This is a genomic window from Flavobacterium sp. PL02 (genome assembly GCF_035013205.1).
GTDB lineage: Bacteria > Bacteroidota > Bacteroidia > Flavobacteriales > Flavobacteriaceae > Flavobacterium.
Map to the genome: position 1 here is coordinate 1,326,440 of NZ_JAYGJP010000001.1, position 115,343 is coordinate 1,441,782.

Genomic DNA, 115,343 nt, shown 5'->3' on the forward strand with positions numbered 1-115,343 from the left:
TTTTGTAAATCTTCTTCGTTATTAAACGTAATAAAGTCTACATCGGGAATTAAGGGTCTAAAGGCTTGTTTGCGCTCTTCGAATCCCATAACACTCATTGATCCCATTGTGTTACCATGGTAAGCGTTATGACATGATATTAATTGGCTACGTCCTGTTGTTCTCCTAGCTAGTTTTAATGCGCCTTCAATTGCTTCGGTTCCTGAGTTTACTAAATAGGTTTTATTTAGTGATTCGGGAAGGAGGGAAGCCATGAGTTTGCAATACTCTACGGCTGGACTTTGCGAATATTCTCCGTAAACCATTACGTGCGAATATTTGTCTAGTTGGTCTTTTATAGCTTGATTTACTCTTGGATGCTGGTGGCCAAGTGTACAGGCTGAAACGCCTGCTACGAAGTCTAAATATTTTTTATTATTGGTGTCGTATATGTAGGATCCTATGGCGTGCGAAACTTCCATTCCTAATGGATATGGTGATGTTTGTGCTTGGTATTTTATAAAATCGGGATTCATTTTTTTTCTTTTAAGGTTCAAAGAGGCAAAGGTTCTAAGGTGCTAAGGTTTTTTCTAGTTTAAAGTTGTCAACTGTTGTGGTTGCTGTTACTAAAAACTGTGATTGAAAACTGTCACTGCGACTGTATACTAAAAATTGAGAGTATATACTACTTCTTTGCTTTAGTTGTTTTAGCTGACTTTGTTGCTGGTTTCTTTTTGTCGTAATCGAGTGTTTCTTTCCTAACTTTCATAGGAACATTTTCTTTGGCATTTTCGTCTTTTCCTTCTTGGACTAATTTGTCGTTTTCTTCATTATCTTCTTTTGTGAAAATATCGTCTTTGGACTTTATCTTTTCGTCTCCTCGCCAAACCATGCCTCGTAGTTTTCGAGCATTTTCGGGTAATTCGGCTTCGGGGAATATATCTCCATCGACTTGATTAAAGAATGTAATGGTTTCGATAGCATTGTTTTCTAAAATAAGATTGATTTTGCTACTTACGTTTTTATTGATTCCTATGAGTTCATTGGCATCATTACGCATATAGTAAACGACTTCGGTATTTTTTATAACATCGACATCGTGTAACTTCCCGTCTCTAAATTTCCCGAATAAGTTTAGTCCCTTGACTTGATTATAGCCGGTTCCTATGGTATCCTTGGAGATTATAAACGTGTTATTGAGGACTTTGAGCGAGTCTAGTTTCTTGGTGTTATTATCGCCAATAAGGTGCATGACATCACCTGTTATCTGACTTTCTCCGTTCCAGAGTATTGGGTTTCCTATTAGTTTTGTTAAAGCTGTTCTGCTATTAGAATGTATGGAATCGCATTTTCCGCTCATGTCTGTTTTAAAAAAGCGAACATTATTGAAAGCTCGTATAATACGATCTCCTTCTTTTCCTGTAATCATCAGTTTTTTTCCGTGGATGTAAACAGAATCATTTTCGACAAAGTTTATCGCAACGGCTCTTTTGGTTACAAACATGGAATCTTTTTGTTTGTATATTTCGGCATAATGTCCTTTTACGATTCCGCGATTTATAGAGTCGGTAATTTTTACATTTCTGGTTGCCGATGCAAAATCTTTATTTCGGTCGTAATACAAACTATCACCTTCTATCAAGCGGGTATCATAACGGATGTATGATTTCCGGAGAAAATGTGCCAGATTCCTTTTGGTGTCATAAAACCCTTTTTCGGTATAGATATAATCGGTTTTACTGGTAATTGTAGATGGACCAAATAGATAGGAATGTCCAGAATTACTATAATAATCTAGATGGTTTGATTTTATAACGCATTTAGGATTGGTTACCGTAACTGCGGTTAGGAACACAAACTTTTTTTGTGCTACGTAATATCTTCCCGATTTACTTTCGAGTGTGTTTTCTTTATTGATGATTGTTCCTTTGGAATTATAGAATACTTCCTGAACATTTCGGTCAAAATTAATAGTGTCGGTTTGTAATGTTGCATCTGGTGAACTCATAACGGCATTTCCAGTTGCAAATGCTTTTTTAGAATTTCCGCTATATTCTGCGTATTTACTATTTAAGAATAAGGTGTCACCTTGTACTATTTGTACATTTCCAAAGGCTTTTAGGTAATTTTCTCCTTGAAATAAATAAGCTTTATTACAGGTTAAAACCACACCATCGTGATTTACTTTTACGTTTCCGGTAAGTAAAATGGCGCCTGGCATTTCGATTTCATTTCTGTCGACAAAGTCAGAATGCTCGATGTTAATAATTTTTGGAGCTTGTGCCATTCCTAAATTAACACTTAAAATTAGCAAGCAGCTATATATGAAAAAGAGTGATTTCTTCAATTGATTAAATTTTTGTCAAATTTATGAAAAAGGAAACAACCTTAACAGATATTAGGATTTATTTATAACTGATATTATTTGATAAGGCTAAACTTTTTTTGCCATGAATTGCACGAATTTACTCGAATTGGGTTGATTTTGTTTAATTCTTTAGTTTGTGGGGGAAAAGAACGCGGATAAAACAGATTCGCCTAAGCGAAAACGCGGATAAAAACGGATTTTTTAATCTGTGGCAGAAAAAGTTTAACCGCAAAGGGCGAAAAGATTTACGCAAGGTTCGCAAAGATTTGAATCTATTTAATCATTTAATCTGTGGGGGAAAGGAACGCGGATAAAACAGATTTGCTTAAGCGAAAACACGGATAAAAACAGATTTTTTAATCTGTGGTATAAAAAGTTTAACCATTAAGGTATTAAGTTTTATTAAGGATTAAACTTAACTTTTCTTAATTTCTTAATGGTAAAAAAAGCTTTTAATCTGTTTAATCATTTTAATCTGTGGTAAAAATTAATAGCAAAATAATTGTTTACGCAATCCCGAAGCGTCGGGAGTAAAGTTTCAATCCTTTGAACCTTTGTGGCTATGAACCTTTGCACCTTTAATAAAAAGTTTAAGTTATCAACAAATAGATTTACTAACACGTTGTAGTGTTAGTAGTGAAACCCTTTTTTTAGTTAAATTTTATTCTAGGATTTTATGCTTTAAAAAATAGATTAAATTTAAAAATTGGTTAATGCATTTTGGCCTAAAAATTAATATAAGCACATTATAAAAATATGATAAAAGCACGCGTTATTGTGGCTGGTATTACCGCAATGGTATTAGTTACGGCATGTAAAACAAATGACATAAGACAGAATACGGACAAGAAAGAAGCCGTTTCTGAAAATAAAGTTGTTGTGTATCAGGTTTTCACCCGTTTGTTTGGAAATACTAACACGACAAATAAACCTTGGGGAACTATTGAAGAAAATGGAGTAGGGAAGTTTAACGATTTTACTGACAAAGCGCTACACGAAATTAAAGATTTAGGTGTTACTTATATTTGGTACACGGGTGTTCCTCATCATGCGTTGGTTCGTGATTATACCGCATTCGGAATTTCTAATGATGATCCCGAAGTGATAAAAGGAAGAGCGGGATCTCCATACGCTGTAAAAGATTATTATAATGTAAATCCTGATTTGGCAGTAAATCCTGCTAATCGCTTGCAAGAATTTGAAGCTTTGGTTGCACGTACGCATAAAGCAGGTTTAAAAGTGATTATTGATATTGTTCCTAATCATATTGCCAGAAAATATGAAGGAAAAAATAATCCATCTGGTGTAAAAGATTTTGGAGCCAATGATGATGTTACGGTGGAATACAAACGTGATAATAATTTTTATTATATACCGAATACTCCGTTTCAAATTCCTGATAATGATGTTCCGTTAAATGGAGAGAAAAACCCGCTTGTAGATGGTAAATTTGATGAAAATCCTGCAAAATGGACAGGAAATGGTTCTCGTAAGGCTAAACCTGATCAAAATGATTGGTACGAAACGGTTAAAGTAAATTATGGAATTCGTCCTGATGGTTCTAAAGATTTTCCTGAACTTCCTACTGGTTTTGATAAAAAATCATATCAAGAACACTATAATTTCTGGAAGGATAAAGATGTTCCTGATTCTTGGAAGAAATTTAAATCTATCGCTTTGTATTGGACTGATAAGGGCGTTGATGGTTTCCGTTTTGATATGGCCGAAATGGTTCCGTACGAATTCTGGAGTTATATGAACTCGGCTATTAAGGTTAAGAATCCTAATGCGTTCTTATTGGCAGAGGTATATAATCCTAAGGAATATCGCAATTACATTCATTTGGGGAAAATGGATTATTTATATGATAAAGTTGAAACGTATGATAAACTAAAAGATATTATAAGAGGGAAATCATCTCCAGATGAACTTTCGGTTATTCAGCATAATATGGTGGATATTGAGCATAATATGTTGCATTTTTTAGATAATCATGACGAGCAACGTTTGGCTAGTTCTGAATTTGCCGGAACTCCAGAAAAAGGAAAACCTTTGATGGTGGTTTTTACAACAATAAGCACTTCGCCAACGATGGTTTATTTTGGGCAAGAAGTAGGGGAGCCTGGAAACGAAAATGCGGGTTTCGGAAAAGCTTCGAGAACTTCGATTTTTGATTATATTGGGGTACCAAATCATCAGCGATGGATGAATAATGGTAAATTTGATGGCGGTCAACTTACACAATCGGAGAAGGATTTGAGAGATTTTTATAAACGATTACTGAATTTCTCTTTAAAGAGTTCGGCTTTGATGGGAAGTTTTCAGGAAATTCAATCTGTAAATCGCAAGAATACTACAGGATATGATACTGGTATTTATTCTTACGTGCGTTGGTCTAATAATCAAAAACTAATTGTTGTTGTTAATTTCTCTGCTGATAAAACCAGTGAATTTGAATTGAAAATTCCTGCGGATGTTATTGCTAAATGGAATTTAAGGGATGGTGAATATACGGCTACAGATCAATTGTATTTACAGAATAAAATAAAACTAAAGGTAAGCAATGGTGAAGGAAGTGCTAAAATTAAAATAGCGCCATCTGAATCGTTTATTTATGAGGTAAAGTAGGTTGGTAGTTTTTATGTTTGACCAAAAAAAAAGCTGATACAAAATGTATCAGCTTTTTTTTAGACTTTTCTAACCTTGGTTAGAGCAGTTTTATAATTTTCGTTTATCCTTTCCCAATTGATGATATTAAAGAAAGCATCTACATAACTATTTTTTCTGTTTTGGTAATCCAGATAATAAGCATGTTCCCATAAATCCAGAGCTAGAATTGGAGTTCCAGAAATTACGGCATTTTTCATTAAAGGATTATCTTGATTTTCGGTTGTTGTAATCTGTAATTTCCCAGCTTTATCTACAACTAGCCAAACCCATCCTGATCCGAATTGTTTTGTTGCTTCGGCTTTAAATAAATTTTTAAAATTATTATATGAGCCAAATTCTTTATTCATTGCACCAGCAAGAGTATCTGTAGCTTGCTCAGCTTCTGGTTTAGGAGTCATACATTTCCAATAAAGGGAATGATTATAATATCCACCAGCGTTATTACGAAGCTTAGCATCATTTAAGTCTAACTTACCTAAAATTTGCTCAATCGTCATATTTACATAATCAGTATTGGCAATAGCTTTATTTAAGTTGTTAGTATAGGTTAAGTAATGTTTTGAATAATGTGTTTCTAGCGTTAATGATCTAATATTTGGAGCTAATGCGTTATAGGCGTACGGAAGTTTTTCTAGTTGAAAAGCTCCTGGATTTGCTTTAACTTCATCTGGACTCCCAATTATTATTTTTTCATCTTTAGATGGTAGAGGAACTTCGACTACTTCGGTTAGTTTATTATTATCATTACAAGAAAGAATCGTAAGTGAAATCAAGATAAAAAACGAAAATCGAATACTATATTTTTTCATAAAATATCTATTTTGTTATTAGTGAATTAATGATTTCTATATAATTTTCTTTGGCTTCATCAACACTTAAGTGACTAATTTGAATCCATGCATTTGTTTTAAAGGCATTTCTTAAGTCAAAATTTTCAGATTGGCCATATTTTGCAGTACCAAAAGTTGCTTGTTTATAAAAAGCATACAGCCTCAATTGCACATCTTGTGGCAGTGAGGCTTGTGTCATTTTGGAAGCAATTTCGACAGCATCTAAAAATCGTGTATCTAAATCTTTTTCAGTCATTACCCTTTTGTAGCAATAATGGTTTTACCCCCAATTGCTTTTTGGTCTAATACTACATTAATTGGCGTTCCCAAAGGTAAGAAAATATCTACTCTTGAACCAAATTTAATAAAACCTGCATCAGTTCCTTGTACAACTTGCATTCCTTCTTGTGCATAATTCACAATTCGGCGCGCTAATGCACCTGCAATTTGTCTGTATAAAACTTCTCCAAAAGTCTTATTTTCGATTACAACAGTTGTTCTTTCGTTTTCTTCACTTGCTTTTGGGTGCCAAGCAACCAAAAATTTACCAGGGTGGTATTTACTAAATTTTACAATTCCGTCTAATGCATAACGAGTAACGTGTACATTAATAGGCGACATGAAAATTGAAATTTGTAAGCGTTTGTCTTTAAAATATTCACCTTCGTAAACTTCTTCAATTACAACAACTTTACCATCTACAGGAGCAAGAATCTGATTGATGTCTTTGATAACTGTTCTTTTTGGATTTCTGAAAAATTGCAATATTATGATTAACAATAATAAAGCACTAATCTGAATCAATAATTTAAGCCAATTGATATCAATAAAATGATCAGTTAACAAAAGTACAACACTAACGAATATAGTGCCTAATAAAATGGATTGGGTTCCTTCTTTATGAAACATAATTTAAAATTTGGTAAAATAAAAATACAATTGGTGCTACAAATATAACACTATCTAATCGATCTAGAACGCCTCCGTGTCCAGGCATTATTGTTCCGCTATCTTTAACTCCGGCTATTCTTTTAAATTTTGATTCAATTAAATCGCCGATAGTACCAAAAACACCAACTATTAAAGCGATGATTGTCCATATTAAAATAGACATTTCACTAAAATTAGGGTTAGGCTTGATATATAATTTTGAAATTAAATAACCTGCAAAACAGGCAAAAACAACTCCACCAAGAAAACCTTCGATGGTTTTTTTTGGCGAAATACGTTCAAATAATTTATGTTTTCCCATCGATTTACCTACCAAGTAGGCAAAGGTGTCATTTGTCCATATAAGAATAAATAATCCGATAATGATTTTTGGATTATAATCTTTTACTCCAAATGAAATTTTTGTAATAAAAATAAAAGGCAATGTAATGTATCCTAATAAGTAAATGTATTTTGATGCTCTGCTTATAGATTGTGTATCATCAAATAAAAAAACAATACATTTTATAGATATAAGTAAAGTAATTACTAGTAATGCCGTATTTAATTGATCTATATTAATGGTGAATTTAATATCGTCTTTTAAAAATTTATTAATGTAGTTTTCAGTTTCACTTTTGTAAAAACTTATTAAGGAAATGGTTGAGTAAAAAATGAAAACAAATAAAATGGAGAATATTTTATTAATGTGAGCCAGATTACAAAACTCGTAAGTTGCAATAATTAGAAAAACACCGAAAAGTATAATAAAACTTTCCGTTGAATATAGGATAGACGTTAGTAGTAATACTATATAAACGGCACCAGATAGAGCTCTCTTGAGGGTTTCATTCATCTTACAGGTCTTCTAAGAGCAATAAATATAAGTTCTTCGCTACACTTCCGTATTGCGTAAAGTCTTCTTCTTTTGCTTTTTCGAAATATTTTATAGTGGTAATATTGGTAGGATAATCTCTTTCGTACTTACGTTTTATGGCACTAAGACCGTCACTTTTTGCAGTAAGAATTTGACTTGTAGTTGCAAGAATAACAATGTTTATAGGCAACTCGTTAGGTTTGTTTTGTTTAATTTGTTTTGATGAAAACAATATAGAACCTTCTTCAGCAATTAGGTTTTCACAACTAGCTAATAAGAATTTAGGATTAGTTGGACTTTGGTAAATTAATTTATTTTCTTCAAGTAAATGAAATAAGGCTGGCTCAAAACATGCAGCTTCACTCTCGAACCAATCATTTTCTTCTAAGATGTTTTCAAATTGCTCCGTTACTTCCTGAATATTTTCGCAGTATAAAAATTTACCTCCATTCTTTTTAAAATTGAAAATGAATTGTTCATCTATAGAAAGAGGATTCTCAGAAAGTGAATTGCTATATTCACTTTGATTCTCTTCATCAGATGCGTCATGGCTTGAACCAAATAATTTTTTAAAAAAGCTCATTATTGTTGAAATGCTTTACATGTTAATTGAAAACGTTCAAAGATAAAAAAATCTTAATTCAAAAGTGGCTTTTGAATTAAGATTTTAAAAATAATTAAATTATTTGAATAGTATTATGAAACTACTTCTTCTAGGTTTTTATCAAAAGTACGTTTTCCGAAAATTGCTTCTAGGTCATCTTTAAAAATAACCTCTTTTTCAATTAAGATTTCAGCAAGTTGATTTAACTTATCTTTATTTTCTTCTAATATTTTTATTGCTCTTTGGTACTGACCTTCAATTAATTCTGAAATTTCACGGTCGATAACTTTTGCAGTTTCATCAGAATACGGTTTTGAAAAGTTGTATTCGCTTTGTCCTGTTGAATCGTAATAAGTAACATTTCCGATTTTGTCATTCAATCCATAAATCGTTACCATCGCACGAGCTTGACGTGTAACTTTTTCTAAATCGCTTAATGCACCAGTCGAAATTCTGTCAAAAGTTACTTTTTCAGCAGCTCTTCCACCCATAGTAGCACACATTTCGTCTAACATTTGATCTGTTCTTACGATTTGTCTCTCTTCTGGTAGGTACCATGCAGCTCCTAAACTTTGTCCACGAGGAACAATAGTTACCTTAATAAGTGGTGCAGCATGCTCTAACATCCAGCTTACAGTTGCGTGTCCTGCTTCGTGAATTGCAATTGCTTTCTTTTCGTCAGGAGTAATAATTTTGTTTTTCTTTTCTAGTCCACCTACAATTCTGTCTACAGCGTCAAGGAAATCTTGTCTATCTACAGCAGTTTTGTTGTTTCTTGCAGCAATTAATGCAGCTTCGTTACATACGTTAGCAATATCAGCACCAGAGAAACCTGGAGTTTGTTTTGCAAGGAAATCTAAATCAAGACCTTCTACTTTTTTCAAAGGAGCTAAGTGTACTTGAAAAATTTCTGCTCTTTCACGAATGTCTGGTAAGTCTACAAAAATTTGTCTGTCAAAACGACCAGCACGCATTAAAGCTTTGTCTAGAACATCGGCTCTGTTTGTTGCAGCTAGTACAATTACGTTAGAGTTTGTTCCAAAACCGTCCATTTCTGTAAGTAATTGGTTCAGTGTATTTTCTCTTTCGTCATTTCCGCCAGACATATTGCTTTTTCCACGAGCTCTACCTACAGCATCAATTTCATCAATAAAAATGATTGCAGGAGATTTCTCTTTAGCTTGTTTAAACAAATCACGTACACGTGAAGCTCCAACACCCACAAACATTTCAACAAAATCAGAACCTGATAATGAGAAGAATGGTACTTGTGCTTCGCCAGCTACAGCTTTTGCTAATAATGTTTTACCAGTTCCAGGAGGTCCTACAAGTAAAGCACCTTTCGGTATTTTACCTCCCAAGTTGGTATATTTTTCAGGGTTTTTCAAGAATTCTACAATCTCTTGTATTTCTTCTTTCGCACCTTCTAAACCAGCTACATCTTTAAATGTAGTTTTGATATCAGTTTTCTCGTCAAAAAGTTTAGCTTTTGATTTTCCAATGTTGAAAATTTGTCCGCCACCGCCACCAGCGCCGCCTGACATTTTTCTCATAATGAAAATCCAAACACCAATAATAATGATAATAGGAAGTAAGCTAATTAATATGTCACTCCAGTTATTTTTTTGAAGGAAATTAAAATCTTTCAGTTTGCCTTCGCTAACTGCTTTTTCTAATTTAGTTTGAAAAATTTGATCGTTACCAATTTCTAAAGTATAGTGAGGACCTTTATTAGGTCTGTCAAAAATGTCTTTAGATACTTTTTTTTGCGCTGGATCCTTAAGTGCAGCAGCATTAAGATACACTTCAGCTTCAGCTTTATTGTATACAATTACTTTGTCAATTTGTCCTTTTTCTAAAAAGTCATTAAATTTAGAAGAAGTTAATTGGGCAGGCTCTTGTAAACTTGATCCTCCGGTTGCAAAACTGATAAATAAAAATATTAAAAGTATTGCGGTATAAATTAACCAAGGACTTATTTTAAATTTACTCGGGGTTGGATTATTATCTTTAGCCATTTGAAGAAAGTTTCTTTAGTATTTGTTTTCGATTGTAGTGATTTTGGCATCTCCCCAAAGACTCTCGATATTATAATATTCTCGAATGTGTTTTTGAAATACGTGAACAACAATGTGCACATAATCCATAAGAACCCACTCAGCGTTATCGGTTCCTTCTACATGCCATGGTTTGTCTTTTAATTCTTTAGATACAGTTTTTTGTATTGAGCCTACGATGGCGTTAACTTGGGTATTCGAATTTCCGTTGCAAACGATAAAATAATCGCAAACTGCTGCGTCTATTTCCCTTAAGTCTAAGATACTAATATCATTTCCTTTTACTTCTTCGATTCCTTTGATTATGTTCGCTAACAGAACATCATTATTAACAGTCTTTTTCGCCATGAATTATTTTATATGAGTTTGTAAAGTTACCAATTTTTGTGATTATTTTTGAACCTTAACAAAATATTAAATTAAGTTATATAAATTATTTAGATGAAACTAATCAAACTCGATGCCATAGATTCAACAAATGAGTTCTTAAAATTATTAAGTAGCCAACAAGAGTCGGAGAATTTTACTGTTGTAACTGCTGAAAATCAAACAAAAGGGAAGGGGCAGATGGGAGAGGTTTGGCGTTCTGATATTGGTAAGAATTTAATAATGAGTGTGTTGGTAAAGGATTTCTTGCTTGATAATGAGCAGTTTTTTAATTTAAATATTATCTTTTCATTATCAGTAATAAAAGCTTTAGAAGAATTAAATATTCCTGAATTAAGTATAAAATGGCCAAACGACATTATGTCATATAATAAAAAGATAGGTGGTGTTTTGATAGAAAATACGCTCAAAAGTGATGGCACTATCGTGTCAGTAGTCGGTTTAGGTTTAAATGTAAACCAGACAAATTTCGAAAATCTGCCAAAAGCATCTTCATTAGCCGTGATTTGTAACGCCGAATTTAGCAAAGAAAATCTAGTTGTTTTGATTGTTGAGAAAATGAAAGAGAATATTCTTCTTTGGGAAGAGCAATCTACCATCTTTTGGAATGAGTATTTTAATAAATTATTTAGAAAAGGAGTTCCAATGCCTTTTAAAAATCTTGAGAATAAAAACTTCATGGGAATTATTCAGGGAGTTTCTCCAATAGGAAAATTACAAGTTTTGCTAGAAGATGATTCAGTTTCAGAATTTGAGATTAAGGAAATTAAGATGCTTTATTAAAAGAGGTACTAAGGTTCTGAGAGGCAAAGGCTCAAAGGTTTTATTTTGATTGTTTTTCATAGCCCTTAGTAACTCTGTGAAAAAATAAAATCACTTTGATTTTTTTAATCATAGACTTAAATAAAGTTCAAAAGTTTTTAAACTTGAACTTTTATTGTTTTTACGGTTTTAGATTTTAATTTTCTATTCCAGTATATTATATAGAGCGTTCCTATGATTGATGGTGTTATCCATGTAATTATATTTCCGATACCCAATCCAGCAACGATAAAAGCTGTTATTGAAGCGATCAGAGCGCCAATCATTTTTCCGATATGTTTGGATAACCAACCTTTATTTTTCTCCGAAAGATTTCTAAAATAAATAAAATCTTTCACAGTCATATAAAACCCAAATCCACCAAAGAAAGTAAATAAGATTCCGTTTTCAATGCTGTTTAATTGACAAAATATTCCAAGTGAAATCATTATTACAGAGAAAAATAGCATAGTTCCCGAAGTTATCTTATCAGTTAAATCAGCTTTTGCCTTGTTTTTAAAAGTCAAAGCTCTATTTCCTGAAATAACCAGGTATATTGTAAATAAACCAATCAAGAATAAAAAAATATTGTGGTGTTTTGGAAAACAACAAACTATAAGTGAAAGAATCGAACTAGTTAGCATTCCGATAGAGAATAGTTTTCCCATTTTTCGATGTAAAGGCTTTCCTTTTTTTACAATTACGCTTCCAATTCCAGTAATTAACCCAACTCCTCCAAAGAAAGCATGGATATAAATTAAAATCTTGATAGTTAGTTCCATTTTGATGTTTTTTAGTTAATGGTTCAAACTTCTGATAATAATTTCGTTCAGCATAAACTTAATTTCCGAACTGTATTTTTTTATAGATGAATTGTTCTTCTTAAAGGTACTAAGGTACTAAGGTTCTAAGAAGTAAAGGTTCAAAGATTTTTAGTTATGAGCTAAAATAAAAAGTCCGATTTAGTTTAGCTAAATCGGATTTTTTAAATTTTATAATTAACAATCGAAAACTAATAATTAAAGCTTAGTCATATTATTGGCAAGAGTTTCGATAAATTTCCCAATAGGGCCTTTTATCATCATTGCCATCATAGGGTTAAATTCCCCTTCAAAATCAAGTTTTACAGCACTAGAAGAGTCCGAAACAGTTTCGATGTTAGATACCAATGTAAATGGTAGTTTATCGCTTGCAGCACCCAAAACAATTTTGCTTGGAGCTGTTTTTTCTTTCATCTTTAATTTTATTTCTGGCATACCTTTCAATCCAAAAATAAAAGCATCTTCGCCAATTACTTCAAATTTAGCAATGTTATCTGGCATTAATTTTTCAAAATTTTTCACATCACTCAATAAATCAAATAATTCTTGAGCCGATTTCTGAACAGTAACTTTTGGACTTTCTAAGTTCATATTTTATTTTATTTTTTATTAAAATCAAATCATAAATCGTTAATCTAAATCAACAATCTAAATTCTAAAATTATTCTTCTTGTTTCCAAATAGCAGGATTTACACTCCATTCCTGCAAGGTAACTAAATCTTCTTCTGGAATATATTTTTTAGCAACAGCAAGATTCAGTAAATTCGAATAGTTACTCAATGTGTATAAGTCGATTTTTGCATCCTGAAAGTTTTTCTCAGCAACATCAAAGCCATAAGTAAATATTGCAGCCATACCCTTAATATTAGCTCCAGCATTACGCAAAGCCTCAACAGCAAGTAAACTACTATTTCCTGTGCTTATTAAATCTTCCACAACAACAACATTTTGTCCCTTTTGTAAAAAACCTTCTACTTGATTTTGTCTTCCGTGTTTTTTAGGTTCTGGTCTAACATATACAAACGGTAATCCTAAGCTCTCTGCAACAAGAATACCAATACCTATGGCTCCTGTAGCAACTCCAGCGATTACATCTGGCTTACCAAATTGTTTTTCAATGTTCTTAGCAAACTCATCTCTAACATAATTTCTGATGCTTGGAAATGAGAGAATTAGCCTGTTATCACAATAAATAGGTGATTTCCATCCCGAAGCCCATGTAAAAGGATTTCCTGGATTCAATTTAATTGCATTTATTTGCAAAAGCAATTCGGCTGTTTTTTCGGCAGTATCTTTATTAAAAATCATAGTACAAATGTATAAAGTTTTTGTGAACGACAAACCACTTTTTTTGACAAATGAAATCTCCAAAGAGACTAATTTTCAATTGTTCTTGTTGGAAAGTATTGACATAGAGCAAATTATTGTCAAAATGTTCCAAAATAAAATTCAAGCGGCGTATTTATATCATCCTGACGAAAAGGAAATTATGAAAACGTTAAAGTCAAAAATTCCTGTAAATAAAGCAGGAGGAGGATTAGTTTATAATAAAAAAGGAGAAGTATTATTCATCTTCAGAAATGGAAAATGGGACTTACCAAAAGGCGGAATAGAAAAAGGTGAGGAGATAGAAGACACTGCCATGCGTGAGGTAGAAGAAGAAACAGGCGTTGGAAAATTACGAATTACCAATAAATTACAAAAGACATATCACGTTTTTAAACGTAACGGAAAATACAAATTAAAAATCACGCATTGGTTCGAAATGCATTCCGATTTTAAAGGAACTCCACAAGGACAATTAGAAGAAGGAATCGAAAAAGTTGCCTGGTTGAATCCCGTTCAAATAAAAGAAGCACTAAAAAACTCCTACGAAAACATCAAGTTACTATTCGAAGAAGAAAATAAGATTATTGTAAAAGAATAAAGATGTAAGATGTTTTTTGGAAAATGCGAAATGAAAAAACTTAGCATCACAGAAACTTAGTTACTTATTACCTTAATAATGGCGTGCCACCATATAAAAAAAGACCCAATGAGCATTACGTTCATCGGGTCTTTTTTTATATGCTGTCGGGCTATACGCGCTACTTTGGTAGCTTGCTGCTATCCCTCACGCAGGATTTTGTTTGTGGTTAAGTATTATTCAGTCTCAGTTTTTATAAATAGTGTCTCCATTATTATCTCTTATATATATAAGTTTGTAAGTACTATCTGCTTCAAAAATATATTCTGCTAGAATTTTTGCTCCAAATTTATTATTTCCCCTAAACGAGAAGTTTCCTTTAAATTTATATTTATCTAGAGATGAATAAAAATGAATTTTTCTTTTAAGAAAACTGATTTGTTCTTGAGATATTTTATTATTTTCTTTCTCTAAGTTGCGAATGTCTTTTAAAATCGTTTGCATTTCTAGTTTACTTGTAAGGTATTCTATAGAATCTAAATGCATAGAATTGAATTCATAGCTACTAGGATCATTCAGATTTGGTTTAATGATACTTTCTATTTCATTTTGTAGATTTTCAATTTTGCTTTTTTGACATGAGATTGAAACAATTAAAATTAATAATAAAAGGATTATTTTATTCATTATAGTTAGGTTCTAAGTTTGTTTTTCAAAAGTAAAAACTTAAAACATAGTAATATTACGGAAAACCATAATTGGTTGAATGTAGAAAAGGATTCGTCTTTAGTCTAAGTTTACAATCAAGGGCGTAAGTAACTTTGATAAAAGCTCAAGTTTAAAGTTGGTCTGTGCATTTTGTCATTTCGAGGAACGAGAAATCTTCGCGAGAAGCTCGACTATTTAATAAAAAGCTGTGAGTTAGTTTCTTGCGAAGATTTCTCGTTCCTCGAAATGACAAGTTTGGAGTATTTTGTGTAAAATTAAAGTTCTTTACATCCAAAAGCACGGATTTTTAATTCCTGTGCAAAATCTCCCGACTTCGTACTCATCCCTATAATCGGCAAAGAGAATGAAAAAATTGGAACGAAATTTAGCAAAGGGTTTTTTAATCTGCAGGAAATGGTGACTCTACTGTTTTGACAGCACTTCCATTTAAACCATCTATTTGAATATTTATATAAGCTTGTTTTTCATAATTAGGATATCGAATAACCCAATAATTGTTATTATCTGGAATGGACTTATATTTAGATATAGTAGTCGTATAACCACTCTCTTTTTTTTCTAATGAGATTCCATTTTCTTGACAATATGAAAACACTTGATCATTAGTGTATATAAAACCATTGTCAAAATTTTCAGTAGAGACTAAATCTCCATTCTCTGAATAGCTATACCATTTACCTATTTTAAATCCAAACCAACAATAAATTCCTTTTATTTTTATTTTATTATTAGGATAAAATTCTTTATATATCCCTATTATTGGATTTTCTGAATAATCATATCCGGAAAATGCACTACCAGTTTCATATCCTTTGGAATAATATACGATAGTTTTCCCGTCCTTATCTCTAATAGTATATGAATTATCTGTTTTAGTTATATAAACATTTTTATTTGTTTTACTTGTTACAATTTCATCAGGAAGATTTGATATTTCTAATTTTTCGATAGAATTATTTATTACTGGTTTTTTTATTTTTATATTTTTATTTGTGGTGCATCCTTGGATAATTAATAATAATACTAGCGCTATATGTATTAAATATTTCATAAAATATGATCTTTTAAGGTTCTATTTGTGAAGCTTTCCTTGCTATTTTTCCTTGCCAATCCCATAATGATACAGGATCAATGTTTATTTTGTAAGAATAATCAAGTGTATTAACTGTAAGGTAAGGTTCATGTGCAAATTTAGCAAGTTTTGAGCCACTCCAATAATCTGCATAGAGAATCAAAAAATAAAATTGGAACGGAATATAGTAATGGGTACGAAGTCAGGAGACTTCGCACAGCAATTGCGAACACTACGTAGAACGGGTTATAAATCTGCGCTATCGGGTTTATGTTCTTCCCAAGATAGTATATAAAATTTTTGATCTTCTAACACTTTAATATCAAACTTATATTTCCCTTTCGTAACAGCTTCAATTCCAGTTCCGCAAAGAACAAATTGAGTAGTATCAATTTGTTTATCTCTTATGATTCCGTTAGGGGCTCCAAAGGGTAATCCATCTTGAATGAAAATTTTTTTGCAATCCTTAATTACCAGAGACTTTCCTTTTTCAATATTATAATATTTATTATCAATTTCAAGAGAGTCTATATTATGATTCGTTTTGTTGTAAACTTCTATTTGTAAGTCTTTAGAAAAAAACAAGTAATAAGCACAAAAAAATATAAATAAAACAATTGTGATTAAAAGTACTGAGTTTAGTTTGTTGTTTTTAGTCATTTCTATCATTGTAATATTTAGACTTAGTGATTTTTTAGATGTTTAATGTAGTTATCAAGCAAGCTTTCTACAGGATTAGCAGAATGCACATTAAATTTTAAATTCCTTAGATCAAGTTCAGATTCATAAACTAACCATTTTGCAGCAGCATAACCATCTTCGGCAATAGTATCGTTTTCGTTTAATCCTAAATCATTATCAAAACTAATTAATTCCGGAAGTCCATTTTCAATTATTGCTTTTTTGAAATCATGAAAATTTCTAACTATTACAAAATCAGCATCAGTTAAGTTCTTGTAAACCATTTTTACATCTCTAATATCGTCAAGAAAAAGTTTGTACGGCATTTATTTAGTTTTTTGTGAATTAATGTGCTATTTACCTTTGTCAAAGTTCAAAAAAACTTTGACAAAGGATTAGCGAAACAGCTTTGCGACCTTAGCGTTTTTACAAGAGAATCAATATAAAAAACCTTTGCTCCCGAAGCCTCGGGATTGCGGTTAAATTCACAACAATCGATATACTGGATATTGCATATGCGCCTTTTCATAATATGCAGAATGTTTGTAAACCCAATCCAGTTGTGCTTCGGGATCTTTGGCAAGTTTCGGATCCTTGAGTTTTGCTTGTTCCAAATCTGCTTTTAATTTTGGGTTGTCTTTTAGAAGTTTAGACGCTGTATCTTCAAAAACATACTCTGAGTAACCTTCTTTTTGTTGTAACATAGTATCGAAGAAATTCCAGTTAAAAAATGAATCAACGCCTTCGGGTTCTAATGTTTCTAATAGGTATTTAATTGCCTTTTGTTGGGTCGAGAATACATAATCGCCTTTATAAAAAGGTACTTTTGTTAACTGAGAAGTTACTTTAGTATTTCGGTGCAAATAATGTCCTTCGTAAGCCGAATTTGTCGTTTTAAAATCGGCAATTCTATAACTTTCAACTTCTATAATAGTATCTTTTTTTAGTTGGGTGTATGTAACGCCATTGCTTTTTAGTAAATCGATAACATTCCAGAATCCTTTAGGAATAATATACGCCGTAGGAACAGTAATATCCTTAACCGATTTGAATTCTTTTATATAAGGAATGTCTTTTTTGTATGGTTTTGTTCTGTCATAAAATAATCTATTACCAGTTGTAACTTCACTCTTTTTATGAGTTGCTTCATATCCTAAAAATGAAAAGGTTGTCATTTTTGTGCTATCAATTTCCCACTTAATGGTATAAGGTTTTTTAGGTGCATATTGCGCTTCGTTTTTTAAACGCATTTCCTTTATCTTTTTATAATTAGCATCTGTAAAATCAATTGTAGAAGTCATGTATTCGTATGTCGCTTTTACACGGTCGGCATAATTTTTAAGCATATGTGTTTCGACCACAAAACCTATTGTATTAAAAAGAGAAGTGTATCCTGTTGTGTAACGCGGACTATCCGAAAATTGTATAAAACCATTGTCAGGAGTTTCTTCAAATGCATTGACATAAGGTGTTGTTTCCAGATTTTTTTTCTGCAAATCTTTTACTAATGCCGGCATCATCTCCTGATTTAGATAATCTCCTAAAACAGTTCCTAGCTTATTATGTTGTGTCATAATATAAGTCAGCTTATATTGATAATCAGAACCGTTGCTTACATGATTATCGATAAACACATCAGGGTTTGTTTTATGGAATATCTCCACAAAACTTTTCGTGTTGCGAGTATCCGATTTAATTAAATCACGGTTTAGGTCATAGTTTCTGGCATTTCCGCGAAAGCCATATTCTTCTGGTCCATCCTGATTGGCTCTTGTTGTGGAGTTTCGGTTTAAAGCACCGCCAATATTATAAACAGGAATTGTTACTATTACGGTGTTTTTTGGTGTTTTTATCTTTCCTAAAGCCAAATCTCTAAACAGTTGCATAGTTGCGTCAATTCCGTCAGGTTCGCCAGCATGGATTCCATTATTAAGAAGAATTACTGCTTTATTCTTTTTGATTACCTCAAAATTAAATTGCTTGTCAGGATTAAAAGTAATCATATGTAGAGGATATCCACTATCTGTGAGTCCCATTTCTTCCATTTTGATAGTTGGAAAATCATGTGCAAGAAGCGTATAGTATTTTATGGTTTCTTGATAATTAGCAGATTGGTTTCCGTTTCCTTTTTCGAAATAAGTGTCGTATTTATTGTTTTTCTGAGCAAATATCGAACAGGTTAACAATAAAAAGCATAAAGTAAAAATTCTCATGGTTTGGTTTTTTAATAGAAATCAAATATAATTATTTTCTTTTAAGGCACTATCCCGAAGCTTCGGGACTAAGTTGCAAAGGTTCAAAAGGTTGCTTGATTGTCTAATATTATGCGACGATTAACTATAAAGAATATAAAGTTTTGTTTTGACTATAGTAAAGATTAACCGCAAAAGAGGCACGGTTTTACGCAAAGAGTGCAAGGTAGATAAAAGTGCCAAGAAGCTTTGCGAACTTTATGGTAAAATAACTTGGCGTTAAAATAAAGCCATCATTTTGAAACTTATAATCATATAACTTTTCTCATAAATTATATAACTTTTTTTATTTTATAATTATGACTTTCGTTATGTTTTAATTATAAAACCCCAAAACTATGAGAAATATTAACCAAATTGCTATTGTTTCGAGTATGCTAATAAGTTTATTAAGCTGCTCTAGTGATAAAGATGTCGATGTAAATCCAGGTACAATAACAAATCCTGTAGAAGGAAATGCTGCCAATACAACTTACAAACCAGCATTTGAAGGACAGACCCGAATTAGTGGTGTGCAAACCAATACACCTTATGAGGGAGTTGTTATTGCTACAACATTAACAAGCCCATGGGGAATTACAAGTCTTCCTGATGGTAGATTATTAATCACCGAAAAAACAGGAACGATGCGTATCGCTACGACTACAGGAGTTGTAAGTAGTACAATTACAGGTATTCCTTCCGTTAATTCTGCCGGACAGGGTGGTTTATTAGGACTATGTATTGACCCTGAATTTGCAACTAATCGTATGATTTACTGGGTTTTTGCAGAAGCTACAACTGGTGGAAACAATACAGCAGTAGCCAAAGGAAAATTATCAGTTGATGAAAAAACAATCGAAGGCGCAACCGTTATTTATAGAGCCAAACCAGCCAATGCAAGTACGCTTCATTATGGCGGACGTATTCTTTTCGATAAAACAGGTTTTCTTGTTGTAACTACCGGAGAAAGATCTGTGCTTGAAACCAGACCATTAGCACAATCAGTTGTGACAGGTTTGGGTAAAGTAGTTAGAATAACAAAAGAAGGGCAACCCGCAACAGGAAATCCTACTTTTACGCAAACTGGAGCTTTGCCAGAATTATATAGTATTGGTCATAGAAATCCACAGGGTTTAGCACTTAATCCTGTTACTAACGAAATTTGGGTTGCTGAGCACGGACCACGTGGAGGAGATGAAATCAATCGTATAAAAGCAGGTGCAAATTATGGATGGCCAACCATTACATACGGAATAGAATACAGCGGAGAAAAAATTGGAGCGGGAATTCAGCAACAAGATGGTTTGGAGCAACCAGTTTACTATTGGGATCCAGTGGTTTCACCAAGCGGAATGACTTTCTATACAGGAAATCGTGTTCCAGAATGGCAAAATAATCTTTTCATAGGGGCTTTAAGCGGAATGCATATCGTACGTCTTGCCATAAAAGACAATAAAGTTGTTGGGGAAGAAAGACTTTTGGCTTCAGAAAACCAACGTTTTAGAGATGTCACTCAAGGTAAAGATGGAGCATTATACGCTATTACTGATGGAGGAAGACTTTATAAGATTGACAAAAAATAACAATTAATTTCTTTGTATATCCTATTTTTAGAATTCTAATATCCTGTGGGGATTAACCGTAAAGAGAGTAAAGATTTTCACAAAGTTCGCAAAGCTATATTCAAATAGCTTTGCGAACTTTGCGTTTGTCAATACATTCAATATAAAAAAAATTGCGCTCTTTGTGGTTAAATAAACACACACAGTATTAACTTGAAACCTGAAACAAATTACTCATTACAAATGTTTCGCCAATTCTATAATTCCTTCTTCTATTTGTTGTTCGGTTAAGGAGGCATAACCAAGTCTGAATCCTGATATTGGTTTATCGAAACTAAACTTTTCGGGAGTCATAATTTTTATCCCTTTTAAAAGGAGTTTATCTGCAATTTCAGAGATGTTTACGGGTGAATTTGGTACAATCCAAAATGCTAAACCACCTTCGGGTTTTACGAATGTTGTTTTGTCTTTTAGGTATTTGTTGCAAATGGTTTCAAAGTAATCTCTTTTGGCTTTGTAAATGATTGTAGTCCTTTTTATATGTCTTTTTATTACGCCTTCATTTATAAGTTGTAAAACTGCTTCTTCCATAATATTATCGCCTTGCACATCGATTATTTTCCTGTGTTTGGCTACTTTTTCTATGGTTTCTGTATTGGTTACCAAGTAGCCAATTCTTAATGCTGGCGCGACTATTTTACTTAATGTGCCAATGTAAATCGTGTTTTTGGCATTGCTATAACTCGAAATTGGCAGGATTGGTCTTTGTCCAAAATGGAATTCATTGTCATAATCATCTTCTATAATGGTAAAACCGTAAGTATTGGATAATTTTACGAGCTTTAATCTTCTTTTTAAACTCAATGTTACAGTCGTTGGGAATTGATGGTGCGGTGTAACGTAAATAGCTTTAATATTCTTGTATTTCTTTACGTATTCCTCAACCTCATCAACTATTAATCCGTCTTTGTCAACAGATATTGGGAGTAATTGAGCTCCGGCATTTTCAAATGTTTCCCAAGCTGGTTTGTATCCAGGATTTTCAATCATTATGTAATCTCCTTTGGTAAATAAACAATGCGAGGCGAGGTACATGGCCATTTGGCTTCCTCGGGTAATGCATATTTCATCTGGAGTAATATTCATTCCTCTTTTAAAATTCAGCATTTGAACAATGGCTTTTCTAAATTCTAAATTACCAAGTTCGTTGCTATAACCCATTATTTGCCAGCGCGATTTCCGATTAAAAATCTGTCTGTAAGCTCTTGCGAGTTCATTCATTGGAGCAATTCGGCTGTCGGGAATACCATCATCAAAAACTAAAAGGGGTTTTACTTCTTTAGTTGTAGATTCAGTTTTTCTTTTATGGTTTGTGGTTTCTGTAGCAATAGGTAAAATATCGGCAACAAAAGTTCCTTTTCGTTCCATTGTAATAAGCCAACCTTCGGCTATGAGTACATCTAGCGCTTCAATAACTGTATTTCTGTTCACTTTAAGTAGTCCCGCAAGTTGCCTGCTTCCTGGTAAAGCGTTTCCACTATTAAGGATTCCTGTTTTAATGGCTTCAATAATGGCATCGGCAATTTGTAAATAAATTGCTTTATCTGATTTGTTATTTATCTGAATTTCTAATTGCCAAGGTCTTAACATCTGGACTAGGTATTTGTGTTTAAACTGTGTTATATGGGTAGTCCAAAGTTACGGTAATTTTGTAACGCAATAATGCAAAAACAAATAAATTATATGATTATGGAAACTAAGAAACAATTTTCATCAAAAGATTTTCACGAAACATTTGCACGACCAACTTTTGTGATGCCCGAAAAATTAATACACAGAGATGTTGAACAAGCCGGAGTTCACAATCAATTTTCTACTGAAAGAAAGCATCCCGTTTTCTTTATTGATCTTCCGAGTAAAAACGTGAGTATGACTATTGGAGGATTATTACCTGACCAAATGACAAACAGACACAGGCATACTTATGAAACTGTATTGTACGTAATCGAAGGACACGGATATACTGAAGTTGAAGATGTAAAAGTAGAGTGGAAGGCAGGCGACGCTGTTTATATCCCAAGTTGGGCTTGGCATAGACACAAGAATTTAAGTAATGTAGTTTCGGCTAAATATATAGCTTGTGAAAATGCCCCTCAACTACAAAATTTAGGTGTTGCATTGCGTGAAGAAGAAGGAAGAGATCTTTAATTAAAAAAGAAAAGTAAATGAAAAATACATTGTTTAAAGGTATAATTGCCTATCCGATTACTCCGTTTGACAAAGACGAAAAAGTAGATATTGTATTGTACAAAAAGTTATTAGAAAGATTGATTGTTTCGGGTTCTCATGGCGTTGCTCCGTTAGGAAGTACGGGAGTTATGCCGTATTTGACTGATGAAGAAAAAGAAGCAATTACCGAAGCTACAATAGAACAAGTTAATGGTAGAGTTCCAGTTTTGGTAGGTGTATCAAATTTAACAACCGAAAAAACAATTTACCACGCGAAGTTTGCCGAAAAAGCGGGTGCAGATGCAGTCATGATTATTCCGATGAGCTATTGGAAACTGACAGATGATGAAATTGTACAACATTATGATGCTGTTGCTAAGCAAATTTCGATACCTATAATGGCGTATAATAATCCTGCAACGGGTGGAGTAGATATGTCGCCGGAATTGCTAAAAAGGCTTCTTGAAATCCCTAATGTTACTATGATTAAGGAAAGTAGTGGAGATGTACAAAGAATGCATTATTTGAAAAGAGAACTTGGTGATGATGTTGCATTTTTTAATGGATCAAATCCGTTGGCATTGGCAGCATTTTCTGCAGGAGCAACGGGATGGTGTACGGCTGCGCCAAACTTAATTCCCGAACTAAATGTTGATCTATACAATGCTATTCAGAAAAATGATTTGCAGGAAGCTCAAAAAGTGTTTTACAAACAATTAAATCTTTTAAAATTTATTGTAAACAAAGGTTTGCCAAGAACTATTAAAGCTGGTTTAAAAATTAAGGGAATAGACGGAGGTTTTTTAAGAAGTCCGTTGAAACCATTAACAGAAGATGAAATAGCTGAATTGGAGTTGATTTTTAAAGAATTAGAATAGTAGGGTATTGAGTCTTTTAAGTATTTAACCGCAAGGAGCGCAAAGATTTTCGCAAAGTTCGCAAGGTTTATAAAACATGTAGCTTTGCGAACTTTGCGATTTTAATAAATCCGGCTTATTAAAAACTTTGCGTGCTTTGCGGTTAAATTTCATATATTTCTGTTCTCATTTCAAGCCTGAAACTTTAAACAAACAGTATTTTGACTACTTTTGCAAAATGAATAAGAAACACCATTCGAATAATATACTTTTGAATTTAGGCATCGAAAGCCTAAACGAAATGCAAGAAGTTGCTCAGGACGCAATCCTGAATGATAATAATGTTTTACTACTTTCTCCAACCGGATCAGGAAAAACTCTAGCTTTTTTACTACCAGTTTTAGAATTATTACAACCCGAAATCCTTTCTGTACAATGTTTAATCCTTGTTCCTTCGAGAGAATTAGGATTGCAAATAGAACAGGTTTGGAAAAAAATGGGAACCGATTACAAAGTTAATATTTGTTACGGAGGTCATTCTATCGATACCGAGATTAAGAATCTAAGTAATCCGCCAGCAGTTTTAATAGGAACTCCGGGAAGAATTGCTGATCATATCGACAGAGGTACTTTCCGTTTAGATAAAGTTCAGACTTTAATCCTGGATGAATTTGATAAATCATTGCAATTGGGCTTCCATGAGCAAATGTCTTTTATCATTGGTAAATTACCAAAATTGAATAAACGTGTGTTGGTTTCGGCTACATCGGATATTGAAATTCCAAAATATACCAGAGTAATTAATCCAACGATTTTGGATTTTATACCTGAGGAGGAAGATAAATCGAATCTTTCGATGAAAATGGTGGTTTCTCCATCTAAAGATAAAATAGGAAGCTTATTTAATCTTATTTGTTCTTTAAAATCGCAATCGGCTATTATTTTCTGTAACCATCGTGATGCTGCTGAACGTATTAGTGATACTCTTAATGAAAAAGGGATCTACGCAACTTATTATCACGGCGGAATGGATCAGGATGAGCGTGAACGTGCTTTGATTCAGTTTAGAAACGGAAGTGTGAGTTATTTAATCACAACGGATCTTGCTGCTCGTGGTCTTGATATTCCTGAGATGAATCATGTTATTCATTATCATTTACCATCTAAAGAAGATGAGTTTACGCACCGTAACGGACGTACTGCTCGTATGCTTGCATCGGGAACGGCTTATATCCTAGTTCATGAAAGCGAAAAGAAACTGGATTATATTAATTATGATATGGATGTTTTAAAGGTTGATAATGCTACGACTTTGCCTAAACCTCCAGAATTTCAGACTATATATATAAGTGGTGGAAAGAAGAACAAACTTAATAAAATTGATATCGTAGGGTTCTTTTCTCAAAAAGGAAAACTAGAAAAAGGTGACTTGGGATTAATTGAGGTGAAAGATTTTATTTCGTTTGCTGCAGTAAAATTCAATAAAGTAAAAGATTTGCTTCAAAACATCAAAGAAGAGAAGATGAAAGGCAAAAAATTTAAAATAGAAGTAGCTAGAAAAGTAATTAAGAAAGAAGAGGAGTAATTTATTTATACACAAATAGTTACTGTGTTATTGTTTGTGGTGACAAGTAATTATAAACAATAAATTATATTTAATGTCAATAAATTAACTGTCTAAGAAAGGAGTTAATTTTTTTTATTATTATGTTTGCCCCATAAAATAAATAAACCCCAAAGAATATTATGAAAAAAATTATTACTATTGCTGTTTTGTTTTTAAGTTTTGCATCTTTTGCTCAAATTAAAGTTATTGAAACTGTGCCAGTTGAAAAATTAGGTAAAGTGAACAATAATTATATCCAAAAAATTGGAGACGAATACACTGTATTTTATAACTGTATTCAAAGTGATGATGAAAACAATACTTTAAGAAAATTCACTTTCAAGAATATTGATAACGATTACCTAAATCTTTACAATATTATCGTAAACGGATTTACAGCAACTCCTTTGTATGATATCAAACTAGAATTACCTAACAATTATGTTTGGTTGCATTATACAGCAAGTGTTGATAAACCTACTGTTCAATTTATGGTTTCGAACAAAGAAGGTAATGCAAACAATGTTTCTGAGGCTTTAACAAAAGACCAAGTAAGTAAATTGTTTCAAAAATAATTAGATTATCTACTATAAAAAAGGAGGCTATTCATGATTTGAATAGCCTCCTTTTTTAGTTTTCAGTCTCAGTCTCAGTCTCAGTTTCAGTTTTCAGTTTCAGTATTGAATACTGTGACTGAAAACTGAGACTAAAAAAACTATATTTTCTTCACGTATTGTGTGATAATTACAATTTGCTGACCATCTACTTTTCCTTCGATGTATTCGGCGTTTTCATGGTCTAAACGAATGTTACGCACAGCAGTTCCTTGTTTGGCTACCATACTAGATCCTTTTACTTTTAAATCTTTAATTAAAACTACAGAATCTCCGTGTTCTAAAATTACGCCATTACTATCGCGGTGGATGATTTTGTTTTCGTCTTCTTCACCTTCTCCGGTTGCTTGTGCCCATGCTAGAGTATCTTCGTCTAGGTACATCATGTCTAGCAATTCTTGTGGCCATCCTGCAGCACGCATTCTGCTCAACATTCTCCAGGCAACAACTTGTACGGCAACATTCTCGTTCCACATACTGTCGTTTAAACATCTCCAATGATTTAAATCTACGTTATCTGGATTTTCTATCTGATCTACACATGTGCTACAAGCCATTACGCTTTCATCAATTCCGCCTTTTTGAGTTGGTAAAACTTGATATACTTTTAGGTTTTCGGTTGCGCCACAAAGTTCACATTTAGATCCGCTACGTTTGTTTAATTCTCTTTCTATGCTCATTTTTTAATTGTTTATTTGAAAATGCGAATTTACTTATAATTTAGGAGGGGGACAAATTTATATTTTTGTTCGTTTTTTGCCACAGATTAAAAGGATTAAAAAGGATTTTTTCGTTTTGTCTTTGCGAGGAACGAAGCAATCTCATTTAGTATGTCTATTCCAGTGATTTATCATTTTAGTGTGTTTGCTTCGTTCCTCGCAATGACTTACGCAAAATATTTACTTCTTAACCCTAACCGCATCTGGAACCAGCATTTCGTATTCTCCGCCATTTCGTAATACATCACGAACGATGCTTGAACTTATGTATGATGTTCTTGCTGCTGTTAATAAAAATACAGTTTCGATTTTGGATAAACGTCTGTTGGTATGCGCGATTGCTTTTTCGAATTCAAAATCGGCTGGGTTGCGCAATCCTCTTAATATAAAATGTGCCTTTAATTTATGGCATAAATCTATCGTAAGACCTTCATAGGTTATTACGGTTACTTTGGGTTCATCTTTGAAAGTTTCTTCGATAAATCGCTTTCTTTCTTCGAGTGAAAACATGTATTTTTTTTCGGCATTTACACCAATCGCAATTACGATTTCATCAAATAGTGAAATTCCTCGTTTGATGATATCTTCGTGTCCAAGTGTAATTGGATCAAATGACCCTGGGAATATGGCTTTTCTCATTTTTTTTTAAGGTTCAGAGGTTTTTTTTTAGAGTTTCTAAGGCTCTAAGATGCTAAGTTTCTAAGGTTTTTTTTAAGATTTTGAGTTTCTAATCTTAGGGACTTAGCATCTTAGAACCTTTTTTTGGGCTACGCCAAAGCCAACTCAATTGAATTTGTAAACAAATCTTCTAGTGAAATTCCTGCTGCTTTTGCTTGTTGTGGAATCAAACTTTCGGTTGTTAAGCCTGGGATTGTGTTCATTTCGAGCATATATGGTTCGTTGTCTACGATGATGAATTCGCTTCTTGAGAATCCTTTCATTTTTAAGACTTCATAAGCGCGTTTTGCAACTTCACTTACTTTTTGAGTCATTTCGTCAGATATTCTCGCTGGTGTGATTTCTTGTGATTTTCCTTCGTATTTTGCTTCGTAATCGAAGAAATCATTGTCAGAAACAATTTCAGTAATCGGTAATACTATAACTTTTCCTTGGTAATTGATTACACCAACAGAAACTTCGGTTCCGTCAAGGAAGCTTTCGATGATGATTTCGTTATCTTCTTTATAAGCAACTTCTATTGCAATAGGAAGTTCGGCTGCAGTTTTTACTTTTGAGATTCCGAAGCTTGAACCTGCTTTATTCGGTTTTACGAAACATGGCAATCCTACTTTTTTTACAATCTCGTCGGTATTGATAACATCTCCTTTGTTTAAATAGTAAGAGATAGCCGTTTTTATTCCGTATGGTTTTAGAACTGAAAGTAAATCACGTTTGTTGAATGTAAGTGCGGCTTGGTAATAATCGCATGAAGTTTGCGGTATATGCAATAATTCAAAATAGGCTTGCATTAATCCGTCTTCACCCGGAGTTCCGTGAATGGCATTGAACACGCAATCAAAAGTGATTTTTGTTCCATCTACGGTTACTGAAAAATCATTTTTATCTATCGGGAATTCGGCATCTTTTTCATCTACATAAACCCATTTTTCTTTAAAAATATGAATTCGGAAACCATTATATTTTGTTTTATCAAGGTATTGGTATACTACATTTCCGCTGATTAGTGATATTTGATATTCGCTAGAATATCCTCCCATGATGATGGCAATGTTTTTCATTTTAAATTTTAGTTTAAAGTTTTAAATATTTTAGTTTAAAGTTTTTCTGGTTTAAAGTTTTTTCCAGAGAACTTATTTTTTTAATTATGTTGTTATGAAAACGTTTGTTTTAGCCCCGATGGTAGCGGCATCCTTTTTTCATGCTTTTTTGCATGGAAAAAGATATAGCGTATAGCGGGAAATAGCTCCTAAATCTTAGGCTTGGCTCTGGGTGAGGAAATGTATGATTTACTGATCTAATAACACTCTTACACTCCGCTCAGAGCGACTATAAAGCTGCTTTCTTGTATTAAACAAAATTATCATTTTTTTTGGAACGAAATCTTTATCTTTGCCACAAATAAAAATAAATTTATGAGTTTACGTAAGTATCTAACTAGCCGAGTATTTTTTACGCAAATACTAATTGCTGTTGCAATTATTGCAGTTTTAGGTTATTTGTTTATGCATTGGTTAACATTTACAACTGATCACGGACATGAAATCGAAGTACCAGATTTAAGAAAATTGACCGAAGAGCAAGTGGAGGCAAAACTGGACGGACTGGATCTGGATTATGTACTTTTGGATAGTGTGGATTATAGAAGTGGATTCCCGAAATTTAGCGTTGTTGAGCAAGATCCTTTGCCAGGAACGAAGGTAAAAGTGGGTAGAAAGATTTATATTAAGATAAATGCATCTGGTTTTTCATCAGTTCGTATTCCGGATTTGATAGAGAAAACATATCGTGAGGCTATACCAACATTAAAGGCTTTAGGTCTTGAAGAAGGTACAATTACGTATATTCCTAATCTTGGAAAAGACATGGTTTTGGAGATGCGTTTAAAAGGAAGAAACTTAAAAGTGGGAGATCGCGTACTGAAATCATCAAAAATTGATTTGGTTTTGGGCGATGGAAAAGCAAGTTATTTAGATGAAAGTCAACCGGCAGATTCTCTAGCAGTGCCAGGAGACGAAAAAACAGCAAATGAACAATAATAATACCGATAGTTTAGATTTAGAAGAAGAGTTATATGAGCATTTTAGATTTGAAGTTCCTAAGGGTCAAGCGCCTTTAAGAATCGACAAATACTTAATGGGTTTAATACAAAATGCTACAAGAAATAAGATTCAGAATGCTGCAACAGAGGGTAATATCTTTGTAAATGACGTTATTGTAAAGTCGAATTACAAAGTAAAAGCGTTTGATGTTGTTACGGTGATGTTATCACACCCTCCGTATGAAAATCATATTATTCCAGAAGATATTCCGTTAAACATTGTTTACGAAGATGACGCTTTATTGTTGATCAATAAGGAGCCAGGAATGGTTGTGCATCCGGGACATGGTAATTATACAGGAACACTTGTTCATGCTTTGGCACATCATTTTGATAATTTGCCAATGAATAGTAGCGAGCGTCCGGGATTGGTTCATAGAATCGATAAGGATACTTCAGGACTTTTGGTTATTGCCAAAACAGAAGCTGCTATGACGCATCTTGCCAAACAATTTGAAGCTAAAACTTCTGAAAGAGAATATATTGCTCTTGTTTGGGGAAATGTTGTTGAGGAGCAAGGAACTATCGAAGGGAATCTAGCAAGACACTTGAAAGACAGAATGCAAATGGCTGTTTTTGCTGATCCAGAAATAGGAAAACCTGCTGTAACGCATTATAAAGTTTTAGAACGGTTTGGTTATGTTACTTTGATTTCTTGCCAGCTTGAAACAGGTAGAACACACCAGATTCGTGCGCACATGAAACATATTGGTCATCCGCTTTTTAATGATGAGCGTTATGGTGGTCACTTGATTTTAAAGGGAACTACGTTTACAAAATACAAACAGTTTATAGATAATTGTTTTAAAGCTTTGCCAAGACAAGCTTTGCATGCTAAAACATTAGGTTTCGTTCATCCTACAACAGGTGAAATGATGCGTTTTGATACTGAACTTCCACAGGATTTTCTTGATTGTATCGATAAATGGCGCAATTACTCGAAATCGCATAATACTGACGAAGAAGAAAGTTAAAAATATAAAGCCCCAATTTGGGGCTTTTTTTATGCTTTATCTGGAATAAAATTTTGAACCATTAAGAGATTAAGATTAATTAAGGTTTTACTTTTTATTTGCTGTTAGATTGTCTATAAAGGAACGCGGATGATGCGGATTTACAAAAAGTAAAGACGCGGATAAAAACGGATTTTTTAAAACAATCATAAATTCCGAAGCTTCGGAATGAGAGAAAATCCGTGTTTATCCGTGTTTTCGCCTTAGCGAATCCGTATTATCCGCGTTCCTTTCGCAAAGAGTTAGATCAAATTAAAAAGAAAAAAAAATCTGGGGCTGATTTTTTTTTCTTAATTTGCCTTAATCTCTTAATGGTGAAAAACTTTATTGTAAGCCAGAATCTAGCTTTTCTTCTTTCACGACTTTGGGTTCTTCTTTTTTGGAAGTTATCATTACACCAAACATCATCAAGAAGGCACAGATTAAGATTACTTGAATAATAAGGGATTCGTTTACTAAACCGATTTGATTTTCGACAGTTATACCAATGAATAATAATATGGTTATTAGTCCGCGTGGTGCTACGAAAAGTAAGGGTAATAAGGGAACTTTAGATAGATGTAATTGAATCGTTCTAATTATAAAAATAAGTATTACAATTCCAATTGCCCAAAAGATAGTGTCTGGGTTAAGTATTTCGGCTCTTCTGAGTGAATAGCCAAATAACAGAAAAAATAATGCTCTTACTATAAAAGCACCTTCGGCGGTGAGTTCTTTAAATTTCTGGACCTCTTTAGCTAGTGATTCTGAGCGAAGGCGTTCACTCCATTTATAGTTTTTTAACTGATTAAAATTATTAATTGAGAGACCAAATATCAAGATGAAAAGTAGTGCTGGTAAATGGTGTTTTTTTGAAATTTCATAAATTAAAATCATTAATAAAATAATAGGCACAAACTTAATATGATGTTCAATTCTATTAAGGATTAATGATAATAGCATGGTTGCTAAAAAGGAGATTACTATCATAATTAAAATCTGCAGAAAAAAGTAGCTAAAAGTTGAGAATCCAAAAGTGGTATTATAATATATGAAATTGAAAAATACTACGCCAAAGATATCCGATAAGCTACTCTCGTAAGTTACAAATTCTCGTTGGCTCAGGTTTAGATTTTGAACACTTGGAATTGCAATGGCACTACTAATTACACAAAATGGTATTGCATTTATTAAGCAGGCTTGAAGCGGGTATCCTCCATAATAATGGAATAAATAAGCCAGTACAAAGGCAAATGCTATAAAGGAAAGAAATGCACCTATTGCTGATTTTTTTATTAATGGCAACTTGGATTTGTCAAGTTCGAGTTCTAGTGCTCCCTCGAGTACAATTAATATAAGTCCTATGGTTCCTAAAATAGGAAGAAGATGGGTGAATTTAGGAAGCTCGATATCAAGGAATTTAGTTATTTGCCTTACTGTCCAGCCCAAAAGGAGTAATAATATTACGGATGGAATTCTTGTTTTCGATGAGGTTAAATCGAATAAGTAGGCGATAAGCAATAAGACACAAAATGTAATTATTATTGTCATTTTTGATTCTTTTTTAATTACTCTTAGCTATTGTTATTATACGGAACGAAAGGGAATATTGATGTAATTTACCAAATATCGCTAATAAATCATAGATTTTGTTAAAGAAATAATGACTTTTATCTCATTTGTAAAGTTGGATTTGTAACGATATACGCTGTAAAATAGTTACTTTTGTTGCGCTTATAAAAAAGTTATTTTGCTATTGTTGAAATATTAATAGTAGGAAAAAACTGTTTTTTATTAGTTCTCATCTTTTCAGATTTATATTTAAATAATGAAGCAATATTTTAACTTATTTGATTTCACACAAAAAGTAGATTATAAAACCGAAATTCTAGCAGGTTTTACGGTGGCTATGACTATGATTCCCGAATCGCTTTCGTTTGCCATTCTTGCCGGTTTTCCGCCTTTGGTTGGTTTATATGCTGCATTTATCATGGGATTAATTACGGCTGTTTTTGGTGGTCGCCCAGGTATGGTATCGGGTGGAGCAGGAGCAACAGTGATTGTATTGATTGCTTTAATGAAATCGCACGGTTTAGAATATGTTTTTGCTGCTGTGGCTTTGGCTGGTGTTTTGCAAATTCTGGTAGGTTTGTTTAAATGGGGTAAATTTATTCGATTAGTTCCTCAACCTGTAATGTTTGGTTTTGTAAATGGTTTGGCAATTGTAATTTTTATGTCGCAATTAAAGCAATTTAAAACGGTTGTTAATGGCGAGTTAGTTTGGTTATCGGGAAATCCTATGTTTATTATGTTAGGTTTGGTTGCTTTAACAATAGCAATAGTAATTTTGTTTCCTAAAATTACTAAAGCAATTCCGGCTTCGTTAGTAGCGATTATTGTTGTTTTTGGTTTGGTTCTTGGTTTAGGTATTCAGACAAAAACTGTTGCCGATATCGCCTCAATAAGTGGTGGTTTTCCTCCTTTTCATTTGCCTAATATTAATTGGAATCTCGAAACGCTGCAATTAATTTTTCCGTATTCTTTAATTATGGCTTCTGTAGGGTTAACGGAGGGGTTACTAACATTAAACTTGGTCGATGAACTTACAGGAACTAAAGGAAACGGAAATCGGGAATGTATTGCTCAGGGAAGTGCCAATATTGTAAATGGATTTTTCTTTGGGATGGGTGGTTGCCCAATGATTGCTCAAACGCTGGTAAATATCTCGGCTGGTTCCAGAGCTCGTTTATCGGGTATTATTGCATCACTAACTATTCTTGTTATTATCTTGTTTGGAGCACCTGTAATCGAAAAATTACCTATGGCAGCTTTGGTTGGCGTTATGTTTATGGTTGCAATAGGAACGTTTGAGTGGGCTAGTTTCAGGATTATTAATAAAATGCCTAAACACGATATTTTTGTTGGAATTATCGTTGCGGTGATTACTGTTTTTATGCATAATCTGGCTTTGGCAGTTTTAATAGGCGTTATTATTTCGGCTTTGGTTTTTGCTTGGGAAAGTGCCAAACGTATTCGTGCCAGAAAATATATTGATGATAATGGAGTAAAGCATTATGAGATATTTGGACCGCTCTTTTTTGGTTCTACAATGGGGTTTATGGAGAAATTTGATGTTCAGGATGATCCGAAAGAAATAATAATCGATTTTAAAGAAAGTAAAATAGTAGATATGAGCGCCATTGATGCTGTAAATAAAATTACAGAACGGTATGCAAAAATCAATAAAACGGTTCGGTTATATCATTTAAGTGACGATTGCCGATTGCTACTTAAAAATGCTAATATTATTGTAGATATTCTCGAAGATCCTACTTATAAAGTTACTGCTGATTAAGAATATTAAAAAGAGCCTGAAAATATTTTCAGGCTCTTTTTAATTATAGGGATTTTGATTTGATATTTCCAATTGACCCAGTTTCTGATGGAATTAATTCGAATATAGATGTAGGTGTTAGACCTGGTTCTATGCGATGAGAAACGTATAAGATTGTCATACTAGTTTCTTTGACCAAAAGATTAACTAGTTCAATTACTAAAGCTACATTTTCATCATCCAAACCTTCTACAGGTTCGTCTAAAATTACTAATGGAGGATGTTTTAATACGGCTCTAACGATTAATGCAACTCTTTGCTGTCCGATAGAAAGTTGTGTAAATGTTTTATTCTTTAAATGGCTCATTTTAATCACATCAAGCCATTGCGATACAATTTGTCTTTGTAAAGATGTTGGTTCCGTATATAATCCAATTGAATCAAAAAAACCAGATAGAATCATGTGTTCTAAGCTGTGTTTTTTCTGAAATAAATCAGTCATGGAAGTCGAAAAATAACCAATTCTCTTCTTGATATCCCAAACACTTTCTCCGCTTCCTTTCTTCTTTCCAAAAAGGAATAAATCTTGTCCGTAACCTTTTGGGTTATCACCAGAAATTAAGGATAGGATTGTACTTTTTCCAGAACCGTTAGGTCCAATAAGTTGCCAAAATTCATTCTTTTTAATTGTCCACGTAATAGCATCAACGATTTTTCTTTCGTCGTAACTTACAGAAACGGCATTCATGTGTATCAATACTTCTTCATCGTAATCTGTAGGTTCTGCAGGTTTAGGAATAGAGACTTTTACTGAATTTGAACTATTTTCGGTAGTTTTTATTTCGTTTAAAACAAAAGAATTATCTGTAATCTGAGCTTTATTCTGTATAAAAGGAAACAAATCGGCAGCACGATTTACCAATTGAATAATTCGAACTGATTTCGCCAATTGTTCCAGAGAATTCGCCAATGTAATACGTGAGGCATGATCTAAATGGTCTAGCGGATTATCAAAAATAATATAATCTGGATTTTGCTTTACGCAATAGTTTAAAAACTCTTTTTTACGTTCGCCCGAGGAGAATGTTCGTAGTTTTCTATTTGATTCTGCAGCAGCTTCAATCAGATCATATTGGTATTCTTTTTCTATAAATTTATCAATTGCAATGTCCGAAAATAGAATTCCGTTTAGGGAATTAAAAGCCGCTAATTCTCCTTCGGCATTTCCGTCAAGTACCGTTTCAATAAAAGCTTTTTTATTAACTGTATTAGATAAAAGGATATCCCAATGTTCTATAGTGTTCATTTGCGCAATTTAAGAATTCTATTTTGTTTCGGCAGTAATCATTGGGCGATTATTTCTTGACCATTCGCTCCAGGAACCAACATAAAGTTTAGGAATTGGTAACCCCGCATAATCTATTGCAAGTAGCGTATGACATGCTGTTACGCCCGAACCGCAATGTACAATTACGTTTTCAGGTTTTGTATTGCCTATTATATCTTGATATTTAGCTTTTAAAACTTCTGGAGATAAATAAGTACCATCTTCGTTTAAATTGCTCGTAAAAGGAACATTTGTTGCTCCGGGAATATGTCCTGCAATTAAATCGATAGGTTCTGTTAAGCCATCAAAACGGTCTTTATCCCGAACATCAATGATTATGGTATCTTGGTTCTTGCTTGCTTTGTCAATTTCGGTAATATCTGCCTGAGATAATTCCCAGTTAGAGATTGGATATAATGCTGCTTCGGCAAAAGTTTCAATTCCAGAACTTACAGGAAAACCTGCTTTTACAGCTGCTTGTAAGCCACCATTTATAACCTGTACTTTTTTGTGTCCAATTGCTCTAAGCATCCACCAGAAACGTGCTGCAGCATTCGAACTATTTTTATCATCATATATAATTATATGACTTGATGGCGATATTCCGAGTTTTGATAACACTTCGGAAAATTTTGATAATGAAGGTAATGGATGTCTGCCGCCATTTGCCGCATCAGTAGGAACAGTTGCCAAATCGAGATTTAAATCAACATAACGAGCATTTTGTAAATGAGATGCTTTATAGTTTTCTTTGGCATTGATTCCTGTTCTGGCATCAACAATTACAATATCTGATTTTTGTAAAGCTATTAAATCTTCTGTATTTATGATGGGTGATACTTGTTCTGACATTTTTTTATGAATTAAAAATTAAAAAAAATTAAAGTTTTCCTGTATTGCTTTTTAGCCACAATAACGTGTTTATAACCAGCTGACTTTGTGGTTCGTTTTCGAATGTGTACGAAAGTGTTTTATTGGTGTTATTCTCATAATCGATATCATTATGGCCCATATTAAAATAGACCATTTTATACTTCTTATTTGTCCAAACTACGGGATAATAACCACTATGCCATATCTCGCTTGGTTTTGGTCCAGTACCTAAAGGAAAACTAGTATCATCTATTGCTAAGAGTATATTGATATCAGGATTATCCCTAAGGTCATTTTGCCATCTGTACCATTCGTTTGGCGATGATTTAAATGTTTGAGGAACATCTTTGGTTATAATAAATTTGCTTTCAAGTCGTAGTATTGCCGATGTAGGTTTCCATGTATTGCTTCCGTATTCGCCAGATCCTAAAAATTGATTGTGGTACCAATCCCAGTTTTGTGGGTATTGAGAATCGTTTAAGGCAAATGCAGCGAAGTGAAAACCAATCCAGGCGCCACCATTATCCATATACTTTTTAAACGCTTCTCGTTGCTTAGTTTCTTCAGGTCGTGTATCCAAGAATATAACGACCTGATATTTTGCTAAGAACTTAGCATTTAGATTATCCCAATTATTGGTTGAATCATATTCAAAATTATATTTCTCTGCCATCTTAGGAAACCATTTATTGGCTTCATGCACAAAACTGATATGTGCTTGGTCATTTTTGGCAGTATAAAACGCAATTACCTTAAATTTTGAATTGCTTTTACTATTTTGAGAAAATCCTGAAAAAGCAGTTATAAAAAGTAATAACAACATACTTTTTTGGGCAATCGAATAGATTTTTTGACCTGAAAATTGCATTGAATAAATTTTGAATTGATGATTTTATTTAATTAATCAGGAATCTTTTCTATTAATATTTCATTTCCAGATTTATCGTAGTACGTACAAGTCATTTCGATAATATCTACTCTCCATTTAGCAATTCCACATTCTCCTGCTTGTTTGCAAAATGTTATATAATCTGTTTGTCCGTCTTGGTGTTGTAATAAGAATTCTAGAAAACGTTCTTTATTAACATTTGATGTTACTTTAATTTCATCGTATTTATCATCAGTGGCAACTCTATAATTGTTTACACCATAATATTCTACAGTACCATCATTTACATTGGTGTCATATCCTTTTACTCCTAAGATTATTAAATCTTGAATATAATTAGGAAAATCAGCTCCAGTTTTCACTTTTGAGTGTGCTTCTTTAATTTGCTCTATTGTAAACATATTAATTTGTATTGATGTTAGAATTATTTATTGTTTCAAAAATACGATTAATGGCAATACGTTTTCTTTTTATGAAAACAAAAAATTGCATAACAGATGTGCAGAGATAATTGTTTTATAATTTATGGTTAAGTTGTTACTTTAAGAATATCTCCGTTTTGAGAATATGTAAGTATGTGTTTGATTGTTAATATTTTGTAAGATATAATTGTAAAAATATTGCATTTTGACGAATAATGATGCACTTCATAGGACTTCTTTTATTAACAAGAAAAATATATGTAAATTAGATATATAATGTTGTAAGCTAAAACTGGAATTATGAAAATAACTATACTTTTACTCTTATTTGTTATACCCACATTTGCTCAAGAAGTCAATACATTTGATTTTGCAGTTATAAACTCGACTTTAATATCGCCAAATATCGATCTTGATAAAGGGCGAAGCGTTGTTGCGGGGAATAACAACGAATATTCAACCTATTTTCAATATGCTTTTGGAATGCGTTCGGATGATATCATTCTTGGAGCTGGAATTGATAAATCAGAAATTGACAGAACTTACATAGGCTATGTTGGTAAAATATTTGAGAATTTCAGAGCAACAATTGGTGTTGGTTACGTAGAATCGCGCAGTGGTTATGATGGAACATTTACTGGGCTTAATATTTCGTGGCATCCAAAAAATAATACTTTTATTGGTGGAAGTTTAGAAAATTTGCATTCTACAAGTGTTGATTATGAAACGGATGAAAGTTTTGATTATTATCAAAAAATGGCTCCAAAAGTATTTGCGAGCTACGAAATTGTTCCTAGAATAATAGTCTTCGGTCAATTGAGCAGTCGGGTTAATGATATTGCATTAAAATATCAGATTGACCGTTTTTCTTTAGGTGGATTTTACTCGGGTCATGGAGTTGAGGGTATTTTTGGAACTTTGAATATTGGGAGATTTGCTCTTTCTTGCAGTACAACTTTTGATAAAGTAAATTTCGGACTGAAGTTTCAGTAATAACTAGAGTTCTTTTTTTAGTGTAACAACTTGTTGTGGGAATGGAATTTCTATTTTATCGGCATCAAAACGATTTTTTATACTGTGTAATAAATCGCAATACATAACAAAACCATCGGTCGCATCTTTGGCCCAAGCCCAAACTTTTAAGTTTACGCTCGAATCGTTAAGCGCCACAACTCTTGCTACAACTAATGGAGCATTATTCTTTTTGTTTGCAGCAGTTCGTGTATCTATAAAAAGAGGATGCTTAGCAACTTCATCTTTCATTATGGCTAAGGCTTTATCAATATCTGAGTCGTAACCTATTCCTATTTCGATTATTTTGCAGCATTTTGAATCATTCATATTTGTGTTTAGAATAATCTGATTACTTATAACGGAATTTGGAATAATAATACGGTTATTTTCCATGTCTTTTAAAACCACTTGTCTTAAATTAATATCTTCGACTACACCGCTAAAATTATTGATTGTTATTTTATCATTTATCTTGAAAGGTTTAAAAATCACTAAGAATATCCCGCTCATAATATTGCTTAAAGCTTGTTGCGAAGCAAGTCCTGCAATAACCGAAAGTACTCCTGCACCAGCGAGTAATGAATGTCCTATGAGTTTAAATTCTGGAATTTGTATTAATGCAAATGCAATCCCCAGAATATAAACTATAGTGATTACTAAATGTTTCAAGAATTTATATCCTGTACTATCAAAATCATTAACACCTAATCGGCGGCGAATAAAACGGATAAAAAGCTTATCGATAATAGTAGCCAATATGATTGTTATAATCAGTATTATTACTATAGCAACAATTAATCTAAAGTCTTTTAAAAGGTTTATCATTGGTTGATTTTTTTACCATTAAGGTATTAAGTGTCATTAAGTAGTAAAAGCTTAATTTTCTTGATATCTGAATGGTTAAAGTTTTATTGTATGTTTCTAATGGAAACACAAATTTAATTAAATTCAGAGAAATTGAAAGCTTTTAATTCGCTCCAATCTTCTTTAATAATGCTATAATAAACATCGTCTTTGCTTTTTCCGTCAGCATCGATATAATTATTTCGAAAAACACCTTCTTTTTTATGTTTGATAGCGTATTTGGACGCGGATTAAACGGATTCGCTAAAGCGAAGACGCGGATAAAAACGGATTTATTATTTTGATGCGTGTTAAAAGATGAATAAAACGGATTTTATTGTTTTGCTTTTCTGGTATTTTCGAAAATTTTTCTTTTAAATTCAGGTTTTTTTCCAAAGTTTAAAAGTAATCCTACCTCGCAGTTTGTGCCTCTTAAATAATTTAGAACTTGATTTTCAAAATCTTTTACTAAACAATCAGCAGCTTTTAGTTCTAATATAATTAAATCTTCTACAATTAAGTCAGCATAATATTCTCCAACTTCTATTCCTTTGTAATAAACACTAATTTTCTTCTGAGCTTCAACTTTAAATCCTTTGTTTTTTAATTCTAAATACAAAGAATTTTGATAAATTTTCTCCAAAAAGCCATATCCCAATTCATTATAAACTTCATAAAAAGTTTTAATTATGGAATCTGTTAACTGTTGATGCAGTAATTTCATTTTTAAAAAGAGATTATGTAAGTTTTATATAACAATCATATTCATATAAAATCTGTTTTTATCCGCGTTTTTGCTTCAGCAAATCCGCATCATCCGCGTTACTTTTTTAGACAATCTTTATTCTTGTTCTTCGAAGTTGTCGAAGTACGAGAAATCCTTGGTTATTAATCCGTTTTCGATGGTAAAGATGGTACAAATTGGTAATTCGAAAGTCGAATCATCTTCAGCTGTTCCGCTAGAAACAAATTCTACAATTACGTATTTTTCTCCTGATGGATATACTTGTATCACTTTATCTTTTAAGTCTGGAAAAATCTGGTTTAACTCGCTGTATTTTTTTTCTATCTCGGCACGAGTTTGTTTTACAATTCGAGGCCCTAAAGACGGGTCTTTAAACTCGGCGGTTGGAATATACATTTCGGACATTTTTTTCCAATCGTGATTGTTGAAATGGGTAAAATACTGTTTGACTAATTCGGTGTTTTTAGAATCCATATTTTGTGGGTTTTGGTTGTTACATGATATTAATGATACAATTGTTATTAGAACTATGATTACTTTTTTCATAATTATGTTTTTTTAAATTGTTATTATTTTACAAAGAACCTTATAATAATTCCACACAAAATATGGACTTACCTATGCGTATTGATGAGGTATTATTAGGGCGTTTAAAGCCCTACAAAGTCTTCACTTTTTGGGAAGATGCTCAATGCTTCTATTGCGATTGATGGAGTAGGAGAAGCTAGTTTTCTTAGTTTGGTGTCCATCCATGCACCATCGACAGTAATGGTTGCACAAAGTTTCCCTTCTTCATTGATAAATTCATGTATAATTGACCAGCGTGATCCATCAGGTTTCATCTTTGATGTTTTGGTATGGATGAATATTTTATCCGAAAGTTTTATTTCTTTTCTAAAAATACATTCTTCTCTAAAAAGCACAGGACCAAAGCTTTGTTGTTGCATTACTTTTAAAGTCAAGCCTAGTTGTTCTAAAATTTCGATACGGTGTTGTGCTCCAAAATCATAATAAGCACTATGGCGTAAGTGAAAATTAGGGTCTAGATCAGACCAACGGAAAGACAATTCTTTGCTAAATGAAACCATTTTAATTCTATTTTATAGTTATTTTCGATGTATTGCTAATAATCAATCGATTATTTGAGGAAATACAATTTTTTTGAGAATCGAAAATACGAATAAAAATTGAATAGCTATTGCTATGGTAGTTAAAGTATAATTAAAGGAAAATGATTTTGTGATATTATTTTAAGAGCTGTTTATTGCTAATACTAAACAGTTTTTTGTCACAAATTGTACGAATTTCTACGAATTAATTTTATTAATGTAGTATTCTGTTTTTAGTAAAATTCGGTAGTAAATGGTTTGAAATCCTGTAATTTTGGCAATGGTCGTATTAGGATTTTCTTTTGGCTTTTGGTGGGTTTTTCATTGCTATCATCGTAACGCTCGCTTGTGCTTACTCGTATTCCGGTTGATAAATTAAAATCGACCATTCCCATTGTTCCTTGTCCATCTGAATATACTTCTGAAAAACCGATTAATTCGAAATTAGTATTCTGATAGCGAAATTTATGTTCGAAATTGCCTCTTGTTAGTTCGTTTTTAATAATTAAGATTCCTTTTTCGATAGTTATATCATAAAAAGAATTCCCATTGTAATATCCATTTTTGCCTTCTGGATATTGTGGGTCAATGGCTTTTATTGTTGAAACTATTAACTTAAAAGTACCGTAGGGTTGAGCAAAGAATATGCTTAGTTTATAAGGAGCTTTTGGGTTTATGGTATCTTGAGTTACAACAACTAAATCGGCTAGATTGTCTTTGTTTAAATCTCCTTTTACTTTTTTTATTTGAACAACAAAGTTATCTTTTTGACTCCTTTTTTGAGCTATCAATGATGATGAAATGAAAATAAAAAGAAGTAATACTATTTTGTTCATAGTGTTTTTGTAGAATGGTTTTATTGTAATAACCTGTTGGTTGAGATTAGTTTAAACAAATAGAAACATAAATATTTAGCTATGTTTCTATTTGTAGATGTCATTTTTGCGAGTTATACTCAACGGTTTATAGTAAAAATGTTCTCGAATTATTTATGGTTCGTCACACTCTGAAGTTACTTTTATAAACAGTTTGGCAAATTCTTTTGCCATAGTACCATCATCATTTATCTTGAATGTTGCGGCATTAGCGCAATTCCACCAGCCATAGGTCATTAATTCTATTTTAGCATTTAGAACTCTGTCTTTAGAATTGTATTTTTCCAGATGTCTTCTCATAAAATCTTCTGGACTACCATTATTCTTTTTTTGCTTTTCAGCCAAATTATTCCAGGTTTTCAGCATTAAAATGGAATCATTAGAAGTTAATGCTTTTGTATATTCTGTACAATTTTTAGAGAATCGGTTGTTAAGTAAGACTGAAGGATTGGAATAGGCCTCGATAGCTATTTTTGTTAGCTCGTATGTGTCCTTTAATTCATGTAACTTCTCCGCTTTTATTTTTTCCCAATACGGTGATGAAATCATTTTTTTGTTATAAAAAGCTTTTTTCTCATTGTATTCTGCGGTTAAATCAGAAAGGCTTAGTTTATCGATTTCGGCTTGAGAACTCGGGCTTGAATTGGTACTTAAACTGCCGCCTGAATTAGAAAACCATAAATCGTAGGTGTTCTTTAATTCTTCTTCGGTGTATTTTTCTGAGTCATATGTTCCTGTATTGGCACATAGTTCGGTATCCCATTTAAAAACGGCAGTTTTACCGCTAGTGGTACTGTTTTCTGTAGTAGAGGTTGTGGTTTCTTGTTCTGTTTCTTCTGTTTCTTTTTTTTGCTTATCGGAGCAAGATAATAAGAGTATTGAACTTAAGAATACTAATAGGGTTTGTTTCATTGGGTAATAATTAAATATAAAACTTGGCTTTTAATAATTCGAATTTAATACTATTTTTAATATCCTTTATCATTATAGATATTGAATTTTTCAAACGAAACTTCTCCAAAGTTTTTTACTGTTTTTAGTTTCTCATAATCAACAACTAAGGCTTCGGCATTTTTATCATTACCGTCATTAAGTTTGTAGTTTATATAATGGTCTTTGTACAGAAACCAATTGTTTTTGACTTTATTATATTTAAATGTAGTAACATTTTCCCAATGATGTCCTCCTGAAACGCCATGTTCTATAGAGAAATAACCATTTTTTATTGTTATTCCTGTAAATGGATCTCCAAAAAGTCCGCCACAATCTATGCAATACACGGCATCATTATTTTGATACGCTAGTTTGTAAGTGCCGTCTTTTTGTCCTAGTAGGATAAGTAGAGGTCTTTTATCAGGTTTGTTTTCGGCAAAGTTAGATGTTGATGCTTCGCTGCTTTTGCGAAGAACCAAAATGGCATCGGTATATTCGTCAAAATTAAGATTTCCTGATTCGATGCTTATAACGCTATATCCTTTTGGAACAAATGCTTTTAAATCTTGGTCTAAACTATCAATGGAGTCATTAAATGTTTGATGTTTCTCTATCGAATCCGATTTGATTTCTTCTTTTTGAATAGAGTCAGTTTTAGACTCTAATTTATCAATTGTTTTTTCTTTTGTGGCGTGATTGCAAGACAAAAGTATTAATGAAGCTAGTAGGAGGAATGCAGTATTTTTCATTGGTTTTATCAATGTTTTTTAATTCTAAGAAAAGTTTAAGAGGTTGTCTAAATTATGCCAGTCATGATAGCAATTACCTTGGCAATATGTATTTCTTCTTACGGTGTCCGAGATTTTAAATACCGAAATTAATATAATAAAAGTTTTTTTTATTTCATAATCGGGAAGTAATTCAATCTTATCCAAAGCAACTTTTAGGTTCTTATGTGTTTTTAAAAGTACAATAGCTGTTGCTGTTGGTTTTAAAGGTATTAATTGAATTGCTTTATTGAATGTTTCTTCGTTAGGATGAGATTGTATTAAACACTGGCTTGTCCATCTAATAATTTTTCTTTGAATTTGAGTATCAAAATCATTAAACCAATCCAAAATTTGCTCAAGATTGATTCTTTCTTGAGCAAACTTATTAATCATTATGTCTTTTACTGTAAGCAAACTTATTTTTTTTTTAAGAATATGTTCTATTTTTTCTTGATTTCTTGGGCTATTTTAAGGATATCCCACCATTTTTTATCGGAACTTGGTTTTGGATTATCTAAAATAGTTTCTCCGTTAAAGTCCAAAATGTATTCATTAGATTCAAAGTCGAATAAATGAATTTGATTATTTTCTATATTAAATTCTGTTTTTCCTTCTGGGTTTACCCAAATATTTCTTCCTCCAAAACTCCATATTGTTTCTCCACTTTTGGTTATTCTTTTAATATCGAGTTCTCCGTGGATAATAAAATCTTCTTCGACTTTATGAATAGAAAAATTGGTTATAAAATCTATTTCTTTGCGCCATATTAAATCTAGGCTTGGTATTTCTAAGCAATATACTTTATTGGTAACGCAAATCCATATTTTGTCATCTTCGATTATAAATGATTTTTCGGTTATTGCAGTTGTACCACCACTTTCGCAAATTATGGCACTTGCAATTTTATTACCAGGTTCTTTGATAATAATTCCGCATTTGCTGGTTGGGTAAAATTTATCTTCGATGCTTTTTCCCTGAAAGAAAATTTTATCGTAAACTTTTAAATTATCAGCCGAGTTTATCGTGTAATTGATGTCGTTTATGACTTCAATTTGATAATTTTTATAGTTAAGTTTTACCATTTATTATTTTATTGCTAAGGTAGTTTATTACTGTTTTAAATGCTTAATATAAATTAATTAAAATATATGGGCTGTAGCAAAATTTCTATTCACTAATATAGCGTAGCAGGATTAATGAATAGAAATGATTATTCTTTTTTTGCATTTACTTTTTTAACTACCCACGGTAATGTAAGTCCTTGCCCGATAAGGGTTAATAATACTACGGCTACTGATATAAATATTATGGCGCTTCGTTGTGGGAATGGACTTCCGTCTTCGAGAGTTTTGGGTAATCCCATTGCGATGGCTAGTGAAACGATACCGCGCATTCCTGACCAACTTATTATGAAACTATTTTTGGAATCGAGTAGGGCATGCTCGCTAACTTTTCTTCTTTTTTTGCCGTTGTTTTGAAATGCTTTTTGAAGGTTTAGTTTTTGGAGAAATATCCTTGTCATTCGTATCAATAATGCCACGATTGTTATTATTACTGCATAACCTATGTAAGGTAATATAAGCCCATTATCGATGTTTTTTAGAATGTACGGAAAGTTGAGCCCGATTAGGATAAAGATTAATCCGTTTAGGAGGAAGATTATAATATCCCACAATCCTTTGGATTGGTTCTTTAGGCTTTCTGGGAAAATCTTGTTACTAAAACGTGCTATTGCGAGTCCTAATATTACTACGGCGATAACTCCTGAAACATGCAGGTGTTCGGCAACCAGATAGGTAACAAATGGCATTAAGAGCATAAAACTAATGGTGACTATTGGGTTTTTATGTACTCTCTTGAGTACAAATGCCAGTATTTTTCCCATTGTAAAACCTACTAGGAATCCGCCGCCTAATAATAGTATAAATTGTAATGTTGCTTCCCATATTATAAATGAATATCCTAATGCTGCTGCAACGGCAAAGCGATAGGCTACTAATGCCGAAGCATCGTTGATAAGGCTTTCGCCCTCAAGAATTGTTATGGTTTTGTGTGATAGTCCTAATCCTTTGGTGATACTCATGGCGGCTACTGCATCGGTTGCAGAGAGTATAGCGCCCAATACAAATGCTAGTGGCCATGTCATTCCTGGTATCATATAACGGGCTACTACTGCTATCCAAAACGTGGTAAGAAAAACTAAGGGTATTGCCAGTGTGCCTATTGTATTAAGATTAGTCTTAAAATCTTTTGGTGAGATATTAAATGAGGCGTCGTATAGTAATGGTGGGAGGAAGAGTAAGAAGATAATCTCGGGATTAATTTCTATTTCGGGAATTCCGGGAATGAATCCTATGGCAATACCTACAATAACTAATAAAATAGGATAGGGTAGTTTTATTTGCTCTGCAAGTAGTGAAAGTCCTATTACTATTGCGAGTATAAATATGATGATGCTGTAATTTTCCATTTTTATAGCTTCTTTTTATTTTATTTAAGAAAGGTGCTAATCTAGTCGTTTCCTTAGTTTTATTTGAATCCTGTACGGTATTATACTATTAGATTATGCCAATTTTTTTTGATAATCAAGTTAAGATTAAGTTTCGTATTGGGTATGTCTTTATTATGGCGAACTTAACTTGTTGGAAAATATTCTATTAATAAATTATTTCCGTTTTTCCATTTTATCCATCCTGATTTTATTTCGCTTTTTACTTCATCACATTCAGATGTAAAAATCTCAATCCAATCGCCTTTCATCGATTTAACCTGAAAACACTCTTCACCTAAATATTTAATTGTTCCGGAATTTATATTTGGTAATTTATAAATCTTGTCAGCTTTTGATTTTCTTGAAATTCTAAACATACCCTGAAGGTACTTTTCCCAATCTTTAAATTCGGTACTTTTACTTTTCTTAATCCAGAGTGATTTCCCAGACTCATTGTCTACAATTATCTTAAACCAGTCTTTTTCTTGTTTCTCGCAGCGGAAAACAAAGAAGTTATAATCTAGCCATAGTATTTCTGGTTTTAACCATTTTTGCTGGTTTTTAAGATCTTTAATATTCCAGCTATTAATCGTTTCATCATTAAAAAAACGAATTGTTTTTATTGGTTGTTTATCATTGATTGAAGAATATAAGGGCAAAACTGTTTTGTCATTAAATTTAATGGCAATTAAGCCAATCCCTAAATTGGTCTGTGCAAATGCCGAAATAGATAAAATCAAAAAGAGTAACGTTAGTTTTAGTTTCATTTTTTAGTTTGGGTTAATATTCTGAACCTACTTATAGGCAATAGTATTTCTAAAAGCGAGCATAATCTTTTGTTTTTGTCAATTCTGACCATCTTGCAGATAAAAACTTAGCATAATTTGTTGCACTTATTCCGTAGGTTCCTAATGAATGACCATCATTTATTTCTACTAATTTCATAGTATCATTCTCATCTATACCAAAGTCTAAGGCGTATGAAGCCGGAGAACTTTTAAAATCTTTAACAGCATTTTTAATTATAGATAAGTCGAGTTTAGAATCCCAAACACCTTTGTACTGCCTAATATCTAAAATTTCGCCATATCTTATAAAACATCTCCATTCGGTTTTAAAATTCACTATTTCGGAACACCAAATTTGTGTTGGATTGTCGTTGTCGACGATTCCGATAAAGTCTTTATAATCCTTAACGACTTTTCCTGCGAATTTTTTTGTGTCGTTTTTTGGTTTTATAAAAACATTCCAATTTTGTTCGTCTTTAAAAATTTCTTCAATTGTAGCAACCCAAACCTTCCTGCCTAAATATTTTTCTAATTCTTTAGGATAGTCTATTTCATTAGAAGGTCGCTGTATTCCAAATTTTTCCAATTGTTTTCTCACATTTCCAATACCGCCTACAACTAAACTTTCAGGATTATTGTCTGTGATGTCGTCTATTGAAAAGTATTTTTCTGTTTCCCAGCCTAAAGCTTGAAAGCCTTCGTTGGCAACATAGGCGTTTACATTGTAGTAGTTTCCAGATTTGTCTGTTTGAATGTATGCTTTCATTGAATGTTCTTCTCGGTTAATGTTTTGGAAAGTGTTTTAATCTAGAATTTAAAAATAGTGCTAATCTAGTTATTTCCTTAAAATTATTTGAATTATGTACAGCATTATACGATTAGATTATACCAAATTCTTTGATAATAAAGTTAAGATTAAGTTTCGTATCGGTTATGTTTTTTTATTGTGACCTTAAAATTCATTGCATTTTGAATATTTATGTTTAAATTTATGTTTTTAATAACTTTTTGAAATATAGTATTTTATATAAGATTTGTAAATTTATATTTTTAGAAAGTATAAAAAATAGGATTGCATAATGGTTGTTCTAGCCCTGATGGAAACGGCATCTTTTTTCTGGCTTTTTTAGACAGAAAAAGATATAGTATACAGCAGGAATAGCTCCTGATAATGACATTGTATATTGGGTTATGACGTAAATGTCAGTAGGAAAAAATGTCATGTTGTCATATAATGTTTGGTATGCCAGTATGGAAAACTGACAATTTATATGGTTTTTTTGTATTGGCACAAAGATTGACTTATGCACCATGAGTTGTTAAAATAAGTATACATCAAAATTAAATATATAAAAAAATGGGTAAAATAATCGGAATTGATTTAGGGACTACGAACTCTTGTGTTTCTGTAATGGAAGGTAACGAAGCAGTTGTTATTCCTAACGCAGAAGGAAAAAGAACAACGCCATCTATCATCGCTTTTGTTGAAGGTGGAGAAATTAAAGTGGGTGATCCTGCAAAAAGACAAGCGGTAACGAATCCTACAAAAACGATTGCTTCTATTAAACGTTTTATGGGACACACTTTTGCTGAGACTACAAACGAAGCAAAAAGAGTATCTTACAAAGTAGTAAAAGGTGACAACAATACTCCACGTGTGGATATTGATGGTCGTTTATATACTGCTCAAGAATTGTCTGCAATGACTCTTCAAAAAATGAAAAAAACTGCTGAAGACTATTTAGGTCAAACTGTAACTGAAGCAGTTATTACTGTTCCTGCTTACTTTAATGATGCGCAACGTCAAGCTACGAAAGAAGCTGGAGAAATTGCTGGTCTTAAAGTTATGCGTATAATCAATGAGCCAACTGCTGCTGCACTTGCTTACGGATTAGACAAAAAAGGAACTGATCAAAAAATTGCTGTTTACGATTTAGGTGGAGGTACTTTTGATATCTCTGTTCTTGAATTAGGAGACGGTGTATTTGAAGTATTATCTACAAACGGTGATACTCACTTAGGTGGAGATGATTTTGACCACGAAATTATTGACTGGTTAGCTGACGAATTTAAAGCTGAAGAAGGTATTGACTTACGTCTTGACCCAATGTCATTACAGCGTTTGAAAGAAGCTGCAGAGAAAGCAAAAATTGAATTGTCTTCTTCTTCTGAAACTGAAATCAACTTGCCATACGTAACTGCTACGGCTTCTGGACCAAAACACTTAGTGAAAAAATTGTCTAGAGCACAGTTCGAAAAATTAACTGATTCTTTAGTTAAACGTTCTATGGAGCCAGTTGCTAAAGCATTAAAAGATGCAGGTTTAACTACTGCTGATATCGACGAAGTTATTCTTGTAGGAGGTTCTACTCGTATGCCAAGAATCGCTGACGAAGTTGAAAAATTCTTTGGTAAAAAAGCATCTAAAGGTGTTAACCCTGATGAAGTTGTTGCAATTGGAGCAGCTATTCAAGGTGGAGTTTTATCTGGAGATGTAAAAGATGTATTGTTACTTGACGTTACACCTTTATCTTTAGGTATCGAAACTATGGGTGGTGTATTGACTAAATTAATTGAGTCTAATACTACTATTCCAACTAAAAAATCTCAAGTTTTCTCTACTGCTGCTGATTCTCAACCATCTGTTGAAATTCACGTATTGCAAGGTGAAAGAGCGATGGCTGCTGATAACAAAACTATTGGTCGTTTCCATTTAGATGGTATTCCACCAGCACCAAGAGGAGTTCCTCAAATTGAGGTTACTTTTGATATCGATGCTAATGGTATCATCAAAGTTTCTGCAACTGATAAAGGAACTGGAAAATCTCACGATATCCGTATCGAAGCTTCTTCTGGTTTAACAGCTGAAGAAATCGAAAAAATGAAAAAAGATGCTGAAGCTAACGCTGACGCTGATAAAATAGCAAAAGAAAGAGCTGAGAAATTAAACGAAGCTGACAGCATGATTTTCCAAACTGAAACTCAATTAAAAGAGTTAGGAAGCAAATTAGCTGACGATCATAAAGTTGCTGTTGAGTACGCTTTAACTGAATTGAGAATGGCTCACCAATCTCAAGACATTCCAGCTATTCAAACTGCTCTTGACAACATTAATGCAGCTTGGAAAACAGCTACAGAAGCAATGTACGCTCAAGGTGAACAAGGTCAACAAGCTGCTCCACAACAAGAGCAAGCTCAAGGAGACAATGTTGAAGACGTTGAATTCGAAGAAGTCAAATAAGTACTGATTAACATCAGTTAATAAAAAGTGTTAAGCCGCTGTAAACGAAATGTTTATAGCGGTTTTTCTTTTTTGTTCTTTTTTGTTTCTGCTGTTTTTTAATCATTTTTCGCCATATATTTGTACCATATTTGTACCGGCACTTAAAAGGCGATAATGTGGCACTTATGTATACTTATGGCACTTAAATTGGGGATAAAGGCGATGAAAAGAATAAATAAACAATGTCTTAACTGCGGGGAGGAATTTCTGCCTAAAACTGTGGCTTCTGTTTACTGCTCACATTTATGCAGTAAAAAAGCATACAAACTCAAGATACGGTTCTGTCGCATCTGGGAATAACTTTTATCTTTAGAATTTTAAACCGATCAAAAGATGAATACTAAAGGTCATTGTTATCCAAAATATATAATTCTTCAGGCAGTATATTTCAAGCTAAGATTTACACTTAGTTACCGTGATGTTGAGGAAATAATGAAAATTAGAGGAGTGCTTGTGGATCATGCTACGATTCAGCGCTGGGTTTATAAGTTTACACCTTTGCTTGAGTCAGCGATGAAGAAGAGAAAAGGTAGCGTGGGAGGGAGCTGGAGATTAGATGAGACCTATATCAAAGTAAATGGTATTTGGTGTTATTTATATAGAGCAGTAGATAAATTAGGCAATACAGTAGACTTTCTTTTGACCAGAAAAAGACAGAGAATGAGTGCGCAGTCATTTCTAATTAAAGCAATTAGTGATAACTACAGGCCAAGAGTAATAAACATTGATAAAAGTGGTTCTAATACTGCCCCTATCAAAGTCTATAACAAGCGTTTATGCTCAAAGATTAAAATCCGGCAGTGTAAATATCTCAACAATATTGTAGAACAGGACCATCGATTTATAAAATGGCGAATACAAAACGGGTTAGGTTTTAAAAGTTTTGAATCGGCTAGGCGAACATTGAGTGGAATTGAAGTTGTGCATATGCTTAGAAAGAATCAGATGGTCAAACCAGGGAAATCTATGTTTAAATCATTCTGTAAACTGGCATGCTAAATTTTAAATCACTTAAATTCTTATATTTGATTCTGATAGATGCGACAGAACCTAATATAAACTATTTATATTAAATGTGAAATTGCTTATCTTTGCTCAAATGAGTAAAAATCTTTATATAATAGCAGGGTGTAATGGAGCAGGTAAAACAACCGCTTCATTTACAATACTTCCAGAAATATTAAATTGTAAGGAGTTTGTAAATGCAGATGAGATTGCGAAAGGTCTATCACCCTTTCAGCCAGAAAAAGTTGCTTTTGAAGCTGGCAGAATAATGTTACATAGGATAAATGAGCTATTATCTAACAATGAAGTATTTGCTTTTGAGACAACATTAGCCACAAAAAGTTATAAATCAAAAATAATTCTGGCGCAGGAAAAAGGATATAAGGTTATACTTTTGTTTTTTTGGCTTCAAGATGTTAATCTGGCTATTGAACGAGTAAGAACCAGAGTCCAGGAAGGTGGTCATAATATTGAAAATGATGTTATCAGACGCCGATATGCCAATGGATTAATAAATTTATTTAAGATATATTTACTAATAGTTGATGAGGCAATGATATTTGATAACACTAATGCAAAGGCAGAATTAATAGCACAAAAAACATTAGGTAATACGATTGAAATTTTAAATAAAATTAAGTTCGATAAACTAAAAGAATAACGACAAATGGAAAATCACAAAACAACATCGACTCAGAAGAAAGTTCTAGAAGGAATGGATAAAGTTTACGAAAAGCTAATTGAATTTAAAAAGAAAACAAACAGCGATTTAGTAGTAATGAAGGATGGTAAAATAGTCAGAATAAAACCTAATACATTGTAATTTTTTTTTGAAAATAAATTTTAAGCCCATTTCTATGGGCTTTTTTTATGCAGATATTTAAACAAAAGTAAAGATGAAATTTCTGACGGAGCCAGTAATGCGGTGCTTCATCTGCGATACTTTTATAATAAACGGTTCCATGTAAGGAATTTCTAATAAATATCAAGGATTTAAACCAATAGCCTAAACAAACGGTTCTGTCGCATCTGGGAATAACTTTTATCTTTAGAATTTTAAACCTATCAAAAAATGAATACTAAAGGGGATTGTTATCCAAAATACATAATCCTTTAGATAGTATATTTCAAATTAAGATTTACACTTAGGTATCGTGATGTTGAGGAAATAATGAAAATTAGAGGAGTGCTTGTGGATCATGCTACGATTCAGCGTTGGGTTTATAAGTTTACACCTTTGCTTGAGTCAGCGATGAAGAAGAGAAAAGGTAGCGTGGGAGGGAGCTGGAGATTAGATGAGACCTATATCAAAGTAAATGGTATTTGGTGTTATTTATATAGAGCAGTAGATAAATTAGGCAATACAGTACACTTTCTTTTGACCAGAAAAAGACAGAGAATAAGCGCGCGGTCTTTTCTAATTAAGGCAATTAGTAACAACTGCAGATAAGAGTAATAAACATTGATAAAAGCGGTTCTAATACTGCAGCGATCAAAGTATATAACAAACGTTCGTTCTCAAAGATTAAAATCCGACAGTGAAATTAATTTCAATCATACTATTTCAGATAGAATATATTTGTGCCTTTCCACATCATATTTCTTCTTAAACATTTTAAAACTTTTTGTGGTGTATTTTTCTTTTGGACTGCTTAAATGTACTAATGTTAATTAATCTTATTTATTCCTTTAAAATCTAGGTTTATAGGCGGTTTGGATGTCCCGTAGAGGAACAGGATAAATTTCTATAAAAATTATGGAAGATTTGAAGAGATTGGCTTACTACAGGTAGGAGCTGTCTCTACATGTCTTCAATATTTTGGTTTGGATGTCCTCTTGGGGATTGATGTAAAAAAATATACTATTTCTCAAATTATTTCAAGAAAATGTTACATGATGATTTATTTAAACTAAAAATAGACAGTCTTAACTTTTGTCGCAAGAATATAGTAGCTCCAAAATTATATGATCTATGATATTGCAGTAATGCTTATAATAATAATTTGAAGATCATGAAAAAACGATAGATTGTAATAGTTTAATTTTCATGTTTTTAAATTAAAAGTAACAATTTTATTTTCTGATTCAAACTTTGTTTTTATTGGAAAATTAGTATTAAATTTACTATTGCCTCAATAAACGAATCTTTTTAGACTTGTAATTTAAAATGATTATAATATTTAAGCAACAAAATTAAATTTAAGCATTTAGAATATTTTTTATTTTTTGAATTGATATTTCCTGTATCTGGTTACATATATTATAGATTCTTTAAACGATTAATTAAATAATAAATTTCCAAATTATGCAAAAATCACTTTTAATTTTTATCACTTTTCTATTTTTAACAAGCTGTAAAAAAGAAAGCTCTACTCAAAATGAATTAAGTCCTAAAGAAGCAAAAGCTCTTGCAAAAGAAGCATACATTTATGGTTATCCGATGCTGATGGGGTATAGATCTACGTACTACTCAACTGTAGATAAAAAAAGTCCTGCCTATCGAAGTGATTTTAATATTATAACACACGACAGACGACCTGCAGATGATACCCGAAAAGATGTGGTTTCAATGAATGCAGACACTCCTTATTCTTTATTTGCAATGGATTTACGCACAGAACCCATTGTTCTGTCTGTTCCTGCCGTAAAAGGCAGATATTATGTTTTCCAATTTATTGATCTCTTTACCCACAATTTTGCTTACGTAGGCACCAGGACTACAGGTACAGAAGCAGGAGATTATTTATTTGTCGGACCAGATTATAAAGGAGAAATACCAAATGGAAAGTTTAAAAAGATTTTTCATGTAGAGAGTCAGCTTGCAATTGGAATTGGAAGAACCCAATTATTTAGTAGCAAAGATTTATCGAATGTTACTCAAATTCAGGATAAATATAAAGTTACTTCAATGAGTAAATTTTTAGGTACTGCATCACCAGCAAAAGCTCCTGAAATTAAATGGGTTTCTGTTAATCCAAAAGATTTTGAAGATTTAAATTTTATTAAGTATTTAAATGTCTATTTAAACTTAGTTAAACCATTCAATAAAGAAGATGCAGACGAGATAGCAAGATTTGAAAAAATAGGAATTAAGCCGGGAGCCGATTTGGATACCTCGCAGTTTAGTGAGGAGATTAGAAAGGCTATTAATGAAGGTGTCGAGGAAGGAATTACAGCTATTAAAGAAAAAGCAGCCCATATTAGTGAGCAGAAAAATGGCTGGAATATGATGGATCCTTTTGGAGACCGAGCATTTTATAAAAAAGACAGACTTCTGCGTGCCGCAGCAGTTATGGTTGGAATCTACGGAAATGATAAGATTGAAGCTTTTTATCCTGTTGCTTACATTGATAAAGAAGGACAGACATTGAACGGAAAAACAAGCAAGTATAAAATTCATTTTTCTAAAGATGAGATTCCGCCTGCAAAATATTTTTGGTCTATAACCATGTATGATAAAAGTGCGGATGGCACAGGAGGATATTTGATTAAAAATCCTATTAAAAGATTTCTTATCAGTTCTACTTCTGAAGGACTAAATTACGATAAAGATGGAGGACTGACAATCTACATTCAAAATCAGAAACCAGACAAATCGAAAGAGTCAAATTGGCTTCCTTCACCAGCAGAAGAGTTTTATTTAATGGCTAGAATTTATGGCCCCAAAGAAGCAGCTTTGAACGGTAAATGGTCACCGCCAGCAGTTGAGAAAGTAGAATAAGTTTCTAAGTATTAATTCAAAAAAAATAATTATGAAAAAGAAAATACTAGTATTCATTTTGGTTGTAATAACTTTCGTTGGTTGTAAAAAAGTAAATAAAGCCGAAGAAATAAGTTCATCAAATCAGGATTCGGCTAAGGTTGATCTCAAAGAAATTAGAGAAATAACAAAGGAAGCATACATATATGGATTTCCTTTAGTAGATAACACCAGAATACAATATGCTTATTTTGTAGACAAACAAAATCCTGAATATAAAGCACCATGGAATACCATTCGTAATATTCCTCGTGTTTTTACATCGGAAGATAAAGCTGTTCAAACTCCAAACTCGGATACTCCTTATTCTTGGATTGGCTTAGATTTAAGAAGTGAGCCAGTTGTTTTTATTATACCTCCGATTGAAAAGAGCAGATATTGGAGTTTGCAGTTAATTGATTTATATACATATAACTTTGCTTATTTAGGAAGCCGAGCAACTGGAAATGGAGGAGGTGCTTTTATGCTTACTGGACCTCACTGGAAAGGAGATATGCCAAAAGGAATTACCAAGGTAATTCAATGTGAAACAGATATTGCATTGGGAATAATCCGTACCCAGTTATTCAACGCCGGCGATTTAAAAAATGTAGAAAAAATACAGAAAAATTATGTTATAAAAACACTTTCTGCCTATTTGGGTAAACCAGCACCACCAAAAGCAAAACCACTTGATTTTGTGAAGCCTCTTACTCCGGAGGAGCAAAAAAAATCATTAGAATTCTTTAATAATTTAAATTTTGCCTTGCAGTTTTGTCCGATACATCCTTCTGAAAAAGATTTAAGAGCTCGATTTGCTAAAATTGGGATTCAGGAAGGAAAAGTTTTTAATCCCGCAAGTTTGAGTCCTGAAGTTAAAAATGCTATGGATGAGGGAATAAAAGATGCTTGGGCAGAAATGGCTGATTTGAAGAAAAAAGTAGTGACTGGTGAAGTTTCTTCAGGAGATGGTTTTGGGACAAGAGAATTTCTAAAGAATAATTATCTTTTTAGAATGAGCGGTGCTTTTCTAGGAATATATGGAAATTCAAAAGAGGAAGCAATTTATCCGACCTATTACGTTGATGCAAAAGGTGAAAAACTGAATGGTAAAAATCGCTATATTTTGAAATTTCCTCCTGGACAGCTTCCACCTGCCAATTCTTTTTGGTCGATTACCATGTACGATCAGCCAGCAAGTCTTCTTGTAGCAAATTCACTTAATCGTTATTTGCTCAATTCAACGATGCTGGGACAATTTAAAAAAGATGCTGACGGCAGTTTAACTTTTTTCTTTCAATCTGATTCACCCGGGAAAGATAAAGAGTCGAATTGGCTTCCTTCACCAAAAGGCGATTTCGCTTTAATAATGCGATTATATTGGCCAAAAGAAGCTGCTTTAAACGGAACGTGGAAACAGCCTCAACTAGTTAAGATTTAATGTTTTTTTATTTTAAATCATTGTGTAAGTTATTGTGAATCAGATTCTATTTGTGCTTCTCTTAATATGAAATTTTATTAAATAGCAAATAAATTTAGAACCGAATTTAGGTGGTCATTTTATTTTAGCATATAAAGGTCAATAAAAATAATTTTTCCAATTTTCTAATTAAGATCTCATTATTTGGCTTTGAACAGCAGTTGAAAGTAATTTAGGAGAATATAAAACTTAATTTCTGGCGTACATTCTCGCTGTTCGAGTCCTGTTAGGCTATTATAAGCTAAGTTTTAAATTTACCTTATTTTTCATGTAAATACCTGTATGTTCTACACTTTGTTTCTTTGTTTAGTGTGATTCTAGAAAAAAGATAATAAAAAGTAAAAACAAGTAAAAGTCACTTATTTAATAGGGTATATAAAAAATGGCGCCAATTGTCTTCAATTGACGCCATTTGGCTGTGGTGACCTCTACGAGACAAATTTCTATAAAATTTATGGAAGATTTGAAGAGATTGGCTTTATGAATTTGGTTTGGATGTCCTGATGGGGATTGATGGATAATTCATGTATTTATTTTGATATGAGTTATAAATATTCGAGTTAGGAACTATCAAGAATTAATAAATTACATTCATTTACCTCTAAAGATAACATTACTATCGAATTTCGTTTTTTCAAACAAAGGATACACTTTATGATGCAAAGAAACGGGAGTAAATTCAATAAAATAAGTCAGCAGTTCTTTTGTTGTTGGGTAATTAGGAGTTTTTGATTTTAACTTTCCGTTAGAATTGTTCCAATCACGAATAAACTTTTTTAAAGCAAGATTCACCTTTTCTTCCCCAATATAATTTTGAAGTGCATACATAGCCAATATTCCTTTTGCAAAAGCGGCTCTATTTTTTCTTTGGAATATTTTTTTCATCACCATTAAAGCAGAATATTGGGCAAGGGTTCTCAAAATCATATTTTTTCCCTGAACATTAGCCGCTTGGAGCTGCATTCCCCACCATTGGTGTGCTAATTCATGGGCAATTCTATAGAGAATAATATCGATAATGATTGGTGGTCAATATTAAGCATAAATTCATTGGATTCAGAAAATGGTATTGCCCCGGAGAAAGACTCTGCTTGTTCAATGTAATTAGGAGTTTCTATGATAAGCATATTCCTATGTTGATAAGAGCCAAAATTCGTGGAAAAATAATCAAAAGTTAATTTGACAGCTTGGGTCATTCTGTGCACGTTATATTGATGTCCTTTTTGATAATAGATTTCTAAATCTACCGGAGTTGCCAAACGATCATTTTTAGGAAACCATTTGCTCTTGGAAACTTCATAATCTGCCGATATTATCGCATACTGATTTACTTTTGGTTTATCCGTTTTATAATGAAAACAGGAACGATTACCTAATGTCCAGTCCTTTAGTAAAGTGCCGCAAGAAATGGCTTTTTGACTTTTGTCTGTCCCAATAGTAACTTCAAAATTGAGTAAATCAGCATTACCTCCAGTACCTGCATAAGTTAATTCCGTTTTATCATTTCTTTTGGCCATTTCTTTTGCAGGTGTCAATTCAAATTCTGTCCTAATTCTTGTATTATCAAGCTCATATTCTTTGCTGTAGCCCAGAGTTGGTAACGCTTTATTTGTCAAGTATGTTCCGTTTTGAAGGACACTGTTATTAGAATCATTTTCTTTGAAACCTTTAGCTGTATAAGTCTGCTTAAATTTCATTTTAATAGCCTCACCTGCCTGGACAATGGTGTTATTTGTATAGAGCAGTTGATAGATCTGGTAATACAGTTGATTTCTTATTAACTAAGAGAAGGCAGATGATGAGTGCTCAGTTTTTTCTAATTAAAGCAATTAGTAACAACTGCATACCAAGAGTAATAAACATCGATAAAAGCGGTTCTAATACTGCAGCGATCAAAGTGTATAACAAGGCTTCGTTCTCAAAGATTATAATCCGGCAGTGTAAATATCTCAACAATATTGTAGAACAGGACCATCGTTTTATAAAGTGGAGGATTTTAAATGGTTTAGCTTTTTAAAATTTTGAATCTGCAAAGAGAACTTTAAGCGGTATTGAGATTGTTCATATGCTTAGAAAGAATCAGATGGTTAATCCTGAGAAAACTATATTTAAATTCTTTTGTAAATTGGCAGGCTAACTTTTAAATTACTTAAATTCTTATATTTGATTCTGACAGATGCGACAGAACCCAATAATTACGAACCGTGCTCTCGGACAGTTCCAGTTTTTTTGCAAATTCTACTACTGAAACGTGTGTCTTAAGTTTTTGTAGCAAATTAGAGGGTGACTTCACTTCGCAAACGCATTGTTAATCAAGCATTCTTTTTTTTTCTTCTTACAAAAAGTAATAAATATATGATTGAAAATTAAAGACATAGAGTTTTTTTTGTAACTTGGTATGAATTAGATTTAATTTTAACAAACAGATACTTATGAAATTATTCAAAATTTTTTTAGTTGAAGATGATCCCTTTTTTGGAGAAACTTTAAAGTATCACCTTAAGTTAAATCCTGATTTTGAAGTTTTTTTATTTAAAACAGGAAAAGAATGTTTGGATAATTTATTTCAGAACCCCAATATAATTTGTTTGGATTTTGGATTGCCAGATATAACAGGTGATTTACTTCTTAAAAAAATTCAACAAACAAATAATCAAATTCCCATTATCATTATAAGTGGTCAGGAAGAAATTGAAGTAGCCGTTGATTTTTTAAAATCGGGTGCAAAAGATTACATTGTGAAAAGCAATCACACAAAAGAGTTGCTTTGGAATTCAATTATTAAAATCAGGGAAAATTTAAACCTTATAAATGAAGTAGAAGAACTAAAGGAAAAACTCGAGCAAAAGTTTAGTTTTGAAAATACTATAATAGGGCAAAGTGAAGGAATAAAAGTTGTTTTTAATAAAATAAATAAATCTTTAAGTACTAATATAAATGTTTCTATAACGGGAGAGACAGGAACTGGTAAAGAGATTGTTGCAAAGGCAATTCATTACAATTCTGAGAGAAAAAACAAACCCTTTGTAGCATTAAATATGGCTGCTATTCCAAAAGAATTGGTCGAAAGCGAGTTTTTTGGACATGAAAAAGGAGCCTTTACCGGGGCAGATCAAAAAACGATTGGGAAATTTGAGCAAGCCGATGGCGGAACTATTTTTCTTGACGAAATAGCTGAGCTAGATTTAAATCTTCAAAGTAAATTACTACGAGTGCTTCAAGAACGCGAAGTGACAAGACTTGGTGGAAAGGCAGTCATTAAGTTTAATGCCAGATTAATTATTGCGACTCATAAAGATTTAAAAGAGGAGGTTAAAAAAGGAGCATTTAGAGAAGATCTGTATTATAGAATTATCGGTTTGCCAATAGAATTACCACCTTTAAGAGAGAGAGGTAACGATATTTTACTTTTGTCAAAACATTTTATTGATTTGTTTGTTAAAGAAAATAAATTGAAAACGATTACTATTACCAAAGAAGCTAAAGAAAAACTCCTTAAACATAAATTTCCAGGAAATATAAGAGAACTTAAATCTATAATAGATCTTGCTTGCGTTATGTGTGAGAGCAATGAAATTTATGTAGAAGATTTAACTTTTGACACAATAAATGATACCGATTTTTTCTTGTCTGAAGATAAGACATTAAAAGAGTTTACTTCTGAAATTATACTGCATTACTTAAAAAAGAATAATGATGATGTATTAAAAACTGCCAAACAATTAGACATCGGAAAATCTACGATTTATAATTTAATTCAAGCAGGTCAAACTAAAAAAAAAGATTTAAATGAAAGTAGCCACAGTTTTATTTGAAAGCAATTCTTTTGTAAGAGAATTAAATAATGATAATTTGGATTTTACTGATTCCGACTTAGTTTTAGGTTTTGGATCAAGAGATTTAGTTTCTGATGATACAATTTTTAATCAGTTGAAAAATAAATTTCCATCTTCACAATTAATATTATGTTCTTCGGCTGGGGAGATTTATGATAATGAAGTTCTTGATGATACAATAGCTCTTACTGCAATTAAATTTTCTTCAACAGTAATTAAAACTTATGAAGTAGATATAACAGATTTTAAAAATAGTTTTGAAGCAGGTTCTTCCTTGATTGAGAAATTTGTTCAGGAGGATTTAAAATTAGTTCTGGTACTCTCTGATGGAGGAAAAGTAAATGGGAGTGAGTTGGTAAATGGTATGAATGCCGTAAAAAAGGAAAAAGTATTAATAGTGGGTGGTCTTGCTGGTGATGCTGCAAAATTTGAAAAGACTGTTGTAGGATTGAATGCCCGACCAACTCAAGGTAAAATTATTGCTATTGGTTTTTATGGCCAGAAGTTATTGGTATCTCATGGCTCTTTGGGTGGCTGGGAAAGTTTTGGATTAGAAAGGATAGTTACAAAATCGAAAAGCAATGTTCTATATGAAATTGATGGTAAAAACGTATTAGATCTTTATAAAAGTTATTTAGGAAAATATGCGGATGAATTACCAGGTTCGGCACTACTTTTTCCGCTATCTATTAAGATTGAAGAAGTAGACGAACCCATTGTTAGAACTATTTTATCGATAGATGAAACCAATCAAACCATGACTTTTGCAGGAGATGTTCCCGAGGGGAGTAAAGTGCGTTTTATGAAGGCAAACTTTGACAGACTAATTGATGCTGCAAGTGACGCCGCGTCTTCTTGCTTAGAAGTAAATAGTTTTAGCCCAAAACTGGCTCTCTTAATAAGTTGCGTAGGAAGAAAATTAATTCTGGGAACCCGTATTGATGAAGAAGTTGAAGCTGTTTCTGATATTTTTGGAGGCGATACTATTCTTTCAGGGTTTTATTCCTATGGAGAAATTTCGCCATTAAAACCTTTTGGAGAATGCATACTTCATAACCAAACAATGACTATTACTTGTATAAATGAAATAGAGTAGTTATGGATATTCATAAGCTTTTGCAAAGACAAATTAATAAAAATATAAGTGATGATCTTAAAAATCATCCGGATTTTCAGTCTTTTATAAAAACGGTCAACGACTCGTATCTATCATTTGAAAGAGATAAAGATTTAATGGATCATTCTTTTAAAGTAAGTGAAAATGAATACAATGAAGTAAATCAGAGTTTAAAGAAAGAATATGAATTAAAACAAAAGTCTATTTTAAAGTTATATGAAAGCCTAACAGAATTGGATGAAGGGTATCGATTAATAAATGAAAGTGAAAAAAATGATCTACTTTTTATTTCAAAATATTTAAGTGAACAAATAACTAAAAGAAAAGAGACTGAAAAGAAATTATTTGAGACTGCCCAATTTTTAAAAATATTATTAGAAAGCTTACAATCGGGGATCTTAGTTGTAGATCATAATGATACTATATTATTTGTTAATCAGTATTTATGCGATATGCGCAATATCAATGCTCTGCCAGAGGAAATGATAGGAAAAAAACCAGCGGAATATTTAAATGATGCCCAGTCATTATTTAAAGATAGTGAAGCCTATAGAAATAGGATTAATGAAATTTTATCCAATAAAGAAATTGTAACTGGTGAAATACTTGAAACATTAGATAATCGTTTTTTTGAAAGAGACTACATACCAATTATGGTCAATAATGACTGTATTGGACACCTTTGGAAATCAACAGATGTAACCCAAAGAATTAGGAGTAAAAATTTACTAAAGCAAAGTGAAGAGCGTAATCGTATTATAATGAACTCCTCACTTAATGCTATAGTAACAATAGATGGTACTGGAAAAATAACTTTTTGGAACAATCAGGCCGAAATTATTTTTGGATGGAAAAAAGAAGAAGTTTTAGGTAAAACATTAAACGAAACCATAATTCCCAAACGTCATAAAGATAGTCATTCACAAGGGCTTAAGCATTATGAAGCAACAGGTAAGGGGCCTATTTTGAATAAACAAATAGAACTACCTGCAATAAATAATAGTGGACATGAATTTCCCGTAGAAATTTCTATTATACCTCTGGAGCAAAATGGAGAAGTATTTTTTTGCTCCTTTATGCAAGATATCTCAGAGCGAAAAAAAACAGAAACTAAACTAAAAGTTCAAGAAGAGAAATATCGCAACATTATTGCTAATATGAACTTAGGTCTCATAGAAGTTGATACTAATGAAATAATTCAATATGCCAATCAAAGTTTTGCTACTATCTCAGGATTTGAAGTTGAGGAACTTATTGGTTTGAATCCTTCAAAAACATTTGTCCTCGGTAAGAATATTGAAATGATGAATAGTAAAAATAAATTACGGGAAAAGGGTTTGTCAGATGTTTATCAAATGCCAGTAAAAAATAAAAGAGGAGAATTAAGATGGTGGGCCATCGGTGGAGCTCCCAATTATGATGATAAAGGTAAATTGGTTGGGTCAATAGGAATTCACTTAGATATTACTGAGCAAAAACAAATGGAGATTGAACTTGAAAAGCAAAAAATCAAAGCAGAACAAGCCTCTAAAGCAAAGGAAGCTTTTTTAGCCAATATGAGTCATGAAATAAGGACACCACTAAATGGTATAATTGGTTTTTTAAGAGAATTAGAGAGGCAACAATTAACTGATTTACAAAAAAAATACGTCGAGAATAGTACAGTAGCTTCAAAACATTTGCTATCGATTATAAATAATATATTGGATATTTCTAAAATAGAAGCAGGAGAGATGTCCCTTGAAGTAGAAGATTTTATTCTTGAGAATACAATTGCTAACGTCGTTAATGTACTCGAACCACTGGCAAAGAAAAAAGGACTAAAATTGATTTCGCAGATTTCTAAAGATGTTCATGGGGTCTTAAAAGGAGATATTTTAAGACTAGAGCAAGTATTATTTAATCTAATAGGAAACTCCTTGAAGTTTACTAATAAAGGTAAAATATATTTGAAATGCGAAGTATTAAAAGACACTAAAGCTTTTCAAAGACTACAGATTTCAGTTGTAGATACAGGAATAGGAATGGAACAAAGCTACGCTGAGAATATTTTTAATAAATTTTCGCAAGAAGACAAAGCAATTACCCGCAAATTTGGTGGTACAGGATTGGGTATGACCATTACTAAAGAACTAATCCTTCTTATGAAGGGCAAAATTAATGTACAAAGCGAAAAAGGTTTAGGAACTACCGTGAGCTTTATAATCGATTTAGAGAAGGGTAATATTAATAATATTAAAAAGATTCAAAATGAAATTAATGTAGACATTTCAGGCATAAATGTTTTATTAGTAGAGGATAATATTATTAATAGAATGGTTGCTATTAATTCATTAAACTATTTTAATTGTGTTGTTACCGAAGCAACCAATGGTATTGAGGCGATTGAAATTTTAAAAAATAAAAGTTTTGATATTATATTAATGGATGTGCAAATGCCCGAAATGGACGGTATTGAAACAACAGTAAAGATTAGAGAAGAATTACAATTGCAAACTCCTATTATAGCCCTTACGGCAAATGCTTTTAAAAGTGAGGTTGATAAGTGTAAAAATGCAGGCATGGATGATTATATCACTAAACCTTTTGAAGAGTTTGATTTAATAGAAACAATTTCAAGATTTACAAATAAACAATCAGATGCAACAAATAAACCTTGCAAAGAAAATAATGAAAAACTCTACAATTTAAAGTCATTAGATAGTATTAGTAGAGGCAACTCTGAGTTTATTACAAAAATGATAATGATTTTTATAGATCAAATAAAAGAAGTTATTCCAAACGCAGAAACAGCTCTTGCTTCGGGCGAATTTTTAGCAATGAGCAAACTCATACATAAGATTAAACCAAGTATTGAAGGGATGGGAATAACTAGTATTGCAGATAAAATCAAAACTTTGGAAAAGATCACTAAAGAAGGTAAAGACAAAGAAAAGATTAGCAACCTATTCTCTCAAATAAAAATGGTGTTGCTTACTGTGATAGAACAACTACAAGAAGAAATTTAAAGTTAATTTCTCTATTCCTTGGAATTATTTCCAAAAAATGGAAATAATTGCTTAAAAATAAAAACACAAACCCTTTGTTTTCAGTATTTTGAGGTTTTGGCTTGACTATAGCGTATATGTTATCAATATAAAAGTAGGATAACATGGAAACTAAAACTCAATTTAAATTCTTTATAGTAGATGATGATTTTTTTTGTGCCAATTTGTACAATCAATATCTCACCAACATGGACTATAATGACGTAACACTCTTTGCTAATGGTATTGATTGTATTGATAACCTGCATCTAAAACCGGATATTATTTTTTTAGACCATAATATGGAAGATATTACGGGATTTGAGGTATTGAAAAAAATTAAACGATACAATCCCAATATATATGTAGTTATGGTTTCGGGACAGGAAAATATCAAAACTGCGGTTGATGCTTTAAAATTTGGTGCTTTTGATTATGTGATAAAGGGAAATGATGTTAATGAAAAAATGACTGCGATTATTACTAAAATAATTGCAGTCAAAGAGCAATTAAAAAAAGTATGTCCAGGTTTAATTAAACGTTTGTTATCCATTTTTTAATCAAACATACCTACTATGAAAAGTTTACTTACATTTTTTTTAATAACGTTACTTTTTTGTTGCTGTAAAACTCAAAACTTACTAGTAAGTGATACAAAAGTAAATGATAATGAATCTTTTTTAAGCGATCCCAATTATCAATATAAAATACGAAAAGACGATAAAATATCAATCTCAGTATGGGGAGAGGATAATTTAAGCGTAGGTTCAGTTTACGGAATTTACAATTCAAACGAGGTCTACGGAAAATGGTTAATGGTAGATACAAATGGTACTATCGAAATACCAAAAATAGGCGCAATGACAGTTGTTGATAAAACTGTTCCAGAGTTAAAAGAGATGATTAAAAGTGAGCTTAAAAAATGGTTAATCAATCCTATAGTAGATATTAAAGTACTCAACAAGGAGATTATCGTTTTAGGAGAGGTAAGAAACCCAAATACAGTTGCGATAGATAAGGATCATGTTAGTCTTTTGGAAATGATTAGTAAAACGGGGGGATTTGAATTTTATGCCAATTTAAAATCAATTAAAATTTTAAGGCAAGAAGGAGAAAACGTAAGAGTTACTAATATCGATCTTACTCTTGGCAATAATATTGCAAGTATCAATATACAATTGCATCCAGGCGATATTGTTATTGTTCCATCCAAAAAGAATAAAGAGTTTGATAAGCGCGTAGCCACTATAATTCCATTGACTACAACAATAAGCGCTGCTGCAATAATAATGGGAGTATTATAAATTAAAATCCTATGAACGAAAATGTACGAATACTAAAACCTCTTTTTAGAGGATTGCCAATTATAATCTTAGCAATGCTAATTTTGATACTTGCTGCAAAAAAGTACCTTAATTACGTAACTCCAATGTACGAGAGTACAGCCAAGTTAAAACTAGCTGATGTACAGGAGGGAGTTCCTAGTGCCAATCTTTTTAAAGATTTTGATGTTTTTGCTTCGGCAAATAAAATAGCTACAGAAATAGAAGTTCTAAAATCAAACCTGTTAATAGGAAAAGCAATTGATGAGCTACCATTTAATAAAGAAATATATCGAAAAGGTAATGTACGATCTGTAGAGTTATTTAGGAACTCTCCAATCGTAATAGATGGTACTTTTAACTCTGAAAAGGCACTAGATAAAAGATATGGTTTAGACATTATCTCAAATAAAGAATTTGTATTCTATTATCCGGATTCAGAAAATGGTATACCTGGTTACTTTGGAAAATCTCTTTCAATTAATGGAGGTATTCTTTTAATTCATCTTAATGACCCCTTTATAAAATCAAAGAAAGACTTAAAAATTATAGACTCTTATGAATTTGAGTTTTTAAGTAAACAAAAATTAATGGATAAGATTAATAAGAATCTTGATATCGTAGCTGTTGATAAAGATGTACCTGTTATACGCATAAATCTTAAAAGCAATGTACCTGAAAAGGCTGCCTTATTTGTAAATAAATTGGCAGAAGTTTATGTAAAAGATTATATCGAAAGTAAATTTAGAGCAGCAGACACCACTGTCGATTTTTTAAAAAAAGAGATCAACACTTCTAATAAGAATCTTTCTGCTTCAGAAAATAATATCCAAAATTTTAGGGACAAAGAGCATATTATCAATATACCTCAGGAAACCGAGACAGATTTAAGAAAAATTGCCCAGCTGAAAATAGAAAAAGTTAACTTAAAAATGAATCTTGATGCAATAAAGGATCTAAATAAGTATATCGCTAATGCAAAAGGAAATTACTTAGATTTAGCTCCAAATTTTGAGGCTTTCACTGATTTGCTTTCTACAGAGATGATTAAGAACATGAAAAGTTTGCAAGCTGAAAAAAAAGACTTATTACTGACGTATACTCCTGAGAACGAAAAAGTAAAAGTAATAGATGCTAAATTAAAAGACTTGACAGATTATCAGATAGAAAGTATAAGAAACACAGAAAATAACTTACAAACAAAATATTCAGAACTTTCAAACGAAATTAAAGAGTCAGAAAAAGTTTTTATAGGCCTTCCTGAAAAAGAAAAAAAATTAACGATTTTAAACAGAGATTTTAACTTATATGAAAAAAACTATAATTTTCTTAATGAAAAAAGAATTGATGCAGAAATAGCAAAATCAGCTAAAATTGCTTTTCATAAAGTTATTAGTCCTGCCGAAATTTCGACTACACCCGTTTCAACAATACGTTCTATAATAATTATAGTTGCTGCTATAATGGGAATGTTTGGATCTATAGTATTAATATATATCGTTCATTTTGCAAAAGCAAAAGTTAATGACGTATATACTATCGAAAAAAACAGTAGTATCCCGGTGGCAATTGCAACCCCATATATCAAAGTAAATGCCCAAATTGAGGATCATTTTTTAAAAGAGGCATTACAAATAGAGTTAAAAGGGCTCGTTCAGGAAAAAGGAATTATAACAATTAGTTCTTATGATAATACAAGAGCACATTTGTTTCATTCTAAAAATCTTATCAAGGCTTTCTGTTCTCAAGGACGAAAGGTGTTGGTTGTTGATACTACTGGGGAGTTTCTGAATCAAATAGATCACAATAGCTATATCAACTTTTCGGACTCTAAATATTTAAGCGTAATCCAATCTGTTTTTAAAAATGAAATTGAACAAAAAATGGCAAGCCATGAGTTATGTATTATTCACAACCAAGCTATAAATAAAGGACGACTTGCATTATTGTTTATGAGTCTAGCATCTCAAAATTTTGTTGTCTTAGATAGTCGAAAAACTGCCGAAAAAACAATAATAGCCATTGAATTATTACAAGAAGAATATCATTTGCCTAATATGTGGTTTATCCTTAATAAATCAGGTTATAATCCCAGTATTTTTTCTTGTGTAAAAAAGGGGTATAGAAAATATTTAAATAAATAAGCTAAATGTACACACTAAGAACATTACTAGTCAAAGATTCTTTTTTAGTTCTCATAGATCAAGTAATTACTAGTGGTACAAATTTTTGTTTAACATTAGTAATAGCCCAAAAATTAGACATAAAAAGTTTTGGTTTATACTCTTCGGTTTTATTGATTGCATATCTTTTATTAAGTGTCAATAATGCCTTAATTATTCAGCCATTTCAAGTTACTATTGCAAAAACAGAAAATAAAGAGCAATATATTACCACCTTATTTTTCGGGATACTTTTTTTATTGATTCTCCCTTTACTAATAATAACGGGTATGTTTCATTTTCTTGAAGATCGAATTTTGTATCAAATAAGTCCAAGTACTGTTATTTGTTTTACAATAGGGTTTTTGATTAATGATTTTTTTAGAAAATTACTTTTAGGAGTATCCAAAATAAAAAGAGTATTGGTTATGGATATGCTATTCTTAATTCTGGCTTTTTTATTTTTAGTACTAAAGAAGTTAGACTTATCGGAGGTTTTATTAATCTTTGGAATCATTAATTTAATTTCAACAATCCCAGGGTTTTTATTTATGATAAAGAATTATCAAAAGCCTGTTTCCTGGAGGATATTTTTTGAAGCTCATTTAAAACAAGGTAAATGGCTATTAAGTGTAGCTGTATTACAATGGTGCTCTAGTAATTTTTTTATTCTTATTTCAGGGATTTATCTTGGTATTGAAGCATTGGGCGCTTTAAGATTGGTACAATCATTTTTTGGAATCATAAATATTGGTTTACAGACAATAGAAAATTATTTTCTTCCTAAAATAGCCATGATATATGATAAAAACAGTATCACTGCAAAAAAATATTTGTTAAGATTAACTATAGCAGGTGCCTTTGGATTTGGCATATTAACAATATTATTTTTCATTTTTTCTGATCAAATTATAGTATTGGCAGGAGGCCTAAAGTATGAACATTATGGTTATGTAATAAAAATGGTAGCCGTTCTTTATTTTTTTATTTTTTTAGGTTATCCGATACGAATTATGATTAGGGTATTGATGCTCAATAAAGTTTTCTTTACAGGTTATTTACTTTCATTTTTTATCTCGCTGGCTAGTTTTCATTTTCTATTAAAATATTCGGGTCTGTATGGTGCTGTTACAGGATTAATTATAAATCAAATCATAATGATTTTGTATTGGCAATATCAGTTAAACAAAAAGCAATTTCAATTATGGAAATAATTCACTTAATTCTCGGAAAAGCAAACCCTCAAAGGATGAACGGAGTTAATAAAGTAGTTCATCAATTGGCAACAAAACAACATCTTTATGGTGAAAAAGTTGCTGTTTGGGGGATTACAGACAATCTTGAAATAAACTTTGACGAAAGGAGCTTTGAAACACGATTGTTTAAAAAAATGGATTTTCCTTTTTCCTTTTCAAAAGAACTTAAACGGGCAATAATTGATAAAAAGGACAATGCAATTTTTCATCTTCATGGAGGTTGGATTCCGGTATATTATTCGTTGACAAAATTATTTTTTAGATATAATATAAAATTTGTCCTTACTCCCCACGGAGCTTATAATGTTATTGCTATGAAAAAGAATACTATTTTGAAGAAGGTATATTTTTATTTTTTTGAAAAAAGAGTACTTCATTTAGCTCAAAAAATTCATTGTATTGGTAAAAGCGAGGTACACGGTTTAAAAAGAATTTTTAATACTAATAAATTTATTTTGCTACCCTATGGCTTTGAAAATAACTTGCCAATAGCGTTAAAGACAATTACCGATGAAAACATAGTTTTTGGGTTTATAGGCAGATTAGATATTTACACCAAAGGCTTGGATACTTTAGTAAAAGCGTTTAAAAAGTTTCATGCTAAAGAGCCTTCTTCAATGTTATGGATCATTGGAGATAGTAAGGAAAGAAACACGCTGCAACGGCTTATTTCCAGATATTTATTAGATAGTAGCGTTATTCTTTACGGAAGCAAATTTGGTATGGAAAAAGATGCATTATTACAGAAAATGGATGTCTTTGTTCATCCCTCAAGAAATGAAGGGTTACCACTTTCGGTGATCGAAGCAGCTAGTTACGGAAAACCTTGCATCGTAACAGATGCAACTAATATTGGTTATGAAGTTGTAAAATACAATTCGGGCAAAACAATTTACAGTCAAAGTAGTAAAAAATTAGAAGGAGCTATGAGTGAAATTTTTGCAGACTATATAAATCAGGATAAATTTATTGTGATGCAGCGCAATGCTATTAAAATGGTAAAAGAAAATTACAATTGGAATGTACTACTCTTACAATTCAATACAGATTTATATCAAATATGATGGAAAAGCAAATCATTAACCACGAGCCTTTTTTAAAAACAATAAATAATTATATGTTTATTGTTTTACTACTTATGATAGCCTGTTTTTTTACATGGAGTGAAAATGTAAATATTACAAGAGCTATAAAAGTTGTTGGGCGCATGGGACTTATGCTTTCTTCAATAGCTATATATTACAAAATAATTCGGTATGGTGCAGTACATACATTAAGTTATAAAAACATTTTTTCACCCTTATTTTACTTTGGTTATTTAGCATTGGGATTTTTATCCTTTATGTGGAGTACAAATCCAGGTTTTAGTGCTTTACAGTGGTTTATGACTTTTCAAAGCCTTGTTTTTGCCTTTTTTTTTATTAAAAGTATAAAAACATTAGATGCCTTTTTTGAAGGGCATACAATTCGACTTTATCATCTTTTAGGCAATTCCGTATTTGTTTTACAAACCATATTTGTTGTGGGAATGTGGATCGATCCTGATACTTTTTTCAGGCTTACCAATGGAGGAGAAGAAGCCAGATTGGGAGGCGTAATGATGAATCCAAACGAGCTAGGAATGCTCGCAGGAGTGGGTGTTGCCTGCCTTATTTTTGATTTGTACAGAAAAAAAAGTAAAGTATGGACAATACTAAAAATACTTGTAATATTTTATGCTTTATTCATGACAGGCTCAAGATCTTCGTTAATAGGAGTACTTTTAATTATTTTTTTTCATATCAATCAAACTAAAAAGAAAGGATTAAAACTAGCTATAATAGCCGGAGTGCTCATGGTAGTTCCTTTTGCAATAAATCAAATTATCTTAAAAGGAGGTGATGAAAAGCGTCTGGAAGAAATACTAACCCTAACAGGGCGATTGCCTTTTTGGCAAGCATTAATAACCGAAGGCTTGCCAAGAGAACCATTACTAGGTTTTGGTTATATGAGGATCGATTATAAAGAGTTTTTTCAAAGTGTTCATACTTACCCTGGTAAGATGACGCATAATACTTTTATGCAGGTATTAATGAACTTAGGATTTGTTGGTCTATGCATAGCCATCTTTCAATTATTTTTTACTTTCCGGGCATTCATCTACGAGGATAAAGAAAATCGTCTGATGCTCATCGGAATCCTTATTCCTGTTTTAATAAATTCATTTACCGAGTTTGGAATTTTTGGCGAAAGCAATTATGGAATTTTATTTTATCAGATGATCATTTTTTCCGTTTGCTTTAAAACAAACAAGCATTTTACTTCAGAACAGAAAATTTATTTAAGGAAAAGAAGACCTGATCTTGTTACATAATTGATTTCCAAAAATATATATATATTCCAAAATATGGAAATTCCAAAATGATTTAAAACTTGTAACGTATTGATTTTAATGATTTTACATTTTAGGCACGGTTTTCCAAATAGATTGATTAATAAACTTTCTTATTATGGAAAATATATTTAGTAAAATCGGATACACTATTTCTAATCAAAAAAATAGTGAACAGGATATCGTTCAGAATGTTCTATTTATCAAAAATCTAAACGGGAGTATCAGATGGATTTGGAACGCAGAGAACAGCAAACCTCTTTTCTTGAAGTTTTATAACGTTGGAGGCATTCGGGCTAAGACCTTTACTTTGGCAGTTAAACTAATTTTTGTCTTGAGAGTACAAAAGATAGTTTTCAATAAAAAGAAATACTATTTTAAAAAAGAAGAAAATTCATTTTTTGATTGCCAGGAAAATTGGGCATTATTTACAGGCACCATGGGTTCTAATAATAAAGCTATTTTATATGCCGATGCATCATTCTTTAAAATAGCAACTACTGTTAAGGCTAAGAGATTAATTAAATCAGAGCATAAAATCTTATCGAATATCACTTTTGATTTTTTTAAAATCCCCAAATCAAAACAAATTTCAGAAAATGTAGTTCAATTTTCAGATATAACTTGTGGAGGGACACGTACTAATAAAATTGAAATTGCACATCTGAAAGCATTAACAGAAATGAATTTTAGAGGACATAATTTAATACAAATTAAAGATTGGGAATTATTTAAAGATTTAAAATTTGATTTTATTATGACCAATGATAGCAGACTTCCTATAAACATGATGAGAAAAATCAGCATGCTTTTAAACGAAATATCTGAAGATGATTATATTAATGTCTCGCTTTCTCACGGCGATTTTACATCATGGAATATGTTTGAGAGTGAAGAAAAAATTTCATTGTATGATTGGGAGCTATTTGCTTTTGACAGATCTACAGGATTTGATTATTTCCACTTTATTATACAACAAGGAATTTTGATAGATAAAAAATCCTGGAAAGAGATTTATATCGATATAAAAGAGCAATGTAGAGGAGAATCTGCCAGCTTTTTATTTGATTATGATCTGGAGATACTTCATAAATATTTAAAATATTATCTTCTTATAAACTGTATTAACTACCTAAAAATATATGCAGCACAAGATAAATGGCATATACAAGTTGATTGGTTATTGCAAGTTTGGAATGATGCTTTAAATAGTTTTGTCATAAAAGCAAAAACCGCCAGAGAACTTATAATCATGGATATTTTTGATGCATTGCAAAATCAAAAATATGCAACAATTAAATTTCATGATGGTTACCCTGAGCAACTTAGTGTTAATTCGGATATTGATATCTTAATAAATAAAGATCTATCTGCGTCAATTTTAAAGCTGATTAAAAGCCATTCATTAGTTGCCAAAGTTTCTCAAAACAAAAAGTCATTTATGAATTCATTACAGTTAGTAATGATTGATGGGACGATTTTAGCTATTGATTTAATTTGGGAATTTAAAAGAAAAAATATCATTTTTTTGGATGCTAAGAAAGCTTTGAAACATGCTTATGTTAACAATTTTGGAGTAAAAAGTTTATCCTTCAAGGATACTCAAAAATACATAAGTGCCTTTTATATTCTGAACAATGTAGCAATTCCTAGAAAATATAAATTGTATATCAAAGAAGAGAAGCATCAAGTAGTAAAAAAGACTACTAATAATAGTTTACAAAGCATTACTTCTCCAAAAACAGATTTGTTAAAACAGCTTTGGGAAAAAAGAGAAAACAAAGGAATCTACTATTTTAGAAATTCATTCTACTATTTGTATGATACGGTTTTTAGAAGTTTCTCCAGAGGATATATAATAACTTTTAGTGGTGTTGATGGAGCTGGAAAATCTACTATAATCGAAAACGTAAAAATTATGATAGAAAAACAACTAAGAAAACCAGTAGTTGTTTTGCGCCATCGCCCTTCGGTATTGCCAATTATTAGTACTCTTTTTAGAGGAAAAAAGGCTCAGGGAAGTTTTGAAAACACGCTTCCTCATTCAGGAACTAATAAAAGTTTAGTATCATCTTTAATTCGGTTTATGTATTATTATGTTGATTATTTTCTTGGTCAGTTTATTATTTTTATCAAATATACTATCAGAGGATATGTTGTAATCTATGATCGTTACTATTTTGATTTTATAGAAGATAGTAAAAGAAGCAATCTTATTTTGTCAAAAAAAATAGCATTATTAGGCTATAAGTTGTTGCTCAAACCTAAATTCAATTTTTTTCTTTTTGCAGATTCTGGAACAATTCTTAGTCGAAAAAAAGAGCTAGATGAGAACGTTATAAATGAACTAACTACAAACTATCAGAACCTTTTTAGTAAACTGGATAAAAGAAGTAACACAGCAGTTTACAAAACAATTGAAAACAAAGAAATTAATCAGACGCTGCATATTGTTTTACAAACTTTAATTAATAGATAATATGAAAGCTCTTTTACAAAAACTAATACAATTTCGTAACCCTGCTTTTAAGTTTGATGAGAGTTTAGATTCATTAGCGTTATTACAATTTTTTTGGATACAAGGCATCGCTATTATAAGAGGTTTATTTGTTTTTATTTATTTCAAAAAGGCAAAAGGACTTATGCTTGGCAGAGCAGTTACTTTTTTTAATCCTTCAAAAATTCATTGGGGCAAGTTTTTACGATTAGGTAATCATGTAGCAATTTCGGCCTTGGGCAAAAATGGTATTTGGTTTGGAAATAATGTAAGCATAGGAGCTTTTAGCCGAATAATTATTTCGACTTCATTAAATAATTTAGGCGATAGGATTATAATAGGTAATAATGTAGGGATTGGAGAATTTGCTTATCTAGGAGGAGCTGGCGGTCTTGAAATTGGAGATGATTGTATAGTGGGGCAGTATTTAAGTTGTCATCCTGAGAATCATAATTATGAGCAGTATGATATTTTAATAAGACATCAGGGAGTAACCAGAAAAGGAATAAAAATAGGTAAAAATTGCTGGATTGGAAGCAAAGTAACCATTTTGGATGGCGTAGAAATAGGCGAAGGTTGTGTAATAGCTGCGGGAAGTGTAGTTACTAAATCGTTTCCTAAAGATTGTATCATTGGAGGGGTACCTTCTAAACTTTTAAAAACGAGATTATGAGCACTAAAATCATTTTGGCTAGTTGTTATGCCGTAAATCCATATAAAGGATCTGAAGACGGAATGGGATGGAATTTTATAAGACAGATTGCTCGTTTTAATAAAGTAATAGCTGTTACCAGAGAAAATAATAAAGAAGCAATTGAATCGTACATGCTGCAAAATCCTGATGCTATTTATAACAATGTAACTTTTATATATTTTGATCTTCCGTACTGGATGAGATTTTGGAAAAAAGGAAGTCGTGGTGCCATGCTGTATTATTATATGTGGCAAAAAGGAATCGTTAATCATATAAAAAGAAAGAAACTCAATTTTGATATTGTTCACAATGTTAACTTTCATAATGACTGGACGCCAAGTTTTTTATGGAAACTAGAAAAACCTATGGTTTGGGGACCTGTAGGGCATCATCCACTTATTCCAAGTGTTTATTTAAAACCCTATTCATTTAAATATATTATTAAAGATCGCCTTACCTGGCTTATAAAAAATTTATTTTGGAACTACTCTTCAGGTCTTAAAAAGACTATAAAAAATGCAAGCCATATATGGTGTATGAACACAGGTGTGGTAGAAAAACTTAATCTTAGTGGAAGCTCTTATTCGGTATTCCCATCAGTAGCTTCAGAAGATTTTAGCAAAGCCAATGCCATCATAAAAAATAGCTTCCATGTTATAAGTGCCGGACGCTTTGTACCTCTTAAAGGGTTTGACCTCACCATTCGTTCTTTTATTGCGTTTTTAAATTCTATTTCTCTGCCAGAACGTGCTAATTGTAAATTAACATTAGTTGGATCAGGTCCAGAAAAAGTTTTTTATGAAAAAATAATAGCAGAGAGTAATATGGGGGATAATGTTGAAATAATTGAATGGATAGAGCGCAAAGAACTGATGAAACTGTATGATAAAGCAACTGTTTTTATGTTTCCATCACATGAAGGGGCAGGAATGGTTGTGGCCGAAGCTTTATCGTATGGATTGCCTGTAATATGTCTTGATAATATTGGTCCGGGCCAATACATTACAGCAAAATGTGGTTTTGTAATTCCTCATTCAGATTATTCCTCAACGATTTTTAATCTGAAAGAAGCATTAAATAAATTGTATTTGAGTAATACATTACTTTTAGAAATGAGCACTAATGCCAGAAAACGCTATATAGAAAGATTTACATGGGAGAGTAGAGGAGAGCATTTAAATACAATTTATAATAATTTATAAGATGAGAGTTATTGCAATTCATTTATTAAACGATTACAGCGGAAGCCCTAAAGTACTTAAGCAGTTACTTGCAGGATGGGCAAAAAAAGGCGTCGACTTGCATTTATATACTTGCAGTGGGAGGGAAGGTTTTTTGTCAGGACTACCAGATGTAAAATACCATTTTTACTGGTATAAATTTATGAAGAATCCTTTACTGAGACTCCTTTTTCTTACAAGCAGTCAATTTTTGCTAGCCTTTAAACTGTTGTTTAGCTTAAAAAAGAATGATGTGGTGTATATAAATACCGTACTTCCTTTTGGAGCAGCCATTGCTGGAAAAATAAGAGGTAATAAAGTGATTTACCATGTGCATGAAACAAGTATGAAACCTCTAGTATTCAAGAAATTTCTTTTTGGAGTTTTAAATTTATTTGCTGATGAGGTTGTTTATGTTTCTAATTTTTTAGCCAATAAAGAACCCGTAAATATTAAAAAAAGAATCATATACAATGTTCTAGAAGAGGATTTTGTGAAATTGGCCTTGGCCAATAAAAACCAGGAAAAAGAAAAAAAGATTGTTTTAATGATCTGTTCATTAAAGGGGTATAAAGGAGTAAATGAATTTTTAGAATTAGCACAAACCAATCCAGGATATATTTTTAAATTGGTTGTGAATGCAACAATTATAGAAATTCAGCAATATTTTAATGCTATAAAACTTCCTGAAAATTTATTCATTTATCCCACACAAACCGATACACATTCCTTTTATAGCGAAGCAAGTGTTGTATTGAATTTATCAGATCCTAAACTTTGGGTCGAAACATTTGGTTTAACAATTCTTGAAGCCATGGCATACGGACTTCCTACCATAGTTCCTCCTGTAGGTGGTGTTACAGAACTTGTTATAGATGGTAAGAATGGCTATTTGATTGAAAGTAAAAGAATTGATAAAATATCTGATAATTTAAAAGAACTTCTTGAGAATAAAGTATTGTATAAATCGATGAGTAATAATGCTTTTGAAATGAGTAAGCTTTTTAGTTTGGAATATTTTGAAAAACAATCAGCTGAAATAATTTTCCAATACATGAAAGGTAAATCCAAAATATGGAAGTTTTTAAAAGCGAGTAAATCGTAAATACCTGATAATTAGGTAGATATATTTAAAGCATGGTTTTGGCAAAGCATATTACAAATACAATAAGCTATGAAAAATAAAAGAATCGCCATTATTGGCACAGTAGGTTTACCAGCAAAATATGGGGGATTTGAAACCCTTGCAGATCATCTAGTAACTAACTTATCAGACAAGTATGATTTTACTGTTTATTGTTCTAAAAAGAAATATACAAAAGAAGAACAGCTAGTTTGGTATAAAGGAGCAAAATTGCACTATATTCCTTTAGAAGCAAATGGGATTCAAAGTATTCCTTATGATTCTCTTTCTATACTTCATGCCTTAATGAAAAATGATGTTTTATTAATATTAGGAGTAGCAGGAGCTTGGTTAATACCATTTATTAGGCTTTTTACAAGTAAGAAAGTGATAATCTCTATAGATGGCATCGAGTGGAAGAGAGATAAATGGTCGTTATTGGCAAAACTATATTTATGGTGGTCTGAGATGATTGCTGTTAAATATTCGCATATCGACATTTCAGACAATGAATCTATACAAGATTATACAGCCATACGATATAAAACCTTAAGCCGTGTTATTGAGTATGGAGCTGACCATACAATGAAAGTTATTCCTATAAAAGATGATTTAAAAAAATATCCTTTTTTAAAAACGAAATATGCTGTAAAAGTTTGCAGAATAGAACCAGAGAACAATGTACACTTAGTATTAGAAGCATTTAGAATAAATAAAAAAATGGCTTTAGTTCTTGTGGGTAACTGGAATAATAGTGTTTATGGGCAAAAATTAAAAGAAAAATATAAAGATATAGCCAATATTCATTTATTTGATCCGATATACAATCAGCGGGAAATCGATTTGATAAGAGGAAACGCAACGTTATATATTCACGGACATTCTGCAGGAGGCACTAACCCTTCACTTGTAGAGGCAATGTATTTAAAGCTTCCTGTTCTTGCTTTTAAAGTTTCATATAATATTACAACTACAGAAGGTAAAGCAATCTATTTCTCATCTGTAGAAGATTTAGTTAAAGAATTGGGTACATTATCTCCCCTAAAATTAATAAGCCTAGCCAATGAAATGGTATTAATTGCTGAAAGAAGATATACTTGGAAAAACATTTCTAAGCTATATGAATTGTTAATAAAAGAAGCTCTTTCAATTAAAAGTAAAGTGGGGGTTACTTCTGAATTACAAAATCTGGATGCTTCTTTTTTGCAAGAATTTCAATTGTTACACATAAATAACAGTAATTTATTTTACGAAAACTAACCAATCATGAAAACAATACTTGAAATTTTATCGTACGGATTATTATCCTTGATTTTAACCCTTGTTTTTGTTCCAATGATTAGGAAAATTGCAATAAAAGTGAATCTTGTTGATAAGCCTAATTATAGAAAAGTTCATTTAAGCGCAGTGCCTTTGGTTGGTGGAATTTCAATAGCTTTAGCTGTATTAGTTACTATTTTTACTTCAAGTTTCAGAGTTATTTTTCTTAAAGAATACTTCCCAATATTTGCGGCAGCAATGGTTTTGTTGATCGTTGGAGTTATTGATGATAAAAAAGATATAAAAGCAAAATACAAATTAATTATTCAGGTACTTTTAGCTCTTATAATTGCATTTTCAGGTACAAGAATAACATCATTATATGGGTTGTTTGGAGTTTATGAAATTGTAATTTGGCAACAATATATAGTCACAATTTTGACGATAACAGGTGTTGTCAATGCCTTTAATCTTATGGATGGAGTTGATGGTTTAATTGGAGGGCTATCTTTATTAGGATTTTTAATTTTATTTTTTGTGGCTATTTATTTTAATGATTATAACTTGGCTTTTTCAAGCGCATTATTTATCGGAGCCGTTTTAGGTTTCTTAAAATTTAACTTAGGCAAGAAAAAGATTTTTATGGGAGATTCAGGTTCCTTATTTATCGGTTTCATTTTAATTACAGAAGCAATAAAGCTTTTGCAAAAACAGCAAATATATAAAGACCACAATTGTAGTTACACTATAATACTACTTATTCTGTTTTTCTCAATTCCAGTTTTAGATTCTTTGCGGGTTTACATGGGAAGAATTAAAAGAGGTAATTCCCCCTTTAGTGCAGATAAATCACATTTACATCATTTACTTCTAGGAACAGGACTTAATCATAAAAAGACGACACTCGTGGTTAGTGCTATTTTTGTATTCTTACTTTTTATTGCGTTGATGTTGCGATATTTTGTGTCAATTACTTTTATAATAGCTATTAGTATTATTGCATTTTCAACTATAATCAGAGTGCTTTTAATGATTAATAAACTTCATCTGTGGAGACTTAAATTAAAAAAACTGGAAAATAGATAAAACGTTGTTTTATATGCAAAGACTTTTCTTAATTCTATTATCCTTTTTTAATAAAGGTATTATATAAAATAGAAGTTGAATAAGTATACCAAATGAAAGATTATCTTATCACTGAGAATGCAGGATCTGTTTAATATCTGTTTTTCAAATGAACTATGGTTTGGTAACATTTAAATTCTAACTAGTTAAAAAAATAATCATGAAAATTCTCTTAACAGGCGCAACAGGTTATATAGGCAAGCGAATCTTACCATTATTAATAAAGGAAGGTCATGAAGTTATTTGTTGTGTAAGAGATAAAAACAAATTTTATTATCCTGATAAATTTGAAAAAAATATAAAAGTTATTGAAGTTGATTTTCTAAATCCCGAAAGCCTAATAAATATTCCTAATGATATCGATGCAGCATACTATTTAATTCATTCTATGTCTGGTACAGCCACCAATTATAATGAATTAGAAAGTATTTCAGCAAATTATTTTATAGATAAAATAAATAAGACAAATGCGAGGCAGATAATATATTTAAGCGGTATTGTAAATGATAAGTCTTTATCTAAACATCTATCTTCAAGAAAAGCAGTTGAGGATATTTTAAAAACAGCAACAATCCCCACAACGACTTTAAGAGCGGGAATTATTGTAGGATCAGGAAGCGCCTCATTTGAAATAATACGTGATTTGGTAAGCAAGTTACCTGTCATGATTACTCCGAAATGGCTTAATACCAAATGCCAGCCAATAGCTATCACTGATGTTTTAGAATTTTTGAAAAAATCATTATTAAATACCAAAACATATAATCAGAGTTTTGATATCGGAGGCCCGGATATATTAACTTATAAAGAGATGTTATTGCAATTTGCAAAGGCAAAAAATCTCACAAGATATATTTATACCATTCCGGTAATGACTCCAAAATTATCATCTTACTGGCTATATTTTGTAACTTCGACCTCCTATAAATTGGCATCTGCTCTGGTTAGTAGTATGAAAGTGGAAGTCGTTTGCAATGATAATAGAATTAATGCACTATTAGAAGTGTATCCAATTACTTACGTGCAGGCATTAGAAAGTGCTTTAATGAAAATTAATGAAGAATGAATTGTTATGGGGTGATAGGAATTTTAAAAGTACTGTTTTTACAATTGAAAAAAATATAAATAGAGAGGGATGTAATTTAAAACAAAACCAGGATCTAAATTACAGATCCTGGTTTTTATTTAATTATTTATACTTAATGTTTATACTAATAATATCAGATGTCATGTTAGTAGTTCTGGTATAATGACCATACCTAATCTCCAATGTATTCCAATGTTTAAGACCGAAAATTCCATTAGGAGGCGTGTATTTCATCCCCATCCCAAAGAAACTACTATCGAACTTTGATAAATCATAGTTGCTGGTGTAGTATTCATCTGCAGCTGTATGTTCGCCATAAGGTTTAAAATACTTCGTTCCTGTTTGGGTATAATATCTGTAAAATGGACTTAATGAAAATGCTTGAGTTAATTTTACAGGAACTTCAATATCGGCCGTATGTGCTTTTAAACTCCAATCGTCTGAATAGTATCTATAATAAGCTCTTATAATAATGTTGTCTCCTAAAAAATAACTAGCTCTAATTCCCAAAGGAATCTTTAATCTGGTATCTGGCATTTTTTCCTGATGTACAGAACCATCAGTGAAATACACTCGATGAAACGGCAGACTTAAATACCCATTTTGGCTAATTACATCGCCTACTAGCATTACTTGCAATCTTTGGTTTATAATCTGAGCGTAACTTAAAGTTCCTGCAAAAGTGTTTCGATTCGCAGTATCATAACCCTCACTACCGGGAACACGAAGTTCGATTGGCGCAATTAGTTTTAATTGATCAATAAAAGTTTGGAATTTGGCTGTAAATTCTCCATTTCTATCTTTGGTTTTTTGAGAGAAACTTATATTTCCTCCAAAAGATTGATAATCAAATTCCGTTGAAGACGAAACTCCAATACCAATAGTTCTTCCTTTTGCTTCATTTTCTCTAAGATAAGATAAAGAAGGATAAAAGCGGTTGTCTGATGATGAGGCCGATGAATTAGCGCTTAAATCAATCATATCTGAAGAGGCAGAAGTATAATGATCAATACCTGCTTCGATATCAAAAGTATGTTTGATTCCTGTTTCTCCGTATTTTACCAGTTTAACATCGATGGTATTGGCAATATCTGTAAGATGTTGATCGCCAATTCCTCCGGTAACAGCTGAGTTATCTCCGTTTTGGTTATAATAACTAGAAACTAAATTTACTTCTTCAACTTTTAGTTTCTTGCTTTTATAACTGGTAGAATCTGTAGGAATGTTTTGTGCTCTTAATTGAAATAGTCCCAATAAGGCAAATCCTGTAATAAAAATTCTTTTCATTTGTTGATGGTATGAAAATTAGTTACAACCGCAGCCACCGCCGCTTTTTCCAGCATTTGCTCCGGAAGCTCCTTCACGGTAGGATTGAAAACTGAGTTCTGTCTTTTCGATTTTTCTATTAGAAAGTACCATTTCAGAATCGTTTATTTTTCCTTTTTGGTATTCTTTTACCGAAGTACAAGAGGTGAGTAGAATGCCTGTAAAAGCAATGCTACAGAATAGTACGAGCGCTTTTTGTTTTGGCTTTTTCATTTCAGGTTGATGTTTTTTGAAGTGTAAATTTTATTGTTGTCGTCAATGATAATACAATATAAATCGGGAATTTGATCTATTAAAAATAAACCTGCTTTAATCCCCATAACAGCAATTGGAGTTGCCATTGCATCTGCAAACTCGGCATTTGCAGCAATAATAGTGACACTTTTTATTCCAGTTACTGGTAATCCTGTTTTTGGGTCTATGGTATGCGAATATTTTTTACCGTTAATGGTTACGAACTTTTCATAGTTACCAGAAGTTGCTATTGCTTTATTAGAAATCTCCATATACGAAAATGCCGCAGTAGGAGAGTCGGGATTGGCAACTCCAATGGTCCATTTTTTGCCATTAGGTTGTAATCCCCATGCCGAGAGATCTCCGCTTGCATTAATGATTCCGCTTTGAATATTATGTTTTAAAAGCACTTGCTTGGCCATTTCAGCTGCATAGCCTTTTCCGATTCCACCAAAACCAATTCGCATTCCTTTTTTCTTTAAAAAGACAGTTGTATTTTTTTGGTCTAGGATAATATTTCTGTAATCTATAAGATGCACCATTTTTAATGCCGTGTCAGCATCTGGCAGTTTAGTCATTGATTTATCAAAATTCCAAAGACTTTTGTCGATACTTCCATAAGAAATATCAAATGCTCCTTGTGTAATTCTCGAAATACCAAGGCTTCTTTCAATTAGGTTAAAAACTTCCAGATCTACTTTTACAGGTTGAATTCCTGCATTATCATTAATCAGATTAGTTTGACTATCATTTTTATAAGTAGTCAAAAGTTTTTCAATCCGTTTGATTTCATCAATCGCCAGATTAATATTCTCGTTTCCAATCTTCTCATTTTCTGCAACAACAGTAATAGTAAAGTTGTTTCCCATGAGTTTTAGGGATTGTGAATATTTTTGATTTTTCAGGATGTTATTTTTTACTATCACAGATCGCTTTTATTTCGGCTGTCCACTCTTCGGGAGTCATTTCTGGTTTTCCATGCCAGGTTTTAATTACTTTGCCATCTGCATCCAGAAGAAGTGTTAAAGGGAAACTTCCTTCTTTGTTGTATATTTCGGCTAAATCCTCGTTTCGTTTTACTTGCTCTGGAGTTCCAATGTTTTTCTTCTTGCGGGGAAAATCAGCATTAACTAATACTAAATTTTCATTTGCCATGTCTGCGAATGACTGATTTTCCAAATAGTCTCTACGCGTTACAATACAAGGCCCGCACCAGTCTGAACCTGAGAAGTTCAATAAGATTAATTCGTGCTTTTCCTTTGCAATTTTTTTTGCATTATTAAAGTCGGATTCCCAATTTATAGGAAGTACTGTCAATAAAAGGAACATTGTAATTAGTTTCATTTTGCAGTTTTGTTTTTAGGTATTTAGGAAATAACGAATTGGGACTTTGTTTATTTTTTAGATTCGCTTAAGATTAGATTAAATTTAGGCAATATCTTGTTTGCTTCTTTTATATAGTTTTACAATTTCGTACCAAGCCACTGACACAAATCCTGTAGCAATTGCTATTACTAATTGATTGGTATTTAAAAAATCAAATTCAAAGAATAAGGTTAACGGTTTTATATAAAGGATTAACCCTAAAAGAATGATTGTAATTAAAATAATAAGTGGTACCATTGGATTTTTATATCTAATTGTTGTCAAGATTGAATAATAAAACGAGCGGTTAATTAAAGTAAGGAATATATTAGCAACTATTAGAACAGTAAAAACCATAGTTCTGGTTAATGCTTCATTATAATTATTAAAAGTACAATATTGATAAATAGATAGTGTTCCGATTGTAATAATTATTCCTTGCAAAAAGCTTGTAGATAATTCTTTCCAATTAAAAAAAGTTGTTGTAAAAGGTTTGGGTTTTTGAGACATTGTATTTTTTTCCATGGGTTCATTTTCATAAATTATGGAACATGTAGGGCCCATTATCAATTCAAGAAAAATGATATGTATTGGCGAAAAAATATTTGGATAGACCCACCCTAAAGCCAGGGGGATAAAGACTATTAATATTATAGGTATATGTATTGAAATTATGTATTGAATTGCTTTTTTTAAATTGGCATATATTTTTCGGCCTACAGCCACAGCTTCTACCATTTTTGAAAGATCATCTTCTAGTAAAATTAGTGACGCGGCCTGCTTTGCAATTTCTGTACCTTTTTTACCCATCGCTATACCAATATGTGCGGCTTTTAGTGCAGGACCATCATTTACCCCATCTCCGGTCATAGCTACAATTTGGTTATTTTGTTTTAAAGCATTTATTATTTTTAGTTTAGCTTCTGGAAACATTCTCGTAAAAATGTTTATTTTCATTACATTGGTTTGTAATTCATTATCATTCATTTTCATCAATTCATCTCCAGAAATACTTTTATCACAATCTTTAAACCCTATTTGTTTTGCGATTGCTTGTGTGGTTGGAGTATTATCACCTGTTATTATCTTTACCGAGATTCCTGCGTTATAAAAATTTTCCAATACTTTTTGGATGTTTTTCTTTGGAGGGTCATAAAAGGCTACAATTCCTAAAAACTTAAATGGAAAATCTTGCTGATTAAGAGGGAAAGTATTTCCTGTAAAAGTTGATAAAGCTACTCCAAGGACTCTATATCCATCTGCAGATAAGGTATTTATAGCGTCATGAGTTTGTTTTTTTTCAATCTCTGAGAGCATAGCCACTTTCAAAATGGCCTCGGGTGCTCCTTTAGCAGCTATAATGCGTTTACCATCAATGGCTTCAAATATATGAGTCATCATAGGAGGTTTACCACCAAGTGGGTATTCATGAATGAGTTTATAATTTGAACGATCGTCTTTCTGGCAGGTCTCTTTATATGCCTTATGCAATGCAATTTCCATTGGGTCAAAAGGAATTGGTTCACTTGCCCACATAGCAGCAGTTAGTAATTCTTTTTCTTCTTCTGTATCAATATTTTCTAAGGTTATTATTTTTTGGCTTGACATTAAAAATAATTTAGCAAGCGTCATTTTATTCTCCGTAATCGTACCTGTTTTATCGACACAAATTATTGTTGCGCTACCTAATGTTTCAACAGTTTTCATTTGTTTTACAACAACCCCCATTTTCATTAATCTCCAAGCTCCTAAAGCCATAAAAGTTGTAAAAGCTACAGGGATTTCTTCAGGTAATATACTCATAGCCAGAGTTAATGATTGTAGCAGGCTATTTATTATATTTTGTGAATACAAGTAATTTATTATCCAAACTATAGCAAAAACAATTGTCCCGACTATAACCATTTTTTTTACAAAGTCACTTATTTGTATTTCCAAAGGGGTTTTCTCTTCTTTAATATGCTCTAAACTAGTGCCTATTTTACCTAATTTTGTTTGATTCCCTATGGCAGTTACTGTTGCGATTGCCAAGCCTGTAGCTACAGTAGTTCCTAAATAAATATGGTTATCTTCTTTTGTCTTATCCTTAAATACAGATAATGATTCTCCAGTGAGGATAGATTCATTTACAGAAAAATCATTTGAATGTACTATAATGCCATCTGCTGCAACTGAAGTACCTTCTTCAACAATCAAACTATCTCCTACAACTATTTCTTCACTTTTTATTTCTTCTTCTTTTCCATTACGAATCACTTTACACTTTGGTTGTGCAAAATCTTTAAGCTTTTCTAATGCGTTTTTGCTTCTTGAGTATTGAAATAATGATATCGATACTTGAAAAATGATTGCTGCTACCAGAAAAAAGCCATCATTTGTTTTACCGCTTATAAAATAAATAAGTGCTGCAATTAGAAGTAAAATTATCATTGGTTCTTTTGCAATCCGTTTAATTGTACTTAACAAAGTATTCTCTTTTTTGTAATCTAGCTTATTTAGGCCATACTTTTCCCTGGAAAGAATTACTTCTTTATCTGTTAATCCATTTATATTAAAATTATTTACAGGCATATTTGAATTGCTTTTAGGGATGGTTTATTTATTATTTGCTTCGTAAGTACATTATATTTTGAAGTTAGATATACGTATCATTTAATTTTTAAGTAGTTTGAACTCCAAACAGATACCCTACTAAAGCAGACATCCCCATTGCAATGGTTCCCCAAATGCAAATTCGTGCAACGGCTTTTAAAGTATGTGATCCACCCGCTTTAGCAGCTAATACGCCTGAGAAAGCTAAAAAGAGTATTGAAAAACCATATTGATAAAATACCATTTCTTTTATCGGCGCAAAAATGGCAACCAGAAGAGGTAACAAACCTCCAATAATAAAGGATACTGCCGATGCGAAAGCAGCAATTAATGGATTAGCCTGTGTGATTTCATTTATTCCTAGTTCATCGCGCGCATGGGTTTCAAGAGCATCATGAGCTGTCAATTCGATAGCAACCTGTCTGGCTAATTCTTTATCTAATCCTCTTTGAATATAAATATCCGTTAATTCTTCCAGTTCTTCTTCAGGCTGGGTTTCAAGGGCTGTTTTTTCTTTTTTTAAATCAGCTGCTTCTACATCAGATTGGGAACTGACTGAAACATATTCGCCAGCAGCCATAGAAAGAGCACCAGCAACTAAACCTGCAATTGCAGCAAGGAAAATAGGCTCTCTGGTTGTACTCGCCGCCGCAACACCAATTGCCAAGCTGGTTGTGGATAAAATACCATCATTGGCACCAAGTACAGCTGCCCTTAGCCAGCCACTTCTGTTAATATGATGATTTTCAACATGCATAGTTCTAGTTTTTATTTTTGTTTAATCCAGTCTGGATCTTTAGTGGTTTTTTCAAAACCTCCAAAATTAGTCTTCAATAACTGTCTTATTTGTAATGCTGTTTTATTTCGGGTAGCGTTTTTCCATTCATTAAAATCATAAATATAAATTTGTTGAGCATTAGGATTAGTTGTAAATGCTATTCGGGATATTAAGAATTTATATTGTTTTATTTGCTGAGAAACATGACGATTAGGCACTACAATGAGTATTGTTTCCCAATCTAGATAATTCTTAGGAATATCCTCACGGTCTTTTAACCCTAAAAATTCAAGAAAAGCTACTATTTTTTGGTCATTAAGTTTGTGTATGTTTAAATCTACTACTTTTAAAAGGCTATGAAGCTTTGCTTCATCTAGGATAAGACTCATGATATAATATACTATTTTTTATATAAAATTACATTAACCAAGTATAATATAATGGTTTAGGGAGGATAGAATGATTCTAAATTTTATAGTTTTGTTTTTGTGTTTAAATAGTTGGTTATAAAGTGATTAAATTTATTTTGTCAGCAATAATCACAGCGGGGATTTATGAAGCCGCTGTGGATTATAACTGATTTCTGCAAACACATTGATGTTGTTGCTACCTAATTTCAGAGTGTCTAATTTCACCGCCAGTAGTATCTGTTTGTTGGGCAAAGTATAAAACTACAAGACAGTATGCAATTATAGCATACCCAATGTAATTTGCATATGATTTCTTTTTCCAATTGCTCCATAAAGCTAGTATTGAGGTTATACCTAATATATAAGATAATAGGGCAAAAACTTCCGCTTTTTCTTCATGTTCGTGAATTAAACTTTTAGAAATTCCGTCAATTTGTTTTACTACATCCTCAGCTCCCTCGCCTGTAGTTATAGCAGCAAATGTTGTTATAGCTCCCAGAATAAAAATACAATAAGCGGTTCTTTTTACAATTTCTGATTTTACAGTAAATCCACCAATGAGAACCAATAAGCCTACGATTGGTATAATAATCGGCAAGTGATTCAATACTAAATGATAATGCGCTCCGTTCATAATGTTTTGTTTTAAGTTATTAATTTTTATTTATTTTTCATCAATAGGGTATAAGCTCCATTGGTAATCAATTTTTTGTTTTTAAGTTTTTCAGGGTTTAGAATCTCCAAATAGCCATTTTCTTTGGCTCTAAATGAAAGAGCTATTGTAATAATTTGCACCTGATTATTGGTTATATCTGGAACAGCATCAATGGGTAGGTTAGTGGCTTCGTATGAGCCATAGCCAATCAGGGCAATTATAATAAGCCCTACGATGAGTTTATTCCTCACGGAAAACTCAATTATTTTAGTAAGCATAAGTTTGTTTTATTAATCGTCGTTATAAAAAATAAGGAATAGCAAAGACACACGCCATTAGATGTGAAAGTTTTTAAGCCAATAAAAAACGATTAACAGTTTCTGGGTGGCTGCCAGATAGACGAAAGTGAAATAGAAGAATAGGAAAAAGAATATGTATATAAAATTTCTTTTTTATACTTAAAATTGACTTTTTGTATTGTTTTATATTCTTGTATTAGTGGATAAAAGACAACTGAGGATATATTAGTATGTGATTTAAAAGGTAATTTCATATCCTTATCATAATCAGCATCAAATACATGTTGCGCCTGGTAATGAATATGTAAAAAGTTCAAAATAGTCAAATTACTATTTTGCTGTTTGTGTTCCATATAATGTTCTACCAAGAGAGGTAGCTTTATTAATTCACCTAATTGAGTAATTGAGAGTAGGTAAACAGATAAAAATAATATGGATAAATATTTTTTCACAGTACAAATATACGTAATAGTCGGATGTTTTTTTTAGTAACCAATTGTTTATAAGTGTTGTAAATAGTTAAAAGAGGTTCAATAGTTTTGTCTCATCAAGAGTCTAGTTTTCGTAGCGTATATAAATTTAGTTTATTTATTTAATTGTAAATCAATAAACTAAAGAAATCGATACAATGGGTGATTTATTTAAAAGTTAAAGGGTAGTAGTGTTATCTATATAGAGCTTGGCATACATTTGATTTTCTATTCACTTTATAGTTGAGGATATAAAAAGACTTAGGTTTTAAAAAGTTTGAATCTGCAAAGAGAACTCTTATTAGAATTGAGGTTGCGCACATGTTGAAAAAAAACAAATAAGAAATCGAGAGAATAGTAGTTAAAAACAACTATAAGTGTTTGTTTTTTTTTGATGCCGAAAAAGCATCCGAATATCTTTGCAATGTCGAATTAATAAAAAATAGTACTTATGCTAAATACTAAAATGATTGGCAATAAAATTGCCGAGGCTCGAAAAAGAATAAATATTTCTCAAGCTCAGCTTTCTCAGCGGCTATTCATAAGTTCTCAGGCGGTAGGAAAGTGGGAGCGTGGTGAATCAATGCCAGATATCACTACTTTTAGCCGTCTGGCAGAAATTCTGGGTGTCGATCTTAATTATTTTTCAGAGCATTCCCAATCTGAAACGACTGAAACAGTAATCGATGCGTCTATTGTTAAACAATCTGATGAATTGCAATCCTCATCTATTAAAGAGGAGAAAAAGATTAAGTGGGATTTGTCAGATGGTAACTGGATAGAAGCTGACTTTTCCGGATTGAAAAACCTGCATGAAAAATTCAGTTCCTCCAACATGCAGCGTTGCTTTTTCATTGGTTCAGATTTGTCTGGTCTTCTTCTAAAGAATAATAATGTTGATGGCTGTGATTTCTCAGATTCTGACATCAGCAATAGCCAGATTCAGAAATCCAATTTACACAAAAATTTATTTAAGGGATGCAGTCTGAAAGAGGCAGAATTTTCTACTAGTTATATTATGGGATGTAATTTCTCTGGAGCAAATCTTACCAGAGTGAATTTTCTAAAAAATAATCACGTTGATACTTGTGACTTTTCAGGTTCGGATATTAGCAGCAGTCACATTCAGGGCTCTAGCTTAGCCAATACTATTTTTAAAGACTGTTGCCTTAAAGAAACGGAGTTTTCAAGAAGTAGTGTCATGAGGTGTGATTTTTCTGATGCCAATTTTTCTGGACTGGCCTTTAAATCTGGAGCTTTTGGGAAGAATACAATTGTAAATGTTATTTGGAATCACACTTCTTTTACAGCAATGGAGATTGAAGATATAGTTTTTGAGGGTAGATTAGAAGACTGTTATTTTGAAAACTGTACCTTTAAAAGAGTAACATTCCAGAATGCTGTACTTACGAACACTTTCTTTAAAAATAATAATTTGAAACGGGTTAAGTTTGTAGACTGTCAAGCAGATCAAATGACCTATGAGTTTCTGAAAAGAGGAAGCGCGGATTTGACGGGTATCAAATTATTAACACCCTAAAGAAGATTTTTACAAAATAGCTTAATGAGAATTAACTATCAATATGAGTTTGGTGAAGAAAACCTGTAGCATCTTAATAAAAGGAAAAAAAAATGCTAAATCTTTCGATTTAGCATTTTTTTTAGAGCGTATTTTTCCTGAATCTTTTTGATTGTTTTTTTGTTTAACTAGTTTACCAACATTTGCCTCCTATCTGTATCAGAGGACATTTAATGGTTTGGTAAGATTTACTATTTAAGTGTGGGTGATAAAGCCTCATTTGTTATTGATAATTTTGGAAATTTCACCAAAGGTGTCGACAAAAGGGATTATGGGATCTAACTATATGATTTATCTTTTAGGAGTTCTAAATCTTTTAATCCATAACTAATAAAGGCTATTGCTTTCCAATTCAGAAGAAGTAAAATAATTTCTTTTAGATTATAGATTAAAGCCGAACTAGTAATAGTTCGGCTTTTTTTATGCGAAAAAACTATTCTAGAACTATTTTTTTAATTGTTTCATTAATGTTTTTTTATTAGGAAAAATTAGATTTAATTTGCCGAAAACTAACAAATAAATATGAAAAAAATTTTAGGAACAGGATTAGTGATTTTATCATTATTCTTTGCAGGATGTAGTAGCGATAGTGGCGATGATACTAATGACGCAAACAATGCTAATAATGCAAACAATCAGGCTAGCTCAATTACTGCAAGTATTAATGGTGCTGCCTGGACAGGTAAGGTTAATAGCGTAACATTAATTCGTGCAACAAGTACAAAAGAGCAACGTTTTGATATAAGTGCTCAGGATGCATCACAATTATTGTCTTTGACATTTTCTAGCGAATTAACGACTGATAATGGGATGCCTGTGCGTACTTATTCTTTTGATGAAGAAAGCGAAACAAGCGATGCATTATTTATAAATACGTATTTAATAGGGAATAGTACTTATACTGAGCATGCTCCTAAAATAGGGAAAATAACAGTTACCTCTATTGATAAAGAAAAGAAAACTATTTCGGGAACATTTAGTTTTACTGCTATAAAAGCTGGTTCGTTGCAAAATCAAATTGTAACTCCAGAAACGGTAGAAGTTAGCAAAGGTGTTTTTACAAATTTATCTTATAAGGTAATTACGATAGATTAATTATTCTAAAAGCATAAAAAAACCGAGTCATTTCTGGCTCGTTTTTTTTATGCTTTATACTTTTTAAAATTCAATGTATTCGTCTTCTGGATTTCTTATGATTATTGCTCCAACCGTAATTATCATTTCATCTTTAGAGGCAGTAGTTTTCTTTAAATTTATTTTAATTTTTGGGTTATGGGTAAGTTTTAATTCTACATTATCATAAGTAAGATAAGATACTTGTAATATATCTCCTTTTTTTGCCTTTATAGAGAATTTACCATCAAAAGCAGTATGCATACTTCTTCCTTTTATCTTTATAGTTGCTCCAGGCATTGGTAGTTTTTCTTCGTCATAAACGGTTCCTGTATATGTAATCTCGTCTTTATCATCGGCAGAAATCGTGTCGTTGGGGAGTTTTATATCGGTTTGTTCTGTTTTTATAGCTTCTTGTGCTTTTACACTTTGATTTCCTAATCCTAAGAAAGTAATTACAGACGCGGCAGCTATCATCCAGAAAGAATTTTTTTCTTTTGGAACCATAATATTGCGGTTAAGCTGTGTGTTATTAAAACGTCCACATAAGCTATTATTCTTGGTATATGCTATAAGAATTTCTCTATCTGATGCTTTTGTAAAATCAATCACATTTTTCTGGCAGTTGCTACAAAATCTACCTTTTTCGGTTGGTGTCATTTCTAGCCAGTTTTCGTGACAAGGTTTTGGAATTGATATTTTGATATTATTTTTCATTTTAATTTTAATTTGAATTAAATTTTCATCAGACAAATAATATTATGGAGTACATTTTTTGTGTGTGCCTAGCTTTTGTGAGTTTTATAAATGTATTTAATCATCTTCTGTTTTTGCTGTAACGACTTCTCCTATAAAATAATAATTTTTCATTATTGGTTTAATTTTAATATCATTTTCAAGTTTAAATTCGGTGGTTAAAAAATCTTCATGTTGAAATATTAAAACTGCTCCTTTTTTTGCCTTTATTGTAAACTCTCCGTCAAAATTAGTTTTGGTTTCAATTTTGGTTCGTTTTACTTTAACATTAGCATCTGTTATTGGGTTATTTTGAGAATCATATAAAGTTCCTGTATAGGTTATGAGGTCTTTTTTAGACTTAACCTTTATATTGTTTTTAAGTTGTTTGCGGTCTGTTTGTTCTGTTTTTGCCTTTTCTTGTGCTCTTATTATTTGATTTCCTAATCCTAAAAATGCAATTGCTGATGCTGCAGCAATCATCCAGATTGATTTTTTTTCTTTAGGAATTATCATTTTTCTATTAAGTTGTGTACTATTAAAACGTCCACATAAGCTATTATTCTTGGTATATGCTATAAGAATTTCTCTATCTGATGCTTTTGTAAAATCAATTACATTTTTCTGGCAATTGCTACAAAATCTGCCTTTTTCGGTTGGTGTCATTTCTAGCCAGTTTTCGTGACAAGGTTTTGGAATTGATATTTTGATATTATTTTTCATTTTAATTCAAATTAAATTTTCATCAAACCCATAATGTTATGTAGGCACATTAGCTGTTTAAAGATGCAATAAATATGACATATACACTTCTTTTTGTTCCAGATTGCTTTTACGAGTTTAAAAATAGGGATTAATTGATTAAGGATCTGAATATTTTTTTAAATGATTAAAATTTTATAGAGGTTAATGTCAAATTATCTTGTCAAGATTAATAAGAACTTGACTCAGGTTATCTTAGGGTTATACTATTTTATCCGATGTTGTTTTTAGTGCATTCTTTTAGCTAAAACATTGGTTTCCATTATTTTTTATTCTTTTTATTTGTAGCAAATCAGACATAAATAGTCTTTCCTTTTTCTAACTTTAAAAACCATAATTATGTATTCAGAATTTTTAGTTTCAATACTTTTATTTGTTGTTTCAATGGTATTAATGCTTTTTCCACCAAAAAGAATTAATCGCTTTTATGGTTATCGAACTAAAAAATCGATGAAGAATATCGAGAATTGGAATTTTTCAAATCATTTTGCCTCTATTGCAATTTTTGTAATCTCAGTTGGTAATATTATAGGGTTTTGTGTTGCGTCTTTATTTGTAGATGGAGTAAATAAAATTGTTTTTGCTGTAATTTTATTAGCTGAATTGGGATTGGTTTTTCTTATTACTGAAAGAAAATTATCTGAATATGAAAAAATAAGTAAATAGGATGACATCTATTTTATTTTTTAAAAAAATGAAAGCACTATCATTGGTAGTGCTTTTTTGTATATCGGGATATTCACAAGAAGTTTTTACATATGAGAAAGAGATCAGTGAAATCGGAAAATATGACTCTACTGAGATTGAAATCGAACAAACCGAAGAAAAAATAAAACTTTATGGAACTTTAATTTGTCCTAAAACAGAATTTGATAAAGTAGTAATTATTATACCAGGTTCAGGTAAAGATTCCAGGAATAGTCATTATATTTTGGTAGAAGAGTTATTGAAGAATGATATTGCCGTTTTTAGATATGACGAAAGAGGTGTTGGGAAATCTGAGGGTAAATATAACATGGTTTCTTATTGTATATCTGACAAGATAAATGATGTTATTTATGCAATTGAACATATCAAAAGTTTACCATTCTTAAAAGATAAAAAAAATGGTGTAATTGCACATAGTGAAGGTGGTTTAGCAAGTATTGGAGCAATTGAAAAAGGAACAAATGTTGATTTTTTAGTCCAATGGGCCACACCAGTAGAAAAGCATGGAGCTTTCTTAAAATACCAAGTAAAAACTGGAGTAAATTTACAAGAGAGGAATCTTCAATATACAGATTTAGAAACTAAACTCGAGGTTATGGACTTGATCCATAAGATGGTAGAAGAAAATAAAAATGATGCTAACGATTTATTAAGAGAGAAAATTAAAATTTCTTTAAAAGAAAAAGGCTTTAAGAAAAAACAATTCGAATGGTATATTTCTTTTCCTACCTATTTAGATTTATTAAGAAAGAACTACGAAGACACGTACAGAGCTCTTAAAACACCTACACTTTATATAATTGGAAGCAACGATAAATTTGTAGATCCAGTATCGAATATCAATATTTTAAAAAGCTTTGACAATGATAATATTGAAATAAAACTTTTTAATAACCTCAATCACTATTTGACTTATGGTGAAATAAAAGCAATGAATTTTCATTTATATGAAATAGATAGTTTGGCCTTAGTAGAGATTATTACTTGGGTTAAAAAGATTTAGTTATTCTTTGCTTAAAATAAAATAGGTGTTTTTAAGGTAAATGTCTGGTCTTATATTCTTTAGAGAAAATAAAAAGCAAAGTAATAGCATAAATGATTTTATAGCTTAAAAATTAAATCATAAAGGCGAATAATATTGTGATAACACCATTTTCACATTCATATTTTACCGTATTTATGAGAGAAATCTATTTTCGGGAACTAAAAAATACGGTTGAGGTCTAAAAAATGATTCTTCGGTAATTTTAGAAAGAGTCTAAACGAATAATTAAGGAACTTTACTTCTATAATTATTTAATTGATATATTATGACTTCACCACTTACTATTATTGCAGCTACAAATTTTTCCGATATAGCAAATAACGCTGTTGCTTATGCAGCGGGACTTGCAAAAGCCACAAGTGCCAAGCTTGTTTTGTTTAATTCCTTCTCTTTGGGTTTACATAGTTCTAATGCTCATATTACTGCCGAAGCTATGCAAAAGCAAATCGAGAAAGCTACCGAGAAACTAGAAATTTTCGGGAAAGAAATAGCAGATCTTTATACTATTGAAGTAAGTTGTTTTTGCAAATATTCTTTCCTGGAGGATCAGCTTACATCGATAATTGATGATACTAATGCTGAGTTAGTTGTCATGGGAATGGCAGAGCGATCTTTTGAGCAGGAATTATTAGGAAATTCGACAACATCGGTAATAAAGAACTTAAATATACCAGTATTGGCAGTTCCTAAAAATGCTAGTTTCCAGAACATACAAAAAATACTCTATGCTTGTGATACTTTAAGTTTCTCTTCGATAAAAAGATTTAGTTGGTTAAAAGATATTGTAGGTAATCTTGGTGCCGAGCTAGAGTTTTTTAGTGTAGATGAAAAAATAGACAATCTTAAGCAGGAGCAGGGGGTACAGCTATTAAATTCTTCGCTTGAAGAAGAGTTTAAAGAAGTTAAATATATTTATAAAACGGTTAAGTCTAATGCTGTAATTAATGAGATCAAGAAAGAAATCAAGAATTATAATGCAGATATTTTAGTAATGGTACCACAAAGGTATGGTTTTTGGGATTCTTTGGTGCATAAAAGTAAAACCAGAATTATGGCAGTCGGTTTAGATATACCCCTATTATCTTTTCCTAATTTCTGATGATATTTTTATTTTATATAAAAGCAAAGAAATAACAATATAATCGATTAAAAATGAATGCAACAATTACGGCTATAGGTGGCTTTGTACCGACTTCTATACTAAGTAATGAGATGATATCTGAAACGGTTGATACAACTGGAGAATGGATTGAAAAAAGAACTGGAATAAAAGAACGTAGACTGGCTACTGGCAAAGATCAAGCAACCTCAGACCTTGCTTGTGCTGCAATTGAAAATTTATTGCAAAACTATGATGTTGACCCAAAGGAAATAGATGGTTTATTGCTGGCAACGGCAACTCCTGACCATCTTTTGACTCCTACAGCAAGTAAAGTATGCGAAATAAGCGGACTTACTAATGCATTTGGACTTGATCTTAACGCTGCTTGTAGTGGTTTTTTGTACGCGCTAGAAGTGGGTACTGCCATGATTGAAAGTGGTCGATATGAAAAAATTATTGTGGTTGGAGCAGATAAAATGAGCTCAATTGTAGATTACGAGGACCGCAATACCTGTATTCTTTTTGGTGATGGGGCTGGTGCAGTCCTTTTGGAGAAAACAGATTTAGAATATGGAATGATGAAAAGCATCTTGCGTACAGACGGAAGCGGCACATCTGCATTATTAGTACCTGGAGGCGGTTCTAAGCTTCCTGCTACAGTGGGAACTATTGTAAACCGAGATCATTATATTAAGCAAGAAGGGGCTTTTGTATTTAAAAAAGCTGTTGAATCTATGAGTAGTGTTTCTCAAGATGTTCTTGCTAGTAATGGCTTAAGTGTAGAAGATGTTGATTGGGTTGTGCCACATCAGGCTAATTTAAGAATCATTAACGCTGTAGGCGAAAGTTTAAATATTGGAACCGAAAAGGTTAAGGTGAATATTGATAAATATGGTAATACAACATCTGCAACGATTCCGTTATGTCTTTGGGATTTTGCAGCTGATTTTAAGGAAGGCCAGAACATATTAATTACCACCTTTGGAGCTGGTTTTTCGTGGGGAGCGACTTGTATAAAATGGGGAGTTATGCGAAAACAGAAACCTGTAAAGTCTTCAAAAAACGATAAAAAATCAGAATATGCTTTAACACATTAATAGAGATTTCAATTACTTTAATAATTTTCTTAATACAACAACTGTTCTTACTTATTAGCTTATGAATTCAAAAACACAAAATAAAACTAATGGTAAGAACTTTTTCTATAAATATTATAGGATTATTGTAATACCAGTTGTTTTTTTAGTGTACCTGTCTTCTTATTTTGTTTTAAATCCTTACAGAAGTTATGGACAAGATTCTTTATGGGATTTAGATTGGACTCTTGATATATTCTTGATTTTAGCATATTGTGCGATCCTTACTGAATTAAGTCTTTTTGTAGGACGTACGCTAAATCATTGGATTAGCTGGGAACAAAAGCCTATTTTTAGGGCTTTTGTGCAGTTTTTGTTTCTCATTATAGGTAACATTCTTTTAAATTATTTGTTTTCTTTTTTATGGCAATTTTTTTATCCCTGGACTCCGTTAAAAGAAAGTGAACTTCTGATTATATGGCAGTCAAATTTGATGGCAGCTATATTGTCACTTTTCATAAGTTTTATTCATACTAGTATATTTTTGCTTAATCGATGGCGCGTCACTTTGGATGAGGCTGCGGAGCTCAAAATTAAGGCTTCTCAGCTGCAAGAAGCTGTAACCCGCTCAGAGTTAGAGTCTTTAAAACTACAGCTTGATCCCCATTTTACGTTTAATAATTTTAGTACTCTTACCGAATTAATTCACGAAGATCCACTATCGGCAGCTTCATTTTTAGAGAATATCACAAAGGTTTATCGCTATATGATTTCTAACCTTAATAAAGACACTATTACGGTAAGAGAAGAAATTGAATTTTTAAATGCTTATTTTTATCTTTTAAAAAAACGCCTTGGTGATAAGGTTGAATTGAAAATACAAGTGAATATGACTTGTCTAGATTTTCATTTACCACCTTTAACACTGCAATTACTGGTAGAAAATGCTGTAAAACATAACGTGGCTACGTTGTCTAATCCGCTTATAATTTCTATTTATTCAGATGTTGGAGATATTGTTGTTAGGAATAATTTGCAACCTACATCAGGTAAAAGTTTTGATTCTACAGGTGTAGGGAATAAAAATATTGAATTTAGATATAAAATATTATTTGATCGAATGCCTGTCTTTTCGGAGTCTAATGGTTTTTATTGTGTTCGTTTGCCTTTAATAAAATAGTATGAAAATTTTAATTGTAGAAGATGAAATTATCAATGCCAATCGTCTTAAAAGATTGTTGGAAGAATTGGAGCCAGATTGTAAAATTCTGGATGTCATAGATACGGTTCAAGGTACGGTAACATGGTTAAATACCAATGCCATGCCCGATTTAATTACAATGGATATTCGTCTGGCAGATGGTATAAGTTTTTCTATTTTTGAAAAGGTAAAAATTACTTGTCCCATCATATTTACTACCGCTTATGATGAATATGCAGTGAGGGCTTTCAAGGTAAATAGTATCGACTACTTAATGAAACCGATTGAAAAGAATGAATTACAAGATGCTTTAACTAAATTTAAGTCTTTAGCAAAAGCAAAACATAATACCGAGGATATTGCAGATATTTTAAAAAAATTTGTTCATAAACCTTCCTTTAGATTGCGTTTTTTAGTTACTTACCGTGATGGATATAAAAGCGTGGTTGTTACCGATATTGATTTTATATACTCAGAATTTAAAACGTCGCATCTTTTTCTTAAAAATGGTACTATTATAGCCATTCCTCAAACAATGGAAGAGCTTGAAGAAGAACTCGATCCAAATATCTTTTTCAGAGCCAACAGGCAATTTTTTATACGGGTAGAAAGTATAAAATCTATTTCGAATTACTTTAATGCCAAGCTTAAAATACTACTTTACGGAGATTCTGAGCGTGAGGTAATCATTAGCCGAGAAAAAGCTCCTTTTTTTAAGCAATGGATGGATCGCTAATGCACTTAAAATTAGGTATAACTTACTAGTTTTATAGATACTACTCTTTTTTATTGCGGTAACTATTTATCATTTATTCAATGATTATTTAGTCTGTCTGCATTACAAATCCAAAAAATAAATTCAATTTTATTTCCTCATTGTAAATCAAACTAATAGTTCGGAAACGGATTGTAAACACAAATAGCATAAACATTGCCAACAGTTTCAAACGTTGGAACGCAATGCATTATCGCAATCTGTACCGCATGCTTGAAACCGTGGGCTTAGTTTTTTTTCCTTTGGTAACCTACGTATTCGTTTCAGTATTGAAAAATTACGGTTGGGTAATCTTCTAATAATTTAAGAGGGGTTTGGGGTGTTATTTTGTCGTCAAATTCGATGTATTCATTCAAAACGAAATAAAATGACAAAACAGTTTTTCCAAAATAATAAAACACTCAGCAAAATGGTAGTTTTATTGATTATCATTAGCTTTTCTTCGTGTGGAAAAGGTGGGGCAGAAGCTTTAGAAGCTCCAAAACCAGAAGTAGATTTTTTTCAGGCTAAATCTATGACAGGCGAAGTTGAAAAAAAATACCCAGGAATTATCGAAGGTTCAGTTAATGTAGATATAAAACCTCAGGTTTCAGGATATCTTGAAGCAATTTATGTAAAAGAGGGAGAGTATGTAAGCAAAGGACAATCACTTTTTAAAATTAAAGCAGATGTTTTTGTAGAGCAGGTTAATAATACTCGTGCTGCATATAAGAGTGCTTTGGCAAATCTTGCAAACGCCAAATTAGAGATTGAAAAGATTAAACCTCTTGTAGATGCTAAAGTATATTCGGATATGCAATTAAAAACTGCACAAGCCAATTATGAAGCAGCAGTAGCGCAAGCAGCTCAGGCAAAATCGGCTTTAGGATCTTCACAACTTAATGCTGATTTCTCTTTGATTAAAGCACCGGTAAGCGGTTATATCAGCCGTATTCCTAATCGTGTAGGTAATCTGGTTACCCCAACAGATGCTGTTCCATTAACTATTCTTTCTGAGATTAATACAGTATTTGTGTATTTCTCCTTGAGCGAAGCTGATTATTTGTCTTTTTCAAAAGATTCACAATTAAACCAATCTGTAAGTTTGATTTTGGCAGACGATAGCTTGTATGAACATCAGGGAAAACTAGAAGTTGCCAGCGGTAATATTGATCGTACTACAGGAACTATTGCATTAAAAGCAATTTTTCCAAATCCAAAGAAACAATTACGATCAGGAGGTTCAGCAAGAGTTGTATTAAATAGTAGTTTGTCTTCGGTAATTAGTGTTCCAATGGCAAGTGTAAAAGATATTCAGGATAAATTTTTTGTTTATGTTTTAAGACAAGGCAACAAAGTAGCGATGGTTCCTATTGAAATTACGGGTAGTGCAGGTGCAAATTATTTTGTAAAATCTGGTGTAAAATCTGGTGACAAGATTGCATTAAATACTATCGATGCACTTTATGACAATATGGAAGTAGTTCCAAAAGTAGCTGCAAAAGCGCTAAGCAATAAATAAATTTCGGTTTTAATATAAAATAACATTTTCCATGTTAAAAAAAATAATAGACAGGCCTGTACTGGCTACAGTTATCTCCATTGTATTGGTGATATTAGGTGTCATAAGTCTTACAAGATTATCGGTAACAAGGTTTCCAGATATTGCACCACCAACAGTTATGGTAAGTGGTACTTATCCCGGAGGAAATAGTGAAACCGTTATTCGTTCTGTAGTAACACCACTAGAGGAACAAATAAACGGGGTTGAGAATATGCAGTATATAAAATCTACTGCTAGTAATGACGGATCTTTTTCTATCAGTGTAATTTTTAAACAAGGTGTAGATCCTGATCAGGCTGCGGTAAATGTGCAAAACAGAGTACAGCAAGCAACACCAAAATTGCCGCAAGAAGTTATCAGAATGGGGCTTACGACCTCTAAGCAGCAAAATAGTATGATTGTTATTTTTAATCTTTATACAGATGATAATAACAAATACGATGAGTTGTTTTTGCAAAATTATGCCAACATTAACTTGGTTCCGCAAATAAAGCGAGTTCCGGGAGTAGGTCAGGTTCAGATTTTTGGACAAAAAGATTACTCTATGCGAGTTTGGCTTGATCCACGCAAAATGGCAAATGCGGGCTTAGTACCGTCAGATATAAGTCAGGCAATTGCAGATCAAAGTTTAGAGTCGGCTCCTGGGAAATTAGGAGAAGAATCAAAGTCGGCTTTAGAGTACGTAATCAGGTATAAAGGAAAGAAAAATAAGCCAGAGCAATATGAAAATATTGTGGTTAAAACTGATGGGAATAATATTTTAAGACTTAGAGATGTAGCGCGAGTAGAATTTGGTTCAATTTCTTATAGTGGAGACAATAAATCTAGCGGAAAAAACGCCGTTACAATGGCGATATTACAAACATCAGGTTCGAATGCAAACGACATTGAAATCGGGATTAATAAAGAAGTAGAACGTTTATCTAAATCTTTTCCTCCAGGTATTAAATACGTTAACGTAATGAGTACCAAAGAAAGACTTGACGAAGCAACAGGACAAGTAAAATCGACATTACTAGAAGCTTTTATTCTGGTTTTTATAGTAGTATTTATATTCCTGCAAGACATTCGCTCGACGATTATCCCAGCTATTGCAGTTCCGGTAGCAATTATAGGAACGTTTTTCTTCCTGCTCGTATTTGGATTCACCATAAATATTCTAACGCTTTTTGCCTTGGTTCTTGCGATTGGTATTGTGGTCGATGATGCCATTGTGGTGGTTGAGGCCGTGCATAGTAAGATGGAAGAAGATTCTGGGCTTTCCGCCAAAGAAGCTACTCATAGCGCCATGACAGAGATTACAGGAGCGGTTGTTTCGATAACACTGGTAATGTCGGCAGTATTTATTCCGATTGGATTTATGACAGGATCATCAGGGATTTTCTACACGCAGTTTGCTTATACACTTGCTATTGCAATTATCATTTCGGCAGTAAATGCACTTACGCTTACACCAGCATTATGTGCACTTTTGTTAAAGAACGACCATAATGGTAAACATGAAGGGAATGATCATAAATCAGGATTTAAAGAACGTTTTTTTGTAGGATTCAATACAGGGTTTAACAACTTAACGGGTAAATATATTAAAGGAGTTCGTTTTCTTATAGGCAGAAAATGGCTTGCAGGAGGATTAGTTGTTGGGATAAGTACTATTGCTATCGTAATGATGATGTCTACACCTAAAAGTTTTGTGCCAATGGAAGATGATGGCTTTATGCTTTACAGTTTATCGATGCCTCCGGGAACAGCATTAGATCGTACTACAGCAGTAGTTGAGAAGATTGAAAAAGAACTTTCGACAGTAGAAGCTATTGATAATAATACCAGTATTACAGGTTTTAACATTCTTAGTAATAGTGCCAGTCCTGCCTACGGATTAGGGTTTATAAAATTAAAGCCTAAAAAAGACAGAGGAGCGGTTAAGGATATTGATGAAGTACTAAATATGGTTACGGGCAAATTATCGGGTATAAAAGAAGGTTCGATTATGGTACTCAGAATGCCTCCTGTAGAAGGATTTGGTGTAACAAGTGGTGCCGAGATTGTGCTTCAGGACAGAACAGCGCGTGATCCGGCTACATTAAAAGCGATGACTGATAAAGTGATTGGGCAAATTATGCAACAACCAGGAGTACAATACGCCTATACTACATTTAGAGCAGATTATCCGCAGTTTGAACTAGAAGTAGATGAGGAGAAAGCCAGCCAAATGGGAGTTAACATACGTGAACTTTTAAATAATATCCAGACTTATTTTGCAGGAGATCAGTCGGCAGATTTTACAAGATTCGGAAAGTTTTACCGAGTTAATGTTAAGGCAGATGGTATTTTTAGAACAGACCAAGACGCGTTTAATGAAATATTTGTTAGAAATGCAAAAATGGAAATGGTACCAGTAAAATCTCTTGTTAAGCTTCATAAAGTTTATGGGCCAGAATCTGTAAACCGTTACAATCTTTACAACTCGGTTAATATTACTGCGGTAGCCTTACCAGGATTTAGTAATGGAGAAGTTATGGGTAATCTGGAAAAAGTTCTGGATAAACTCCCATCTGATTATAGTTATGAGTGGACAGGATTAAGTCTTGAAGAGAAAGAGGGAGGAAATCAGACTATTGCCATATTTGGGTTATGTCTTCTATTTGTTTTCTTTTTATTAGCTGCACAATACGAAAGTTATTTATTGCCTCTTGCAGTATTGCTTTCTATCCCAACAGGTATATTAGGAGCTTTTGCGGGAGTTAAAGCAGTAGGGCTTGATAACAACATTTATGTTCAGGTTGGTTTAATTATGTTGGTCGGGCTTTTGGCCAAAAATGCTATTCTTATTGTAGAATTTGCACTTCAAAGACGTTATGCAGGTCTATCTATTACAGAAGCGGCTATCGAGGGAGCCAGATCGAGATTGCGACCTATTATCATGACATCTCTAGCTTTTATTGCGGGTATGATACCATTAATGTTTGCCACAGGAGGAACAGCAGTAGGAAACAGATCTATAAGTGTAAGTGCGGCTATAGGAATGTTTAGTGGCGTTGTTTTGGGAGTTTTTGTAATTCCGTTACTTTTTATACTATTTCAATATTTACAAGAAAAAGTATCGGGTAAGAAGATTGTAATTAAAAATATAAAAGAATAATAATGAGAGTACTATATAAAATTGGAATTTCTTTATTTGCGGGTGTTTTACTAACATCCTGCGTAGTAGGGAAAAAATATTCTCGCACAGATTTAAATGTTCCCGAAAAATATCGTGAAGAGGTAACACTAACCGGAGATACTATTTTACATCCCTGGAAAAATTACTATAAAGATCCATTGTTGGTTGATTTGATAGAGAAAGCCCTCGTTAAAAATAACGAGGTGCTTATCGCTATAAAAAGCATGGAGCAGCTAGACCTTAATTACAAACAAGCAAAATTAGGTCTATTACCAACGCTTGATTTTGATGCAAATGCGAGCCGCAGTTATCAGTCTAAAAACTCACTTAATGGTTCTTTGAGCGCACAGTTTACCAGTAAGGATTATATGGACGATTATAATGCCAATATTCAGTTGTCTTGGGAAGCAGATATATGGGGGAAAGTAACGATGCAGAAAAGAGAGGCTAAAGCCAATTATTTTGCTCAAAAAGAGAATCTTTCGGCTTTAAAAACCAGAATTATTGTTCAGGTTGCGCAATCGTATTATAATCTTTTAGGATTGGATGAACAACTTAAAATTGCACAGAAAAACATCGAATTAAGTGATAACACTTTAAATATGATGAAGCTGCAATATAATTCGGGAGCAATTAGTTCCTTGGCACTTTATCAGACTGAAGCTCAGAAAAAAACAGCTGAGTTATTGGTTCCTTTAGCGAAAGCAAATATTGCAGTTCAGGAAAATGCATTGCAAATTTTATGTGGAGAATATCCGGATAGCATATTACGATCCGGAAATCTGGAAGTAGCAGAATTTGATGTTGTTTTGCCTTCAGGGATTCCAGCATCACTTTTAAGCCGAAGACCAGATGTAAAAGCTGCCGAATACGCTGTTATGTCTGCTAATGCTAAAACAGGATTGGCAAAAGCTACTATGTATCCAACACTGAGCTTGAGACCTTCAATCGGAAAAAATTCATTTGAGTTTGATACTTGGTTTAATTTTCCAGGTTCAGTTACTAAAACTATTGCAGCTAACTTAGCACAGCCAATATTTAGAAAACGTGCTTTAAGAACTGCTTATGAAGTTGCAATTATAGAACAGGAAAAAGCAGTTATTCAGTTTAAGCAATCGTATATAACTGCTGTTGGAGAAGTAAATGATGCCATGTCTCAATTAAAATATGCCGATGAACGCATGGAACTCGCGACAGAAAAAGCAGTTTCTTTAGACAAAGCAACTTCTGATGCGACATTGCTATATAAAAGTGGTATGGTAACTTATCTAGATGTTATTGTTGCCCAAAATGGTGCTTTACAAAATGACTTAGATGTTGTTAGTATAAAGTTAGAAAAACTAAATGCTGCAATAAATCTATATCGTGCTTTAGGCGGCGGAGTGCAATAGATAGTTTTAAGTAAAAAACCTGTTGGGTGTAATAAAATTTAACACATAGAAACATAGATTTTGAATTCTCAAAAAAAGTCGTTTCACTTATTTTAAATACACATAGCTAGAATTATGTGAAAGAAATGTATTTCTTTTTGAGTTCTTTATTTACACATAAAATCTATGTTTCTATGTGTTAAATAAAATTTTTAAGATACAAGCAAGGAAACAAACGGAGTAATTACATCCAAGGAGTTAAAAGAATCCATCGTCTCTATAAATTATTATAAAGATGATGGATTTTATTTTTCTCCCATTTTACAAGGGTTGCAGCGTGTTTTTGATTTTATTTGTTCAAATTTCAGCTATATTAAAAACCAAATCGAATGTTATGTCGTAAATGCTTTTATAACTAAAAAATTAAATTATGAAAACGAAAAGCATTTTAGCAGCAGCATTTTTTGCATTAGTATTTGGAGCAACTTCTTTCGCTCAAAAATCAGTTATGGTTGGTGGAGCAGCAATGTACCCAAACAAAAATATTATCGAGAATGCCGTAAACTCAAAAGACCACACCACATTAGTAGCAGCAGTAAAAGCGGCTGGTTTGGTAGAAACATTAGAAAGTAAAGGACCCTTCACTGTTTTTGCTCCAACAAACGAAGCATTTAATAAATTACCAAAAGGAACAGTTGAAACATTATTGAAACCAGAAAACATTAAAACGTTGCAAAATATTTTGACCTACCATGTTGTGGCTGGAAAAATGAATGCAGCCGATATTGCCAAAGCAATAAAAATGGGTGGAGGTAAAGCAACATTAAAAACTGTAAGTGGTGGGACACTAACAGCTTGGATGAAAGGAAAAGATTTGTATATAAGCGACGAAAGTGGTAATAAAGCAAAAGTAACCATCGCAGACGTAAACCAATCAAATGGTGTAATTCACGCAATTGATACGGTATTATTACCAAAAAAATAAATGCACTGATTGTCCCAATAATCAAAAAAAGTCCTGTATGTTGTACAGGACTTTTTTGTATTTATTAGGAATGTATAGATTTAATCTAAAGCACGTTTTGTAACGTAATAACGGTAACCAATTATTGCCATTTGCCATTTTTTGGCTTTTGTAATATCAAGTCCTCGCTTGGTAAAACTGGGTAAAATCAATTTGTTTATCTGAGCTAGAATTTTATACATAAGAGTAGGATTTTTTTCAAAGATATAAAAAAAGACTTTGTAGTGTTACAAAGCCTTCTTTCATTGGATTCTCAAATATTATTTTACTAAAAGTTTATCTATTTTGGTTAGCATTTCTTTTGCATTTGCATTTTCTGGCGAAAGAGCTAAAACTTTTTGATAAGTCTGTTTAGAAATCTCAAGTTGACCATTATTAAAATAGCCTTCGGCCAGGCTATCAAATGCATTTCCTGATTTAGGATTTTCTTTTGTATTTAATTCGAATACTTTTATAGCATCATTTATTCTTCCGTAATTCATTAGAGTATAGCCAACAACGTTTAATCGGTATTCAAAATTCCATTCAGGATGATTCTTTTTCAAGGCAAGATAATTTTGCTCAGATTTAGCAATATCTAATTTTAAAAAATCTTGTGTTGTCTTTTCATCTGCTAATAAGTAATCATCGATTAAGATTTTATCTACAATTCCTGCTACATGATTAATTACTTGAGACTGTACATATAAATTATCATATTTATGTCCATTGGATAAAAAGATAATTGTCATATCGTTTTTAACGAACTTTCTAAAAGCAGTTTCATTACCTCCTGTAAAACCATACGAAAGAATTTTGTTTACAGGGTAAAAGTCCCATCCATATCCAAAGTTTTCATCACTTTTAGTGTATTTAAACGGCTCCCACATCGAATATTTTGTTTCCTTTTTTAAGAAAGTATTCTTATCCAGATTTTCATTCCAACGAATAAATTCTGGCAACGTTATGTTCAAACCATTAGCAGAATGACCATCAGAACCACTATTTAAAGTGTTTTTTACATACTTTTTGGTTTTACTGTCATAGTTATATCTAAACGCACTATTAGGAAAGCTTTTGCCAAAGTCTGATGAAAAATAAACACCTGATTTTACTCCTGGAAATTGATTTTTTAAGATGTATTCTTCAAAAGGTAAACCAGTTATTTTTTCAATAATCTTAGCAAGAAAAAAATAATTGGTTTGATTATAACTGTATTGTTCTCCTGTTGCAAATTCCATTGGTTTGGTTGATAATATTGCAATTTTTTTATCATAAGGTAAAGTAATCGGAATATCTTCGAACATTACAATATCTGGCAAACCAGAAGAATGAGACAATAAATTAGCAACTTTTATCCCTTGCCATTCTTTTGGGAGATTATCCAGATATTTTGATATTGGATCTTCCAGCGATAATTTTCCTTTTTCTATAAGTTGAAATATCCCAACATTTGTAATTAATTTTGTTGTAGAGAAAATCTTGAAAGCGGTGTTTTTATCTACCTGTTTATTATCCTCAAAAGAAGCTGTACCATAGTATTTTTCATAGATAACTTTTCCGTCTTTAATAACAGCCAGTGCTACTCCGGGAATTTCATTTATTTCGATTACTTCATTAATGTAAGTATCGATTTTTTGCTTTATTTCCTTTTGATTGCTATCTGCTTTTTGACCAAAACAGATGCTAAAAATGAGTAGAAATATTGAAATTAAAAATGTTTCTTTCATAGTAACAATTAAGGGGTGATGCATGTATTCTTATGATTTTTGATTAGAGATGGATGACGTTTTTTATTTGGATTTATTTTCCTTTTCAAATTTTCGCATCTCCTTTTCATGGTTCTTCATCTCTTTTTCATATACTTTCATCTCTTGATCGAAATTCTTCATTTCCTGATTAAAGTTTTCCATTTCTTGATTAAACTTCACCATTTCCTTATCATAAATAGCTTGACGTTTTGCCATTACAGCTTCTACTTCTTTTTCATAAGCAGACATATTTGGTTCAAAAGCATCCATCTTCTTCTGAAATTCTTCCATTGCTTTGTTGAATTTTTGCATTGCTTTTTCATCATTTACATCTTTTGGATGTACAGGAGGTTTAGGCATTTTAGACATGTCAATATTTGCAACAGGCATTGGTCCTTCAGGAAATTCTGGAGCATCAGGTGGTGTTGGAGGCGTAGGAGGTATAGGAAAATCTTCATCGTTATTATAACTTTCGGCTCCTTCTGAACTTTCACTTAGAGTTACAGGCTGATGAGTTTCTTTGCCAGTTTGCAAATTAATAGTTTCAGTACCATCTTCATTTTTTATTATAACAACACCAAAAGGTTTTATGGCTTCGTTACCGCTAGTTTGCATGATTTGCGATTTACCATTCTTTCTTTTTATGTCAACTCTTATTCCGGTTAATTCATTATCAGAATTTCTTGTTACTTCTGTAAATGCAACAATTACTTCATGATTTGTTTTTAATTTTTGCACAATTTCATCTAATTCTTTATCAGTTGTATTCTTTTTAATTTTGTACACAAATACATCCTTCGCGTCAGATTTTGTATTTATAACAATATCTTCTTTTGCTTCTTTTGCTTCTTTTTCCTGGGCAATAACTTTAACTTGAAATAAGAATACAAATGCTCCTAATACGGGAAGAACTAAGGCATACTTCCAGTAATTTTTCTTTTTTGATTGATTTTTGTTTAACATGACGATTCGTTTTTTGATTAATGATTGATAAAAGTGATTGGTGATTGCAACACAATTTTCATGTGTTGTTATTTTTAAAAGCGTGTATTGATACGCTTTTTTGTCGGTAATTTTTTTCAAAGCTTCAGCATCGGCAATGAATTCTAAGTTTTGCATAATAGCTTTCTTGTACAACCAAACGATTGGGTTAAACCAGAATACGATACAAAATATCCTAGTTATCAATACGTCGGTAGTGTGATTTTGTTCGCTATGAATTTTTTCATGTTCCAGAATATTCTCCAATTCGCTCGTATTGTACAGTGATGAGTTGTACACGATATAATTGAAGAAAGAAAACGGAGCAATATTCTCAGAAACATCTACAAACTTAAAATCGGCTTGGTTTTGAATGGTTTGTCCTTTAATAACCTTTTTAAGACTATAAAAGTCGAAGGCAAATTTTAATAATAATAAAGTGATGATTGAAACATATAATATAACGAGACACAGGTTTAAATGTGTGTCAAACCAACTTTGCTCTACAGGAACTGTTTTAATTGTGGTATTTATAGAAGAGGTAAAATTGGTACGAGTAGGAGCAACCCAAACTATTTTGGTGTAAACTACAAATGGCAATACAATCGATGTGATTAATCCCGATAATAAAAACCATCTATTGCTATTAAAGAAAGTTTCTTTTCGCAATAAAATGTAATACGCCAAATAAAACAAGGTGATTAGTCCGCTAGTTTTAAGAATATAGATAAAAATTGCCTCCATAAATTATTATTTTTTGTTTTCTATCATGTCTAAGATTTCACGTAACTCATCGGCCGAAATTTTTTCTTCTTTGGCAAAAAAGGAAACCATATTCTTATACGAACTATTAAAATAATTATCAATTGCGGTACTCATAAAGCGCTTGCTATATTCTTTTAGAGTTACTACAGGATAGTATTGGTGTGTGTTTCCAAAAGGAGTATGTGCCACAAAGCCTTTCTCTTCTAAGTTTCTTACAATGGTCGATAGGGTGTTGTAATGCGGTTGATCCTCAGTAATTTCTGCTTGGATTTCTTTTACAAAAGCTTTATTCAACTTCCATAAAATGTGCATTATCTCTTCTTCTTTGTTGGTTAACTTTTGCATGTTTTCTAATTTTAATTCAAACTTACAACTAATTCTATAGTTATACAACTATAAATGCAGTTATTTAACTATTTTTATAGTTAGTTATAAAATAGATAGATGCAATTAGAAACGTATTTCAGGTTTAAGATATTGTTTTACAGTGATTTAATTTGTTTTGAGGAAAGGGTTTTGTGTTATTACAAAATGCTATTTTCTTTTTGTAATTCTTTTTGAATCCAAATACAACATGCGGTTGCAGCCAATCCGATAGTTCCCATTATAAACCAATTAGACTGATATCCTAATCGGGTAATGAATTCAAAACCTACTTTAGAACTAATAATATGTGCCAGACTAAAGCTCATGGTGTATAAAGCCATGTATCGTCCTTCTTGACCGCGAGGGGCTCTGCTTAAAGCAAAAGCATTAGAGAAAGGAAAATTCAATATTTCGCCCACCGAAACCATAATCATTGCAAACACAAGTACTCCAGCCCAAACATTAATTAATAATAGGTAGAAACTAGAGGCCATTAATAAGGTTCCGTAGGTAATTATTTTTATTTTCGGGAAAGCTTTGCGTTCTAAATAACTTACTAATGGCATTTCTAATGAAAATATCATAAGTCCGTTTAAGGTCATTAATAGCCCCGTTTGTAATTCGCTTAAGCCAAATTTTTCATTGTGATATAAAGGTAAAGTGGTAAAAAGCTGGAAGAAAACCATTGCAGTTGCAAAACTCACAAATAAGAACACCCAGAATATCTTATCTCTAAATACCGATTTTGGTTCGCTTATTATATCATGGCTACTATCATAAACTGGTTTTTTCTTCTCTTTTACTAATAATGCAAAAATTGAAATCGAAAGAATACAAGAAGCTCCATCTACCCAAAATAATCCCTGATAACCAATTCCCATAATAATTAAACCTCCTAATGCAGGACCAGCAGCAAAACCAAGATTTACCGCAAGACGTACCAATGTTAAGGCACGGGTTCTATTTTCGGGTTTGGCATAAGCACTAAGGGAAACATACATTGCAGGGCGAAACATATCGGCAACAGTCATAATAGCAAACATACCCAAACACAATGACCAGAAAGTGGTTATGTATTGCAAAAAGAATAGGGCAACACCACTTGTAAATAAGCTAAATACCATTATTTTGTAAAAACCTATTTTATCGGATAGTTTACCACCAAGCCAGGAACCTAACATAGATCCTAAACCAAATGCTACCATAATCCAGCCCACTTCGTTATATGTAAACTGAAGGTCTTCTTTTAAATACTTGGATAAAAAAGGGAGAACCATAGTTCCTGCACGGTTAATAAAAGTAACAAGTGTAAGTATCCAAATCTCTCTAGAAAATCCTCTAAAATTATTAATATAGCGTTGAAAGGCGGTGATTAGCATTATAAATGGGTTATATATGCAAAGTTATAAAACTTTGTAACTTACAGACTTTGTTGCTTTGTTACTTTTAAACTATTTTTGCTAAAATTTATACGATGAAAAACCTAATTCTATTTTTGACGCTTTTGGCTTTAAATTTTGGTATTGCCCAAGAAAAATTTGATCGTGCTGCTGCCGAAAATTTCCAAAAGACAATTAATGGAGAATATGCAGATGCAAAGACGAGTCCGTTATTGCCAGAAGATTTAAAAACATTCCAGACATTAGATTTTTATCCAATAAATGAAAAATATGCTGTTGTGGCTAAATTTGTGAAAGCCAAAAAAGAGAAACCTTTTGAGATGAAAACTTCTACAGCCAGAAAGCCAATGTATATAAAATACGGAACCGTATATTTTACCATTGATGGAGTAGACTTACAACTAAATGTATATCGCAACATCGACCTTTCTAAAAAAGAGGAATATAAAGATTATTTATTCCTTCCATTCTCGGATTTAACTTCTGGGAAAGAAACTTATATAGGAGGAAGATATATTGATTTAAAAATTCCAAAAGGAAATACAATCGTAATCGATTTTAATCAGGCATATAACCCATATTGCGCTTATAACCATAAATATTCTTGCCCGATTGTACCTTTAGAAAATGATTTGAACGTGGCGATTGAAGCAGGCGTTAAAAAGTTTCATGATTAATGCAATTTTTTAATTTCCATACACATAAATCAGCAAATCATCCAGATGTTCTGGATTTAGTAAATCAATACCCTAATGAATTTGACGAAACTATTCCGTTTTATTCTATCGGGATTCATCCTTGGTATATTATAGAGGAAAGAATTGAGGCTGAACTGGAAATTATAGATAAAAAATTGGCTACAGCAAATTGTCTTGCCGTTGGCGAATGTGGTTTGGATAAACGAACAGAAGTTTCGTTTGAATTACAGAAATCAGTTTTTGAAAAACAATTACTTCTAGCCGAAAAGCATCAAAAACCAGTCGTGATTCATTGCGTAGCAGCGTTTCAGGAAGTAATTGCTTTAAAGAAAAAACTAGGAATTACTGTTCCTATGATTATTCATGGTTTTTCTAAAAATCAGCAAGTCGCCAAGCAACTTTTGGATAACGGATTTTATATTTCTTTTGGAAAATATCTAATCAAGAACCCTGATTTGGAAGCGGTTTTTAAAAATATTCCCAATAATCGATTTTTTTTAGAAACAGATACAATCGAAGAAACGATAGAAATAGTGTATGCTTTGGCAGCAAAATATAAAAACATAACAATTGAAGAATTACAGCAGTTAATATCAAGTAATTTTGCAACTGTTTTTAATAAACAAAAATTGGATTTTTAAACTTCAATAACATTAAACTTTAAACAAAAAATATATGGCAGAGTGGACGGAAAGAGCCGAATTATTATTTAAAAAAGAAGGATTAGATAATCTTAAAAATTCACACGTTCTTGTAGTAGGATTAGGAGGAGTAGGGTCTTTTGCAGCAGAGTTTTTGGCAAGAGCAGGTGTAGGAACAATGACAATTGTAGATGGAGATGTAGTAGATATTACAAATATAAACAGACAATTGCCAGCATTACATTCGACAGTTGGGCAACCTAAAGTTACAATTGTTGGGGATCGTTTGATAGATATTAACCCAGAATTAAAATTAATACGTGTTCAGGAGTTTCTTTCGCCAGAGCGCGCTTTTGAGATAGTTACTGAGGAGTTTGATTATGTTTTGGATTGTATTGATAGTGTTACTCCAAAACTAAATTTGATTATTGCTGCCAAACGCAAACGTGTAAAAATCATTAGCAGCATGGGAGCAGGTGGAAAGATGGAAGCTGCAAAAGTGAAAGTAACCGATATTAGCAATACTGTAAATTGTTATTTTGCAAAAACCATCCGCAGAAGATTAAAAGAGGTTAAAATAGATAAACTGAAAGTGATTTTTTCTTCAGAAATTCAGGATGAATCGAGTTTAAAAATGACTGACGGATCTAATTTCAAAAAATCATTTTATGGTACAAACAGTTATATGCCAGGATTATTTGGTTTATATGCTGCCGAAACCGTGATTCGTTATTTGCTCAAGAAGTAGTTTTGTTGTAAGATGATAGATGCAAGATGCAAGATGCAAGATTTATTGGAAGTATCCATTAGATTGTATAAACTCATTTATTCTTTTAAATCTCTGCGACGTAAAGAATAGTGAATAGTCTATATTATAGTAAATGCTCTAAATAAATAATATTTCCACAATATAAAAAAACTATGCGTCTTTGTTACTTAGTGCCTCAGAACCTTAGAAAAAAACCTTTGAACCTTTGCAACTTAGAACCTTAAAAAGAAAAAATGATAAAAACAGTAATTTTTGATATGGACGGTGTAATTGTAGATACGGAACCCGTACATTATTATGCTTACCACAAACAATTTGAGGAATTAAATATCGATGTAACCGATGAGGTTTATGCTTCGTTTACAGGATTTTCGACTCGAAATACGTTTCAGAAACTAAAAGAGACTTTTGTGATAGAGCAAGAGGTGGAAGATTTGATTCAGAGAAAAAGAACTATTTTTAATGATGCTTTCGATACCAAAGAAGATTTATACCTGCTAGATGGTGTTGAGGATTTAATTAAAGATTTATATGTGAATGGGATGCAATTGATTCTGGCTTCATCTGCTTCTAAAGTTACTATCGAACGTGTTTTTACTCGTTTTAATTTGTATCAATATTTTACAGACATCGTAAGTGGGGAAGATTTTCCTCAATCGAAACCAAATCCGGCAATTTTTTTACATGCAGCATCGTTGTCTAAAGGACCTAAAGAAAACTGTATTATTATCGAAGACAGTACAAATGGAGTAAAAGCTGCAAAAGGAGCAGGGATATATTGTGTGGGATATAATAGCGAGCATTCTAAAATGCAAGATTTATCTGATGCAGATGTAATTATCAACCATTTTGATGAATTAAACTTTGAAAAAATAGTAAAAATTAAGTCTACCATTAGGTAATTATTAACAATTAAAACTAATTGAATTCGTAATTTTGAGGAAACAAAAAAACTATATATAAATGAAAAAAATACTTATTGCCCTAGCAATTGTTATTGCTCCATTTGTTGCCGAAGCACAAATGAAAACACCTCAATCGAGTCCTAAAGCTGTTGTAAACCAAATTGTTGGTCTGACAGATGTAGAAGTGGTTTACTCTAGACCTGGTGCTAGAGGTAGAGCAGTATTTGGTAATTTGGTGCCGTTTGGTAAATTATGGAGAACGGGTGCTAACGAAAATACAGTAATATCATTTAGTGATGATGTTGTAATTGACGGTAAAACATTGAAAAAAGGTAAATATGCTATTTATACTATTCCAAAAATTGAAAGCTGGGATGTTATTTTTTACTCAAAAACGGATAACTGGGGATTACCAGAAAACTGGAATGAAGCTGATGTAGCTTTAAAAACTACTGTAAAAGAAGAGGCTTTAAACAAAGCTGTTGAAACGTTTACTATCGGAATCAATAATTTAGATCCTAATTCTGGAACTATCGATATTGCATGGGAGAATTCTTCTGTATCAGTAAAATTTGAAGTTCCTACAGATAAAATTGCTTCAGAAAGTATCAAAAGAGTATTGGCTGGACCAACATCAAATGATTATTTTAACGCTGCACAATACTTTTTTCAAACTAAAGGAGGCGATATCGCTAAAGCAAGAGAATATGTTGACAAAGCATTAGAGTTAAGCGCTGATAAACCATTCTATTTTTACAGACTTAAATCATTAATCCAAGCGAAACAAGGAGACAAAAAAGGAGCTGTTGAAACTGCTAAAGTTTCACTTGCTGCTGCTGAAGCTGCTAAAAATCAGGATTACGTAAAAATGAATAAAGACAGTATTTCTGAGTGGAGTAAATAATAATTTATTCTATCTTAATTTAAAAATCCCATTTCGGAAATATTCGAAATGGGATTTTTGTTTTGAGTGGTTAGATGCGTTTATTTATATAAAAGTTCTTGAGGATATTCTTCTATTAAATCACGTAAAATGTAATCATAATAAGCCTTTGAGTATTTAGGATTTTTCGCTTTCATGCTATCTATTTCCTGTAATGTTTTATCTCTGCCATTAAGATATAGTTTCATGACAAAATATTGTGTATACAGTAAGGAATCGTTGGGAGTACTTGTAATTTTATTTTGTATTAAATCGATATTTTTATAAATATACTTTTTCGAAAGTTCCATATCTTTCTGATTGTTTAAAGACTTAATTAAATTACTGGTAATTTCTTTTTGATATTTATCGAGTATAGTATCCTCTTGTAATAATTTTTCTAATTCATCATATTTTTTCATGTACATTAATAGGGGTAAGACTAACTCTTTGTTGTCGTTGGTAATACCTTCTTCCTTATAAACTGTATTCTCATTTAATGATTTATAACTCTTTTCGA

The 115,343-nt window shown here is 32.1% G+C and carries 109 protein-coding genes and 2 pseudogenes (2 of these 111 running past the window's edge); 53 read left to right on the forward strand and 58 right to left on the reverse strand.

All coding sequences use genetic code 11. From position 1 onward, the window contains the following. Positions 1-515, reverse strand: partial view of an aspartate aminotransferase family protein gene (locus SHI72_RS05560; RefSeq protein ID WP_323489306.1) — the 5' portion only. It extends 679 nt beyond the left edge of the window; only the first 515 of its 1,194 coding nucleotides appear in the window; the start codon lies at positions 513-515; its stop codon lies off the left edge, out of view. A 149-nt stretch (positions 516-664) separates the two neighbouring features. Next, the gene (locus SHI72_RS05565) at positions 665-2,266 is read right to left on the reverse strand and encodes an OstA-like protein (protein ID WP_323489632.1); all 1,602 of its coding nucleotides are present in this window, start codon (positions 2,264-2,266) and stop codon (positions 665-667) included. Between the two features lie 837 nt (positions 2,267-3,103). On the opposite strand from SHI72_RS05565, the gene SHI72_RS05570 reads away from it, so the two are divergent. Then, positions 3,104-4,975 (forward strand): alpha-amylase family glycosyl hydrolase, encoded by a 1,872-nt coding sequence (locus SHI72_RS05570; protein WP_323489307.1) that lies wholly within the window; start codon positions 3,104-3,106, stop codon positions 4,973-4,975. A 59-nt stretch (positions 4,976-5,034) separates the two neighbouring features. On the opposite strand, the gene SHI72_RS05575 is transcribed toward SHI72_RS05570, so the two are convergent. From SHI72_RS05575 to rsfS, 7 genes are all read right to left on the reverse strand, one after another. Then, complete coding sequence (locus SHI72_RS05575; RefSeq protein ID WP_323489308.1) at positions 5,035-5,826, reverse strand: superoxide dismutase; 792 nt, start codon at positions 5,824-5,826, stop codon at positions 5,035-5,037. 7 nt (positions 5,827-5,833) lie between these two features. Further along, positions 5,834-6,103 carry an acyl-CoA-binding protein gene (locus SHI72_RS05580; protein WP_035622896.1) on the reverse strand — a complete coding sequence of 90 codons (270 nt, stop codon included), beginning with the start codon at positions 6,101-6,103 and terminating at the stop codon, positions 5,834-5,836. After that, complete coding sequence (locus tag SHI72_RS05585; protein ID WP_035622898.1) at positions 6,103-6,756, reverse strand: phosphatidylserine decarboxylase family protein; 654 nt, start codon at positions 6,754-6,756, stop codon at positions 6,103-6,105. The genes SHI72_RS05580 and SHI72_RS05585 overlap by 1 nt, the downstream gene beginning before the upstream one ends. After that, entirely contained in the window at positions 6,746-7,633 is an 888-nt protein-coding gene (locus SHI72_RS05590; RefSeq protein ID WP_323489309.1) for a phosphatidate cytidylyltransferase, read from the reverse strand. Before SHI72_RS05590 ends, SHI72_RS05585 begins: the two co-directional genes overlap by 11 nt. Before the next feature lies 1 nt (position 7,634). Beyond that, complete coding sequence (locus SHI72_RS05595; RefSeq protein ID WP_323489311.1) at positions 7,635-8,237, reverse strand: lactate utilization protein B/C; 603 nt, start codon at positions 8,235-8,237, stop codon at positions 7,635-7,637. Positions 8,238-8,350: 113 nt separating this feature from the next. Continuing rightward, complete coding sequence (ftsH, locus tag SHI72_RS05600) at positions 8,351-10,276, reverse strand: ATP-dependent zinc metalloprotease FtsH (RefSeq protein ID WP_323489312.1); 1,926 nt, start codon at positions 10,274-10,276, stop codon at positions 8,351-8,353. 15 nt (positions 10,277-10,291) lie between these two features. Then, positions 10,292-10,663, reverse strand: coding sequence for a ribosome silencing factor (gene rsfS, locus SHI72_RS05605; protein WP_035622908.1), 372 nt, complete (start codon positions 10,661-10,663; stop codon positions 10,292-10,294). A 93-nt stretch (positions 10,664-10,756) separates the two neighbouring features. On the opposite strand from rsfS, the gene SHI72_RS05610 reads away from it, so the two are divergent. Beyond that, positions 10,757-11,485: a biotin--[acetyl-CoA-carboxylase] ligase gene (locus SHI72_RS05610; protein ID WP_323489313.1), complete on the forward strand. Its 729-nt coding sequence runs from the start codon at positions 10,757-10,759 to the stop codon at positions 11,483-11,485. 137 nt (positions 11,486-11,622) lie between these two features. On the opposite strand, the gene SHI72_RS05615 is transcribed toward SHI72_RS05610, so the two are convergent. The 3 genes from SHI72_RS05615 to pyrE form a co-directional block, all read right to left on the reverse strand. Next, a complete protein-coding gene (locus SHI72_RS05615; protein WP_323489314.1) occupies positions 11,623-12,285 on the reverse strand; it encodes a hypothetical protein in 663 nt (220 codons plus the stop codon). A 237-nt stretch (positions 12,286-12,522) separates the two neighbouring features. Beyond that, positions 12,523-12,915, reverse strand: coding sequence for an SRPBCC family protein (locus SHI72_RS05620; RefSeq protein ID WP_323489315.1), 393 nt, complete (start codon positions 12,913-12,915; stop codon positions 12,523-12,525). A gap of 70 nt (positions 12,916-12,985) precedes the next feature. Further along, a complete protein-coding gene (gene pyrE, locus SHI72_RS05625; RefSeq protein WP_323489316.1) occupies positions 12,986-13,633 on the reverse strand; it encodes an orotate phosphoribosyltransferase in 648 nt (215 codons plus the stop codon). A 7-nt stretch (positions 13,634-13,640) separates the two neighbouring features. On the opposite strand from pyrE, the gene SHI72_RS05630 reads away from it, so the two are divergent. Then, on the forward strand, positions 13,641-14,252 hold the full coding sequence (locus SHI72_RS05630) for an NUDIX hydrolase (protein ID WP_035622920.1): 612 nt from the start codon (positions 13,641-13,643) through the stop codon (positions 14,250-14,252). A 225-nt stretch (positions 14,253-14,477) separates the two neighbouring features. Here SHI72_RS05630 and SHI72_RS05635 read toward each other — a convergent pair whose 3' ends face one another. The 6 genes from SHI72_RS05635 to SHI72_RS05660 form a co-directional block, all read right to left on the reverse strand. Beyond that, positions 14,478-14,918 carry a hypothetical protein gene (locus SHI72_RS05635; protein WP_323489317.1) on the reverse strand — a complete coding sequence of 147 codons (441 nt, stop codon included), beginning with the start codon at positions 14,916-14,918 and terminating at the stop codon, positions 14,478-14,480. Between the two features lie 421 nt (positions 14,919-15,339). Beyond that, positions 15,340-16,011, reverse strand: coding sequence for a hypothetical protein (locus SHI72_RS05640; RefSeq protein WP_323489318.1), 672 nt, complete (start codon positions 16,009-16,011; stop codon positions 15,340-15,342). Between the two features lie 13 nt (positions 16,012-16,024). Continuing rightward, a complete protein-coding gene (locus tag SHI72_RS05645; RefSeq protein ID WP_323489319.1) occupies positions 16,025-16,195 on the reverse strand; it encodes a hypothetical protein in 171 nt (56 codons plus the stop codon). 83 nt (positions 16,196-16,278) lie between these two features. Beyond that, positions 16,279-16,692, reverse strand: coding sequence for a hypothetical protein (locus tag SHI72_RS05650; protein ID WP_323489320.1), 414 nt, complete (start codon positions 16,690-16,692; stop codon positions 16,279-16,281). A 23-nt stretch (positions 16,693-16,715) separates the two neighbouring features. Continuing rightward, complete coding sequence (locus SHI72_RS05655) at positions 16,716-17,039, reverse strand: cyclic-phosphate processing receiver domain-containing protein (protein ID WP_323489321.1); 324 nt, start codon at positions 17,037-17,039, stop codon at positions 16,716-16,718. Positions 17,040-17,198: 159 nt separating this feature from the next. Beyond that, positions 17,199-18,926 carry a M14 family metallopeptidase gene (locus SHI72_RS05660; RefSeq protein WP_323489322.1) on the reverse strand — a complete coding sequence of 576 codons (1,728 nt, stop codon included), beginning with the start codon at positions 18,924-18,926 and terminating at the stop codon, positions 17,199-17,201. Positions 18,927-19,303: 377 nt separating this feature from the next. Between SHI72_RS05660 and SHI72_RS05665 the strand changes: the two genes are divergently transcribed. Further along, positions 19,304-20,530, forward strand: coding sequence for a PQQ-dependent sugar dehydrogenase (locus SHI72_RS05665; protein WP_323489323.1), 1,227 nt, complete (start codon positions 19,304-19,306; stop codon positions 20,528-20,530). A gap of 216 nt (positions 20,531-20,746) precedes the next feature. Here SHI72_RS05665 and SHI72_RS05670 read toward each other — a convergent pair whose 3' ends face one another. Then, positions 20,747-22,159 (reverse strand): PLP-dependent aminotransferase family protein, encoded by a 1,413-nt coding sequence (locus SHI72_RS05670; protein WP_323489324.1) that lies wholly within the window; start codon positions 22,157-22,159, stop codon positions 20,747-20,749. Positions 22,160-22,252: 93 nt separating this feature from the next. Between SHI72_RS05670 and SHI72_RS05675 the strand changes: the two genes are divergently transcribed. The 4 genes from SHI72_RS05675 (at position 22,253) to SHI72_RS05690 (ending at position 25,776) form a co-directional block, all read left to right on the forward strand. Continuing rightward, positions 22,253-22,717, forward strand: coding sequence for a cupin domain-containing protein (locus SHI72_RS05675; RefSeq protein ID WP_205625777.1), 465 nt, complete (start codon positions 22,253-22,255; stop codon positions 22,715-22,717). Positions 22,718-22,734: 17 nt separating this feature from the next. Beyond that, the gene (locus SHI72_RS05680) at positions 22,735-23,616 is read left to right on the forward strand and encodes a dihydrodipicolinate synthase family protein (protein WP_323489325.1); all 882 of its coding nucleotides are present in this window, start codon (positions 22,735-22,737) and stop codon (positions 23,614-23,616) included. A 217-nt stretch (positions 23,617-23,833) separates the two neighbouring features. Beyond that, complete coding sequence (locus tag SHI72_RS05685; protein WP_039113086.1) at positions 23,834-25,180, forward strand: DEAD/DEAH box helicase; 1,347 nt, start codon at positions 23,834-23,836, stop codon at positions 25,178-25,180. A gap of 161 nt (positions 25,181-25,341) precedes the next feature. Beyond that, positions 25,342-25,776, forward strand: a complete 435-nt coding sequence (locus SHI72_RS05690; RefSeq protein ID WP_039112974.1) for a hypothetical protein — start codon at positions 25,342-25,344, stop codon at positions 25,774-25,776. Between the two features lie 140 nt (positions 25,777-25,916). Here the strand turns inward: SHI72_RS05690 and SHI72_RS05695 are convergent, their stop codons facing one another. The 3 genes from SHI72_RS05695 to SHI72_RS05705 all read right to left on the reverse strand — a co-directional run bounded on the left by SHI72_RS05695 (position 25,917) and on the right by SHI72_RS05705 (position 28,273). After that, complete coding sequence (locus tag SHI72_RS05695; protein WP_039112973.1) at positions 25,917-26,495, reverse strand: PhnA domain-containing protein; 579 nt, start codon at positions 26,493-26,495, stop codon at positions 25,917-25,919. 219 nt (positions 26,496-26,714) lie between these two features. Continuing rightward, on the reverse strand, positions 26,715-27,173 hold the full coding sequence (coaD, locus tag SHI72_RS05700; protein WP_035622952.1) for a pantetheine-phosphate adenylyltransferase: 459 nt from the start codon (positions 27,171-27,173) through the stop codon (positions 26,715-26,717). A gap of 128 nt (positions 27,174-27,301) precedes the next feature. After that, on the reverse strand, positions 27,302-28,273 hold the full coding sequence (locus SHI72_RS05705; RefSeq protein ID WP_323489326.1) for a D-alanine--D-alanine ligase: 972 nt from the start codon (positions 28,271-28,273) through the stop codon (positions 27,302-27,304). A gap of 354 nt (positions 28,274-28,627) precedes the next feature. On the opposite strand from SHI72_RS05705, the gene SHI72_RS05710 reads away from it, so the two are divergent. Next, positions 28,628-29,251, forward strand: coding sequence for a PASTA domain-containing protein (locus SHI72_RS05710; RefSeq protein ID WP_039112971.1), 624 nt, complete (start codon positions 28,628-28,630; stop codon positions 29,249-29,251). Beyond that, the gene (locus SHI72_RS05715; protein ID WP_039112970.1) at positions 29,241-30,287 is read left to right on the forward strand and encodes an RluA family pseudouridine synthase; all 1,047 of its coding nucleotides are present in this window, start codon (positions 29,241-29,243) and stop codon (positions 30,285-30,287) included. Before SHI72_RS05710 ends, SHI72_RS05715 begins: the two co-directional genes overlap by 11 nt. A gap of 363 nt (positions 30,288-30,650) precedes the next feature. Here the strand turns inward: SHI72_RS05715 and SHI72_RS05720 are convergent, their stop codons facing one another. Further along, complete coding sequence (locus tag SHI72_RS05720; RefSeq protein ID WP_039112969.1) at positions 30,651-31,856, reverse strand: sodium:proton antiporter; 1,206 nt, start codon at positions 31,854-31,856, stop codon at positions 30,651-30,653. 277 nt (positions 31,857-32,133) lie between these two features. Here SHI72_RS05720 and SHI72_RS05725 point away from each other — a divergent pair, with 277 nt between their 5' ends. Continuing rightward, the gene (locus SHI72_RS05725) at positions 32,134-33,660 is read left to right on the forward strand and encodes a SulP family inorganic anion transporter (RefSeq protein ID WP_039112968.1); all 1,527 of its coding nucleotides are present in this window, start codon (positions 32,134-32,136) and stop codon (positions 33,658-33,660) included. 43 nt (positions 33,661-33,703) lie between these two features. On the opposite strand, the gene SHI72_RS05730 is transcribed toward SHI72_RS05725, so the two are convergent. The 4 genes from SHI72_RS05730 to SHI72_RS05745 are packed head-to-tail and all read right to left on the reverse strand — an operon-like array spanning position 33,704 to position 37,129. Beyond that, the gene (locus SHI72_RS05730) at positions 33,704-34,945 is read right to left on the reverse strand and encodes an ATP-binding cassette domain-containing protein (RefSeq protein WP_240474715.1); all 1,242 of its coding nucleotides are present in this window, start codon (positions 34,943-34,945) and stop codon (positions 33,704-33,706) included. An 18-nt stretch (positions 34,946-34,963) separates the two neighbouring features. After that, on the reverse strand, positions 34,964-35,818 hold the full coding sequence (locus SHI72_RS05735; RefSeq protein ID WP_039112967.1) for a sulfurtransferase: 855 nt from the start codon (positions 35,816-35,818) through the stop codon (positions 34,964-34,966). A gap of 28 nt (positions 35,819-35,846) precedes the next feature. Further along, complete coding sequence (locus tag SHI72_RS05740; protein WP_323489327.1) at positions 35,847-36,707, reverse strand: ThuA domain-containing protein; 861 nt, start codon at positions 36,705-36,707, stop codon at positions 35,847-35,849. Between the two features lie 32 nt (positions 36,708-36,739). Beyond that, positions 36,740-37,129 carry a DUF1398 domain-containing protein gene (locus SHI72_RS05745; protein WP_039112966.1) on the reverse strand — a complete coding sequence of 130 codons (390 nt, stop codon included), beginning with the start codon at positions 37,127-37,129 and terminating at the stop codon, positions 36,740-36,742. 321 nt (positions 37,130-37,450) lie between these two features. Between SHI72_RS05745 and SHI72_RS05750 the strand changes: the two genes are divergently transcribed. Continuing rightward, positions 37,451-38,143 (forward strand): hypothetical protein, encoded by a 693-nt coding sequence (locus SHI72_RS05750; RefSeq protein WP_086893979.1) that lies wholly within the window; start codon positions 37,451-37,453, stop codon positions 38,141-38,143. A gap of 3 nt (positions 38,144-38,146) precedes the next feature. Here the strand turns inward: SHI72_RS05750 and SHI72_RS05755 are convergent, their stop codons facing one another. The 12 genes from SHI72_RS05755 to SHI72_RS05810 form a co-directional block, all read right to left on the reverse strand. Continuing rightward, positions 38,147-38,989, reverse strand: a complete 843-nt coding sequence (locus SHI72_RS05755) for a mechanosensitive ion channel family protein (protein WP_323489328.1) — start codon at positions 38,987-38,989, stop codon at positions 38,147-38,149. Positions 38,990-39,341: 352 nt separating this feature from the next. Beyond that, on the reverse strand, positions 39,342-39,731 hold the full coding sequence (locus tag SHI72_RS05760) for a GxxExxY protein (RefSeq protein WP_323489329.1): 390 nt from the start codon (positions 39,729-39,731) through the stop codon (positions 39,342-39,344). Positions 39,732-39,848: 117 nt separating this feature from the next. Continuing rightward, positions 39,849-40,298: a nuclear transport factor 2 family protein gene (locus SHI72_RS05765; protein WP_323489330.1), complete on the reverse strand. Its 450-nt coding sequence runs from the start codon at positions 40,296-40,298 to the stop codon at positions 39,849-39,851. A 104-nt stretch (positions 40,299-40,402) separates the two neighbouring features. Next, a complete protein-coding gene (locus tag SHI72_RS05770; RefSeq protein ID WP_039112961.1) occupies positions 40,403-40,840 on the reverse strand; it encodes an acyl-CoA thioesterase in 438 nt (145 codons plus the stop codon). 254 nt (positions 40,841-41,094) lie between these two features. Next, on the reverse strand, positions 41,095-41,697 hold the full coding sequence (locus tag SHI72_RS05775; protein ID WP_323489331.1) for a hypothetical protein: 603 nt from the start codon (positions 41,695-41,697) through the stop codon (positions 41,095-41,097). A gap of 153 nt (positions 41,698-41,850) precedes the next feature. Further along, entirely contained in the window at positions 41,851-42,648 is a 798-nt protein-coding gene (locus tag SHI72_RS05780; protein WP_323489332.1) for a hypothetical protein, read from the reverse strand. A 56-nt stretch (positions 42,649-42,704) separates the two neighbouring features. Then, entirely contained in the window at positions 42,705-43,418 is a 714-nt protein-coding gene (locus tag SHI72_RS05785; RefSeq protein WP_323489333.1) for a hypothetical protein, read from the reverse strand. 24 nt (positions 43,419-43,442) lie between these two features. Beyond that, positions 43,443-43,853 (reverse strand): DUF5958 family protein, encoded by a 411-nt coding sequence (locus SHI72_RS05790; protein WP_323489334.1) that lies wholly within the window; start codon positions 43,851-43,853, stop codon positions 43,443-43,445. A gap of 26 nt (positions 43,854-43,879) precedes the next feature. Further along, positions 43,880-44,521: a hypothetical protein gene (locus tag SHI72_RS05795; protein WP_323489335.1), complete on the reverse strand. Its 642-nt coding sequence runs from the start codon at positions 44,519-44,521 to the stop codon at positions 43,880-43,882. A gap of 128 nt (positions 44,522-44,649) precedes the next feature. Then, complete coding sequence (locus SHI72_RS05800; protein WP_323489336.1) at positions 44,650-45,909, reverse strand: Na+/H+ antiporter; 1,260 nt, start codon at positions 45,907-45,909, stop codon at positions 44,650-44,652. Between the two features lie 164 nt (positions 45,910-46,073). After that, positions 46,074-46,697 (reverse strand): hypothetical protein, encoded by a 624-nt coding sequence (locus tag SHI72_RS05805; RefSeq protein ID WP_323489337.1) that lies wholly within the window; start codon positions 46,695-46,697, stop codon positions 46,074-46,076. Between the two features lie 49 nt (positions 46,698-46,746). Further along, positions 46,747-47,484, reverse strand: a complete 738-nt coding sequence (locus SHI72_RS05810) for an ATP-grasp domain-containing protein (protein ID WP_323489338.1) — start codon at positions 47,482-47,484, stop codon at positions 46,747-46,749. Between the two features lie 591 nt (positions 47,485-48,075). On the opposite strand from SHI72_RS05810, the gene dnaK reads away from it, so the two are divergent. The 7 genes from dnaK (at position 48,076) to SHI72_RS05840 (ending at position 56,186) form a co-directional block, all read left to right on the forward strand. Then, entirely contained in the window at positions 48,076-49,959 is a 1,884-nt protein-coding gene (gene dnaK / locus SHI72_RS05815; RefSeq protein ID WP_039112954.1) for a molecular chaperone DnaK, read from the forward strand. A 375-nt stretch (positions 49,960-50,334) separates the two neighbouring features. Continuing rightward, the gene (locus SHI72_RS05820; RefSeq protein WP_039112953.1) at positions 50,335-51,000 is read left to right on the forward strand and encodes an IS6 family transposase; all 666 of its coding nucleotides are present in this window, start codon (positions 50,335-50,337) and stop codon (positions 50,998-51,000) included. Between the two features lie 100 nt (positions 51,001-51,100). After that, positions 51,101-51,667 (forward strand): zeta toxin family protein, encoded by a 567-nt coding sequence (locus tag SHI72_RS05825; protein ID WP_323489339.1) that lies wholly within the window; start codon positions 51,101-51,103, stop codon positions 51,665-51,667. 6 nt (positions 51,668-51,673) lie between these two features. Then, positions 51,674-51,829 (forward strand): hypothetical protein, encoded by a 156-nt coding sequence (locus SHI72_RS05830; protein WP_165572135.1) that lies wholly within the window; start codon positions 51,674-51,676, stop codon positions 51,827-51,829. Positions 51,830-52,123: 294 nt separating this feature from the next. Next, on the forward strand, positions 52,124-52,456 hold the full coding sequence (locus tag SHI72_RS23590; protein WP_416348467.1) for an IS6 family transposase: 333 nt from the start codon (positions 52,124-52,126) through the stop codon (positions 52,454-52,456). Positions 52,457-53,311: 855 nt separating this feature from the next. After that, on the forward strand, positions 53,312-54,727 hold the full coding sequence (locus tag SHI72_RS05835; protein ID WP_039115291.1) for a DUF1254 domain-containing protein: 1,416 nt from the start codon (positions 53,312-53,314) through the stop codon (positions 54,725-54,727). A 31-nt stretch (positions 54,728-54,758) separates the two neighbouring features. Then, a complete protein-coding gene (locus SHI72_RS05840; protein ID WP_039115293.1) occupies positions 54,759-56,186 on the forward strand; it encodes a DUF1254 domain-containing protein in 1,428 nt (475 codons plus the stop codon). 630 nt (positions 56,187-56,816) lie between these two features. Here SHI72_RS05840 and SHI72_RS05845 read toward each other — a convergent pair. Further along, positions 56,817-57,188 carry a hypothetical protein gene (locus tag SHI72_RS05845; protein ID WP_323489340.1) on the reverse strand — a complete coding sequence of 124 codons (372 nt, stop codon included), beginning with the start codon at positions 57,186-57,188 and terminating at the stop codon, positions 56,817-56,819. A 17-nt stretch (positions 57,189-57,205) separates the two neighbouring features. Then, complete coding sequence (locus tag SHI72_RS05850; RefSeq protein WP_323489341.1) at positions 57,206-57,922, reverse strand: hypothetical protein; 717 nt, start codon at positions 57,920-57,922, stop codon at positions 57,206-57,208. Positions 57,923-57,936: 14 nt separating this feature from the next. On the opposite strand from SHI72_RS05850, the gene SHI72_RS23595 reads away from it, so the two are divergent. The 17 genes and pseudogenes from SHI72_RS23595 to SHI72_RS05930 form a co-directional block, all read left to right on the forward strand. After that, on the forward strand, positions 57,937-58,242 hold the full coding sequence (locus SHI72_RS23595) for a DDE-type integrase/transposase/recombinase (protein WP_416348468.1): 306 nt from the start codon (positions 57,937-57,939) through the stop codon (positions 58,240-58,242). Between the two features lie 415 nt (positions 58,243-58,657). Next, on the forward strand, positions 58,658-60,040 hold the full coding sequence (locus tag SHI72_RS05855) for a sigma-54 dependent transcriptional regulator (RefSeq protein ID WP_323489342.1): 1,383 nt from the start codon (positions 58,658-58,660) through the stop codon (positions 60,038-60,040). Then, complete coding sequence (locus SHI72_RS05860) at positions 60,015-61,157, forward strand: FIST signal transduction protein (protein WP_039115298.1); 1,143 nt, start codon at positions 60,015-60,017, stop codon at positions 61,155-61,157. Before SHI72_RS05855 ends, SHI72_RS05860 begins: the two co-directional genes overlap by 26 nt. 2 nt (positions 61,158-61,159) lie before the next feature. Then, entirely contained in the window at positions 61,160-64,186 is a 3,027-nt protein-coding gene (locus tag SHI72_RS05865; RefSeq protein ID WP_323489343.1) for a PAS domain S-box protein, read from the forward strand. 143 nt (positions 64,187-64,329) lie between these two features. Beyond that, positions 64,330-64,764, forward strand: coding sequence for a response regulator (locus SHI72_RS05870; RefSeq protein WP_323489344.1), 435 nt, complete (start codon positions 64,330-64,332; stop codon positions 64,762-64,764). A 15-nt stretch (positions 64,765-64,779) separates the two neighbouring features. Next, the gene (locus tag SHI72_RS05875) at positions 64,780-65,508 is read left to right on the forward strand and encodes a polysaccharide biosynthesis/export family protein (protein ID WP_323489345.1); all 729 of its coding nucleotides are present in this window, start codon (positions 64,780-64,782) and stop codon (positions 65,506-65,508) included. An 11-nt stretch (positions 65,509-65,519) separates the two neighbouring features. After that, positions 65,520-67,670, forward strand: a complete 2,151-nt coding sequence (locus SHI72_RS05880) for a GumC family protein (RefSeq protein ID WP_323489346.1) — start codon at positions 65,520-65,522, stop codon at positions 67,668-67,670. Positions 67,671-67,675: 5 nt separating this feature from the next. Continuing rightward, a complete protein-coding gene (locus tag SHI72_RS05885) occupies positions 67,676-68,902 on the forward strand; it encodes a hypothetical protein (RefSeq protein WP_323489347.1) in 1,227 nt (408 codons plus the stop codon). Then, entirely contained in the window at positions 68,893-70,008 is a 1,116-nt protein-coding gene (locus SHI72_RS05890; protein ID WP_323489348.1) for a glycosyltransferase family 4 protein, read from the forward strand. Before SHI72_RS05885 ends, SHI72_RS05890 begins: the two co-directional genes overlap by 10 nt. Continuing rightward, on the forward strand, positions 70,005-71,297 hold the full coding sequence (locus tag SHI72_RS05895) for an O-antigen ligase family protein (RefSeq protein WP_323489349.1): 1,293 nt from the start codon (positions 70,005-70,007) through the stop codon (positions 71,295-71,297). The genes SHI72_RS05890 and SHI72_RS05895 overlap by 4 nt, the downstream gene beginning before the upstream one ends. A gap of 136 nt (positions 71,298-71,433) precedes the next feature. Then, a complete protein-coding gene (locus SHI72_RS05900; protein WP_323489350.1) occupies positions 71,434-73,794 on the forward strand; it encodes a hypothetical protein in 2,361 nt (786 codons plus the stop codon). Between the two features lies 1 nt (position 73,795). Next, a complete protein-coding gene (locus SHI72_RS05905; protein ID WP_039120404.1) occupies positions 73,796-74,485 on the forward strand; it encodes an acyltransferase in 690 nt (229 codons plus the stop codon). Beyond that, complete coding sequence (locus SHI72_RS05910) at positions 74,482-75,708, forward strand: glycosyltransferase (protein WP_323489351.1); 1,227 nt, start codon at positions 74,482-74,484, stop codon at positions 75,706-75,708. The genes SHI72_RS05905 and SHI72_RS05910 overlap by 4 nt, the downstream gene beginning before the upstream one ends. A 1-nt stretch (position 75,709) precedes the next feature. Then, positions 75,710-76,831 (forward strand): glycosyltransferase family 4 protein, encoded by a 1,122-nt coding sequence (locus SHI72_RS05915; protein WP_323489352.1) that lies wholly within the window; start codon positions 75,710-75,712, stop codon positions 76,829-76,831. Positions 76,832-76,900: 69 nt separating this feature from the next. After that, positions 76,901-78,109, forward strand: coding sequence for a DUF1972 domain-containing protein (locus SHI72_RS05920; RefSeq protein WP_039115322.1), 1,209 nt, complete (start codon positions 76,901-76,903; stop codon positions 78,107-78,109). Positions 78,110-78,115: 6 nt separating this feature from the next. Next, positions 78,116-79,195 carry an MraY family glycosyltransferase gene (locus SHI72_RS05925; protein WP_323489353.1) on the forward strand — a complete coding sequence of 360 codons (1,080 nt, stop codon included), beginning with the start codon at positions 78,116-78,118 and terminating at the stop codon, positions 79,193-79,195. A gap of 199 nt (positions 79,196-79,394) precedes the next feature. Then, a pseudogene (locus SHI72_RS05930) lies at positions 79,395-80,297 on the forward strand (NAD(P)H-binding protein); the annotation flags it as partial. Positions 80,298-80,423: 126 nt separating this feature from the next. Here the strand turns inward: SHI72_RS05930 and SHI72_RS05935 are convergent. The 9 genes and pseudogenes from SHI72_RS05935 to SHI72_RS05975 all read right to left on the reverse strand — a co-directional run. Next, the gene (locus SHI72_RS05935) at positions 80,424-81,608 is read right to left on the reverse strand and encodes a DUF3570 domain-containing protein (RefSeq protein WP_039115326.1); all 1,185 of its coding nucleotides are present in this window, start codon (positions 81,606-81,608) and stop codon (positions 80,424-80,426) included. An 18-nt stretch (positions 81,609-81,626) separates the two neighbouring features. Continuing rightward, the gene (locus SHI72_RS05940; RefSeq protein ID WP_229335590.1) at positions 81,627-81,860 is read right to left on the reverse strand and encodes a DUF4266 domain-containing protein; all 234 of its coding nucleotides are present in this window, start codon (positions 81,858-81,860) and stop codon (positions 81,627-81,629) included. Then, positions 81,857-82,750, reverse strand: coding sequence for an FAD:protein FMN transferase (locus tag SHI72_RS05945; protein ID WP_323489354.1), 894 nt, complete (start codon positions 82,748-82,750; stop codon positions 81,857-81,859). Before SHI72_RS05945 ends, SHI72_RS05940 begins: the two co-directional genes overlap by 4 nt. Before the next feature lie 40 nt (positions 82,751-82,790). Beyond that, the gene (locus tag SHI72_RS05950; RefSeq protein WP_086894058.1) at positions 82,791-83,225 is read right to left on the reverse strand and encodes a thioredoxin family protein; all 435 of its coding nucleotides are present in this window, start codon (positions 83,223-83,225) and stop codon (positions 82,791-82,793) included. 84 nt (positions 83,226-83,309) lie between these two features. Further along, complete coding sequence (locus tag SHI72_RS05955) at positions 83,310-85,817, reverse strand: cation-translocating P-type ATPase (protein ID WP_039115330.1); 2,508 nt, start codon at positions 85,815-85,817, stop codon at positions 83,310-83,312. A gap of 88 nt (positions 85,818-85,905) precedes the next feature. Further along, positions 85,906-86,595, reverse strand: a complete 690-nt coding sequence (locus SHI72_RS05960) for a VIT1/CCC1 transporter family protein (RefSeq protein ID WP_086894060.1) — start codon at positions 86,593-86,595, stop codon at positions 85,906-85,908. Positions 86,596-86,606: 11 nt separating this feature from the next. Beyond that, positions 86,607-87,005, reverse strand: coding sequence for a hypothetical protein (locus SHI72_RS05965; RefSeq protein WP_039120396.1), 399 nt, complete (start codon positions 87,003-87,005; stop codon positions 86,607-86,609). A 217-nt stretch (positions 87,006-87,222) separates the two neighbouring features. Continuing rightward, entirely contained in the window at positions 87,223-87,660 is a 438-nt protein-coding gene (locus SHI72_RS05970; protein WP_323489355.1) for a hypothetical protein, read from the reverse strand. 119 nt (positions 87,661-87,779) lie between these two features. Next, a pseudogene (locus tag SHI72_RS05975) lies at positions 87,780-87,959 on the reverse strand (efflux RND transporter permease subunit); the annotation flags it as partial. A 942-nt stretch (positions 87,960-88,901) separates the two neighbouring features. Here SHI72_RS05975 and SHI72_RS05980 point away from each other — a divergent pair. After that, complete coding sequence (locus SHI72_RS05980) at positions 88,902-89,990, forward strand: pentapeptide repeat-containing protein (RefSeq protein WP_323489356.1); 1,089 nt, start codon at positions 88,902-88,904, stop codon at positions 89,988-89,990. Between the two features lie 561 nt (positions 89,991-90,551). Further along, positions 90,552-91,124 (forward strand): DUF6252 family protein, encoded by a 573-nt coding sequence (locus SHI72_RS05985; protein WP_039115340.1) that lies wholly within the window; start codon positions 90,552-90,554, stop codon positions 91,122-91,124. Between the two features lie 63 nt (positions 91,125-91,187). On the opposite strand, the gene SHI72_RS05990 is transcribed toward SHI72_RS05985, so the two are convergent. Both SHI72_RS05990 and SHI72_RS05995 read right to left on the reverse strand, forming a co-directional pair. Next, positions 91,188-91,859: a carboxypeptidase-like regulatory domain-containing protein gene (locus SHI72_RS05990; RefSeq protein WP_039115341.1), complete on the reverse strand. Its 672-nt coding sequence runs from the start codon at positions 91,857-91,859 to the stop codon at positions 91,188-91,190. A gap of 96 nt (positions 91,860-91,955) precedes the next feature. After that, a complete protein-coding gene (locus SHI72_RS05995; RefSeq protein WP_039115343.1) occupies positions 91,956-92,600 on the reverse strand; it encodes a carboxypeptidase-like regulatory domain-containing protein in 645 nt (214 codons plus the stop codon). A 378-nt stretch (positions 92,601-92,978) separates the two neighbouring features. Here SHI72_RS05995 and SHI72_RS06000 point away from each other — a divergent pair, with 378 nt between their 5' ends. From SHI72_RS06000 to SHI72_RS06045, 10 genes are all read left to right on the forward strand, one after another. Continuing rightward, complete coding sequence (locus tag SHI72_RS06000; RefSeq protein WP_039115344.1) at positions 92,979-93,305, forward strand: SdpI family protein; 327 nt, start codon at positions 92,979-92,981, stop codon at positions 93,303-93,305. Between the two features lie 28 nt (positions 93,306-93,333). Beyond that, on the forward strand, positions 93,334-94,350 hold the full coding sequence (locus SHI72_RS06005; RefSeq protein ID WP_323489357.1) for an alpha/beta fold hydrolase: 1,017 nt from the start codon (positions 93,334-93,336) through the stop codon (positions 94,348-94,350). A gap of 307 nt (positions 94,351-94,657) precedes the next feature. After that, complete coding sequence (locus SHI72_RS06010; RefSeq protein ID WP_323489358.1) at positions 94,658-95,491, forward strand: universal stress protein; 834 nt, start codon at positions 94,658-94,660, stop codon at positions 95,489-95,491. Between the two features lie 53 nt (positions 95,492-95,544). Further along, on the forward strand, positions 95,545-96,591 hold the full coding sequence (locus tag SHI72_RS06015) for a beta-ketoacyl-ACP synthase III (protein WP_323489359.1): 1,047 nt from the start codon (positions 95,545-95,547) through the stop codon (positions 96,589-96,591). 61 nt (positions 96,592-96,652) lie between these two features. Then, on the forward strand, positions 96,653-97,750 hold the full coding sequence (locus SHI72_RS06020) for a sensor histidine kinase (protein WP_039118710.1): 1,098 nt from the start codon (positions 96,653-96,655) through the stop codon (positions 97,748-97,750). A 1-nt stretch (position 97,751) separates the two neighbouring features. Continuing rightward, positions 97,752-98,507 (forward strand): LytTR family DNA-binding domain-containing protein, encoded by a 756-nt coding sequence (locus SHI72_RS06025; RefSeq protein WP_323489360.1) that lies wholly within the window; start codon positions 97,752-97,754, stop codon positions 98,505-98,507. A gap of 406 nt (positions 98,508-98,913) precedes the next feature. Next, a complete protein-coding gene (locus SHI72_RS06030) occupies positions 98,914-100,047 on the forward strand; it encodes an efflux RND transporter periplasmic adaptor subunit (protein ID WP_323489361.1) in 1,134 nt (377 codons plus the stop codon). A 31-nt stretch (positions 100,048-100,078) separates the two neighbouring features. Beyond that, positions 100,079-103,231 (forward strand): efflux RND transporter permease subunit, encoded by a 3,153-nt coding sequence (locus SHI72_RS06035; RefSeq protein WP_086894067.1) that lies wholly within the window; start codon positions 100,079-100,081, stop codon positions 103,229-103,231. Positions 103,232-103,233: 2 nt separating this feature from the next. Then, entirely contained in the window at positions 103,234-104,643 is a 1,410-nt protein-coding gene (locus SHI72_RS06040) for a TolC family protein (protein ID WP_323489362.1), read from the forward strand. A gap of 409 nt (positions 104,644-105,052) precedes the next feature. Then, positions 105,053-105,607 (forward strand): fasciclin domain-containing protein, encoded by a 555-nt coding sequence (locus SHI72_RS06045; RefSeq protein ID WP_323489363.1) that lies wholly within the window; start codon positions 105,053-105,055, stop codon positions 105,605-105,607. 80 nt (positions 105,608-105,687) lie between these two features. On the opposite strand, the gene SHI72_RS06050 is transcribed toward SHI72_RS06045, so the two are convergent. The 5 genes from SHI72_RS06050 to SHI72_RS06070 all read right to left on the reverse strand — a co-directional run bounded on the left by SHI72_RS06050 (position 105,688) and on the right by SHI72_RS06070 (position 110,867). Then, positions 105,688-105,828 carry a hypothetical protein gene (locus SHI72_RS06050; protein ID WP_039115357.1) on the reverse strand — a complete coding sequence of 47 codons (141 nt, stop codon included), beginning with the start codon at positions 105,826-105,828 and terminating at the stop codon, positions 105,688-105,690. Between the two features lie 78 nt (positions 105,829-105,906). Further along, positions 105,907-107,355 (reverse strand): serine hydrolase, encoded by a 1,449-nt coding sequence (locus SHI72_RS06055; protein ID WP_323489364.1) that lies wholly within the window; start codon positions 107,353-107,355, stop codon positions 105,907-105,909. 63 nt (positions 107,356-107,418) lie between these two features. Next, positions 107,419-109,101: a M56 family metallopeptidase gene (locus tag SHI72_RS06060; RefSeq protein WP_323489365.1), complete on the reverse strand. Its 1,683-nt coding sequence runs from the start codon at positions 109,099-109,101 to the stop codon at positions 107,419-107,421. 6 nt (positions 109,102-109,107) lie between these two features. Beyond that, positions 109,108-109,467, reverse strand: a complete 360-nt coding sequence (locus SHI72_RS06065; RefSeq protein WP_035621639.1) for a BlaI/MecI/CopY family transcriptional regulator — start codon at positions 109,465-109,467, stop codon at positions 109,108-109,110. Positions 109,468-109,646: 179 nt separating this feature from the next. Next, positions 109,647-110,867 carry an MDR family MFS transporter gene (locus SHI72_RS06070; protein WP_039115361.1) on the reverse strand — a complete coding sequence of 407 codons (1,221 nt, stop codon included), beginning with the start codon at positions 110,865-110,867 and terminating at the stop codon, positions 109,647-109,649. 95 nt (positions 110,868-110,962) lie between these two features. Between SHI72_RS06070 and SHI72_RS06075 the strand changes: the two genes are divergently transcribed. From SHI72_RS06075 to SHI72_RS06095, 5 genes are all read left to right on the forward strand, one after another. Then, complete coding sequence (locus SHI72_RS06075) at positions 110,963-111,565, forward strand: DUF1684 domain-containing protein (protein ID WP_323489366.1); 603 nt, start codon at positions 110,963-110,965, stop codon at positions 111,563-111,565. Further along, entirely contained in the window at positions 111,565-112,227 is a 663-nt protein-coding gene (locus SHI72_RS06080; protein WP_323489367.1) for a TatD family hydrolase, read from the forward strand. Before SHI72_RS06075 ends, SHI72_RS06080 begins: the two co-directional genes overlap by 1 nt. Positions 112,228-112,261: 34 nt before the next feature. After that, entirely contained in the window at positions 112,262-112,975 is a 714-nt protein-coding gene (locus tag SHI72_RS06085; RefSeq protein ID WP_323489368.1) for a tRNA threonylcarbamoyladenosine dehydratase, read from the forward strand. 254 nt (positions 112,976-113,229) lie between these two features. After that, positions 113,230-113,898, forward strand: coding sequence for an HAD family hydrolase (locus SHI72_RS06090; protein ID WP_323489369.1), 669 nt, complete (start codon positions 113,230-113,232; stop codon positions 113,896-113,898). A gap of 61 nt (positions 113,899-113,959) precedes the next feature. Further along, positions 113,960-114,805, forward strand: a complete 846-nt coding sequence (locus SHI72_RS06095; RefSeq protein ID WP_039115369.1) for a DUF2911 domain-containing protein — start codon at positions 113,960-113,962, stop codon at positions 114,803-114,805. Between the two features lie 80 nt (positions 114,806-114,885). Here SHI72_RS06095 and SHI72_RS06100 read toward each other — a convergent pair whose 3' ends face one another. After that, positions 114,886-115,343 carry the 3' portion of a hypothetical protein gene (locus tag SHI72_RS06100; RefSeq protein ID WP_323489370.1) on the reverse strand. The gene runs 139 nt beyond the window's last position, so 458 of the gene's 597 nt are visible here — the last part of the coding sequence; the start codon falls outside the window, past its right edge; it ends in the stop codon at positions 114,886-114,888.

What these genes read in the sequence shown, in the direction of transcription:
- SHI72_RS05565 (WP_323489632.1), bottom strand. Translation starts at nt 2,266, where the DNA reads ATGGCACAAGCTCCAAAAATTATTAACATCGAGCATTCTGACTTTGTC.
- SHI72_RS05570 (WP_323489307.1), top strand. Translation starts at nt 3,104, where the DNA reads ATGATAAAAGCACGCGTTATTGTGGCTGGTATTACCGCAATGGTATTA.
- SHI72_RS05575 (WP_323489308.1), bottom strand. Translation starts at nt 5,826, where the DNA reads ATGAAAAAATATAGTATTCGATTTTCGTTTTTTATCTTGATTTCACTT.
- SHI72_RS05580 (WP_035622896.1), bottom strand. Translation starts at nt 6,103, where the DNA reads ATGACTGAAAAAGATTTAGATACACGATTTTTAGATGCTGTCGAAATT.
- SHI72_RS05585 (WP_035622898.1), bottom strand. Translation starts at nt 6,756, where the DNA reads ATGTTTCATAAAGAAGGAACCCAATCCATTTTATTAGGCACTATATTC.
- SHI72_RS05590 (WP_323489309.1), bottom strand. Translation starts at nt 7,633, where the DNA reads ATGAATGAAACCCTCAAGAGAGCTCTATCTGGTGCCGTTTATATAGTA.
- SHI72_RS05595 (WP_323489311.1), bottom strand. Translation starts at nt 8,237, where the DNA reads ATGAGCTTTTTTAAAAAATTATTTGGTTCAAGCCATGACGCATCTGAT.
- ftsH (WP_323489312.1), bottom strand. Translation starts at nt 10,276, where the DNA reads ATGGCTAAAGATAATAATCCAACCCCGAGTAAATTTAAAATAAGTCCT.
- rsfS (WP_035622908.1), bottom strand. Translation starts at nt 10,663, where the DNA reads ATGGCGAAAAAGACTGTTAATAATGATGTTCTGTTAGCGAACATAATC.
- SHI72_RS05610 (WP_323489313.1), top strand. Translation starts at nt 10,757, where the DNA reads ATGAAACTAATCAAACTCGATGCCATAGATTCAACAAATGAGTTCTTA.
- SHI72_RS05615 (WP_323489314.1), bottom strand. Translation starts at nt 12,285, where the DNA reads ATGGAACTAACTATCAAGATTTTAATTTATATCCATGCTTTCTTTGGA.
- SHI72_RS05620 (WP_323489315.1), bottom strand. Translation starts at nt 12,915, where the DNA reads ATGAACTTAGAAAGTCCAAAAGTTACTGTTCAGAAATCGGCTCAAGAA.
- pyrE (WP_323489316.1), bottom strand. Translation starts at nt 13,633, where the DNA reads ATGATTTTTAATAAAGATACTGCCGAAAAAACAGCCGAATTGCTTTTG.
- SHI72_RS05630 (WP_035622920.1), top strand. Translation starts at nt 13,641, where the DNA reads ATGTATAAAGTTTTTGTGAACGACAAACCACTTTTTTTGACAAATGAA.
- SHI72_RS05635 (WP_323489317.1), bottom strand. Translation starts at nt 14,918, where the DNA reads ATGAATAAAATAATCCTTTTATTATTAATTTTAATTGTTTCAATCTCA.
- SHI72_RS05640 (WP_323489318.1), bottom strand. Translation starts at nt 16,011, where the DNA reads ATGAAATATTTAATACATATAGCGCTAGTATTATTATTAATTATCCAA.
- SHI72_RS05650 (WP_323489320.1), bottom strand. Translation starts at nt 16,692, where the DNA reads ATGACTAAAAACAACAAACTAAACTCAGTACTTTTAATCACAATTGTT.
- SHI72_RS05655 (WP_323489321.1), bottom strand. Translation starts at nt 17,039, where the DNA reads ATGCCGTACAAACTTTTTCTTGACGATATTAGAGATGTAAAAATGGTT.
- SHI72_RS05660 (WP_323489322.1), bottom strand. Translation starts at nt 18,926, where the DNA reads ATGAGAATTTTTACTTTATGCTTTTTATTGTTAACCTGTTCGATATTT.
- SHI72_RS05665 (WP_323489323.1), top strand. Translation starts at nt 19,304, where the DNA reads ATGAGAAATATTAACCAAATTGCTATTGTTTCGAGTATGCTAATAAGT.
- SHI72_RS05670 (WP_323489324.1), bottom strand. Translation starts at nt 22,159, where the DNA reads ATGTTAAGACCTTGGCAATTAGAAATTCAGATAAATAACAAATCAGAT.
- SHI72_RS05675 (WP_205625777.1), top strand. Translation starts at nt 22,253, where the DNA reads ATGATTATGGAAACTAAGAAACAATTTTCATCAAAAGATTTTCACGAA.
- SHI72_RS05680 (WP_323489325.1), top strand. Translation starts at nt 22,735, where the DNA reads ATGAAAAATACATTGTTTAAAGGTATAATTGCCTATCCGATTACTCCG.
- SHI72_RS05685 (WP_039113086.1), top strand. Translation starts at nt 23,834, where the DNA reads ATGAATAAGAAACACCATTCGAATAATATACTTTTGAATTTAGGCATC.
- SHI72_RS05690 (WP_039112974.1), top strand. Translation starts at nt 25,342, where the DNA reads ATGAAAAAAATTATTACTATTGCTGTTTTGTTTTTAAGTTTTGCATCT.
- SHI72_RS05695 (WP_039112973.1), bottom strand. Translation starts at nt 26,495, where the DNA reads ATGAGCATAGAAAGAGAATTAAACAAACGTAGCGGATCTAAATGTGAA.
- coaD (WP_035622952.1), bottom strand. Translation starts at nt 27,173, where the DNA reads ATGAGAAAAGCCATATTCCCAGGGTCATTTGATCCAATTACACTTGGA.
- SHI72_RS05705 (WP_323489326.1), bottom strand. Translation starts at nt 28,273, where the DNA reads ATGAAAAACATTGCCATCATCATGGGAGGATATTCTAGCGAATATCAA.
- SHI72_RS05710 (WP_039112971.1), top strand. Translation starts at nt 28,628, where the DNA reads ATGAGTTTACGTAAGTATCTAACTAGCCGAGTATTTTTTACGCAAATA.
- SHI72_RS05715 (WP_039112970.1), top strand. Translation starts at nt 29,241, where the DNA reads ATGAACAATAATAATACCGATAGTTTAGATTTAGAAGAAGAGTTATAT.
- SHI72_RS05720 (WP_039112969.1), bottom strand. Translation starts at nt 31,856, where the DNA reads ATGACAATAATAATTACATTTTGTGTCTTATTGCTTATCGCCTACTTA.
- SHI72_RS05725 (WP_039112968.1), top strand. Translation starts at nt 32,134, where the DNA reads ATGAAGCAATATTTTAACTTATTTGATTTCACACAAAAAGTAGATTAT.
- SHI72_RS05730 (WP_240474715.1), bottom strand. Translation starts at nt 34,945, where the DNA reads ATGAACACTATAGAACATTGGGATATCCTTTTATCTAATACAGTTAAT.
- SHI72_RS05735 (WP_039112967.1), bottom strand. Translation starts at nt 35,818, where the DNA reads ATGTCAGAACAAGTATCACCCATCATAAATACAGAAGATTTAATAGCT.
- SHI72_RS05740 (WP_323489327.1), bottom strand. Translation starts at nt 36,707, where the DNA reads ATGCAATTTTCAGGTCAAAAAATCTATTCGATTGCCCAAAAAAGTATG.
- SHI72_RS05745 (WP_039112966.1), bottom strand. Translation starts at nt 37,129, where the DNA reads ATGTTTACAATAGAGCAAATTAAAGAAGCACACTCAAAAGTGAAAACT.
- SHI72_RS05750 (WP_086893979.1), top strand. Translation starts at nt 37,451, where the DNA reads ATGAAAATAACTATACTTTTACTCTTATTTGTTATACCCACATTTGCT.
- SHI72_RS05755 (WP_323489328.1), bottom strand. Translation starts at nt 38,989, where the DNA reads ATGATAAACCTTTTAAAAGACTTTAGATTAATTGTTGCTATAGTAATA.
- SHI72_RS05760 (WP_323489329.1), bottom strand. Translation starts at nt 39,731, where the DNA reads ATGAAATTACTGCATCAACAGTTAACAGATTCCATAATTAAAACTTTT.
- SHI72_RS05765 (WP_323489330.1), bottom strand. Translation starts at nt 40,298, where the DNA reads ATGAAAAAAGTAATCATAGTTCTAATAACAATTGTATCATTAATATCA.
- SHI72_RS05770 (WP_039112961.1), bottom strand. Translation starts at nt 40,840, where the DNA reads ATGGTTTCATTTAGCAAAGAATTGTCTTTCCGTTGGTCTGATCTAGAC.
- SHI72_RS05775 (WP_323489331.1), bottom strand. Translation starts at nt 41,697, where the DNA reads ATGAACAAAATAGTATTACTTCTTTTTATTTTCATTTCATCATCATTG.
- SHI72_RS05780 (WP_323489332.1), bottom strand. Translation starts at nt 42,648, where the DNA reads ATGAAACAAACCCTATTAGTATTCTTAAGTTCAATACTCTTATTATCT.
- SHI72_RS05785 (WP_323489333.1), bottom strand. Translation starts at nt 43,418, where the DNA reads ATGAAAAATACTGCATTCCTCCTACTAGCTTCATTAATACTTTTGTCT.
- SHI72_RS05795 (WP_323489335.1), bottom strand. Translation starts at nt 44,521, where the DNA reads ATGGTAAAACTTAACTATAAAAATTATCAAATTGAAGTCATAAACGAC.
- SHI72_RS05800 (WP_323489336.1), bottom strand. Translation starts at nt 45,909, where the DNA reads ATGGAAAATTACAGCATCATCATATTTATACTCGCAATAGTAATAGGA.
- SHI72_RS05805 (WP_323489337.1), bottom strand. Translation starts at nt 46,697, where the DNA reads ATGAAACTAAAACTAACGTTACTCTTTTTGATTTTATCTATTTCGGCA.
- SHI72_RS05810 (WP_323489338.1), bottom strand. Translation starts at nt 47,484, where the DNA reads ATGAAAGCATACATTCAAACAGACAAATCTGGAAACTACTACAATGTA.
- dnaK (WP_039112954.1), top strand. Translation starts at nt 48,076, where the DNA reads ATGGGTAAAATAATCGGAATTGATTTAGGGACTACGAACTCTTGTGTT.
- SHI72_RS05820 (WP_039112953.1), top strand. Translation starts at nt 50,335, where the DNA reads ATGAATACTAAAGGTCATTGTTATCCAAAATATATAATTCTTCAGGCA.
- SHI72_RS05825 (WP_323489339.1), top strand. Translation starts at nt 51,101, where the DNA reads ATGAGTAAAAATCTTTATATAATAGCAGGGTGTAATGGAGCAGGTAAA.
- SHI72_RS05830 (WP_165572135.1), top strand. Translation starts at nt 51,674, where the DNA reads ATGGAAAATCACAAAACAACATCGACTCAGAAGAAAGTTCTAGAAGGA.
- SHI72_RS05835 (WP_039115291.1), top strand. Translation starts at nt 53,312, where the DNA reads ATGCAAAAATCACTTTTAATTTTTATCACTTTTCTATTTTTAACAAGC.
- SHI72_RS05840 (WP_039115293.1), top strand. Translation starts at nt 54,759, where the DNA reads ATGAAAAAGAAAATACTAGTATTCATTTTGGTTGTAATAACTTTCGTT.
- SHI72_RS05845 (WP_323489340.1), bottom strand. Translation starts at nt 57,188, where the DNA reads ATGCAGCTCCAAGCGGCTAATGTTCAGGGAAAAAATATGATTTTGAGA.
- SHI72_RS05850 (WP_323489341.1), bottom strand. Translation starts at nt 57,922, where the DNA reads ATGAAATTTAAGCAGACTTATACAGCTAAAGGTTTCAAAGAAAATGAT.
- SHI72_RS05855 (WP_323489342.1), top strand. Translation starts at nt 58,658, where the DNA reads ATGAAATTATTCAAAATTTTTTTAGTTGAAGATGATCCCTTTTTTGGA.
- SHI72_RS05860 (WP_039115298.1), top strand. Translation starts at nt 60,015, where the DNA reads ATGAAAGTAGCCACAGTTTTATTTGAAAGCAATTCTTTTGTAAGAGAA.
- SHI72_RS05865 (WP_323489343.1), top strand. Translation starts at nt 61,160, where the DNA reads ATGGATATTCATAAGCTTTTGCAAAGACAAATTAATAAAAATATAAGT.
- SHI72_RS05870 (WP_323489344.1), top strand. Translation starts at nt 64,330, where the DNA reads ATGGAAACTAAAACTCAATTTAAATTCTTTATAGTAGATGATGATTTT.
- SHI72_RS05875 (WP_323489345.1), top strand. Translation starts at nt 64,780, where the DNA reads ATGAAAAGTTTACTTACATTTTTTTTAATAACGTTACTTTTTTGTTGC.
- SHI72_RS05880 (WP_323489346.1), top strand. Translation starts at nt 65,520, where the DNA reads ATGAACGAAAATGTACGAATACTAAAACCTCTTTTTAGAGGATTGCCA.
- SHI72_RS05885 (WP_323489347.1), top strand. Translation starts at nt 67,676, where the DNA reads ATGTACACACTAAGAACATTACTAGTCAAAGATTCTTTTTTAGTTCTC.
- SHI72_RS05890 (WP_323489348.1), top strand. Translation starts at nt 68,893, where the DNA reads ATGGAAATAATTCACTTAATTCTCGGAAAAGCAAACCCTCAAAGGATG.
- SHI72_RS05895 (WP_323489349.1), top strand. Translation starts at nt 70,005, where the DNA reads ATGATGGAAAAGCAAATCATTAACCACGAGCCTTTTTTAAAAACAATA.
- SHI72_RS05900 (WP_323489350.1), top strand. Translation starts at nt 71,434, where the DNA reads ATGGAAAATATATTTAGTAAAATCGGATACACTATTTCTAATCAAAAA.
- SHI72_RS05905 (WP_039120404.1), top strand. Translation starts at nt 73,796, where the DNA reads ATGAAAGCTCTTTTACAAAAACTAATACAATTTCGTAACCCTGCTTTT.
- SHI72_RS05910 (WP_323489351.1), top strand. Translation starts at nt 74,482, where the DNA reads ATGAGCACTAAAATCATTTTGGCTAGTTGTTATGCCGTAAATCCATAT.
- SHI72_RS05915 (WP_323489352.1), top strand. Translation starts at nt 75,710, where the DNA reads ATGAGAGTTATTGCAATTCATTTATTAAACGATTACAGCGGAAGCCCT.
- SHI72_RS05920 (WP_039115322.1), top strand. Translation starts at nt 76,901, where the DNA reads ATGAAAAATAAAAGAATCGCCATTATTGGCACAGTAGGTTTACCAGCA.
- SHI72_RS05925 (WP_323489353.1), top strand. Translation starts at nt 78,116, where the DNA reads ATGAAAACAATACTTGAAATTTTATCGTACGGATTATTATCCTTGATT.
- SHI72_RS05935 (WP_039115326.1), bottom strand. Translation starts at nt 81,608, where the DNA reads ATGAAAAGAATTTTTATTACAGGATTTGCCTTATTGGGACTATTTCAA.
- SHI72_RS05940 (WP_229335590.1), bottom strand. Translation starts at nt 81,860, where the DNA reads ATGAAAAAGCCAAAACAAAAAGCGCTCGTACTATTCTGTAGCATTGCT.
- SHI72_RS05945 (WP_323489354.1), bottom strand. Translation starts at nt 82,750, where the DNA reads ATGGGAAACAACTTTACTATTACTGTTGTTGCAGAAAATGAGAAGATT.
- SHI72_RS05950 (WP_086894058.1), bottom strand. Translation starts at nt 83,225, where the DNA reads ATGAAACTAATTACAATGTTCCTTTTATTGACAGTACTTCCTATAAAT.
- SHI72_RS05955 (WP_039115330.1), bottom strand. Translation starts at nt 85,817, where the DNA reads ATGCCTGTAAATAATTTTAATATAAATGGATTAACAGATAAAGAAGTA.
- SHI72_RS05960 (WP_086894060.1), bottom strand. Translation starts at nt 86,595, where the DNA reads ATGCATGTTGAAAATCATCATATTAACAGAAGTGGCTGGCTAAGGGCA.
- SHI72_RS05965 (WP_039120396.1), bottom strand. Translation starts at nt 87,005, where the DNA reads ATGAGTCTTATCCTAGATGAAGCAAAGCTTCATAGCCTTTTAAAAGTA.
- SHI72_RS05970 (WP_323489355.1), bottom strand. Translation starts at nt 87,660, where the DNA reads ATGAACGGAGCGCATTATCATTTAGTATTGAATCACTTGCCGATTATT.
- SHI72_RS05980 (WP_323489356.1), top strand. Translation starts at nt 88,902, where the DNA reads ATGCTAAATACTAAAATGATTGGCAATAAAATTGCCGAGGCTCGAAAA.
- SHI72_RS05985 (WP_039115340.1), top strand. Translation starts at nt 90,552, where the DNA reads ATGAAAAAAATTTTAGGAACAGGATTAGTGATTTTATCATTATTCTTT.
- SHI72_RS05990 (WP_039115341.1), bottom strand. Translation starts at nt 91,859, where the DNA reads ATGAAAAATAATATCAAAATATCAATTCCAAAACCTTGTCACGAAAAC.
- SHI72_RS05995 (WP_039115343.1), bottom strand. Translation starts at nt 92,600, where the DNA reads ATGAAAAATAATATCAAAATATCAATTCCAAAACCTTGTCACGAAAAC.
- SHI72_RS06000 (WP_039115344.1), top strand. Translation starts at nt 92,979, where the DNA reads ATGTATTCAGAATTTTTAGTTTCAATACTTTTATTTGTTGTTTCAATG.
- SHI72_RS06005 (WP_323489357.1), top strand. Translation starts at nt 93,334, where the DNA reads ATGAAAGCACTATCATTGGTAGTGCTTTTTTGTATATCGGGATATTCA.
- SHI72_RS06010 (WP_323489358.1), top strand. Translation starts at nt 94,658, where the DNA reads ATGACTTCACCACTTACTATTATTGCAGCTACAAATTTTTCCGATATA.
- SHI72_RS06015 (WP_323489359.1), top strand. Translation starts at nt 95,545, where the DNA reads ATGAATGCAACAATTACGGCTATAGGTGGCTTTGTACCGACTTCTATA.
- SHI72_RS06020 (WP_039118710.1), top strand. Translation starts at nt 96,653, where the DNA reads ATGAATTCAAAAACACAAAATAAAACTAATGGTAAGAACTTTTTCTAT.
- SHI72_RS06025 (WP_323489360.1), top strand. Translation starts at nt 97,752, where the DNA reads ATGAAAATTTTAATTGTAGAAGATGAAATTATCAATGCCAATCGTCTT.
- SHI72_RS06030 (WP_323489361.1), top strand. Translation starts at nt 98,914, where the DNA reads ATGACAAAACAGTTTTTCCAAAATAATAAAACACTCAGCAAAATGGTA.
- SHI72_RS06035 (WP_086894067.1), top strand. Translation starts at nt 100,079, where the DNA reads ATGTTAAAAAAAATAATAGACAGGCCTGTACTGGCTACAGTTATCTCC.
- SHI72_RS06040 (WP_323489362.1), top strand. Translation starts at nt 103,234, where the DNA reads ATGAGAGTACTATATAAAATTGGAATTTCTTTATTTGCGGGTGTTTTA.
- SHI72_RS06045 (WP_323489363.1), top strand. Translation starts at nt 105,053, where the DNA reads ATGAAAACGAAAAGCATTTTAGCAGCAGCATTTTTTGCATTAGTATTT.
- SHI72_RS06050 (WP_039115357.1), bottom strand. Translation starts at nt 105,828, where the DNA reads ATGTATAAAATTCTAGCTCAGATAAACAAATTGATTTTACCCAGTTTT.
- SHI72_RS06055 (WP_323489364.1), bottom strand. Translation starts at nt 107,355, where the DNA reads ATGAAAGAAACATTTTTAATTTCAATATTTCTACTCATTTTTAGCATC.
- SHI72_RS06060 (WP_323489365.1), bottom strand. Translation starts at nt 109,101, where the DNA reads ATGGAGGCAATTTTTATCTATATTCTTAAAACTAGCGGACTAATCACC.
- SHI72_RS06065 (WP_035621639.1), bottom strand. Translation starts at nt 109,467, where the DNA reads ATGCAAAAGTTAACCAACAAAGAAGAAGAGATAATGCACATTTTATGG.
- SHI72_RS06070 (WP_039115361.1), bottom strand. Translation starts at nt 110,867, where the DNA reads ATGCTAATCACCGCCTTTCAACGCTATATTAATAATTTTAGAGGATTT.
- SHI72_RS06075 (WP_323489366.1), top strand. Translation starts at nt 110,963, where the DNA reads ATGAAAAACCTAATTCTATTTTTGACGCTTTTGGCTTTAAATTTTGGT.
- SHI72_RS06080 (WP_323489367.1), top strand. Translation starts at nt 111,565, where the DNA reads ATGCAATTTTTTAATTTCCATACACATAAATCAGCAAATCATCCAGAT.
- SHI72_RS06085 (WP_323489368.1), top strand. Translation starts at nt 112,262, where the DNA reads ATGGCAGAGTGGACGGAAAGAGCCGAATTATTATTTAAAAAAGAAGGA.
- SHI72_RS06090 (WP_323489369.1), top strand. Translation starts at nt 113,230, where the DNA reads ATGATAAAAACAGTAATTTTTGATATGGACGGTGTAATTGTAGATACG.
- SHI72_RS06095 (WP_039115369.1), top strand. Translation starts at nt 113,960, where the DNA reads ATGAAAAAAATACTTATTGCCCTAGCAATTGTTATTGCTCCATTTGTT.